Raw genomic sequence first — 115,343 nt, forward strand, 5'->3', positions numbered from 1 at the left:
CCCCGGCGGCCGACTACAACGGCCCGGTCAACCTGACCCTGAACCTCGGCGAACTGCTCGGCGGCATCCTCAACGTCAATGCCACCCTGCCGATCAGCATCGCCCCGGTGGCCGACATCGTCGACGACCACGTCAACGCCACCCTGAACACCTCGGCCAGCTTCAACGTGCTGGCCAACGACAGCTTCGAAAACCCCGGCCGCGTGGTCTCCAGCTTCACCACGCCGAGCCACGGCATGGTCACCCTCGACGCCCAGGGCAACGCCGTCTACACGCCCAACAGCAACTACCTGGGCAGCGACAGCTTCACCTACACCGTGACCTCCAACGGCACCACCGAGACCGCCACGGTGTACATCAACACCGCGCTGCCCAACTACCCGCCGACCGTCAGCATGCCCAGCGCGCAGACCAGCGCCGAGGACATCCCGGTCAGCTTCAGCACCGCCAACGGCAACGCCCTGACCGTGGCCGATGCCAACAACGACATGCTGACGGTGACCCTGGGCGTCAACCATGGCGCCCTCACGCTCGCGCAGACCACCGGCCTGACCTTCTCCAGCGGCGACGGCACGGCCGACGGCTCGATGGTCATGACAGGCAGCGCCAGCGCGATCAACGCCGCCTTGAACGGTCTGATCTACAAACCCAGTGGCGACTACAACGGCAGCGACAGCCTGAGCCTGTCGGTCAGCGACGGCCAGGCCGTGCAAAGCTCGAGCACCGCCCTGACCATCACCCCGGTGGCCGATGGTGTGCCCGACAGCGTGGTCACCCAGCCGCTGGTGCCGGTGACCTTCTACCCGCTGAGCAACGACACCTTCAACAACCCCAACGCCCACATCACCGGGGTCAGCGCGCCGGGGCATGGCAGCGTGCTGGTCGGCAGTGACGGCTCACTGACCTACACCCCGGCGGTCGGCTATCGCGGCAACGACACCTTCACCTACACCGTGACCAGCGGCGGCACCACCGAACAGGTGGCCGTCAGCGTCACCGTGGGCACCGAAACCCCGCCCACCAGCACCCCGCTGGGCAGCGTCACGGTCAACGACGCCGACGTGGTGGCGATCACCGCCGCCAGCGCCTTCCAGAACCACAACCTTTACGACGTGCTGCACTACAGCGCCACCGGCCTGCCCGCCGGCCTCACCATCGACCCGCTGACCGGCATCATCGCCGGCGTGGTCAACGGCCACGCCTCGGTGCAGGCGGCCAACGGCAACTACAACGTGGTGGTCACCGCCACCGACCTGGCCGGCAGCTCCGCCACGTCGACCCTGCAGATGCACGTCAATAACCCGGTGCCGATCACCACCCCCGGCTTGATTACCGGCACCGAAGACATCGCGCTGCAGATCGCCGCCGTGGCCGCCGTCGACCCCGACGGCGACACCGTGACCCTGACCGGCGCCACCGCGCTGCACGGCACGGTCGTGCTCAACGCCGACCACACCCTGACCTACACGCCGAACCTGCACTACTACGGCGCCGACACCATCACCTACTCGGTGGTGGACGCCGACGGTGGCGCGGCCACCGGGGTGATCGCGGTCAACCTGATTTCGGTACCGCACCTGCCGACCCTGACCCTGCCATCGATCCCGCTGCTGGCCGAAGACACCCCGCTGATTTTCGCCAACCTGTTGGGCCAGAAGCTCAGCGTCGGCGACATCGATGGCCAGGTGCTGGACCTCAAGCTCTCGGTGCCCGTCGGTACCTTCACCCTCGGCACCACCGCCGGGCTGACCCTGACCCAGGGCACCGGTACCAATGACAGCACCCTGGAAGTCCACGGCAGCGTGGCGGACATCAATGCCGCGCTGAACAGCCTGGTCTACACCCCGGGCGCCGACTACAACGGCAACCTCAACATCACCGTGCAACTGGGCCAGTTGATCGGCGGCGTGCTCAACGTCAGCGCGATCCTGCCCATCGGCATCACGCCGGTGGCCGACATCGTCGACGACCACGTCACCACTGTGGCCGGTACCGCTGCTTCGTTCAACGTACTGGCCAACGACACCTTCGAAAACGCTGGCCGCGTGGTCGAGAGCTACACCACGCCGACCCATGGCATCGTCACCATCGACGTCCAGGGCAATGCTGTATACACCCCCACCAGCGGCTTCATCGGCACCGACACCTTCACCTACACGGTGCTGTCCAACACCACTCACGAGACCGCCACGGTCACCGTCACCGTGGGTGCGGCACCGGACATCGCCCCGGTGGCCACTGCCCTGCCGGCGGTCACCGCCAACGATGGCCAGGCCCTGAGCCTGGCCGTGGGCAGTGCCTTCAGCGACGCCGACGGCGACCATTTGACCTTCAGCGCCACCGGCCTGCCGGCCGGCATCGCCATCGACTCGGCCACCGGGCTGATCAGCGGCACCCTCGGCGGCCACGCCTCGGTGGCGGTGGCGAGCGGCGTCTACAGCATCGTCGTCAGCGCCGACGATGGCCGTGGCGGCGTGGTCAGCCAGCAGTTCAACCTGACCGTGCGCAACCCGGCGCCCAACGCGGTCAACGACTCGGCCAGCACCAACGAAGACACCGCCGTCAGCGGCAACGTGCTGAGCAACGACAGCGATCCGGACGGCGACAGCCTCAGCGTGGTCACCACCCCGGTGCAGGCGCCGGCCCACGGGCAACTGGTGCTCAATGCCAACGGCACCTTCACCTACACGCCCAATGCCAACTACAACGGCAGCGACAGCTTCACCTATCGCGTGGTCGACAGCGACGGCGGCTCCTCGGTGGCCAGCGTGTCGATCGCCATCGCCGCGGTCAACGACGTGCCTACCGCCAATACCGCCATCGGCACCCAGGCCGGCGTCGACGGCGCAGCGTTCAACCTCGACGTGTCCAGCCACTTCAGCGACGTCGACGGCGACACCTTGCACTACACCGCCAGCGGCTTGCCGAGCGGCCTGAGCATCAACGATGCGGGGATCATCAGCGGCACCCTGGCCAGCAACGCCTCGACCCACAGCCCGAACAACAACGGCGTGTACAACGTCAGCGTGCTGGTCAGCGACGGCAATGGCGGCACGGTCACCCAGAGCTTCGAACTGGACGTGAGCAATCCACCGCCGGTGACCGCCAACGTCAGCCTGACCACCGCCGAGAACGTCGTCTTGACCGGCAACCTGGTGGCCAGCGACCTGGACCACGACGCCCTGACCTTCAGCGTCGCCCAAGGCCCGGCCCACGGCAGCCTGACCGTCAACGCCGACGGCAGCTACAGCTACTCCCCGAGCGCCTACTACCACGGCAGCGACAGCTTCACCTACCAGGTGCGCGACAGCGATGGCGGCATCGCCACCGCCGTGGCTTCGATCACCGTGACCCCGGTCAACCATGCGCCGACGGCGGTCAACGACAGCGTGACCACCGCCGAAGACACCGCCGTCACCGTCAACGTGCTGGCCAACGACAGCGACGTGGATGGCGACAGCCTGGCCGTGACCGCCGCCAGCGCCGGCCACGGCAGCGTGGTGATCAACCCCAACGGCACGCTCACCTACACCCCGAACGCCGACTACAACGGCACCGACACCATTGCCTACACCGTTCGAGACCCCAGCGGCCTGACCGCCAGCGCCAGCGTCGCCGTGACCATCACCCCGGTCAACGACGCGCCGGTGGTGACCTCGAGCATCGCCGCCCAGGCCGGCAACGACAGCACCGCCGTGACCGTCGCCACTGCCAGCCACTTCAGCGACGTCGACGGCGACACCCTGGCCTACAGTGTGGCCGGCCTGCCGGCGGGCCTGGCCATCGACGCGAGTACTGGCATCATCAGCGGTACCCTGGGCAGCAGTGCCTCCACCGGCGGCCCCAACCACGATGGCAACTACACCATCACCGTCACGGCCACCGACCCGAGCGGCACGGCGGTCAGCACCAGCTTTGCCTTCAGCGCGTCGAACCCGGCACCGACCACCGGTGGCGCAACCGTCACCACCAACGAAGACACCCGGATCAGCGGCACCCTGGTGGCCAACGACGTCGACGGCGACGCCCTGACCTTCAGCGCCACCCAGGCCCCGGCCCATGGCAGCGTGGTGGTCAACGCCGACGGCAGCTTCACCTACACCCCGGCGGCCAACTACAACGGCGTCGACAGTTTCACCTATCAGGTCCGCGACGCCGACGGCGGCATCGCCAGCGCGGTGGTCAGCATCAACGTGACCCCGGTCAACGACGCGCCGACTGCCACCGCCATCGGCACCCAGACCGCCGCCGACGCCACCGCCGTCAGCTTCGGCGTGGCCAGCCATTTCAGCGACGTCGAGGGCGACACCCTGCGCTACAGCGTCAGCGGCCTGCCCACGGGCCTGGCCATCGACCCGGCCACCGGCATCATCAGCGGCACCCTGGGCAGCAGCGCCTCCACCGGCAGCGCCAACCACGACGGCAGCTACAGCGTCACGGTCAGCGCCGACGATGGCAACGGCGGCACGGTCAGCACGACCTTCGCCCTGATCGTCAGCAACCCGGCGCCGACCACCGCCGGCGCCAGCTTCAGCACCGCCGAAGGCGTGCCGCTGAGCGGCGCCTTGAGCGCCAGCGACGTCGATGGCGACGCCCTGACCTTCAGCGCCACGCAGGTGCCGGCCCACGGCCTGCTGACCCTCAATGGCGACGGCACCTTCACCTACACTCCGGCGGCGCATTACAGCGGCGCCGATTCGTTCACCTACCAGGTGCGCGACGCCGATGGCGGCATCGCCATCGGCGTGGTCACCCTCAACGTTACCGACAACCCGCCCACCACGACGCCGATCGGCACCCAGGTGGCCAACGACAGCAGCACGGTGAACATCAACGCCGCCAGCCACTTCAGCGACGTCGACGGCGACATCTTGAGCTACAGCGCCAGCGGCTTGCCCAGCGGCCTGTCGATCGACCCGGCCAGCGGCCTGATCACCGGCAGCCTGGGTTCCAGCGCCTCCACCGGTGGCATCAACCATGACGGCGTCTACAGCATCACCGTACAGGCCGACGACGGCCACGGCGGCACGGTCAGCCAGGTGTTCAACCTGGCGGTGAGCAACCCGGCCCCGACCACCAATGCCGCCAGCTTCAGCACCGGCGAGAACACCGCCGTCAGCGGTGCGCTGCTGGCCACTGACATCGATGGCGACGCCCTGACCTTCAGCCCGCTGCAAGCCCCGGCCCATGGTGGCCTGAGCCTGAACAGCGACGGCACCTTCACCTACACCCCGGCGGCCAACTTCCATGGCGTCGACAGCTTCACCTATCAGGTGCGCGACGCCGACGGCGGCATTGCCACCGCCGTGGTCACCCTCAACGTCAACGACGCGCCGACCACCACGCCGATCGGCACACAGGCCGCCAACGACAGCGCTGCGGTCAGCATCGACGCGGCCAGCCATTTCAGCGACACCAATGGCGACAGCCTGACCTATTCGGTCAACGGCCTGCCCGCCGGCCTGAGCTTCAATACCGCCACCGGCCTGATCAGCGGAACCCTGGGCAGCAGCGCCTCTACTGGCGGGGCCAACCACGACGGGGTCTACGCCATCACCGTCACCGCCAGCGATGGCAACGGCGGCACGGTCAGCCAGACCTTCAACCTCGACGTCAGCAACCCGGCGCCGACCACGGCCAACAGCAGCTTCAGCACTGGCGAGAACACGGCGCTCAGCGGCGCTTTGGTGGCCACCGACGTCGACGGCGACGCGTTGACTTTCAGCACCATGCAAGCCCCGGCCAACGGTAACCTCACGCTCAATGCCAATGGCAGCTTCACCTACACCCCGGTGGCCAACTTCCATGGCACCGACAGCTTCACCTACCAGGTCCGCGATGCCGACGGCGGCATCGCCACGGCCGTGGTCACCCTCAACGTCAACGACGCGCCGACCACCACGCCGATCGCCACCCAGACCGCCAACGACAGCGCGACCGTGACTATCGACACGGCCAGCCATTTCAGCGACGCCAACGGCGACACCTTGACCTACAGCGTCAGCGGCCTGCCTGCGGGGCTCGCCATCGACGCCAGCACCGGCATGATCACCGGCACCCTGGGCAGCAGCGCGTCCACCGGCGGGGCCAACCATGACGGCGTCTACGCCATCACCGTCAGTGCCAGCGACGGCAATGGCGGCACGGTCAGCCAGACCTTCGCCCTGGACGTCAGCAACCCCGCACCGACGACCCCAGGCGCGAACCTGTCGACCATCCAGAACATCGCCGTCAGCGGCACCCTGCAGGCCAACGACGTCGACGGCGACGCCTTGAGCTTCAGCACCTCCCAGGCCCCGGCCCACGGTGCGTTGGTACTCAACAACGACGGCACCTTCACCTACACCCCGGCCAGCGGCTACACCGGCACCGACAGTTTCACCTACCAGGTGCGCGACGCCGACGGCGGCCTGGCCAGTGCCGTGGTCACAGTGCGTATCGGCCTGCCCAACGAGGCCCCGGTGACCACGCCGGTCGGCATCCAAGTGGCCAACGACAGCACCAGCGTGGCGATCAACGCCGGCATCCACTTCAGCGATGCGGACGGCGACACCCTCAGCTACAGCGTCAGCGGCCTGCCCAGTGGCCTGGTCTTTGACGCCAGCAGCGGTCTGATCAGCGGCAACCTGGGCAGCAGCGCCTCCAGCGGTGGCCCCAACCACGACGGCGTCTACGCCATCACCGTGACCGCCAACGACGGCCACGGCGGCACGGTCAGCCAGACCTTCGACCTGGACGTCAGCAACCCGGTGCCGACCACCGCCAACGCCGCCTTCAGCACCGGTGAAAACGTCGCCGTCAGCGGCGCCCTTCTGGCCAGCGACGCCGACGGCGACGCGCTGACTTTCAGCGCCCTGCAGAACCCGGCGCACGGCAGCCTGACGGTCAACGCCGACGGCACCTTTATCTATACGCCGGCGCTCAATTTCCACGGCAGCGACAGCTTCACCTACCAGGTGCGCGACGCCGACGGCGGCATCGCCACCGCCACCGTCGCGCTCAACGTCAACGACGCGCCGACCACCACACCCATCGGCACCGTGACCGCCAACGATGGCAGCGCGGTGAGCATCGATACCGCCAGCCACTTCAGCGACGCCAACGGCGACAGCCTCAGCTACAGCGCCAGCGGCCTGCCGACGGGCCTGAGCATCGACGCCAGCACCGGTTTAATCACCGGCATCCTGGGCAGCAGCGCCTCGGCCGGCGGCCCGAACAACAGCGGCGTGTACCCGATCACCATCACCGCCGACGACGGCCATGGCGGCGTGATCAGCCAGACCTTCGGCCTGGACGTCAGCAACACCTTGCCGACCAGCGCCAACGCAAGCTTCACCACCCCGCAAAACACAGCGGTCAACGCCACCCTGGTGGCCAACGACGCCGATGGCGACGCCCTGACCTTCAGCACCATCCAGGGCCCGGCCAACGGCACCCTCAACCTCAACGCCAACGGCACCTTCACCTACACCCCGGCGGCCAACTTCCATGGCACCGACAGCTTCACTTACCAGGTGCGTGACGCCGACGGCGGGACCGTCAGCGCTGTTGTCTCGCTGAATGTGAATGACGCGCCGACCACAACGCCGATTGGCACTCAAGCCGCCAACGACAGCGCAGCCGTCACGATCGACGTGGCCAGCCACTTCGCCGACGTCAACGGTGACGGCCTGACCTATGCGGTCACCGGTCTGCCAAACGGTCTGGCCTTCAACCCAGCAACGGGCCTGATCACCGGCACCCTGGGTTCAAGCGCCTCGGCTGGCGGCCCGAACAACGACGGCATCTACGCCATCACCGTGAGCGCCAACGACGGTCACGGCGGCGTGGTCAGCCAGACGTTCAATCTGGACGTCAGCAATCCAGCGCCAACCACCAGTGGCGCCAGCTTCACCACTGGCGAAAACACGGCCATCAGCGGTGCGCTTGTGGCCAGCGACGTCGACGGCGACGCTCTGACCTTCAGCGCCACCCAGGCGCCGGCGCACGGCGGCCTGCTGCTCAACGCCGACGGCACCTTCACTTACACCCCGGCAGCCAACTTCCATGGCGCCGACAGCTTCACCTACCAGGTGCGTGATGCCGACGGCGGCATCGCCACCGCCGTGGTCAACCTTAACGTCAACGATGCGCCGACCACCACGCCAATCGGCACTCAAACCGCAAACGACAGCGCCGCAGTCACTATCGACGTGGCCAGCCACTTCGCCGATGTAAACGGTGACGGCCTGACCTATGCGGTCACCGGTCTGCCAAACGGCCTGGCCTTCAACCCAGCAACTGGCCTGATCACTGGCACCCTGGGTTCAAGCGCCTCGGCCGGCGGCCCGAACAACGACGGCGTCTACGCCATCACCGTGACCGCCAACGACGGCCACGGCGGCACCGTCAGCCAGACCTTCAACCTCGATGCCACCAACCCGGCACCGACCAGCAGCAATTCGTCGTTCACCACGCCGGAGAACACCGCCATCAGCGGCGCACTGGTGGCCAACGACGTCGACGGCGATGCCCTGACTTTCACCGCCACTCAGCAACCGGCCAACGGCACCCTGGTGCTGAACGCCAACGGCACCTTCACCTACACCCCGGCAGCCAACTTCCATGGCTCGGACAGCTTTACTTACCAAGTCCGGGATGCGGATGGCGGGACCGTCACAGCTATTGTCTCGCTGAATGTGAACGACGCGCCGACCACCACGCCGATTGGCACCCAGACCGCCAACGACAGCACCACGGTCAGCATCAACGTCCCAAGTCACTTCGCCGACGCCAACGGTGATGCGCTTACCTATTCGGTCACTGGCTTGCCCAATGGCTTGACCTTCGATCCGGCCACCGGCCTGATCGCTGGCACCCTGGGCAGCAGCGCCTCGGCCGGTGGCCCGAACAACGATGGCATCTACGCCATCACCGTGACCGCCAACGACGGCCACGGCGGCACCGTCAGCCAGACCTTCAACCTCGATGCCACCAACCCGGCACCGACCAGCAGCAATTCGTCGTTCACCACGCCAGAGAACACCGCCATCACCGGGGCCTTGGTGGCAAACGACGCCGACGGCGATGCTCTAACTTTCAGCGCCACTCAGCAGCCTGCCAACGGCACCTTGGTGTTGAACGCCAACGGCACTTTCACCTACACCCCGGCGGCCAACTTCCATGGCACCGACAGCTTTACTTATCAGGTCCGCGATGCGGATGGTGGGACCGTCACTGCTGTTGTTTCGCTGAATGTCAACGACGCACCGACCACCACGCCAATCGGCACCCAAACCGCCAACGACAGCACCACGATCAGCATCAACATCCCAACTTACTTCGCCGACACGAACGGTGATGCGCTGACCTATTCGGTCACTGGCTTGCCAAACGGCTTGACCTTCGATCCGGCCACCGGCCTGATCGCTGGCACCCTGGGCTCAAGCGCCTCGGCTGGCGGCCCGAACAACGACGGCATCTACGCCATCACCGTGACGGCGAATGACGGCCACGGCGGCACCGTGAGCCAGACCTTCAACCTCGACGCCACCAACCCGGTGCCGACCAGCGGCAATTCGTCGTTCACCACGCCGGAGAACACCGCCATCAGCGGCGCACTGGTGGCCAACGACATCGACGGCGATGCGCTGACTTTTACCGCCACTCAGCAACCGGCCCACGGCACCTTGGTGTTGAACGCCAACGGCACTTTCACCTACACCCCGGCCGCTAACTTCCATGGCACCGATAGCTTCACCTATCAAGTCCGGGATGCGGATGGTGGGACCGTCACAGCTATTGTCTCGCTGAATGTGAACGACGCGCCGACCACCACGCCGATTGGCACCCAAACCGCAAATGACAGCACCACGATCAGCATCAACGTGCCAAGCCACTTCGCCGACACCAACGGTGATGCGCTGACCTATTCGGTTACTGGCTTGCCCAACGGCCTGACTTTCGATCCAGCCACCGGCCTGATCGCCGGCACCCTCGGCAGCAGCGCCTCGGCGGGCGGCCCAAACAACGACGGCATCTACGCCATCACCGTGACGGCGAATGACGGACACGGCGGCACCGTTAGCCAGACCTTCAACCTCGACGCCACCAACCCGGCGCCGACCAGCAGCAATTCGTCGTTCACCACGCCTGAAAACACTGCCATCAGCGGCGCCTTGGTCGCCAACGACGTCGACGGCGATGCCCTGACTTTCAGCGCCACTCAGCAGCCAGCCAACGGCACCCTGGTGCTGAACGCCAACGGCACCTTCACCTATACCCCGGCGGCCAACTTCCATGGCTCGGACAGCTTTACTTACCAAGTCCGGGATGCGGATGGCGGGACCGTCACAGCTATTGTCTCGCTGAATGTGAACGACGCGCCGACCACCACGCCGATTGGCACCCAGACCGCCAACGACAGCACCACGATCAGCATCAACATCCCAACTTACTTCGCCGACACGAACGGTGATGCGCTGACCTATTCGGTCACTGGCTTGCCAAACGGCTTGACCTTCGATCCGGCCACCGGCCTGATCGGTGGCACCCTGGGCTCAAGCGCCTCGGCTGGCGGCCCGAACAACGACGGCATCTACGCCATCACCGTGACGGCGAATGACGGCCATGGCGGCACCGTCAGCCAGACCTTCAACCTCGATGCCACCAACCCGGCGCCGACCAGCAGCAATTCGTCGTTCACCACGCCTGAAAACACTGCCATCAGCGGCGCCTTGGTCGCCAACGACGTCGACGGCGATGCCCTGACTTTCAGCGCCACTCAGCAGCCAGCCAACGGCACCCTGGTGCTGAACGCCAACGGCACCTTCACCTATACCCCGGCGGCCAACTTCCATGGCACCGATAGCTTCACCTATCAAGTCCGGGATGCGGATGGTGGGACCGTCACAGCTATTGTCTCGCTGAATGTGAACGACGCGCCGACCACCACGCCAATCGGCACTCAAGCCGCCAACGACAGCGCTGCAGTCACTATCGACGTGGCCAGCCACTTCGCCGACGTGAACGGTGACGGCCTGACCTATGTGGTCACCGGTCTGCCAAACGGCCTGGCCTTCAACCCAGCAACGGGCCTGATCACCGGCACCCTCGGCAGCAGCGCCTCGGCTGGCGGCCCAAACAACGACGGCATCTACGCCATTACCGTAACTGCCAACGACGGCCACGGCGGCACCGTAAGCCAGACCTTCAACCTCGACGCCACCAACCCGGCGCCGACCAGCAGCAATTCGTCGTTCACCACGCCTGAAAACACCGCCATCAGCGGCGCTTTGGTCGCCAACGACGTCGACGGCGATGCCCTGAGTTTCACCGCCACTCAGCAACCCGCCAACGGCACTCTGGTGCTGAATGCCAACGGCACCTTCACCTACACCCCGGCCGCCAACTTCCATGGCGCGGACAGCTTCACCTATCAGGTGCGGGACGCTGACGGCGGGACCGTCACGGCAGTCGTGAGCCTCAACGTCAACGACGCACCGACCACCACGCCAATCGGCACCCAAGCGGCCAACGACAGCGCGACGGTCAGCATCGACGCCGCCAGCCACTTCAGCGACGCCAACGGCGATGCCCTGACCTATAGCGTCAACGGCCTGCCCAATGGCCTGGAAATCAACGCCGTCAGCGGCCTGATCAGTGGCACCCTGGGCAGCAGCGCCTCGGCCGGCGGCCCAAACAACGACGGCATCTACGCCATCACCGTCACCGCCAACGACGGTCACGGCGGCACCGTGAGCCAGACTTTCAATCTGGACATCAGCAACCCGGCGCCGACCACCGCCAACGCCACGTTCTCGACGGCCGAGAACACCGTGCTCAGCCGCGCCTTGCAGGCCAGCGACAGCGACGGTGACGCGTTGACGTTCAGCACCACCCAGGCACCCGCCCACGGCAGCCTGATGCTCAACGCCGACGGCACATTCAGCTACACCCCGGCTGCGGGCTACATCGGCACCGACAGCTTCACCTACCAGGTGCGCGACGCCGATGGCGGCCTTGCCAGCGCCGTGGTCAGCCTGCGTGTCGGCCAGCCCAACGATGCGCCCGTGTCGACGCCGTTCGCCACCCAGGCCGCCAACGACGGCACGCCCGTCAGCATCGACGCCGCAGCACACTTCAGCGACGCCGATGGCGACGTGCTGAGCTATAGCGCCAACGGCCTGCCCGCCGGGCTGGTGATCGATGCCGCGACTGGTCAGATCAGCGGCACTCTGGGTAGCAGCGCCTCGGCCGGCGGCCCGAACCATGACGGCGTCTACGTCATCACCGTGACCGCCAATGACGGCAACGGTGCCAGCACCAGCCAGACCTTCAGCCTGGACGTCGCCAACCCGGCGCCGACTTCGGCCAACGCCACCTTTTCGACCGCGCAGAACACCACGCTCACCGGCGCCATGCAGGCCAGCGACATCGACGGCGATGCGCTGAGCTTCAGCACCACGGTGGCACCGACCCATGGCAGCCTGACCCTCAACCCGGACGGCAGCTTCAGCTACACGCCGGCCTTGAACTACGTCGGCAGCGACAGCTTCACCTACCAGGTGCGCGACGCCGATGGCGGCCTCGCCAGCGCCGTGGTCAGCCTGCAGGTAGGCCTGCCCAACAGCGCGCCGGCGTCGACGCCGTTCGGCACACAAAGCGCCAGCGACGGCGGCCCGGTGACGATCAACGCCGCCAGCCATTTCAGCGACGCCGACGGCAATACTCTTACCTACGCCGTCAGCGGCTTGCCGGCAGGCTTGAGCATCGATCCGGCGACCGGGCTGATCAGCGGCACCCTGGGCCACAGTGCCTCGGGCGGTGGCGCGAACAACGACGGCGTCTACACCATCACCGTGACCGCCAATGACGGCCACGGCGCCAGCGTCAACCAGACCTTCAACCTGGATGTCAGCAACCCGCCACCGACGACTGCCAGCAGCTCGTTCACCACGGGCGAGAACACCGCGCTCAACGGTGCGCTGCTGGCCAGCGATCCAGATGGCGACGCGCTGACCTTCAGCACCGTGCAGGCGCCCACCCACGGCAACCTGACCCTGAACGCCGACGGCACCTTCACCTACACCCCGGCGCTGAACTACCACGGCAGCGACAGCTTCAGCTACCAGGTGCGCGACAGCGATGGCGGCACGGTGATCGCCGTGGTCAGCCTCAACGTCAACGACGCCCCGGCCAGCACGCCGTTCGGCACGCAGACCGGCAACGACGGCGCAGCGCTGAACATCAACGCCGCCAGCCATTTCAGCGATGCCAATGGCGATGCCCTGACCTATAGCGTCAGCGGCCTGCCGGCCGGCGTCAGCCTGGACCCGGCGACCGGTCTGATCAGCGGCACCCTGGGCAGCAGCGCTTCGGCGGGCGGTCCGAACAACGACGGCGTCTACGCCATCACCGTGACCGCCAGCGACGGCCGCGGCGCCAGCAGCGCCCAGACCTTCAACCTGGCCATCAGCAACCCGGCCCCGACCAGTGCCAACGCGGCCTTTACCACGCCAGAAAACACCGCCATCAACGGCGCGCTGCTGGCCAACGATGTCGACGGCGACGCCCTCACCTTCAGCGCCACACAGGGCCCGGCCCATGGCGCCCTGACGTTGAACGCCGACGGCACCTTCACCTACACCCCGGCGCTGAACTACCACGGTGCCGACAGCTTCACCTACCAGGTGCGCGACGCCGACGGCGGCGTGGTCACGGCGGTGGTGACGCTCAACGTCAACGACGCGCCAGGCACCACCCCGATCGGCACCCAAAGCGCCAATGATGGAGCGGCGGTGAGCATCGACGCCGGCAGCCGCTTCAGCGATGCCAACGGCGACGCCCTGGCCTTCAGCGCCAGCGGCCTGCCGGGCGGCCTGAGCATCGACCCCAACAGCGGTCTGATCAGCGGCACCCTGGGCAGCAGTGCATCGGTGGGCGGGCCCAATGGCGACGGTGTCTATGCCGTCACCGTGACCGCCAGCGATGGCCACGGGGGCAGCACCAGCCAGACCTTCACCCTGGACGCGGTCAACACCCTGCCGACCACGGCCAACGCCAGCTTCGCGGCCAGTGCCGGAGTCGCCCTCAACGGCGCCCTGCTGGCCCAGGACGCCGACGGCGACCGCCTGACCTTCAGCACCGTGCAGGGCCCGGCCCATGGCGCGCTGACGGTCAACGCCGACGGCACTTTCGTCTACGTCGCCAGCAGCACCTACAGTGGCGCCGACAGCTTCACCTATCAGGTGCGCGATGCCGACGGTGGCGTGGCCACAGCGGTAGTGAGCCTGCAGGTCACGGCCGGCAACCAGGCACCGACCGCCACCGGCGGCGGGCTGGACGTCACCACGCCGGTCAACACCCCGGTCACGGTGCCGGCCGCGAGCTTGGCCAACGACCCGGACGGCGGCACCCTCACGGTGGTGGGCGGCAGCGCCGGCCATGGCCAGGTCAGCGTCGGGCCCAATGGCGCGCTGGTGTACACCCCGGACGGGAACTACACCGGGGCCGACACTATCACCTACGTGGTGCGCGACAGTCAGGGCCTGAGCGTCACCGGTACCCTGGCGGTCAACGTCAACGACGTGGTCACGGTCAATACGGTGCGTTCGGTCACCAGCGATTCGCTGAACATCTTCAGCACCGCTAGCATCCAGCCTGACATCGGTTCCCAGAGCCTGCTGATTCAGGGCCGAGGCAACGACTACGAGCCGGTGCTGCTGACCGCGATCAACGGCGTCAAGCATCTGGAGGGCAACCTGACCCTGGGCAACGCCCGCCCCCTGCTCGACTCGGTCAATGGCCTGAATGCGCTGAGCGCAACCACGGCCGTGGAGCTCGGCACCGCGCCGGTCAACGCGGCGGTCGGCGACCTCAACGAGCAGTACCGCACGCCACTGGACGTCGACAGCATCGGCACCTCGGCGCACCGCGCGGCCAACACCGCCGGCTTCTCGGCGTCGGGGGCCGAGACGGCGGCGCCGGATGTGCAGGTGGCCGAACCGGCGGTGCCGACGGCGGCGCTGGACCCTGCGGCCGCGCCGATCGCCGAAACCGCAGCGCCGGCCCCGACCCTGGGCGAGCAATTGGCCCAGGCCAACGCGCGCCGGGTGGTGGAGATCGATGCGCTGGCGCGGTTGCTGGCGGGTTGACGGGTGCTGAGGCGGCTTGAGGGAGGCGCGGCCGGCATGGGGATCAAGGGCGGCCGGTGGTGGCCATATTGGACATTTCACCAGGCACCAGGAAGATCAAACCGGCCTGGCGGCCTCTCGGGGGCGCTGCCCCCTCCCACGTCGAGCGCCGACCTCATGTGGGAGGGGTCGCAGACCCCGAGAGGCCGCCAGGCCGGTCTTGAGATTCAATCACGGCAACCACCGGCCAGGCATGTCTCGAGATTCAATCATGGCTGCCACCGGCCGCCCGCGCGGCCTATCGCCAGCTGCGCCGGCTCCTACATTTGCTTCGAACGTGCCGTTCCAGTGGCATTGCCTATGACCGCCTTGGTGCATGGCGGGCTATCGTCGAACACCAAAAGCCGTCATAGGCGACACCCCTGGAACGGCACGTTCAAAACAAACGTGGGAGCGCGCGAAGCCCGCGATAGGCCGCGCGGGCGGCCGGTGGTGGCCATATTGGACATCCCGCCAGGCGCCCGAAGATCAAACCGGCCTGGCGGCCTCTCGGGGGCGCTGCCCCCTCCCACGTCGAGCGCCGACCTCATGTGGGAGGGGTCGCAGACCCCGAGAGGCCGCCAGGCCGGTCTTGAGATTCAATCACGGCAACCACCGGCCAGGCATGTCTCGAGATTCAATCATGGCAACCACCGGCCAGGCATGTCTCGAGATTCAATCATGGCTGCCACCGGCCGCCCGCGCAGCCTATCGCCAGCTGCGCCGGCTCCTACATTTGCTTCGAACGTGCCGTTCCAGTGGCATTGCCTATGACCGCCTTGGTGCATGGCGGGCTATCGTCGAACTTCAAAAGCGGTCATAGGCGACACCCCTGGAACGGCACATTCAAAACAAACGTGGGAGCGCGCGAAGCCCGCGATAGGCCGCGCGGGCGGCCGGTGGTGGCCATATTGGACATCCCGCCAGGCGCCCGAAGATCAAACCGGCCTGGCGGCCTCTCGGGGGCGCTGCCCCCTCCCACGTCGAGCGCCGACCTCATGTGGGAGGGGTCGCAGACCCCGAGAGGCCGCCAGGCCGGTCGTGAGATTCAATCACGGCAACCACCGGCCAGGCATGTCTCGAGATTCAATCATGGCTGCCACCGGCCGCCCGCGCGGCCTATCGCCAGCTGCGCCGGCTCCTACATTTGCTTCGAACGTGCCGTTCCAGTGGCATTGCCTATGACCGCCTTGGTGCATGGCGGGCTATCGTCGAACTTCAAAAGCGGTCATAGGCGACACCCCTGGAACGGCACATTCAAAACAAACGTGGGAGCGCGCGAAGCCCGCGATAGGCCGCGCGGGCGGCCGGTGGTGGCCATATTGGACATTTCACCAGGCGCCAGGAAGATCAAACCGGCCTGGCGGCCTCTCGGGGGCGCTGCCCCCTCCCACGTCGAGCGCCGACCTCATGTGGGAGGGGTCGCAGACCCCGAGAGGCCGCCAGGCCGGTCTTGAGATTCAATCACGGCAACCACCGGCCAGGCATGTCTCGAGATTCAATCATGGCTGCCACCGGCCAGGCATGTCTCGAGATTCAATCATGGCTGCCACCGGCCGCCCGCGCGGCCTATCGCCAGCTGCGCCGGCTCCTACATTTGCTTCGAACGTGCCGTTCCAGTGGCATTGCCTATGACCGCCTTGGTGCATGGCGGGCTATCGTCGAACTTCAAAAGCGGTCATAGGCGACACCCCTGGAACGGCACATTCAAAACAAACGTGGGAGCGCGCGAAGCCCGCGATAGGCCGCGCGGGCGGCCGGTGGTGGCCATATTGGACATTTCGCCAGGCGCCAGGAAGATCAAACCGGCCTGGCGGCCTCTCGGGGGCTTTGCCCCCTCCCACGTCGAGCGCGCTCTGCGTTATATGCGGGTTTCGGGCGTAGCCATCCTGCGGCCATCACCTATGACCGCCCCGAACACAAAAAAGCGGTCATAGGCGACACCCCTGGAACGGCACATTCAAAACAAATGTGGGAGCGCGCGAAGCCCGCGATAGGCCGCGCGGGCGGGCGATGGTGGGCATATTGAACATTTCGCCCGGCGCCATGCCCCCCTGAATCGCTCTCTCCAGCACCTTACCCTCTACCACTCATCCACTTCCGCCATGCCAAAACCGACCATTCATCGCCTGAAACGACCGATGGCGCAAGATGTGACGGCTTTCACACGCCAATAAAACCACGCAAACACGGGGCTTTGGACGGTTTTTAGAGTGAGTACTCAGGAATCCCTCGCATCACGGAGCCATCAGTTAGCTATCTTTAGATTGGATCCGGCGAGCCGATCCCATGTGCAAGACGCACTGACTGTGAATTTCGAGCTGTACAGGACTCCCATGCCATCCGATAAACGCACCACGCTGTGCCCTGCAGCCCGCCGCTGGACCCTGGCCCTGGCCGTGTCCTTCGCCGTGACGCTGGCCGGGTGCACCATCGTACCGCAGCCGCTGGACGTCGATGCCCAGGCGGTCAAGCTGAAATCGAGCATCGACGCCACCATCCAGAGCGAAGAGGCAGTGACCGGTCCCATCTCGCTCTACGAGGCCATGGCCCGTGCGCTCAAGTACAACCTCGACCAGAAGATCGAACTGATGGACGAGGCCTACCACCAGAAGGAGCTCGACCTCAACAGCATGGGCATGTTGCCCACCATCGCCGCGTCCGTGGCCCAGACTGGCCGCGACAATGACGCCGGCTCCAGCAGCAAGTCGCTGCTGTCGGGCAAGCAGTCGCTGGAACCGTCCACCTCCACCGACCGCAGCGGCCAGACCGCCGACCTCACGGCGAGCTGGGACGTGCTGGACTTCGGCCTGTCGTACGTCAAGGGCCTGCAGGCCGCCGATGAGAAGCTGATCTCGGCCGAGCGCCGGCGCAAGGTGATCAACCGCATCCAGGAAGACGTGCGCACCGCCTACTGGCGCGCCGTGAGTGCCGACCGCACCTACAAGAAGCTGGTCGACCTCGAAGCCCTGGCGCAGAAAGCCCTGCTGCAGACCCAGCAGCTCGAAGCCCGGCGCCTGGTGCCGCCCCTCACCGTGCTGTCCTACCAGCGCGACCTGCTGCAGGTGCAGGGCGACGTGCAGAAGCTGCAGCGCGAACTGGCGCTGTCGAAGAACCAGCTGGCGGCGCTGATCAACCTCAAGCCCGACACCCGTTTCTCGTTGGTGCTGCCGGACCGCACCGACGTGGTTCCCGAGCTGCCCGGCTCGTCCGACGAGATGGTCATGGTGGGCCTGCGCTTTCGCTCCGAGCTGCGTGAAGGCGGCTACCGCGCGCGCATCAACGAGAACGAGATCAAGGCCTCGTTCATCCGCGCCCTGCCCAGCTTCAAGGCGGCGTTCGGCGCCTCCTACGACTCCAACAGCTACCTCTACAACGACCAGTGGCTGCACTACAGCACTCAGGTCAGCTGGAACCTGATCAACCTGTTCCGCTACCCCATGCAGAAACAGTCGCTGATCGCCGAAGGCAAGGTCATCGAGCAACGCCAGCTGGCCCTGACCCTGGCGGTGATGACGCAGATCCACGTGGCCCGGGTGCGCTTCATCCGCTTCTCCCAGGAGCTGGGCACCGTGCGCAACGCCGAGGAAGTGCAGGAGCACATCCTCGAACTGTCGCGCGGCGGCTTCAACGCCCACACGGTCAGCCAGCAGTCGCTGGTGCGCGAGGAGATGAACGCGATTCTTTCCGAGATCCGCTACGACGCCGCCTACGCCGACGTGCAGAACGCCTACGCCAACCTGTACGGCTCCATGGGCCTGGACAACTTCAACTACGACGTGCGCATCGACGCGCCAATCGCCGAGATTGCAGCCAAGCTGCAGGAACACTGGAGCGAAAGGGCCAGCACCTTGCCTCGGATGCCGGAAGCGGCAGGGAACTCGACACTATGAACGGCAAATCCTCCAAAGCGCTGAAACTGGGCGGCATCGCCGTCGCCGTCGCTCTCGCCTATGGCCTGCTGGCTTCGCCGCACAATCTGCCCCAGGACGCGCCGCTGCCCAACCCACTGGGCAACCCGGCCGTAGCGGCCGAAGCCCCCTCCGTGAGCGTCCCGGCGGCGTCGACCGAAGACCTGCAGCGCCCCGCCGTGGCTCAGCCACTGGCCGCTCCGGCCGCCGCTGCAGCAGCCCCGGCCGCCCCCGCCGCAGTCGCCCCCGACAAGGCCCAGGGCCGCGACGCTCGCGGCCTGGTGCGCGCCGTGCACGAGGCTACGCTGTCGGCCGGCATGGTCGCGCAGATCGTCAAGATGCCGTTCGCCGAAGGCGGCGCGTTCAAGAAGGGCGACCTGCTGGTGGAGTTCGACTGCGAGCGCCCGCTGGCCGAACAGCGCGCCGCTGCGGCCGCCATGCAGGTCGAACAGAAAACCGTGGAGACCAACCAGGAGCTGGAGCGCTTCAACTCCATCGGCAAGTTCGACCTGCTGATCTCGGTGTCCAAGCTGAACAAGGCCAAGGCCGAGCTCGAGGCGCTCAACGCACAGATCCGCCAATGCAAGATCGTCGCGCCATTCACCGGCCGGGTCATCGAAAACAAGATGCACCTGTTCGAATCGGCCTCGGTCAGCCAGCCGCTGCTGCGCATCGTCGACACCAGCAACCTGGAACTGGACGTGATCGTGCCGTCGCAGTGGCTGCAGTGGCTGCGCCCGGGCGCCGCGTTCTCGTTCAAGGTCGACGAGACCGGCAGTGTCAATCAGGCCGTGGTCGATCGCCTGCTGCCCACTGTCGACCCGGTGAGCAAGACCATCAAGATCATCGGCCGGCTCGGCGACGCCTCGGCAGCGAAAACCATTCCCGGGATGAGCGGCACCGCCTCGTTCCGCAACACGGAGTCCTGAGGCCATGTCGGTCAATGTCCAGCTGCCGCCTACCCTGCCCACCGACTCGGACAAGGCGCACCGCGCAGCCCTGCACCTGCTGACGCTGGAGGCCGAGGTGCGCCAGCAGCCGGACGCCGCCAAGGTGCAGTTCCATCTGGTCAACAACGTGCAGCAGATGGTGCCCTACGACCAGGGCATGATCTTCAGCCGCAACCATCCGCGCCTGCCATTGCACCTGACGCAGATTTCCGGGCTGCCGGTGGCCGACCGCCACACGCCACTGGCGCGCGGCCTGCAGAACGTGCTGCGCGAACAGGACCAGGCCGGGCGCCTGGCCAGCCTGCGCACGCTGGAGCTGCCGACCGCTACCGCAGCCGGCAGCGAGGGTGAGGCGCTGGCCGAATTCCCTCTGCGCCACGGCCTCTGGTTGCCCTTGAGCGACCAGGCCGGGCGGGTCATGAGCGGCGCCCTGCTGCTGCGCGTGACGCCGTTCAGCCAGCGCGAACAGGTCATGCTGCAGCGCCTGGGCGACACCTACAGCCACGCCCTGCGCAGCTTCGGCAAGCGCCGCGGGCTGCTTGACAGCCTGCCGCTGTCGAAGAAGAGCCTGGCCATCGCGGTCGCCGTGGTCGTCGGCGTCGGCCTGATTCCGGTGCGCCTGAGCGTGATGGCGCCGGTGGAAGTGGTGGCCGAGCAGCCCTATGTGCTGACCGCGCCGATCAACGGGGTGATCCGCAACATCCTCGTCGCGCCCAACAGCCTGGTGCAGGCCAACCAGGCGCTGGTGCAGTTCGAGGACATCCAGCCGCGCAACGAAATGGTGCTGGCCCAGCAGCAGCTGGCCGTGGCCCAGGCCAAGGACACGCGGACCTCGGCGGCGGCCTTCAACGACACGGTGGCGGCCCACGAAATGGCCATCGCCGGGGCCGAACACGACCTGGCGCGGGTCAACTACAACTACGCCGTCGAAGTGCTGCAACGCACGCAGATGCGCACGCCGATCAGCGGCATGGCGGTGTACAGCGACCGCCGCGACTGGGAGGGCCGGGCGGTGCAGGTCGGCGAGGAGATCCTGCAGGTCGCCGACCCGGCGCGCATCGCCTATCGGGTCGACCTGTCGACCGGCAACGCCATCGAACTGGCCGCCGGCAACCCCATCAGCGTCTACCTGGAGAGCGCGCCGCTGGGCGGCCTCAAGGCGCAGCTGCGCACGGTCAGCTATTCGCCGCACACCACCCCGGCCGGGGTCACCAGCTACACCGTGATGGCCGACCCGCAAAGCGGCGAAACCCCGCGCATCGGTGCACGCGGCACCGCCCGGGTATACGGCGACTACGCGCCGCTGGCGTTCCAGCTGCTGCGCCGGCCGCTGGCGGCCGCCCGCCAGTTCCTGGGGGTGTAGCCATGATCGCCAACGACGCGGTGTTGCCGCCGCTGCGCCAGGAGCTGCGCCTGGAGCCTGCCAGCGCCACGCCCGAGGGGGCACCACGCTGGCGCCTGTACGACCCGCTGCAGCACCGTTTCTTCCTGATTGGCGAAGACGACGTGGGCCTGCTTTCACACTGGGCCTGCGGCACCGTCGGCGCCCTGCGCAAGGCCCTCGGCCGCCTGCAGCAGAGCCTGGACGAAGACCAGCTGGACGGCCTGATGCGTTTTCTCGGCGATCATCATCTGCTGCAGACCAGCGGCAAGCAGGCCAATGCGCGCCTCGCCGACCAGGCCGCTGCGCTCAAGGGTCACGGCCTGCGCGGGCTGATCAACAAGCTTATGGCGTTCCGCCAGCCAGTGTGGAACCCGCGCCGCCTGATCGCCCGCAGCCTGCCGTGGATCGACGCCATCGGCCAGCGCTCCATGCTCGTCGTGTGGGCGCTGCTGACCTTGCTGGGGCTGTACCTGACCAGCCGCCAGTGGGACGACTTTCTCAACACCTTCAGCGACTTTCTCTCGGTCAAGGGCGCGATCTGCTACGCCCTGGCCCTGGCCGGCCTCAAGGTCTGGCACGAACTGGGCCACGCCTACATGGCCACGCGCCATGGCTGCCGGGTGGGCAACATGGGCGTGTCGATCTTCATGGGCGTGCCGATGTTGTACACCGAGCTGGGCGACATCGCCCGGGTCGACAACCCGCGCCAGCGCATGTGGATCGCCGCCGGCGGTGTGCTTGCCGAAAGCCTCGTGGCGGGCCTCGCGACCCTGGCCTGGGCCATCCTGCCCGAAGGCAGCCTGCGCAGCGTGGCCTTCGTGATCGCCACCTCCAGCTGGGTGACCAGCCTGGTGGTCAACCTCAACCCGCTGTCGCGTTTCGACGGTTATCACTTCTGCAGCGACATGCTGCGCATCGACAACCTGCAGCCACGGGCCCTCGCCTACGGCCAGTGGGCCATCGGCCGGGTGCTGTTCGGCGCGGTGGAAAACCCGCCGGAGCCCGTCTCGCGGCGCCGTGCGGCGTTTTTCATCGGTTATGGCGCGCTGGTCTGGCTGTACCAGGTGAGCCTGAGCCTGAGCATCGCCTGGTTTACCTACAAGAGCATCTTCAAGACCCTTGGCGTGCTGATTCTGCTGTACACGCTGCAACATTTCGTTGGCCGGCGCCTGATGCGTGTCGGCAAGCACTGGTGGCGCCTGCGCGAACGTGTGGCCACGCGGCGCCGTGCCCTGCTGCTGGCCCTCGGCACCGGGCTGATCGCCCTGTGCCTGCTGCCGCTGGACCGGCATGTCGACGTGCCGGTGATGCTGGGCTGGCAGTACGAGACGCCGATCCAGGCCCCGGAAAACGCGCGGATCGAGCAGATCTTGGTCAGCCCCGGCGCCCAGGTCGAGCAGGGCCAGGTATTGATGCGTTTCTTTTCCCCGGAACTGGACAGCAAGCGCGACAGCGCCCAGGCCAACCTGACCATCGCCACCGAGCGCCTGAACCGCATTGGCGGCGACGCCGAAGACCGCGCCCAGGCCATTGTCCTGGTGCAGCAACAGCTGCAGGCCCAGGCCGACCTCAAGGGCCTGGCCGAGCGTGCCGGCATGCTGCAATGGCGTGCGCCCAAGGCAGGCGTGGTGGTCGACATGCCGGCCAACCTGCAGGTGGGCCAATGGGTGCGGCCGGACACCACCCTGGGCCGGGTCCTCGAGGGCAGCGCCCAGGACGCCAGCGGCTTTGCCGCCGAAAAGGACCTGCCGCGCCTGCAGGTCGGTGCCCGTGGCGAGTTCCTGCCCGACGAACCGAGCCTGGCCCGGCGCGCCGTGACCCTCACCGGCGTCGACCCCAACGCCAGCGAATTCATCAGCCCCGACAGCCTGAGCTCACGCTACGGCGGCCCCATCGGCACCCAGCCCGACGACAAGGGCAAGGCCGTGCCCGTGCAGGCGCAACATCGCATCCATTTCACCGTCGACGGCGCTGCCGATGGCCGGTTGCCGCAGCGCATCCGTGGCCAGGTGCGCGTCGAGGCACTGCCGCAAAGCCTGGCCAGCCAGGTGCTGATTCACCTGTGGCAGCTGTTGATGGCTGAGCTGCGGGACTGATTGCAAACCCTAAACCGACAATAGAAGTATCAGGTGATCCCATGCTCACGCGCAGACACTTTCTCGGCGGCACTTGCGCCCTCTCCCTGGGTGCTGCGCTGGCGGGCCGGGCATTCGCCGACGCCAACAGCGGCAGCCGGCTGCTGTTCGGCTACCCGCCGGGCGCCGTCGGCAGCAAGCTGGCCAGCGCGCTGCTGCCCATGCTGGCCGCCCAGGGCGGCCCCAGCTACCACCTGGAGAACCTCGACGGGCGCAACACGCGGGTGGCCCGCGATGCCGCCCTGCACGCCGCCCCTGACGGCTCGACCTTGTTGCAGGCCATCTCGGCGTCCATGACCCTGCTGCCCAGCGTGTACAAGGACACCGGCTTCGAGGCGACACGCGACTTCGCACCTTTGGGCTGCATGGGCGATTTCCCCTACGTGCTGGCGGTCGGGCCGCTGGTGCCGGCCAGCGTGGGCAACCTCAAGCAGTACCTGGGCTGGGTCAACGACAACCCTGAGTACCGCAATGTCGGGATCTCCATCTACGGCAGCATCGGCCACCTGGCCGTGCGCACCCTGGTGGCCGACTGTGACGTGCCACTGCGGGTGCAGTCCTATCAGGGCACCACCGGCCTGCTCTCCGACCTGCGCAGCCAGACACTGGCCGCCGCGTTCCTGGCCCCTGGCAGCGGCGCCGACATCGCCCCCGGTGCGGCGATCCGCGCCCTGGGCGTGACCAGCCGGCAGCGCCTGATGTACTGGCCCCAGTTGCCGACCCTGGCCGAACAGGGCTCACCGCGCATGGATTTCAGCGCCTGGTTCGGCTGGTACTGCCAGGCCGCCACCCCAGCCGGCACCCTGCACTCGCTGCGCGAGGCGATCGCGCGCATGCAGGCGTCGGCGCCTTACGCCGATGTCCTCAAACATCTGTTGCTCACCCCCGCCAATCTCGATGCCGAACAGATCAGCGCGCGCCTGCGCGAGGAAACCGCCCACTACAAGACGTTGGTGGCAGGTTTTCAGATCAGCAAGTTCGACTGACCCGGAGTATTTGTCATGTTCGATCGTCGTCGTTTTCTGTTCGGCAGCGGGGCCCTGTTGCTCGGCGCTCACCTGCCCGCCTTTGCCACCAGCACGCCGCCGCTGGATGGTCCGCGGCTGATCTTCGGCTACCCGCCCGGCTCCATCGGCAGCGAGCTGGGCGAAAGCTGCCTGAGCATCTACAACGCGCGCGCCGGCGGGCACTTCAGCTTTACCAACATCGACTCGCACAACTCGCGCACGGCCACCGAGCTGGTCAAGAACGGCCCGGCCGATGGCACGTTGCTGTTGCAGGCGCAGTCGACCTCGATGGTGCTGCTGCCCAGCGTCTACCGCGACCTGGGCTACAACCCGCTGCAGGATTTTGCCCCGGTCGTCTCGCTGACCCAATTGTCCGGGTCACTCACCGTGGGGCCGCTGGTGCCGGCCCGCGTGACCAACCTGGCGCAGTACCTGGACTGGGTAACCGACAACCCCGACCTGCGCGACGTGGGTTACGCCATGTACGGCTCCCAGGGCCATATGGCCACATTGATGCTGGCCCGGGCAAAGTCGGTGGCCATCAGCGGGCGGCCTTACAAGGGCTCGCTGATGATGCTCAAGGACCTGATGAGCGGCGGCCTGGCGGCCGGCTTCACCGCCGCCGGCAACGGCAACCAGGACCTCTGGGCCAGCGGCAAGCTGCGTTCGCTGGGGGTCACCGGGGCACACCGCGAGGCGCATTGGCCGAATGTGCCAACCCTGGCCGAGCAAGGCGTGGCCGGCATGGACCTGAACGCCTGGTACGCCTGGTATGCCCCTGCGACCACGCCCCCCGCTGTACTTCAGCAATTGCGCGACAAGGCCCACACCATGAAGACCGCGCCGGAGTTCGCCCCGCTGCTCAAGCGGCTGAACCTCACGGCGCTGAACCTGGACCCCGAGCAGATTCAGCAGCTGACCACCCGCGAGCTGGCCAGCTACCAGCAGCTGGTGCGCCAGTTCGGAATCAGACCACTGGACTGATGGGATCCGTTTTTCCTTCTATACTGGCAAAAGGCAAGCAGTACGCCTGGAGGTATCACGATGGACCGCAGAACTTTCATCCAGGTCGCCGGCACGCTGATGCTCGGTTCGGCTCTGCCCGCCATCGGCTGGGCCGGCAACAGCGCGCCGCCCGGCCGGCTGGTGTTCGGCATCGGCGCCGGGGCCGTGGGTACCCGGCTTGCCGAAGTGACGCTGCAGCTCATGGCCCGCGAGTACAAGCTGGACTATCGCCTGGAAGTGCACGAGCAACGCAACACTCAGGAGGCCAGTGAAGTGGTCAAGGCTGCCGCGCCCGATGGCGCGACCCTGCTGCAGGCGCAGTCGGCCTCGATGGTGCTGCTGCCCCACCTGTACCGCAGCATGAACTATGACCCGATCAAGGATTTCACCCCCTTGGCGGTACTTGGCGAATACCCTTTCACCCTGACGGTGGGCCCGGCGGTCCCGGCCAGCGTGACCGACATCGACGGTTACGTGACCTGGGTCAACAAGAACCCCGACTACCGCGACCTGGGCTTCGCGGTGTATGGCTCGCAGGTGCATCTGATCAGCCTGATGCTGGCCCGCGGCAAGCAGATCGCCTTGCGCTCGCTGTCCTACAAGTCGCCGCGCTCGCTGGCCGACGACGTCGAGAAAGGCACCCTGGCCGCCGCCATCATGCTTTCCGGTTCTGCTGCCGCCACCAACAGCAAGAGCCTGCGCAACCTGGCGGTCAGCAGCCGGCAGCGCCTGGAACGCTGGCCGCAGGTCAAGACCTTCGCCGAACAGGGCCTGCCAGAGATCAACCTGGCCGGCTGGTACGCCTGGTTCGCGCCGGCCCATACCCCGGATGCCGTGGTGCGCTCGCTGCATGACAAGCTCACCGCCATCCAGACCTTGCCGGACTACCTGGCATTGCAGAAGAGCGTCGTGGTTTCGCCGTTGCCCCTGACGCCGGAGCAGATCGTGGCACGCATACATCAGGAATCGCAAAGCTATGGCGACCTGGTCAACCGTTACGGGCTCAGCCAGATGACCTGAACGTACTTTTTTTCTGGCAAGGCCCGCGTGTATGGAGCTGTAGCGGGCCAGAGATGTTGCAAGGAGCAATACCATGAAACGTAGATCCTTTGTCATCGGCTCAGCCGCTGCCTTGCTCGCTGTCCGGTCCGCTCGGCTGTTCGCCGATAACGCTGCGCCCACCCAGCGCCTGATCTTCGGCCTGCCGCCAGGCGCCCTGGGCACCAAATTGGCGACCGGTGCGCTGGACATCCTCAACGGCCGCGCCAAGTCCGGCTACCAGCTGCAGGTCATCGATAATCGCAACACCCTGCAGGCCACCGAAACCGTCAAGGCCGCCGCGCCCGATGGCAGCACTTTGCTGCAGGTGCAGTCCGGCTCGATGACGCTGTTCCCCAGCACCTACCGCAACCTCAAGTATGACCCCATGACCGACTTCACGCCGTTGGCGGTGATGGGCGAGTACCCTTTCACCCTGACCCTGGGCCCCTTGGTGCCCGCCAGCGTGACTGACGTCAACGGCTACCTGGCTTGGGTCCAGCAGAACCCCGATTATCGTGACCTGGGCTTTGCCCTGTACGGCTCGCAGTCGCACCTGCTGGCGCTGATGCTGGCCCGGGAGAAGGAAGTGGCGTTGCGCGCGCAGTCCTACAAGGCAGCCACGGCGATGTTCGGCGACCTGCAGAACCAGAATCTGGCCGCTTGCATCACCGTGCCTGGCAATACCCTGGGACTGGGCAAGGGTTGCCGTACGGTGGCGGTCAGTTCGGCGACGCGCCTCGAGGGCTGGCCGCAGGTGGCCACGTTCAGCGAACAGGGCCTGCCCAGCCTGGCGATGCTCGGCTGGTACGGCTGGTTCGCCCCGGCGCAACTGCCCGCGGCCACCGCCCAGAGCCTGCGCACGCAGATCGCTGCGGCCCAGGCCACGCCAGAGTTCCTCGCCCTGCTCAAGCGTCTGCTGCTGACGCCGGCGCCGCTGAACCCGGCGCAGATCCACGAGCGCATGAGCCTGGAATTGGTGGAGTACCAGCGGCTGGTCAAGAGTTATGGTCTGACCCAGATGGCCGAAGCGCAGACGCGCTCGCCGGTCGACGCCTTTGCCACGCTGAGTTAATTTGCGCCCCTGCAGACTCGACGGGCGTCGCCGGCCACCAGGTTGTTGGCAGCGGCGCCGTCGATGATGCTGGTGGAATAATCCAGGCCTGAAGCGTTGATCTCGGTGACTTCCAGGCAGCGCACATCGGAGCCGGTCCACAGCTTGGGTACGGTGACCGGCCCGACCTTGGCGCCGGCTTCGTACGGCCCATAAAGGCTGACCACGGCGACGCCGCCCGGCCCGCCCGCGTTCACCGGGCGACCGGCCGAATCGAAGCCGCGGATCTCGATCTGCACCGCGCGCAAGGGCTGCTTGGAAATATTGGTCAGGCTGATCGACAGGTCGACCGTATCGCTGCTGCTGTCATAGGACGGCGCCATGGCGGTGATCTGCACCGGCTTGCCCTCCAGGCTGCCACCGCTGTCGGAACTGCATCCAACCAACAGCGCACAGGCCGCGACTACCCATTGCAACTTCATGAGATTCCATCCCCTTTGCACCCGTCGTCTGGTTGCAAGATTAGTTGAGGATCCCATTTATGCTAGGGGCGCTGCTAGGCCGGTCTTGAGACTCAATCACGGCCACCACCGGCCGCCCGCGCGGCCGGCGGTGGCCATATTGGGCATTTCGCTAAACCCCAGGAAGATCAAACCGGCCTGGCGGCCTCTCGGGGTCTGCGACCCCTCCCACTTTGATCGCGAATGCCTTGTGGGAGGGGGCGAAGACCCCGAGAGGCCGCCAGGCCGGTCTTGAGACTCAATTACGGCCACCAACGGCCGCGCGGGCGGCCGGTGGTGGCCATATTGGACATCGCGCCAAACGCCAGGAGATCAAACCGGCCTGGCGGCCTCTCGGGGTCTGCGACCCCTCCCACTTCGATCGCGAATCCCTTGTGGGAGGAAGCGAAGGCCCCGAGAGGCCGTCAGGCCGGTCTTGAGACTCAATCACGGCCACCAACGGCCGCGCGGGCGGCCGGCGGTGGCCATATTGGGCATTTCGCTAAACCCCAGGAAGATCAAACCGGCCTGGCGGCCTCTCGGGGTCTGCGACCCCTCCCACTTCGATCGCGAATCCATTGTGGGAGGGGGCGAAGACCCCGAGAGGCCGCCAGGCCGGTCTTGAGACTCAATCACGGCCACCAACGGCCGAGCGGGCGGCCGGTGGTGGCCACATTGGGCATTTCGCTATACCCCAGGAAGATCAAACCGGCCTTGCGGCCTCTCGGGGTCTGCGACCCCTCCCACTTCGATCGCGAATCCATTGTGGGAGGGGGCGAAGACCCCGAGAGGCCGCGCGGGCGGCCGGTGGTGGCCATATTGGGCATTTCGCTAAACCCCAGGAAGATCAAACCGGCCCGGCGGCCTCTCGGGGTCTGCGACCCCTCCCACTTTGATCGCGAATGCCTTGTGGGAGGGGGCGAAGACCCCGAGAGGCCGCCAGGCCGGACTTGAGTCTCAAGGCGACCGCTGGCAGCCGTGATTGAATCTCTAGGCTACACCCCCACCTTGAAGCGCCGCACCAGGTCGTCCATCTGCTGCGCCAGGCGCGCCAGCTCGCCGCTGGCAGCGCGGGTTTGGGTGGCGCTGGCGCCGGACTGGTCGGACAGCTGGCGGATGTTGCTCAGGTTGCGGTCGACCTCGCGGGCCACCTGGGCCTGCTCCTCGGCGGCGCTGGCGATCACCAGGTTGCGTTCGTTGATCTCGTTGATGCGGGTGAAGATGTCCTCGAGCATCTGCCCGCTGACCTGGGTCGCCTCCAGGGTGCTGCGGGCACGCTGATTGTTCAATTCGATGGAACCGACCGCTGCACCGGTGCTGCTCTGGATGTCGCTGATCATCTGCTCGATTTCATGGGTCGATTGCTGGGTGCGCTGGGCCAGAGTGCGTACTTCGTCGGCCACTACCGCGAAGCCGCGCCCGGCTTCGCCGGCTCGGGCAGCCTCGATGGCGGCGTTGAGTGCCAGCAGGTTGGTCTGCTCCGACACCGAGCGGATCACGTCGAGCACCTTGCCGATATCATTGGCCTGGGCGGCCAGGCGCTGAATCACCTCGCCGGTGGTCTGCACGTCGTTGCTCATCACGCCGATCTCGCTGAGCACCTTGCGCACCTGGTCGCGGCTGGCATGGGCCAGCTGGTTGGAGGCGCTGGCCGCCTCGGAGGTGGACACCGCGTTGCGCGCCACCTCTTCCACGGCGGCAGTCATCTCGGTCACCGCGGTGGCCGCCTGGTCCAGCTCGTTGTTCTGTTGCATCAGGCCGTCGGTGGTGCGCAGGGTAACCGCGTCCAGCTCGGTGGCTGAGGCGTTGAGCAAGGCGGCGGTCTGGCCGACGTGCTGCAAGGTGTCGCGCTGACTGGCCTGCATGTGCGCCAGCGAGCGGAACAGCTGGCCGATCTCGTTGCTGCTGCGCGCCACCACCGGGCGGCTGAGATCGCCCTTGGCCATGACGTCGAAATGCTCGCCGGCCGCGCGCAACGGCGCCAGCACGCCGCGGCTGATGAAGCTCCAACAGGCGATGGCCAGCACCAGGGTCAGCAGGATCAGCGCGATGGCGGTGTTCTGTGCGTATTGCAGGCGGCTCTCGCTGGCGGCCATGGTCGCCTGCACCGAGGCGTTGATCTGCCCGGTGAAGATCTCCCGTGCCTTGGCGTAGGCCGTGCTGGCGTTCTTGGCGCTGGCATCGATGGCCATGTAGGCCGCCAGCTCGCCTTTGCTGCTGTCGATCTGCTGAGCGACGATCTGCCGGTAGGCATTGAAGGCGGCCTGCACATCGCGGGCACTGGCCAGCAGCTGCGGATCAGTGACCGTGGGCAGGATCTCGTCGATCAGCTTCTGGCCGTTGTTGAGCCGCTCGGTGGCAGCCACAGCGGTCTGGTTGGAAACCTCGATATTGCCCGACAGGCGCGCCAGCATGGCGCTGTGCGCCGAGGCGCTGGCGCGGGTGGTCCAGATGGCGGCGTTGTTGAGCTTGTCCAGCTGCACGGCGGTGAGCAGGTTGAGCGACTTGATCTGCGCGTCGCTGGCGCGGGCGCCATACCAGCCGGTCAGGCTGGCGGCCAACAGGCTGAGGCCAAACACCACCAGCACGCAGAGCATGCCGGTACGGACTTTGAGATGGGTAAGCATGACGATTTCCCTGGCAGCGGTGCATTGTTGTTATGAATACGGATGTCAGGTAATCGGCAAGCCGGCGAGGATCTTTAGGGGCCAGGGGCAAGTCGCCAGGTCAGTAGCGCGCAGCCTGCCATCAAGGCGCTGGTGCCGAGAAACACCATGCCCATGCCGAAGTGGCCACCCAGGAACCCGCCGGTCAACGGGCCAAGAACCTGGCCGACGTACTGGCTGGAGGTAGAGTAGCCGAGCATGCGCCCCGCCACCTGCTGCGGCACGGCATGGCGAATGATGCTGGCAATGCACGGCAGCAGGCCGCCGGTGGCCAGGCCCATGGCAAAGCGCAGGATCGCCAGTTGCCAGACGTTGCTGACGAACGCTTGGGGAATCAACAGCACGGCGGTGACCGCCAGGCAGGCGCTGAGCACTGGCCAGTGGCCGATGCGGTCGGCCAGGCGGCCCAGGCGCGAGGCGGCGAGAATACTGCCCAGGGCCGCGCCCGACATCACCACGCCGGCCATCAGGGTCAGGTTTTCGGTGTGCAGCTGCATCAGGTACACGGTGATGATCGGCTCGATCGACAGCAGCGCGAACATCAGCAGGCAGGCCACCAGGAACATGGTGGCCACGCTGCGCCGCTGCTCCAGCTGGCGCCAGCCCAGATTCGCCGGGGCCGCCTGGCCAGGCTTGGCAGGACCACGCCGAGGCGCCTCCTTGAGCACAAAGGTGGTGGCCAGGAAGGTCAGGAAAATCACCGCGCCGGCAATGAAGAAGGTGTTGCGGATGCCCACCAGTGGCGGCAGCAAGCCACCGATCAGCGGGCCGGCGAGGTTGCCGGCCATGATCCCCGAAGCGAGCATGCCCAGGGCCCAGCCCGAGCGCGCCTTGGGTGTCTGGGTGGCGACCAGGATGGTCGCGCCCGAGGCATAGCCGCCGAGCAGGCCGGCCAGCAAACGCAGCAGCACCAGCTGCCAGACGTTCTGCGCCAGGCCGATCAGCGACATGGCGATGGCCATGCCCAGGCTCGCGCGAATCAGCATCAACTTGCGCCCGTAGCGGTCCCCCAGTCGGCCCCACAGCGGTGCGGTGAGGGCCGCCGAGAGAAAGGTCGCACCAAATGCAGCGCCTGACCACTGCACCACCGCTGCCGGGTCGCTGACCCCCAGGTGCTCGACGTAAAGCGGCAGGAACGGCAGCAGCAAGGTCATGGCAACGATGGTGGTGAAAGCCCCGACCACGCACACCCACAGGTTGCGTTGCCAGTGCGGGTCGTGGTCGGGTACAGCGTCAGCGGCTTCGGGCATGTTGGTGGGGTCCAGGGTCGATGGCCTGAGGTTAGCCAACTGCAGTGGATAAATAAAATTCATCCTTGTCATGAGCTGCATTCCACAAAGGAATGAAACCGGGTACATCCGGCCTACTCTCATTGGCTTAAACTGCGGTCTGTTTTTCAAAGCCGTCACTTCAGTCGTCACCCTATAAGGACAATAATTGCCTATGACCACTTCGCAAACGACGGCCGGCGACCACGCCTGGCTGCGGGCCCAGGCCCTGCCCCTGCTGCAATTCTCCCGCCAGGCCCGGCTGCCAGTGGGCTTCGGCGCGCTGGACCGCTTCGGCCAACTGCCGGCAGGCGCCCTCAGCGAAACCATGCAGACCGCGCGCATGGTGCACAGCTTTGCTATCGCCCATCTGCAGGGCGTGCCCTTCGCCGCCGAGCTGGTCGACCACGGCCTGGCCGCCCTCATCGGGCCAATGCGCGACGCCAGGTACGGTGGCTGGTTCGCCATTGCCGACGCCGCCGATGGCGACACGCGCAAGCCGGCTTACCTGCATGCCTTCGTCGCCCTGGCCGCCAGCTCTGCGGTAGTGGCTCAGCGCCCGGGCGCGGCAGAACTGTTGCGCGAGGCAGTGGCGGTGCTGGAAAAACACTTCTGGAGCGAAGAGGAAGGCGCGCTGCTGGAGTCGTGGAATCGGGAATGGACCGAGCTTGAAGCCTACCGCGGCGGCAACAGCAACATGCACGCCACCGAGGCGTTCCTCGCCCTGGCCGACGTGCTCGACGACAGCCGCTGGCTGGACCGCGCCCTGCGCATCAGCGAGCGGGTCATTCATCAACATGCCAGCGCCGCCGGCTACCTGCCGGTGGAGCATTTCGATGCGCAGTGGCAGCCGTTGCCCGCCTACAACGACGATAACCGCGCCGATGGCTTTCGCCCCTATGGGCAGACGCCAGGGCATGGCTTTGAATGGGCGCGGCTGTTATTGCACCTGGAAGCTGCGCGCCAACGCGCAGGGCTCGCCAGCCCGACATGGCTGGCCGAGGATGCCGCTGCGCTGTTCGAGGCCTCGGTGCGCCTGGGTTGGGCTGTGGATGGCGCCCCGGGCATCGTCTACACCATCGACTGGAACGGCGCCCCGGTGGTTCGCGAGCGCCTGCACTGGACCCTCGCCGAAGCCAGCGCCGCCGCCGCCGCGCTTCACCAGCGTACCGGCCAGGCGCAGTACGAGGCGGCGTACCGGATGTTCTGGCAGTACATCGACCAGCACCTGATCGACCGCGAACACGGCAGCTGGCACCACGAACTGGACCCGGCCAACCAGCCGGCCGAACGCATCTGGGCGGGCAAACCTGACCTCTACCATGCCTATCAGGCCACGCTGCTGCCACAGCTGCCGCTGGCACCGAGCCTGGCCAGCGGGGTGGCTTTGCAGCAGACCGCTCGCTGATCGACGGCTTGCAGCGATCGCTCGCCGGCTAAGCCGGCCCGGCTGGCGAGCGATCAAAGGCAGCGCGCACAAACCCCAGCATCGCCGCATACAGTTCATCGACCTCCGGCACCTGGTGCCGGGCGCGCAGGCAGCCATGGACCAGGCCCCGACCCAGGTACAGCCGACTGTCACCCCCCGCCGCCAGCAACCGCTGGTGATAGGCCACGCCGTCATCGCGCAAGGGGTCGAATTCAGCCACGGCGATGAACGCCGCAGGCAGACCGGCCAGGTTCTCGGCCAGCAAGGGCAACGCCAGCGGATCGGTGCGTGACGCTTCAGGGACATACAGTTGCTGGTAGTCCAGCACCTCGCTGGCGCTGAGCAACGGTGCCTCGGCGCACTCCACCCGCGAAGCGCTGTGGGCCGGCCCTCCCAAACCCGGGTAGACCAGCACCTGCGCGCCAGGCATCGATTCGCCCCGCTGGCGCAAGGCCAGGCACAACGCCGCCGCCAGGTTGCCGCCGGCGCTGTCGCCCATCACCACCCCCGGCCCCTTGGCCAGCTGCCAGCCGGCGGCCCGGGCCAACACCCCCTGCCAGGCCGCCAGGCAGTCGTCGAGCGCCGCTGGGTAGGGATGCTCCGGGGCCAGCCGGTAATCCACGGCAACCACGGTGGCCGATAACGTCTGGGCCAATTCACAGCAGATGAAGTCATGGGAGTCCAGGCCGCCCACCACCCAGCCGCCGCCGTGCAGGTACAGCAGCCATGGCCAGCCGTGGGCCGGCGCGGCGCCCATGGGCCGATAGCGGCGCACTGGCACCTCGCCCAGCTGGCGGTCGAAGACTTGCAGGGTCGGCGGGCGCGCCGGGGTGAACGCCGCGCACATGCGCCGATAGGCCTGGCGCTGCGCAGCGAGCGACGGGTCGCGGCTGGCGAACGCCTCGGTCTGCTCGACGAAGTCGGCCATCGGCAGGGACAGTTGCTGCCTCTGGGTCATTGACTGGACGCCACCTGCACTGCCTTGATCGCATCCTTGCCGTCGAAGGTGGTCACCCCAGCCAGCCAGCGCTGCAGATCCTGCGGGTGGTCCTTGAGCCATTGCCGGGCGACTTCTTCCGGAGTCTTGCGCGCCATGATCGGCACCATCAGTGCACTCTCCTGGGCCGAAGTGAAGGTCAGGTTCTGCAGCAGCCGGTCGACGTTGGGACAGCGCTGGGCGTAGTCGGGGGCGGTGACGAAGGACACGGTGGCGGCGCCTTCGTTGGGGCCGTAGACGTCTTCGCTGCCGGTCAGATAGGCGATTTTCATATTGATGTTCATGGGGTGCGGCTTCCAGCCAACGAACACCACGTATTCGTTGCGCTTGGTGGCCCTCTCCACGGCGGCGAGCATGCCGGCCTCGCCCGACTCCACCAGTTTGAAGCCGCCGAGGCCGAACTGGTTGCTGTCGATCATTTTCTGGATGGTGGCATTGGCGCCGCTGCCCGATTCGATGCCGTAGATCCTGCCACCCAGCTTGTCCTTGAACCTGGCGATATCGGCGAAGGTCTTCAGGCCCGCGTCGGCCACGTATTGCGGTACGGCCAAGGTTGCTTGCGCATCGTTGAGGCTGGGCGGGCTCATCACCTTGAGCTGTCCGGCGCTGACGAACGGCTCGATGTTCTTGTCCATGGCCGGCTTCCAGTAGCCCAGAAACAGGTCCAGGCGGTTGTCGCGAATGCCGGCGAAGATGATCTGCTGCGCAGCGCTGGTCTGCTTGACCTGGTAGCCGAGGTCGTCGAGCAGCACCTGGGCCATGCCGCTGGTGGCGATCACATCGGTCCAGTTGACCACGCCCATGCGCACCGCCTGGCATTGTGCCGGGTCGGCGGCCATGACGTTGCTGGTCAAAAGCGAGGTGGCGAACAGGGAGCCGGCAAGCGTCAACAGACAACGGTGAGTCAGTCTTTTCATGGCGAGATCTCATGCGGCAGGGTCATTGTGATGAGCGGCGTCTTGTTGCGCCGTGCTGCAAAAATACGTTTGTACGGGTTTGCACAAACGCCCTGCGGCGACCGCCATTTGCACTGGCGCGACCTGCGCCGCCGCGCGCTTTGGCGTAAGATGCTGGCGCTGTGCCTGTGCAGACCCTCGGAGCCCTATCCATGAGCGATTCGACCCAGACCGCCCCCGGCCATCCGGCCGTGCAGATGACGCGCGGCCTGACGCTGCTGTTCGCGTTCTGCTGCGGTGCCATCGTTGCCAATATCTACTACGCGCAGCCGATCATCGACCTGATCGCGCCCAGCCTGGGCATTTCGAGCCACAGTGCCAGCCTGATCGTGTCGCTGACCCAGATCGGCTACGCCCTGGGCCTGCTGTTTCTGGTGCCGCTGGCGGACCTGGTGGAAAACCGCATCCTGTTGCTCGGCAGCACCGCCCTGGCCACGCTCAGCCTGGTGGCCGCCGGCCTGACCGAGCACCCCGGCAGCTTTCTGCTGGTGTCGCTGCTGATCGGCTTCAGTTCGGTGTCGGTGCAGATCCTCATCCCCCTGGCGGCCAACCTGGCCCCCGAAGCCACCCGCGGCCGCGTGGTCGGCAGCATCATGGGCGGCCTGCTGCTGGGCATCCTGCTGGCCCGACCGCTGTCCAGCGTGGTGGCTGACCACCTGGGCTGGCGCAGCGTGTTCATCGGCGCGGCGGGGTTGATGCTGGCGATCATCGCGGTCATCGCCATGACCATACCCCGCCGCCAACCCAGCCACTCGGCCAGCTACGGCCAGCTGCTGGCCTCGCTGGCCCAGCTGGTGGCCGGCCAGCCGGTGCTGCGCCAGCGGGCGTTTTATCAAGCGCTGATGTTTGCCGCGTTCAGCCTGTTCTGGAGTGCGGTGCCCCTGGAGTTGTCGCGTCATTATGGCCTGTCGCAGAGCCAGATCGCCGTGTTCGCCCTGGTCGGCGCCATCGGTGCAGTGGCGGCACCGATCGCCGGGCGCCTGGCCGATGCCGGCTTCACCCGCCGCGCCTCGTTGCTGGCGATGATCCTCGCACCCTTGAGCTTCTGCACCTGGCTGCTGCCGTCGGCCTGGGGCGTGGTGACCCTGGCGCTGACCGGCGTGCTGCTGGACTTTGCCGTGCAGATGAACATGGTCCTCGGCCAGCGCGCGATCTACGCCCTGGACGCCGCCAGCCGCGGGCGCTTGAATGCGTTGTACATGACCAGCATTTTCATCGGCGGCGCCGTGGGCTCGGCGCTGGCCAGCGCGCTGTACGAACATGGCGGCTGGCCGTGGGTGGCCTGTGCCGGGAGCCTGCTGCCGGTGGTGGCGTTGGCACGGTTCGTCGCCTCACCGCAGAAATAGCAGACCGGCCTGCGGCCTCTCGGTGGCGGTGGCCACAGAGGCCGCATAGCGGCTGCGGGTCAGTCCCCTACCCTCGGCGCCTGCAGCATGGTGCTGCCGAAGCCGCCGCCCTGGGCGCGGATGTTCAGGCGCTTGACGTCGCTCAAGGCCAGCGGGTGGCCAAGCAGAAAGCCCTGCACCTTGTCGGCGCCCAGCCGTTTGAGCACCTCCAGTTCGTGCACGGTTTCCACCCCTTCGGCGACGATGGTACTGCCGGTCTCGCGGGCGAAGGCAATCAGTGCCGAGGCCATGGCCCGGCGCTGCGGGTCCAGGTCGATGCCCTGGGTCAGGCTGATATCGAGCTTGATCATGTCCGGGCGCAGCTGGAGGATGTGGCGCATGCTGGCATAGCCGGCGCCGGCATCGTCGATGGCCAGGCGCATGCCGCGCTTGCGCAGCCCGGCCAAAGCCCCTTCCATCAGCCGGTAGTCCTGAACCACCGCGTGCTCGGTGATCTCCAGCACGATGCGCTGCCCGGGGTAGCCCTGCAGCAGGTCATCCAGGCGATGACTGAGCAGCAGCTCCGGGGAGCAGTTGATGGCCAGGTACATGTCGCCCGGAAACATCGACAGCCCCGCCAGCGCCGCACTGATGGCATGGCACTCGAGGTCCTCGCCCAGGCCGACGTCGGCCGCCTCCTGGAACCACAGATCCGGCGTGCGCCCCGGCTCCAGGTTGAAGCGCGACAGGCATTCCCAGCCCGCCACGCTCATGTCGGCCAGGTCGAAAATCGGTTGATAGACGATAGCCGGCTGGCGCGTGGCCATGGCCGCCAGCAACCGCTCGCGCTTGCGCTGGCGGTCGCGCTCTTGAGTCATTTCGCTTTCGATGCGTTCGGTCACCAGGTCGGCGAACACCCGCATCACTTGCAGGTCGCGGTTGCCCAATGAGTTGTCGGGGGCGTAGCCGAAACAGCAGAAGGTCCCGTACAGGCGGCCATCGCTCAAGCGGATCGGCACGCTCAGGTGCGAGCCGATGGGGATCGCGCGGGTTTCCGGCAAGGCCATCGCCGCGTCGACCTGCGCGGTGTCGGGGATCAATTCCGGCAGGCGGCCGTCGACCACACGCTGACAATAGCCCACGTCCAGGTCCAGGGCGTCACCCTGGGCGATCGGGGCGTCGTCACCGGCGTCGACGAAACGCATCACCCGGTCGCTGTCGCGAAACTCTGAAACAAATGCCACATCCATCCCCAGATGGGTGCGTAACGCGTGCAATACCCTTTCGACTGAATGACTGCTGGCGGCAGGCTGGGCCTTGAGCGAAACCAGATCCACCAATTGCTCGGTCGATACGTTCATGGAACCTCCGTTTCCCGTTGCTGACTGCGCCCGTCCGGCTTGCGCAAGGGCGGGCAAGCTCAGTCGCAGCATAGATAGATGCAAGGATGTTTACCAAACGGTGCGACCAGTGACATTTATTCCTGAGACGCGCCGCACGCTTTTCGGTTCCCTGCTCGGCGTCCGCCTGGCTCGCTGCCCTGAAGGCTCAAGCCCGCGGGTTTCGCCGCTACGCCCGGGCCGCCTGGAACAACGATCACCCAGCCACGGATTGATAAGCCAGGCACGCCTCTGGATAATGCGCGCCATGAATCCACATACCCCCAATCTCGACAGCCTCAACCCCGACAGCCTCGCCACCCTCTCGCGCCACCTGCTCGCCGCCCTCGCCGACGCACCTGCTGAAACCCGCCGCCTGTTCCATGGCCGAGGCCGTTGCTGGCCGGGCCTGGAGCAGATCACCGTGGACTGGTTGCAGGGCGTACTGCTGGTGGCGCTGTTCCGTGAACCCGACCCCGAGGCCCTGGCCGGGCTGCAGCAGATGCTGGTGCAGCTGAGCGAGTCCACCGCCTGGCAGGCGGCCGGGGCCAGTGCCGTGCTGTTGCAGCATCGGTATGTGGAAGGCAGCACCAGCCAGTGGCTGGTGGGCCAGGCCGAGGCCCAGCGCATCGTCACCGAGCACGGCCTGCGTTATCAACTGGACCTGGGCGTCAAGCAGAACATGGGCCTGTTCCTCGACATGCGCCTGGGTCGCCAGTGGGTGCAGGCGCATGCCGCAGGCCGGCGCGTGCTCAACCTGTTCGCCTACACCTGCGGGTTTTCCGTGGCAGCGATCGCCGGTGGCGCAGCCAAGGTGGTCAACCTGGACATGGCCCGCGCGGCCCTCAGCCGTGGCCGCGACAACCATCGCCTCAACGGGCATGACCTGAGCCGCGTGCAGTTCCTCGGCCATGAACTGTTCAAGTCCTGGGGCAAGGTGCGCAGTGGTGGCCCCTATGACCTGATCCTGATCGACCCACCGTCGTTCCAGAAAGGCAGCTTCGTGCTCGGCCAGGACTATCCCAAGGTACTGCGCCGGCTCCCCGAGCTGCTGGCCCCGGGTGGGCAGGTGCTGGCTTGCGTCAACGACCCAGCCGTGGGCCCGGACTTCATCATCGACAGCATGGCCCGCGAAGCGCCGCAGTTGCAGTGGCGCGAACGCCTGGCCAACCCGCCGGAGTTCCCGGATATCGATGAGTCCAGCGGGCTCAAGGCGCTGCTGTTCAGCTGACCCGCTGGTAGCCGCCGACCACGCCCTGGCGCGACAGCACCCACTGCCACAGCTGCAGGTCGCGGGCGCGAAACGCGCCGGCGCAGGACAGCAGGTAATAGCGCCACATGCGAAAGAAGCGCTCACCCAGCAGCGCGGCGAATTTCGGCCAGTTGGCTTCGAAGCGCTCCTCCCAGGCCACCAGGGTACGGTCGTAGTCGGCGCCGAAGTTGTGCAGGTCCTCGGCGACGAACAGGCCTTCGAAGGCGGTGGTCATCTGCGCCAGGGTCGGCACTTCGCCGTTGGGAAAGATGTACTTGTCGATCCACGGGTCGGGCGCCGAAGCCTGGTTCTTGCCGATGGTGTGCAGCAGGAACAGGCCGTCGTCCTTGAGGCAGCGGTGTGCGGTTTCCATGTAGGTGCGGTAGTTCTTGGGCCCCACATGCTCGAACATGCCGACGCTGGCGATGGCATCGAAGCGCTCATCGACCTCGCGGTAGTCCTGCAGGCGGAACTCCACCGGCAACTGCGCGTACTTGCGCCGGCCCCATTCGGCCTGCTCGCGGGAGATGGTCACACCGACGCACTCGACGCCGTAATGTTCGGCGGCATAGGACATGAAACTGCCCCAGCCGCAGCCGATGTCCAGCACGCGCATGCCCGGCTTGAGCTGCAGCTTGCGGCAGATCAGGTCGAGCTTGGCATTCTGCGCCTGCTCCAGGTTGCTGGCATCTTTCCAGTAACCGCAGGTGTAGGTCATGCGCTCGTCGAGCATGGCCGCGTAGAAGTCGTTGCCCAGGTCGTAATGCCGTTCGCCCACTTCCCAGGCGCGGGTCTTGCTCTGGCGGTTCATCAGCTTGACCGCCAGCACGTGGAACAGCAGCGCGGAGGGATGCACATGGTTGGCGATGTCGGCGCGCAACAGGCGGCTGAAGAATTCGTCGAGCTGCGGCGTGTCCCAGTGCCCGTCCATGTAGGCCTCGCCCAGACCCAGGTTGCCCTTGGCCAGGGCCCGTTCGCTGACGCCCTCGGCGAGCAGCTGCATGTCCCAGGGAGCTGCGCCGTTAACCGTGATGCCGGCCCTGGCGAGTAATTCCTCGACAAACCGCTGGGCCTTGCTCTTGCTGACTGCCAGGCTCGAAGAGCCGGTGAGATTGGTTTGCATGGTTCAACCTTGGATAAAGTCAAATTCATCAAGCGCGCGACTTGCACCGCGCACTGCACCGTTAACCTCTCTTTGGCTCTCTTGCAGGTGTTGCTGCACTTGCGACTGTGCTTTTAGTTGTACTTTTAGCCGACTCTGCGGTCGGCAGTCTTGAACATTTCCTATCAAGACCATCGAGCCTGCCAATGGATCTTTGACTTTCAGCTTAAGCCTGCGCGGTCAAGCCCTGCAACCCCTTGATTAGAGGCTTTTACCAAAATACTAGTAGAAGCGCGCTCACCACCTTGCGCCGCACCGGCAAACACGCTGACACTGTAGGCGCCATCTTCCCCGGCAACCCTGCCCCCAATCTTCACTGTGCGCTGACAAGGTGGACTGAAATGATCGAACCCAGCATCTACAAAGACGTGATGGCGTCATTCCCCTCGGGGGTCACCGTGGTCACCACCCTGGACGCCGACGGCGGCATTGCCGGCATCACGGCCAGCGCCTTCAGTGCGCTGTCGATCCACCCGGCACTGGTGCTGTTCTGTCCCAACTACGAATCGGACACCTACCCACTCCTGCAGGCTCGCAAGCGCTTCGCCATCCACCTGCTCGGCGCTGAACAGCAGGCCGAGGCCTATGCCTTCGCCAGCAAGGGCAAGGACAAGGCCAAGGCGATCGAGTGGCACCTGAGCGCGCTGGGCAACCCGCTGTTGGGCCCGGAGGGCAAGCCCCACGCCACCGCGATCATCGAGTGCGAGCTGTGGCGCGAATACGAAGGCGGCGACCATGCGATCATGGTCGGCGAGGTGAAGAACCTGATCCTGCCCGAGCAGGCGGTGTCGCCGATGCTCTACTACCGGGCCAAGCTGGGGGCGTTGCCGGCGTTGTCGTGACGCCGCTGCCGGTGTACCGATTCAACCGGCCCAGACCGAGCGCGGCACGCAGACCATGCCGTCGAACAGCAAACGGGCGGTGCGCAGCAGACCGCAGCCGGCCAGGGCGCCGTTGTCCAGCTTGAGCTGTACGGTGAATTCACCGGTGGGATGCTCCACCGACAGGCGCACGTCGCTGCCTTCGGCCACTGCCGCCAGCCCGTCCGCCACCGACCCCGGCAACAGGCAGGCCGAGGCCACGCTGACCGCGCCGAATACCCCGATCGAGGCATGGCATTTGTGCGGGATGAAGCTGCGGCTGCTGACCGCGCCGCCGGCCACCGGCGCGGCGATCAAGGTCATCTTCGGCACCGTGCGCTCGCGCACGTCCCCCAGGTTCATCAGCTCCCCGGCCTTGAGGCGGATCGATTCCAGACGGGCCTTGAGCTCGCTGTCGGCGTCCAGCTGCTGGCGGCTTTCGTAGCCACTGCGGCCAAGGTCGGCGGCGCGCAGCAGCACCACCGGCATGCCGTTGTCGATCAGGGTCACCTCGACCCCGTCCAGCACGTCGCGTACCCGCCCGCTGGGCAACAAGGCGCCGCAGCTGGAACCGGCGATGTCGTCAAACTCGACGATCACTGGCGCTGCGGTCCCCGGCACGCCGTCGATACGCGCGTCGCCGTCATAACGCAGCTCGCCGCCCGGGGTGCGCAGCACGGCCGTGGCGGTCTGCCCGGTGTTCTCCATGAAGATGCGCACCCGCGTCAGCTCGCCGCGCGGCTCGACCAGGCCGCGCTCGAGGGCGAATGGCCCGACGCCGGCGAGAATGTTGCCGCAGTTCTGCCCGTAGTCCACCCGCGGCTCGTCCACCACCACCTGGGCGAACAGATAGTCGACGTCGATGCCTGGCCGGCTGGAGCGGCGGATGATCGCCACCTTGCTGGTCAAGGAATCGGCGCCACCGACGCCGTCGATCTGCCGGGCGTCCGGCGAGCCCATGGCGGCGAGCAGCACCGCATCGCGAACCTGCGGATCCTTGGGCAGGTCATCGGCGAGAAAATAGGTCCCCTTGGAGGTCCCGCCCCGCATCAGCAGGCAGGGAATGCGCGTCTGGCTCATGGCTGCCTCACCCCTCGACCTGATCGAGGCTGTCGTAGTACTTGAGGCCCTTCTCGGCCAGGCGCGCACGCATGGCGTAGATGTCCAGGCCCAGTTCGCCGGCGGCCAGGCGCAGCCGCTTGGCCTCTTCAAGGTCAGCGCGCTTGCGGCTGGCTTCGACCACCTGGGCCAGCTCCTCGCGGCGCACGATGACCACGCCGTCGTCATCGGCCAGCACCGCATCGCCGGGGTACACCAGCTGCCCGGCGCACACCAGCGGGATGTTCACCGACCCCAGGGTTTCCTTGATGGTGCCTTGAGCGTGCACCGCCCGCGACCACACGTGAAAGCCCATTTCGCGCAGAGTCCGGGTGTCGCGCACGCCGGCATCGAGCACCAGGGCGCGCACACCGCGGGCTTGCAGCGAAGTGGCGAGCAGGTCGCCGAAGAAGCCGTCGGTGCAGGGCGAGCTTGGCGCCACCACCAGGATGTCTCCCGGCTGGCACTGCTCCACCGCCACATGGAACATCCAGTTGTCGCCCGGCGCCACCAGCACGGTGACGGCCGAGCCGCTGATGGCGACATCCTGCTGCACGGGGCGCATGTAGGACGCCAGCAGGCCCTTGCGGCCCTGGGCCTCGTGCACGGTGGCCACGCCGTAGCGGCTGAGTTCGTCGACCAGTACCGCGTCGCCGCGCGGGATGTTGCGGATCACGATGCCGGTCTTGCCGATCAGGTTCATCCCAGGTTCTCCGTGACGCGAGGGAAGATGCTCTGGTAGCCCTCGCCGTAGATGATGTCTTTGTGGGCGGTGATGCCGATGTTGCGCTTGGCCTGCACGCCACGTTGCAGGGCGACCCGGGTGTAGTACTCCCACAGGTGCTCCTGGCCGGCCATGCACTGGATGGCGGCATATTTGCGGTCCCACACCGAGCTGATGTCCAGCAGCACATCGGGCTTCCACTCGCACTGCTCCGGCTGGTGCGGCTCGAAACTGTACACGGGCGGTGCGCCGACGATCTTCTCGCCCGGCCGATAACCCTCGGCCTGGGCGATGATGCGCGCCTCCTGGGTCAGGTGGATGGCCAGCGGATGGTCGTAGTTGTAGGGGTCCTTGAGCGAGTGGCTGAGCACGAACTCGGGCTGCACCCGGCGAAACACGTCCGCCAGGCGGAACAGGGTTTCCTTGTCGGCCCGCATCGGGTAGTCGCCGATGTCGAAGAATTCCACGGTGGCGCCGAGGATATCGGCGGCCTTCTGCGCTTCTTCGCGGCGCGCGGCCTTGACCTTGCTCTCGGTCATCTCGCTACCCTTGCGCCAAAGCTTGGCCGACTCGCCGCGCTCGCCGAACGACAGGCAGACGATGTGCACCGCGTAGCCTTGCTCGCCGTGCAGGGCGATGGCGCCGCCGGCGCGCCAGACGAAGTCGGCGGAGTGGGCGCTGACCACCAGGGCGGTCTTGTTCGGGGTGTTGGCATTATTGTTCATGAGGGCAGTCCTTCGGATAGCAGTGACGACAGGCATGGGCAAATGCTGACAGCCCGGGGCGGCCGGGCCCAATGCGTAACCCTGCGATGGCTATACTTTTTGTTTATGCGCTCTTCATAATAGGCGCTTGTCCACGACCTGGAGCCGCCGTGACCGCCCTGCCCCATTTGATGCAGATCCGCGCCTTCGTGCGCATCGCCGAGCATGGCAGCGTCTCGCGCGCCTCCCAGGCGCTGCTGCGCGCGCAGTCGGTGGTGACCCGCTCGATCCGCGACCTGGAGCTGGACCTCGACGTGCAGCTGTTCGAGCGCCACGCCAGCGGCATGCTGCTCACCCCTCAAGGCAAGTCGATCCTGCCGCGGGCGCAACGGGTGCTGGCTGAACTGGAGGCCATCCCGGCGCTGCTCGGGCATGCTCCGCACGAGCCGCTGTATCTGCTGCAGACCCGGCGCCTGGAAATCTTCGTCAAGCTCTGCGAGACCCAGCACATGCAGACCGTGGCCAACACCTTCGGCCTGACTCAGCCGGCCATCAGCGCCGCACTCAAGGTGCTCGAGGACGGCGCCGGCAAAGTATTGTTCGAACGCACCGCGCGCGGCCTGCAGCCGACCCGCGCGAGCCAGGACATGTTGCTGCCCGTGCGCCGGGTGCTCAACGAGTTGCGCCACATCCCCGACGACGTTGCTCTGCTCAAAGGCTCGTTGCAGGGGGTGGTGACCGTCGGCGCGCTGCCGCTGGGGCGCACGCGCATTCTTCCCGAAGCCATTGTGCGCCTGCTGGCCCGTCACCCCGGGGTGCGCGTGGCGACCAACGAAAGCCCGTTCAACCTGCTGGCCATGGAACTGCGTGCGGGGGATGTGGATTTCGTGCTCGGCGCGCTGCGTTCGAACGACTACGCCAGCGACCTGCACGGCGAACAGCTGCTGACCGAAGAAATGGTCATCCTCGCTCGCCGCGAACACCCGCTGCTGGCCCAGGCGGTCAGCCTGGATGACCTCGGCGACGCGCGCTGGGTGCTGCCGCGCGCCGACACCCCGGCGCGGGTGCTGCTCGAAGCGCACTTTGCCGGGCTGGGCCGCGCGCCACTGGCGCCGGTGGTAGAGACCGGCGACATGGCCATCATCCGTGGCCTGCTGATGCGTTCGGACATGCTGGCGGTGGTCTCGGCGCACCAGCTGGAATACGAAATCGCCTCCGGCGAGCTGCGCCCGCTGACCTTGCAGCTGCGCGACACCTACCGGCCGATCGGTTTGATCTACCGGCGCAACGGCCTGCACTCGCCGGCGGCGCAGGCCTTGCTGGAGCAGATCCGCCAGGTGGCGGCGCAAAGCGTCTAGCGCTTGCCCGCCACCGAGTAGGTGACCTGCTGGTTGCGGGTCTTCTGGAATTCTTCCAGGCTCAGCCCCTTCATCGCCGAGTAGATATGCAGGTTGGACACGCCCACCACCGCGCCGAGCTTTTCCAGCAGGAAAAAGATCGCGCCGTAGCGGATCAACCCCTGCCAGTCGCGCGCGGTGACCAGCGAGCATTCCTCGGCTGTCAGCCGGTGCTCTTCGAACAGCGCCTGGGGGTTGTCGAGAAAGCGTTGGCGCCAGGCCGGGTCGATCAGGTTGTGCAGGAACCGGTTGAGGCGATAGCCGCGATGACTGCGTTCCAGGGTGAACGGGTAGGTGCCGGGCAGTTGCTCGATGCCGGCCAGCTGATGGGCCATGTGCTGGCGGTGACGCTCCTGCAGCTGCGCGTCCAGCGGGGTGGCCTGCGCCTGGTTTTCCAGGAGCAAGGTGGCGATGCCGGTCATCGACGGCAGGTAGTAGTCCTGATGCAGCTTGTGCACATTGGCCGACAAGGCGCCACGCATGATCAGCCAGGTGATCACCTCGGAACCCTCCATGCCGCCCAGGGTGGCGTATTCGGCCAGGGTGATTTCGGTCAGGCGCTGCGGGTCGTTGACCAGCAGGTCGAGGAACTGCGCGTCCCACTGCGGGTTGTTGAAACCGCAGCGCTCGCCGTGGACCTGGTGCGAGACCCCGCCGGTGGCGACAATGGCCACGGCAAGGTCTTCGGGATAACTCTCGATGGCGCGGCGCAGGGCCAGGCCCAGGTTGTAGCAGCGCCGCGCGCTGGGAATCGGGAACTGCAACACGCCGACCTGCAGCGGCACCACCTGCACTGGCCAGCCGTCCTTGAACGGCATCAGCGCCGACATCGGCGAGAACAGGCCATGGTCGATCGGCTTGTCGCGAAAGAATGACAGGTCGAATTCGTCGGCCATCAGGCTGTTGCCGATGTGCCGCGACAGCGCCGCATGGCCGCCGATGGCCGGCAGGTCGCGCTTGCCGCCACCCTCGTCGGCGACGTCGTAATGGTCGTCGACGCCCAGGGCGAAGGCCGAATAGTGGTCGAAGAAGAACGAGGTGACGTGGTCGTTGAAGATGTAGAAGAGGACGTCCGGCTTCTTCTGCGCCAGCCATGCCTTGATCGGCTTGAAGCTTTCGAATATCGGCGCCCAGGCCGCCTCGTCCTGCTTGTCGTGGTCGACCGCAAAGCCGATGGTGGGCGTGTGGGAGACGGCGAGGCCGCCGATGATTCGCGCCATGGTTACTTCTCCGAAGCTGTTGAGTGTTGACGAGGTGCAGTCACAGGGCTGCCACCGGCACGCCCTCGGTCACCGGGCGTGGTCCGGCAAGGATAGCCAGTGCGGCGAACAACGCCGGCACCCCCAGTACTGCAAAAATGACGTTCATCGGTTGGCCGAGGCTCAGCAGCAGGCCGCCGCTCATGGAGGCGAGGATGCCGCCAAAGCGGCCGATGCCAAGCATCCAGCTGACCCCGGTGGCGCGAAAATCGGTCGGGTACTGGCCAGGGGCGAAAGCGTTGAGGCCGGTCTGTGCGCCGTTCATGCAGAAGCCGGCGGCGAACACCAGCACGCCCACTGCCGAGGCGCCGATGTCGACGAAGCCCAGGGCAAAGATGCACAACGCGCCGCCGACATAGGCCAGGGCGATGATGCGCTTGGGGTTGAAGCGGTCCATCAGGTAGCCGGTGAGGACGATCCCCATCAGGCCGCCCAGCTGGAACATCGACGTGATGATCGCGGCGCGCTCCAGGCTGATGCCGGCGTCCTTGATCAGCGTCGGCATCCACCCGGTGAGCAGGTAGATCACGATCAGCCCCATGAAATAGGTCGCCCACAGGCTCAGGGTGCGGCGCCGATAGTCGGCGGTGAACAGCTGGCGCACCTTGCCGCTGCCGGCCGCCTTCGGCTCGCCGACGAAGAACTGGGTGCGCTCGTCGAACTGCCCGCCCATGCGCTGCAGCACGGCCATGATGCGCGCCCGGGGAAAGCCGCGGTTGATCATCAGGTCGACCGATTCAGGCAGTTTGAAATACAGCAGCGGCCACAGCAGCAGCGGCAGTACGCCACCCAGCAGCAACACCGAATGCCAGCCGTGCGTAGGAATCAGCCAGGCCGCCACGAAGCCGCCCATGGCCGAGCCCAGGCCGAAACCCATGAACATCAAGGTAATCAGCAGGCCGCGCAGGCGCTTGGGCACGTATTCGGACAACAGGGTGGTGCTGTTGGGCATCGCCGCGCCCAGGCCCAGGCCGGTCAGCAGGCGCAAGGCGGCCAGCTGCGCCGGGGTCTGGGCGAAGGCGCAGAACACGCTGCACAGGCCGAAGCCGGCCACCGCCCAGAGCAGCACGCGGCGCCGACCGAGGCGGTCGGACCAGGGCCCGGACAGCAATGCACCAATCGCCAGGCCGACCATGGCCGCGGCCAGGATCGGGCCGAACGCCGCGCGGGTGATGTTCCAGTCCTGAATCACCGCCGGGGCGATGAAGCCCATCATGGCCGCATCCAGCCCGTCGAAGGTCACAATCAGGAAACAGAGGCCAAGCACCAGCCATTGATAGCGGGAGACGGAACGGCCGTCGATCCAGCTCTTGATGTCCACGATTGGAGTGATCATCGCGCAAACCCTGTGTTGTTTTTATGTGGGCGCAGGATAGGTGAGCCGGCGCGCAAGCGAGCCTGTGAAATGCTTAAGCAGGTATCGATTTTTTTGATTGGGCCGCTTTGGCGGGTCAGTGCGCCTGCATGATACGGTCGCGGCCGCGCTGCTTGCCCTCGTACAGCGCCTGGTCGGTGCGCTTGAGGCCGTCGAGAAAGTCCTCGCCCGGGCGTATCTGGGCAATGGCGAAGGTGGCGGTGACCTGGCGCGCATCGACCTCCTCGCTCAGGGGCACCTGGCGCAGGCGCAGCTGGATGCGCTCGGCCACCTGGCGGGCCTCCTCCATGGAGGTATCAGGCATCAGCACCATGAATTCCTCACCGCCCCAGCGCGACGCCATGTCAGTGAGGCGCACGCTGTCGTTGATCGCCTGGGCGACGCGCTGCAGCACCAGGTCACCACGGTCATGGCCGTAGCGGTCGTTGATGTCCTTGAAGTGGTCGATATCGAGCATCACCACTGCCACCGGTACCCCTGGCAGCAACTGCGGCACCCGCTGGAGGATGCGCCGGCGCGTGTAGAGGTCTGTCAGGCTGTCGCGGTTGGCCTTCTGGAACAGGTGGTAGTGCATCGAGCGGGTGAAGCGCACCGACAGCTTGGCGGTCTGCATCAGCAGCGCCGTGGCAAAGACGATGTTGCCGATGCCGAAGGTGTCCATCAGCCCGGGAGACAGCGGGTGTGCCAGGCCCAGCCGGCGGCGCAGCGTGTAGCCGCCCAGCAGCACCAGCAGGATGCTCATGCTCAGCAGGGCGCGGCGTACCGGCGCGGTCTGGAAGCTGAACGCGAGGATCGGCACGGTGCAGAACATGTACATATAGAAGTTGCTGTCCCAGCCCAGCACCCAGGTGGCCAGGGCCGCGTGCAGGATGATCTCGCTGCAGATGAGCATGCCCGCCAGGCGAAAACGCCGGCGGCGCAGCGCCATTTCGCAGCCGGCATAGGCGAACAGGCTCAGGGCATTGCCCAGGTACAGCGCCGGAATGTCCAAAGCCACGAACATGAGCAGCAACAGCACGTGAATCGCCATGGCGATCTGCACGATGGGGCGAATGTGCCGCCAGAACTGGAAAGAGGCGTCTTCCAGCACCTGGGTGCGGTCGTCGGCCGAAAGCGGGGTCATCTGCGATTCTCGGTGGCAGAGGTTACTCATGGATATCGACCGATGACGCTCTGGCTTGATTGCCGGCAGCGGCCATGCGTCGGGCGCGTCACCCTACATTCATTTGCCGGGACCTTCCAACTCGTTTGAAATTTAAACTTATCAAATGAATGGCGCTGCCCGACAATCGGCCACTCGCCCTGCCCTCTCATTACAACTAACCGGCCCCGAGCCCTCAGAGGAATGCCCCCATGCAAGACGTCGTCATCGTTGCCGCCACCCGCACTGCCGTCGGCAGTTTCCAGGGCGCGCTGGCCCACGTACCTGCGGTCGAACTCGGCGCCACGGTGATTCGCGCACTGCTTGCGCAGACCGGCCTGGACCCCGCCGCCGTCGACGAAGTGATCCTCGGCCAGGTGCTCACCGCCGGGGCCGGGCAGAACCCGGCGCGCCAGGCGGCAATCCACGCCGGCCTGCCCTTCGCGGTGCCGGCCATGACCTTGAACAAGGTCTGCGGCTCCGGCCTCAAGGCCCTGCACCTGGCGGCTCAGGCGATTCGCTGCGGCGATGCCGAGGTGATCATCGCCGGCGGCATGGAGAACATGAGCCTGGCGCCGTACGTGCTGCCCGGCGCCCGCACCGGCCTGCGCATGGGCAACGCACCGCTGGTCGACAGCATGATCAGCGACGGTCTGTGGGACGCCTTCAACGACTACCACATGGGCATCACTGCGGAAAATCTCGCGGACAAATTCAACATCAGCCGTCAGGCTCAAGACGAATTCGCCGCCGCCTCTCAGCACAAGGCCAGCGCTGCCCTCGAGGCCGGCCGTTTCAGGGACGAGATTACCCCGGTGGCCATCACCCAGAAAAAGGGCGAGCCGCTGCTGTTCGACACCGACGAGCAACCCCGTGCCGGCACCAGTGCCGAAGCCCTGGCCAAGCTGCGCCCGGCATTCAGAAAGGAGGGCAGCGTGACCGCCGGCAATGCCTCGAGCCTCAACGACGGCGCCGCCGCCGTGCTGCTGATGAGCGCCAGCAAGGCCGCGCAGCTCGGTTTGCCGGTGCTGGCGAGCATCGCCGCCTATGCCAACGCCGGGGTCGATCCGGCGATCATGGGCATCGGCCCGGTCAGCGCGACCCGTCGCTGCCTCGCCAAGGCCGGCTGGAGCCTCGACCAACTGGACCTGATCGAAGCCAACGAGGCATTTGCCGCGCAGTCGCTGGCGGTGGGCCAGGAGCTGGGCTGGGAGATGGCTCGCGTCAACGTCAATGGCGGCGCCATCGCCATCGGCCACCCGATCGGCGCGTCGGGTTGCCGGGTGCTGGTGACCTTGCTCCACGAAATGCTCAAGCGCGACGCCAAGAAAGGCCTGGCGACCCTGTGCATCGGTGGCGGCCAGGGCGTGGCACTGGCCCTGCAGCGCCAGTGAGGCACGCACCGCAAGTGGCTGGCGCCCGCTGAAGTCCAGCCTTCGTTGGTGTTGGAGCCGACGTAGCTGGCGAAGGGCTCGGCTGGTATCAGCGAGATTCTCTGAACCTTCGGGCCGCGTGTTCACTCGATTTCTTTGCAGTGAATGAAAGCCCGCTACCGGAGATCAGCCATGAACCTGCACACCGTCGCCCGTCTGGATGCCCTGTCGGAAGATCGCGCCACCCAGGTGCAAATCGGCGACCTGAAAATCCTGCTCGTGCGCGTGGCCGACCACGTCAAGGCCTACCAGGGCGAGTGCCCGCACGCCGGTGCGCCGCTGGCCGAAGGGGCGCTGTGCGACGGCAGGATCATCTGCCCCTGGCACAAGGCAGCCTTCGCCTTGGAAACCGGCGCACTGTGCGAGCCACCGGCGCTCGACGCGCTCAAGGCCTACCCGGTGCAGGTGCAGGATGGCGCGGTGCGGGTCGGTGACCAGCCGCTGCCCTCCAGCGCCCGCAGCCAGCGACCCGATGCCCGGACCTTTGTCGTGGTCGGCGCCGGGGCGGCGGGTACGGCTGCGGCCTGCGCCTTGCGCGAGCAAGGCTTCGGCGGCCGCCTGGTGTTGCTCGACCGCGAGCCGGCGGCCGGCTACGACCGCACCGCGCTGAGCAAATTCGTGGTCGCTGGCAAGATGCCCGCGGACCAGGTGCCGCCGCTGCGCGACGCCGATTACTGGGCGCTGCATCAAGTCGAACGGCTGGACGCCGAGGTGCGCCGCATCGACGTCGCGGGCAAGACCATCGAGTTGGCCGACGGCGGCCACCTGGCCTATGACGCCGCGTTGGTGGCTACCGGTGGCACACCACGGATTCCGGCACTGCCGGGGGTCGATCTGCCCGGGGTGTTCGTGCTGCGCTCGCGGGATCAGGCCGGCGCCATCCTCGCCAGCGCGCGCAAGGGCGGCCACGCGGTGATCGTCGGCGACAGCTTCATCGGCATGGAATGCGCTTCGGCCCTGCGTACCTTCGGCATGCAGGTCACGATCCTGGGCCACAGCGCGATTCCCTTCGCCCGTCAGTTCGGCGAACAGGTTGGCCAGGCCCTGCTCGACCTGCACCGGCGCAACGGCGTGAGCTACCGCAGCGACGCCCAGGCCCGGGCCTGCCGGGGCGAAGGCCGGCTGCAGGTGGTAGAGCTGGACAATGGCGAGCGCTTGAGCGCTGATCTCGTGCTGCTCGGGGTGGGCGTCAAGCCAGTCACCGAGCTGCTGTCGGGCGTTGCCCTGGCCGAGGATGGCGGCGTGCCGGTGGACTCGCACCTGCGCGCCGCCGATGGCCTGTGGGCGGTCGGCGACATCGCCAGCTTCCCGCTGGCAGGCCAGCCGACGCGCATCGAACACTGGCGCCTGGCCCAGCAGCAGGCGCGGTTGGCGGCGCACAACATGCTGGGCGGCGATGCGCCATTCCTCGAGGTGCCGTTCTTCTGGACGCTGCATTTCGAGAAGCGCCTGGACTACCTGGGGCACGCCGCCGACTGGCAGGACAGCCACATCGACGGCGATCTGCAAGGCTTCAACTTTGCTGCGCTGCTGCTGGACAACGATCAGGTCAAGGCCGTAGTCGCCTGCCAACGGCCACGCCTGACGGCGTTGCTGGCCGAGCGGCTGCGCCGACCGCTGGACCGCAGCGAGGCGCTGGCCTTGATCGCGGCCAACCGCTAGCGGGCGATCAGGCGACCCAGAAATAGATCAGCACCAGGTTGGCCAGGGTGATCAACCCGAACAGGCCCCAGGCGGTACAGCGGGTCAGGCGGCTGTTGGCGAATTCACCCATCAGCCGGCGGTCGCTGGTGAACCTGATCAGCGGCCACAAGGCGAACGGCAGTTGCAGGCTGAGCACCACCTGGCTCAACACCAGCAGCTGCCCGACCGCACTCTCCCCCGCCCAGAGCACGCCGATCAAGGCGGGCACCAGGGCCAGGCCGCGGGTGATCAGGCGCCGTTGCCAGCAGGGAATCTTCGTGTGCAGAAAGCCTTCCATGACCACCTGGCCGGCGATGGTCCCGGTAAAGGTCGAGCTCTGCCCAGACGCCAACAGGGCCACGCCGAACAGGATGCTGGCCAGAGTGCCGCCCACCAAGGGGTCGAGCAGATGGTAGGCGTCCTGGATTTCCACCACATCGGTGTGGCCGCTGTGATGGAACGCCGCAGCGGCGAGGATCAGGATTGCCGCATTGATCAACAGCGCCAGGGTCAACGAGGCAATGGTATCGAGCCGCGCATAGCGGATCGCACTAGCCTTGGGCGTGCCGTTACGGGCGCGGGTCTGCACTACCGACGAGTGCAGGTAGAGGTTGTGCGGCATCACCGTGGCACCCAGGATACCGATTGCCAGGTATAGCGGCTGCTGCTGGCTAAGCACGTCCCAGGACGGCCGCAGGCCAGCGGCAACCTCTGGCCAGAACGGCTTGATCAGCGCCAGCTCGACGATGAAGCACCCGGCAATGGTCGCGATCAGGCCCATCACGATGGCTTCCAGACGGCGAAAGTTGGCCCCCTGCAGGGCCAGCACGATCAGCGTGTCGAATGCGGTCAGCAGCACCCCGACGGTGATCGACACCCCCAGCAACAAATGAAAGGCCAAGGCCGCGCCGAGGACCTCGGCCAGGTCCGTGGCGGTGATCGACAGCTCCGCCAGCAGCCATTGGCCCTTGGCTACCCGGGGGCTGTAGCGCTCGGCGCTGAGCTGCGCCAGGTCGCGGCCGGTGACGATGCCCAGGCGCGAGCAGAGGTTTTGCAGGACCATGCCGGCCAGACTCGCCAGCACCACCACGAACAGCAGCGAATAGCCGAAGCGCGAGCCGGCTTCGATGGCCGTCGCCCAGTTACCCGGGTCCATGTAGCCGATGGAAACCAGCAAGCCGGGGCCGGCGAACAGCATCAGCTTGCGCAGAAGCGAAGCCCCGGCGGGAATGGTGACGCTGTCCTCCACGGCGGAGGGGCAGAACGGTGCGGTGGCGGTGGTCGGCAGTTTGAATTTCACGAAGGGGCTTCACGGGTTGAACATGGGAGCTGTCACGCTGAGCTTATATCGCCAGCATGGTGGCGCGCCATGCGGCAAAGGCTATCGTGCTCATTTCGGCCGCAGCCCTCGCCAAGCCACCCGGCTTGCCCTAAGCTGGACGGCTATTTGACCGCCTTCTGCTCATCAGCCGTGCAGAGCCACCGAGACAAGGAACTGCCCCATGAGCCTGGAATCCATCAACCTGCCCAAGGGCGTTGGCCCCGATGCCGCGCGCCTGTTCGACGCCATCCTCGGCGCCGACGATGCCGCCACCCTCAACCGCGCCGCCGGCAAGGCCGAGGGCTTCGTCTTTGGCCTGGAAAGCGCCAAGGCAATCAAGAGCCAGGTCGCCGAACAGCTGTACATCGTCTACGACGAGGCGGCCAGCCAGCGCGGCGAGCAACTGGCGGGCTGAACCCGCGCCCATACCGGCGCTGATGCTCTACGCTGACGGCATGCCCAGCAACCCATGAGGAACCACGCCATGACCCTTGTATCCCGACTCGCCGACATCAAGGCCGGCCACGGCAGGATCGCTTTCATTACCGGCGGCAACCGCGGCATCGGCCTGGAAACAGCCCGCCAGCTAGGGCTTCTCGGGGTTTTCCCGGTGATCGGCGCGCGCAGCGTCGAGGCCGGCGAAGCGGCCCTGGCGGACCTTCAGGCCAGCGGCGTGGAGGCCGATGCGCTGGTGTTCGACGTCACCCAGCCGGCCGATCACCAGGCCGCGTTCGATTACTTCCAGGCCGAAGTGGGCCGCCTCGACATTCTCATCAACAACGCCGGCGTGCATCTGGAAGGCGAACCTGGCGTCGAAAACCTGTACCAGCCGTCGACCTTGCCCGGGCAGGTGCTTCGCGAGACCTTCGAGGTCAACTTCTTCGCCCCGGTGGCCTTGACCCAGAAACTGCTGCCGCTTGTGCAATCGGCCCCGGCCGGGCGCATCGTCAACCTGTCGAGCATCCTCGGCTCGCTGGCCCTGCACGCCGACCCCGAGTCGCCCATCTACCACGCCAAGGCCACCGCCTACGACAGCTCCAAGACCGCGCTCAACGCCTGGACCCTGCACCTGGCCTATGAGCTGCGCGGCTCCACCACCAAGGTCAACTGCGCCCACCCTGGCTGGGTGCAGACCGACATGGGCGGCAGCGCCGCGCCGCTGAGCATCGTCGACGGCGCCAAGACCAGCGTGCTGCTGGCCACCCTGCCCGCCGACGGCCCCAATGGCGGCTATTTCCACATGGGTGATACATTGCCGTTCTGATGTTGCCCCCCAATCACCTTGTCCCCCGCTCCAGAGCCCGCACATGATTCACATCCGCCCCATGACCGCCGCCGACTTCCCGCACTTCTGGCCGACCTTCCAGGCCGTGGTCGTCGACCAGCAGACCTACGCCTATGACCCGGCGCTCACCGAGCCGCAGGCCCGCCACCTGTGGCTGGAACTGCCCCTGCACACCCTGGTGGCCGAAGAGGACGGCGAGCTGCTGGGCAGCTATTACCTCAAGGCCAACGCTGCCGGCCCCGGCGATCATGTGTGCAACTGCGGTTACATGGTCACCGCCGCTGCCCGTGGCCGTGGCGTGGCGCGGCTGATGTGCGAGCATTCGCAGCGCCTGGCGAGCGAGTCGGGTTTTCTGGCCATGCAGTTCAATTCGGTGGTGGCCAGCAACGAAGTGGCGGTGGCGCTGTGGCACAAGCTGGGCTTCGAAACAGTCGGGCGTCTGCCCAAAGCGTATCGTCACCGCACCCTGGGCCTGGTCGACTGCCTGGTGATGTACAAATGGCTGCAGGCCCCGGTCAGCGAGCGCGCGCCGCTGATCGGGCGCCGGAACATCGAGTCGGTGGTCTCGCGGCCCCGCCGCGGGCGCTGAGCGCTCAGCCGCCAACCGCCTGCCTGAACGACGGCAGGCTGTGCATCACCAGCAACAGCGCGCTCAGGCTGAAGAACGACGCCACCGTGGTCACCAGCAGGGTCACGGCGGTGAATGCCTCATGGCCGTAGGCCTGGGCCAGGGTCGAGTAGATGCTCGCCATCGGCACGGCGGCCATCAGCACGGCCGCCATGGCGAACATCGGCTGCATCGGCGCAAAGCCCAGCAGCGGCAGCAGGAAAATGCACAGCAACACCATCGACGGATGCAGCAGCAGCTTGGCGGCGCTGATCGGCAACGCCTGGCGCAGCGTGCCGCGCAGTGGCAGGCCCACCAGCGTGCCACCGATGACGAACAATGACAGCGCACTGGAGACGTTGGCCAGCAGGTCCACGGTGCGCAGCATGGGCGCCGGCTGCTGCCAGCCGCTCAGCGACACCAGCAGCCCGGCCAGCAGGGCCAATACCAGCGGGTTGCGCGCCAGGCGCAGGAATGGCTGCAGCGCCATGCGCCAATCACCGCGGCCCAGGCGCCCGCGCTCGGCGAGAAACAGCAGCAGTGGCAGGATCAGCAGGTTCTCCACGATCATGTTCAGTGCCACCGCGACCCCGGCCACCGGCGCCAGGGTCAGCAACAGGATCGGGTAGCCGATGAAGCCGCTGTTGGAGCAGGACATGCCGATTACGTAGAAGGTCGCGCGCGTGGGGTCGACCCGCGAGATCGGCCGACACCACCAGTAACCCAGGGCAATGGTCGCCAGCGAACCCAGGGCGTACGCCAGCAGGTAGTCCAGGTGCATGATCTCGTCCAGGGTGCGCTGCGACAGGGCGCGGAACACCAGGGCCGGCATGGCCAGGTTGACGATGAACTTGCCGAAGGTGCGCATCTCCGCCTTGGCGAACAACCCCAGCCGGGTAAAGGCGAACCCCAGGATGATCATCAGGTAGATCGGCGCCGTGATGGCGAGGATTGCGAGCATGGGGGCCGGGCCAGCGGGGGGGATGCAAGCAAGGTAGTGGAGCACCGCGCCGCAGGCAAGCGTTGCATTGCTGCTTGCCATGGGTTCTAACCCCTTGCCAGACAAGGGCATTTGGAGGTTAGACTGGGCGCAGGCCCATTTTTGCAGCGCCAGCCTGTGTGTCGCGGGCAGGTCGGCTGAAGACGGAGGACATCACCGCGACCGGCAAGAGCGCCAATGGCGATCACTATTCCGATGCACCCGGCATGTGCCGAGGCGTCGCCTCAAGGAAACTCAGAATGGCCGCAAGACACGTGATCAATGCTTCGGTTAGCCCAAAAGGCAGCCTGGAAACCCTCTCCCAACGCGAAGTGCACCAGCTCAGCGAAGCCGGTACCGGCAGCGTCTACGCCCTGTTCCGCCAGTGCGCCCTGGCAATCCTCAACACCGGCGCGCATATCGACAACGCCAAGACCATCCTGGAGGCCTATCCGGACTTCGAGGTGCGCATCCATCAGCAGGACCGGGGCGTACGCCTGGAACTGCTCAACGCCCCGGCCGACGCCTTCGTCGACGGCGAGATGATCGCCAGTACCCGGGAAATGCTCTTCAGCGCCCTGCGCGACATCGTCTTCACCGAAAACGAGCTGGACAGCTCGGGCATCGACCTGAGCACCTCCCAGGGCATCACCGACTACGTCTTCCACCTGCTGCGCAACGCCCGCACGCTGCGCGCCGGCGTCGAGCCGAAGATCGTCGTGTGCTGGGGTGGCCACTCCATCGACAGCAACGAATACAAATACACCAAGAAGGTCGGCCATGAGCTGGGCCTGCGCCGCCTGGACATCTGCACCGGCTGCGGGCCCGGGGTGATGAAAGGGCCGATGAAGGGCGCCACCATCGCCCACGCCAAGCAGCGCACCAACGGCGGCCGCTACCTGGGCCTGACCGAGCCTGGCATCATCGCCGCCGAGGCGCCCAACCCCATCGTCAACGAACTGGTGATTCTGCCCGACATCGAAAAACGTCTGGAAGCCTTCGTCCGCGTCGGCCACGGCATCATCATTTTTCCCGGTGGGGCCGGCACGGCCGAGGAGTTCCTGTACCTGCTGGGCATCCTCATGCACCCCGACAACCAGGGCCTGCCCTTCCCCGTCATCCTCACCGGCCCGGCCAGTGCAGCGGCCTACCTGCAGCAGCTGCACGAATTCGTCGGCGCCACGCTCGGCGAAGCGGCCCAGGCGCACTACCAGATCATCATCGACAACCCGGTGGAGGTCGCCCGGCAGATGACCGCCGCCCTCAAGGACGTGCGCCTGTTTCGCCGCGAGCGCAACGACGCCTTTCACTTCAACTGGCTGCTGAAGATCGAGGAAGGCTTTCAGCGCCCCTTCGACCCGACCCACGAGAACATGGCCAGCCTGCAGCTGCGCCGCGACCTGCCGCCCCACGAGCTGGCCGCCAACCTGCGCCGGGCGTTCTCCGGCATCGTCGCTGGCAACGTCAAGGACAAGGGCATTCGCCTGATCGAGCAGTACGGGCCGTACGAGATTCACGGTGATGCTGCGGTGATGCAACCCCTGGACCGGCTGCTCAAGGCCTTCGTCGAACAGCATCGCATGAAGTTGCCGGGCGGCGCGGCCTATGTGCCTTGCTATCGGGTGGTGAGTTGACCTACTGACCGGTGCACCGGTGCCCGGCCTTTGTGTCACGGCCGATACCCGGATTGACTTGCCAAGCACGCCGAAGGCTTTCACGATCGCGCTCTTTTTTTCATGGGTCGATGCAATGAAGAAGTTTTGCGCGCTGGTGGTCACTGCGCTGTGCCTGGGCAGCGGTGCTGCAATGGCCGATAACGTGGTCGGTGCCGTGCTCGGCGGGGCGGCGGGTGCCGTGGTGGGCAATCAGGTCGGTGGCACCGAGGGTGCCGTGGTTGGCGGCGTGGCCGGTGGCCTACTGGGCGTCGCGGCGTCCAACCTGCTCAAGCACGGGCACGAGGACCACCACGGTCACGATAACCGCGGCCCGGCGCCGCAGATGCAGGGCTATGCGCCGCACGGTGGCCCTGGCTATGGTCCTGGTCCGCGTCCTGAAGGCCCGCCGGGCGAAGGGCCGCGCTGATCCTGCTGCGCCAAGCACTGCAACAAAAAGCCCCGGGGCTCGCGCCTCGGGGCTTTTCTATTCACGCCTGTTCAGAGTGTCACTCAGGCGGCAGGCAATGCGCCGCTTTGGCTGACACCATCACGCACCACGGTCCCCATGGGTGGCGGGGCCACCGGACGCGCCACGTTCCAGATAATGATCGCGGCGATGATGTCGAACACGGCCAGCACCACGAACAGCGGAGCGTAACCGACCTTGGTCACCATCACGCCGAACACGGCGGTGAACGCCGCCGCGCCAAGGAAGCCGAACATGCCGCCCAGGCCCGTCGCGGTGCCCACTTCGTTCTTGCCGAACGAGTCGGAAGTGATCGAGTACAGCGCGCCCGACAGGGTCTGGTGGGCAAAGCCGCCCAGGCACAGCAAGGCAATTGCAGTGTAGGGCGACTCGACCAGGCCGATGCAGGCCGGGCCGATCATGCACGAGCAACCAAACAGCATGACCATCTTGCGCGAAGTGAACAGCGACACCTTGCAATACTTGTGGAACAGCGGGCTGAGGTAGCCACCCAGCACGCAGCCGATGTCGGCGGCGAGGAACGGCAGCCAGGCGAACATGGCGATTTCCTTGATGTTCATGTGCCGTTCGGTCATCAGGTACAGTGGAATCCAGGCATTGAAGGTCTGCCAGGCCGGCTCGGAAAGAATCCGCGCCGAGGCGATGGCGTAGAAGTTGCGAGTGCCGATGATCTTGCGCCACTGGGTTGGCTGCTTGGGCGCGTCCTTGAGGTGGGTTTCCTGGCCGGCGAGAATGTAGTCGCGCTCAGTGTCGCCCAGCAGCTTCTGGTTCAGCGGGTGCTTGTACAGCACCAGCCAGAGCAGGCTCCAGATGACGCCCATCACCCCTACGCTGATGAATGCCAGCTGCCAGCCGTCGTGCAGGATGGCCCACACCACCAGGGGCGGCGCCAGCAAGGCGCCCACGGACGAGCCGATGTTGAACCAGCCGATGGCGACCGATCGCTCCTTGGCCGGGAACCACTCGGTGGTGGCCTTGATCCCCGCCGGGAAACCCGCCGCTTCGGTCACGCCGAGCAGGCAACGCAGGAACGCCAGGCTCTGCCAGCCGGTGGCCAGCGCCGCTGCTGCACAGGCCGCCGACCAGGCCACGGCAAAGGCGGCAAAGCCCAGCTTGGTGCCGATGGCATCGACGATCAGCCCCGCCACCGGCTGCATGAAGGCGTAGCCCATCTGCCAGGCGACGACAATGTGCGAGTACTGTTCGGTGGAGATGGAGAGTTCGCTCATCATGGTCGGCGCGGCGACCGAGAGCGTGTTGCGCGCGAGGTAGTTGACGATCAAACCAGCGGTGATCAGGGCGACCATCCACCAGCGGATTCCTTTTATTTTCATTGCGGTCCACTCTATTATTTTTTTGTGTTGGCTGCGCGACGTTATATGTCGTCGTATAACCTGCTTTATAGGCGGGCGGCCGAACCCTTGTCAACGCGGTTCAGAAATATTTCGTAACATGCTGGTGACTTATCACTGGCGTTGATAAGCGCTGCCCCTGCTGCACGCGCACGCGCCGCTCGGGATGATCTGGGCGGTTGACAGGCTGTCCGGCAGGTCTTGATAATCCGAACATGTTGTACGACAACCATCCTCTAATAACAATCCAGGACTCCTGCCATGGCAACTCCTTCCAACGCCCAACCCCCGTTCAATCGCCTGCTGCTGACCGGCGCGGCCGGCGGCCTCGGCAAGGTCCTGCGCGACAGCCTGCGGCCGCTGGCACGCGTGCTGCGCCTGTCGGACATCAGCGAGATGGCCGCACCGCGGGACGCCAGCGAGGAAGTGCAACCTTGCGACCTGGCCGACAAGCAGGCGGTTGACCGGCTGGTCGAAGGGGTCGATGCCATCGTGCATTTTGGTGGGGTGTCGATCGAACGGCCGTTCGAGGAAATCCTCGCCGCCAACATCAGCGGGGTCTTCCACATCTACGAAGCGGCTCGCCGGCACGGGGTCAAGCGGGTGATCTTCGCCAGCTCCAATCACGTCATCGGCTTTCACAAGCAGACCGAAACCCTCGACGCCCACAGCGCACGGCGACCGGACAGCTACTACGGCCTGTCCAAATCCTACGGCGAGGACGTCGCCAGCTTCTATTTCGACCGCTACGGCATCGAGACGGTGAGCATCCGCATCGGCTCTTCGTTCAGCGAGCCGCAGAACCGCCGCATGCTCAGCACCTACCTGAGCTACGACGACCTGACCCAGTTGATCGAGCGCGGGCTGACGGCCAGCGACGTTGGCCACACCGTGGTCTACGGCGTCTCGGCGAACAAGACCGTGTGGTGGGACAACCGCTACGCGGCCCACCTGGGCTACCACCCCCAGGACAGCTCCGAGCCGTGGCGCGCGCAGATCGAGGCGCAGCCGGCCCTGGCGGCGGACGATCCGCTGATGGTCTATCAAGGCGGCGCCTTCGTCGCCCTGGGGCCCTTCGAAGACTGAAGCGTCGCTCTCGGCCCCGGCTCGAGTCAGCCCGAAAACCTCTCGCGGTAGGCCTGCGGCGTCACGGCCATGACCCGCAGGAAGCTTCTGCGCAAGGTTTCCTCGCTGCCGAAGCCACATTGCCGCGCGATGCGCTTGACCGGCGCCGCCGTGTCGCTCAACAAACGCCGCGCCGCTTCCACACGGATCAGCTCGATGGCCCGCGCCGGGGTCTGGCCGGTTTCGGCGCGGTAGTGGCGGACAAAACTGCGCTCGCTCATGCAGGCCTGAGCGGCCAACCGGGCAATGGGCAGCGCCTCCTGCAAATGCTGGCCAATCCACTCATGCAGGACCCCAAAGCGGCTGTCGCGTTGCTGCTGAGTCAGCGCCACGCTGAACTGCGCCTGGCCGCCAGGGCGCTTGAGGAAAACCACCAGTTGCCGCGCCACCTCAAGCGCCAGTGCTCGGCCGAGGTCCTCCTCGACCAGGGCCAGGGCCAGATCGATGCCGGCAGTGACCCCGGCCGAGGTCCATAGCTTGCCCTGCTGGATGTAGATCGAGTCGGCCTCCACTTGCAGACCCGGGTAGCGCCGCGCCAGTTCTTCACAGCGCGACCAGTGGGTGACCACGCGCTGACCTTCCAGCAAGCCGGTGGCCGCCAACAGAAACGCCCCGGAGCAGACCGAGGCGACCCGCCGCGACGCCTGGGCATGGCGGTTGATCCAGGCCACCAGTGCCGCATCGCCCGAGGCGGCGTACACGCCCCAGCCGCCGGCGATGATCAGCGTATCCGAAGCCTGCTCCGGCAATGCCTCGGCGACCAGCGCCAGGCCCGAAGACGAACGCACCGGCCCAGCCTGGGCAGCCACGACGCTGGCCACATAGGGGGCCGGCACACCGCGCTGGCGCAGAATGTCGTTGGCCGAGGCGAACACTTGCAAGGGGCCGGTGACGTCCAGCACCTGGGCGTCGGCAAAGGTCAGTACGTGGACGAGCCTGACAGTCATTTGGCGTGATCCGTGGGGTTATTGGCGAATACGCCAAAGCCTAGCGGCCTAATCTGCACTCGTCTATCTCACCCATCCTGACCTGGAGTCCGAACATGACCCTGCATATCGGCCTGCTGCTGTTTCCCGAGGTCCAGCAGCTGGACCTCACCGGCCCCTACGACCTGTTCGCCGCGTTGCCCGACGTGCAGGTGCATCTGATCTGGAAGGATTGCACCGCGGTGCGCTCGAGCACCGGGCTGGTGCTGCTGGCCGACACCCGCTTCGCCGACTGCCCGCCCCTGGATGTGTTGTGCGTGCCAGGCGGCGCCGGCGTGGAAGCTTTGATGGAAGATGCGCAGGTGCTGGATTTCCTGCGCCTGCAGGCTGCCAGCGTGCGCTATTTGACCTCGGTCTGCACCGGCGCCCTGGTGCTCGGTGCAGCCGGCCTGCTGCGCGGGCGGCGCGCGACCACCCATTGGGCCTATCACGACCTGTTGGCGCCATTGGGCGCCGAACCGGTGGCGGAGCGGGTGGTCCGCGATGGCAACCTGATTACCGGCGGGGGCGTCACCGCCGGGATCGACTTCGCCCTGACCCTGGTGGCCGAGCTGTTCGACGAGCAGACCGCCCAGGTACTGCAGCTGCAGATCGAATACGCGCCAGCGCCACCCTTCGATGCGGGCAGCCCGGCGACGGCACCGGCGGCCGTGTTGGCCCAGGGCTGGGACAATACCGCAGCATCGCGGGCACGGCGCGCCGAGGTGGTGGCCAGGGCGGCCGCGCGGCTTGGCTGATCGGCTGGGTTGAAAAGCTTGGGGCTTTGTCCTCCAGCTGTGCCGCTGCCCTGGACTCAAGTCTGGTTGGCGCTCAACCCACCCATGGAAAAACCGTCCACTGCGGCGATCTTGCCGCGCCACAGGGCGCCCTTGCTGGGGATGGCTTCGCCGCCTGCCGAGTACAGGCGGGCGTCGCGCAGGTGCAGGAACTGCATCGCCGGCTCGCGCTCGCCCGCCGGCGTCGGCGGCGTGATGAAGCCCAGCACCAAATCCTTGACGTGCTCGGCCTCGGGGCCGTCGAAAGCTTCGAAGGGCTTGGAGAAGTCCGCCGCCAGTTCCTCGAAGTACTGGTGGTGGGAAATCAGCGTGCCCGACACCAGGCCACCGCCGATGGACAGGGTGATACCCACTTCCAGGGGGGTCTTGTTGACGAACTGGACGAACCATTGCAGCAGCCAGTCGGTCTGCCGCCCTTCCCATTCCTGCTTGACGAAACCGGTGTCAGCGAGGATGTCGGCGGGCGTTGCGCTCGGGTCGGATGCTGCCGTGCTGTCGGTCATGGGATGTTCCTTGGCCTGTTGGAAAATCGTTTTCACCTTCTCCAACTGTAGGAGAGAACCCGAACCTGGCAAGCTCAGCCGTCGATCGCCGGCCCGTCCGGGGTCCTCCGGCGCGGGTGCAGGCGCCCGGCCAGCCAGGTTTCGAACGCCAGTAGGCAGATCGCCAGTCCCCCGCCCAACAGGGTCGCCACGGCCCGTTCCAGGGCCGCCTGCCACTCTGGCGTACCGCCCAGCGCCACGGTCAGCACGGCGGTGGCGGTGACGAACACGGTGAAAACACTGTAACGCCCATTCTGCAGGCCATACGCGATATAGGCGCTGGCCAGGCTGGCGCAGGCCAGCACGCCGAAGCCGGCGTCCAGGCGCGCAATCAGCGTGGCAACCAGGCAACCGCCCAGTGTGCCGAGCAAACGCTGCACGCCCTTGTTCAAGGTATCCCGAGGGTGCAATTTGAGAATGATGAGCGCGGTCATCGGCGCCCAGTAGCCGTAGCGCAGCCCGGTCAGATGCACGACAAGCAGGCAAAGGACCACCACGGAGGCGGCGTACAGGCCGTAGCGACGCAGGCGGAAATGGTCCTGAAAGTCGCTGCGGATGCGTTGCCAGTTGGCTCGCACGGCGTGATGGCGCAGGGTCCATTGCGCGCGATACAAGGCCTTCTGAAAGCAGGTGAAAGTGGCCACCTGTACGGCCCCGCCGGCCAGCACCATCAGCGCCCGGTGATCGGCCTGGGCCAGCCCACCCGGGTAGGCACCGGCGACGAACAAGGTGATCGCCCACTGCAGCACGATCCACCACAGGGCGTCCTCCACCGCCACCATCCACGCGCAGAGCGCCGCCCACAGCGCCGCCACCAGTAGCATCGAGGCCAGGTGGTTGCCCGCCAGCGAGCCCAGCCACGCCGAGCCGCTGATGCCCAGGGTAACGATCACCATCGGCGCCAGCGGGTAGTCGGAGAACTTCTTGAAGGCGCCAAAGCCCACGGTGAAGGCTCCACCCAGGGCGATCAGGCTGGAGCCCAGCTGGCCGGTGAACAGGCCGAAAAGCAGGATGATCAACAGGGCGGGCATACACGCCAGGGCGAGCAGCCACTGGCGAGGTGGAGAGGAATCAGGCATGGAAAGCTCATGGCGGGCGTCAGGCTTGTGACCGTGGCGGCCGCAAGCCCGTTCCGCCAGGCTTCAGTCGTCCAGGCCCGAAGGGGGTGCGTCGTCTTCTGCCGGAGCCGGCTTGGCGTTCTTGCCGCCCTTGGCGTTCTTGCCGGCGGCGGCGGGTTTGGCCGGTGCTTCGGCCGGGGCTGCTGCGGCTTCCTTCTCGGCCATGGGCATCTGGTCGATGGTGTCGAAGATCTTCTTGAAGTCGACGCTGCCCTTGTCTTCGAGCTTCTTCTCGCCGTCCTTGCCCACCAGCACCACCCAGGCCGAGTCGCTGGCGCCCAGCTTGAGCTCGCGGATCATGGCCATGGTCGGCTGGGGGTCGAGGTACTTGCCGTCACGCTGGCCGATGGTGCCGGCGACGGTGTAGAGCACCATGCTGCGGTCCTTGAAAGCCTTGGCGGTGACAGGATCGGCCAGGGCCTTTTTGGCTTCGGTGATCGCCGGGTCGGCGCTGGTGCGGGCGATGATGATCAACGGGCGATACTGGCCGCGATCCTTGACCAGGGGTGAATCGTCGGCAGCCATGACCGGGGTGACCACCAGAGCGGTGAGCAGGGCCGTGAAGGTGAAAAACCGGCTGAGCATGCGCGTCTCCTTTGAAGTTGAAGCCTTTATGATTGTTCATCCTGGCAAAAGATCCAGCCGGCGCGGCTTACAGGCGCAATTCGAGGAGAATCTGCTCGGCCAGGAAGTCGCAGGGTGGCCGTGTGGAACGGGCACTGCGGGCCAATACTACTTCAAGCGCCGGGAGAGCGGGCAAGCCTTCCCCTGTACCCAGATGTATCAGGCGCTCGGGCACCGCGCAGCGCGCCAGCGGCGCCACCGCCAGCCCGGCGTCGACCATGCTCAGCAGGCCCATCAGGCTCGGACTTTCATAGGACATGCGGTAGGCGATACCGGCCTCCTGCAAGGCGCGGATGGCCTGGGTGCGCGAGGTGCTGCCGGCGCCGAACACCGCAATCGGCAGTGGTCGCTCATGGCCGATCTGGCGGTTTTGCGCCGAGCCCGCCCAGATCATCGGCTCATTGCGCACGAATTCGCCGCTGACGCCGTCGATGCGGGTCATGCAGGCCAGGTCCAGGCGGTTGTTGCGCAGCAGCGGCAGCAGCGCGTAACTGGGCAGGCCCACCACTTCGATGTCGACCCCCGGGTAGCTCGCCGAGAAACGTCGCAGCACCGGCGGCAGCAAGGTGGCGGCGTAGTCGTCCGGCACGCCGATGGCGACCCGGCCGGTCAGTTGCGGATGCACCACCGCCCCCCAGGCCTGGTCGCGCAGCTGCAACAGCCGCCGGGCATAGCCGAGCAGGGTCTGGCCATCGGCAGTGAGCGCCAGGTTGCGCGTAGTGCGGGCGAACAAGGGCCGGCCCGTGAGTGCCTCCAGGCTTTTGATCTGCATGCTCACGGCTGACTGCGAACGGTGTACCCATTCGGCGCCGCGCACGAAACTGCCGGCATCGGCCACGGCAACGAAGATGGCCAGCTGGTCCAGATCGAATTTTTTCAAGAGGGTTCGTCCTGCAGGATATTCATCAGCAAAACTGAAGGATCGCTTGAGTTTAATTCGTTTTACCACCGAACCCGCTGCCCGGACAATCCGCCCCATCCCTCGCCCTGACGTTTCGAGACTGCCATGCCCTCCTCTGCCCACGCTGTCGCCGCTGCCACCCCGGCATCCATCGCCGACCTGGAACAATTGTCGCAACGTTATGCGCAGGTCTGCGCCGAAGGCTTGCACATCAACATGACCCGTGGCGTGCCGGCTGCCGAGCAGTTGGCCCTGGCCGAGACCTTTCTGGCCCTGCCGGGGGCGGGCGACTGGCGCGCCCGCGACGGCAGCGACACGCGCAATTACGGCGGCCTGCAAGGCCTGCCGGAGGCCCGCGAGTTGCTCGCCGGGCCGCTGCTGGGCCTGCCTGCCGAGCAGGTGGCGATCGGCGAAAACTCCAGCCTGGCCTTGATGCACGAAGCCCTGGGCTACGCCATGCTGCACGGCGTGGGCAGCGGCCAGCAACCCTGGACCAAAGCGGCGCAAATCAAGTTCATCTGCCCGGTGCCGGGTTACGACCGCCACTTCAGCCTGTGCGAAGCCTTCGGTATCGAAATGTTGCCGGTGCCTCTGCTGGCCGACGGCCCCGACATGGACGCAGTGGAGGCGCTGGTGGCCGGCGATGCGGCGATCAAGGGCATGTGGTGCGTGCCCAAGTACAGCAACCCCAGCGGCGTCATCTATAGCGACCAAGTGGTGGCGCGGCTGGCGCGGATGCCCACGGCGGCGGCAGACTTCCGGCTGTTCTGGGACAACGCCTATGCCGTGCACCACCTCACCGCGGCTCGCCCGGCCAACCAGGACATCAGTGGGTTGGCCGCTGCCGCCGGGCACGCCGAGCGGGTGCTGATGTTCGCCTCGACGTCCAAGGTGCTGTTTCCCGGGGCCGGCCTCGCGCTGTTCGGCGGATCGCCGGCGACCCTCGCCTGGTGGCTGGGCCACCGGGCCCTGCGCACCATCGGGCCCGACAAGCTCAATCAGCTGCGCCATGTGCGGTTTTTTGAGGGGTGCGGCGGCCTGGAACAGCACATGCAGGCGCAGCAGGAGGTGCTGGCGGCAAAATTTGCCTGTGTCGACCAGGTGTTTCGCGAGCAATTCGCGAGCGCGCCTGACGGCGCCCCAGCAGCTCGCTGGAGCCAGCCGCAAGGCGGCTATTTCGTCAGCCTGCAAGTGCGTGAGGGATGCGCTCGGCGCACCGTGGAGCTGGCGCGCGAGGCTGGCGTCGCCTTGACGCCGGCAGGGGCGCCCTTCCCTTACGGGCTGGACCCCCATGACAGCCTGATCCGCATCTCACCCACCTGCGTGGGCCTGGCGGATCTGGCCAAAGCCTGTGCGGTCGTGGCCTTGTGTGCGCAGCTGGCCGCCGCGCAGCTTCAGGCCCAGTGACCGGGTACTATCAATAGCGCTGATACTGCGAGCCGAATTCCGAACGGGTTTCGGCGACCAGCACACCGCTGTCCAAGGCCTGCTTGAATCCGCTGGCAGATTTTTCAGCGCTGATCTGCGCCACAGGCAGGTGAACCTCGTGCTGCGCAGCGGCACGCTGGCTGATGCCGGCTTGCACTGAACCCACGCCCGATTGCGGGGCAGCGAAGGCGGTGGAGGTGGCCAGGGCAGACAAGGCGAGCGAGAAAGCGAAAAGGTTTTTCATGATGGATCTCCGAAGGGTTGAACGAGTTGATGGGGCCAATCCTAAGGCTCGATGGCCCGCTTGAAAAACCAAGCGAAGGCATACTGACCATCGACAGAATTGATTCCGTGCTCCCCCATGGCCTGCAACTTACCAGCGCGCTGCGGCCGAGCCTCGTGAATCCGCTGTCATGAACAGGGGTTTCACCCAGGGTAAATTTGATGTCATTCTGAGGTTCTCCACACTGAGTTCCGCCTGTCATCTCGCGGGACAGCCCATAACAACAAACAGCCAGAGAGCGCCACCATGAAAACCGTAGCCGAACTGCTCAAGCTCAAGGATTCCAGCCATCATCAAGTGCACACCATCGGCCCTGACGAGATGGTGCTGGACGCCTTGCGGCTCATGGCGCAAGTGAATATCGGCGCATTGCCGGTGCTGGAGAACGGCAAGGTAGTCGGCGTGGTCAGCGAACGCGACTACGCGCGCAAGATGGTCCTCAAGGGCCGCTCCTCGATCGGCACGCCGGTCAGAACGATCATGAGTTCACCGGTCATCAGCGTCGATTCCCAGCAAAGCATCGGCCATTGCATGGCGATCATGACCGACCGCCACCTGCGCCATCTGCCGGTAGTCGACGACGGTCATCTGCTGGGGCTGCTGTCGATCGGCGACCTGGTCAAGGAAGCGATCGCCGAGCAGGCCGGGCTGATCCAGCAGCTGGAACAATACATTCGCGGCGAATAGCATCCTTGAGCCTTTTTGCGACAGGCGCGCAATTGACGACAGCCGAGCCTTTGCCCAAGCTGTGCGCCCGTTTCAACAACAGGAATCGCTTGCGTGTCCACCTCTCGCCACTGGCGCCGGCTGTCGCTGTGCATCGTCCCGCTGTTCGCCCTGCTCGCTGCCTGCAACGGCGGCAAAAGCACCCCGCCGCCTGCGGCGACCTACCAGCCGAGCAGTTGGGAGGCCCTGCCGGCCACCAGCGATGCCGACCTGGTTGCCGGTTTTCAGGCTTGGCTCGGCTCCTGCGTGCGGCTGGGCAAAGACCCGGTCTGGGCAGCCCCGTGCGCGGCGGCCACGCAAGTGGCGGTAGCGCCGCAGGCGATCAAGGATTTCCTCAGGAGCAGCCTGCAGGTGTACAGCCTGCGCTCGCCGACCAAGGGCGATCAAGGCTTGATCACTGGCTATTACGAGCCGGTCTACCCGGGAAGCCTGGTGCGCACCGAGCGTGACACGGTGCCGGTATTGGGGGTACCGGACGACCTCATCGTGGTGTCGCTGGACAGCATCTACCCGGAACTCAAGGGCAAACGCCTGCGCGGGCGCCTCGACGGCCATGTGCTCAAACCCTATGACGACGCCGCCAGCATCTCGGCGGGCTCCACCCAGGCACCGGCGCTGGCCTGGCTGGGCAGCGCCATGGACCTGCAGTTCCTGCAGATCCAGGGCTCCGGGCGCATCCAGCTGGACAACGGTCGGCAATTGCGCATCGGCTACGCCGACCAGAACGGCTACCCCTACAAGCCGATCGGCCGCTGGCTGGTCGAGCAAGGCCAGCTCAAGCAGGAAGAAGTCAGCATGGGCAAGATTCGCCAATGGGCCGAGGCCCACCCGCAACGGGTCGCGGAACTGCTGGCGAGCAACCCCAGCTACGTGTTCTTCAGCGTTCGCCCGGACAGCAACGAAGGCCCGCGCGGGTCGTTGAACGTGCCTCTGACCCCCGGCTACAGCGTTGCCATCGACCGCAAGGTGATCCCCCTGGGCAGCCTGCTGTGGCTGGCCAGCAGCCGACCCGACGGCAGCACGCTGAACCGTCCGGTGGCCGCCCAGGACACCGGGGGCGCCATCGCCGGCGAAGTGCGTGCCGACCTCTTCTGGGGCACGGGCGACGCCGCCGGCGAATTGGCCGGCAACATGAAACAGGCCGGGCAGATCTGGCTGCTATGGCCCAAGGGCGCGCCACTGCCAAAAATCAACTGAGCGCATTGCCCGGCGTGAAAAGGAAATTTCTGCTTAGCTTAGGTGTACCCGCCCCAGCGCATGCCTCTGCAGCGCACGGCGGGCCTTGACAGGCGCATGGCAGACAGCGGTGCAGGTGCCTTCATTCCTGGTGACTGTGGAACCTAGCCCATGAATGCGGCAGAAAAACTGATTGTGATCGGCACCTCCACTGGAGGCATCTCCGCCCTGCAGCAACTGTTGGGCACGCTGCCGGCGGACTTGCCCGCCGCGGTATTGGTCACCATGCATCTGGCCGACCATGACAGCATCCTGCCTTCCCTGCTGGCCCCCTATACCCGGCTCGACATCCGCTTTGCCAGGGAAAATGAAGTGATCAAAGCCGGCACCGTATTGATCGCCCCGCCCGGCAAGCACCTGTTGATCGACAAGGGCCGGGTCAACCTGATTCGCGGCGCCAAGGAGAACTACTCTCGTCCGGCCATCGACCCTTTCTTTCGCTCCGCCGCCATCAGCCACCGGCGCAACACCATCGGCGTGGTCCTGACCGGCGACCTCGACGACGGCACGGTCGGCCTGCAGGCGATCAAGGCCTGTGGCGGCCTGGCCATCGTCCAGGATCCCGCCGATGCCGAGGCGCCGAGCATGCCGTCCAGCGCCCTGCAGTACGTCGACCCGCATTATTGCCTGCCCCTGAGCGGCATCGGCACGCAGATCCTGCGCCTGCTTGGCCAGCCGGCTGTCGAACCCGCTGCCTTGGAGGCCGCCGCCGCGATGCTTGAGGCGGTGCACGCGGAAAACGAATTCTGCCTGGACGGTGGCATGACCTCGGTCGAACGCATGGACAGCATTGCCAAGCGCGCACCGTTGAGCTGCCCCGAGTGCAGCGGCGGCCTGTGGGAGATGAGCGCCAAGCCCCTGCGCTACCGCTGCCATACCGGGCACTGCTACACCGCCAAGACCATGCGCGACTCCCAGGATGAAGCGCTGGAAGCGGCGGTCTGGAGCGTCCTGCGCGCCTTGCAGGAGAAAAAGGTGTTGCTGTCGCGGCTGCAGCGCGAGGCCAGCCATGAGGGGCAGCATGAGGCAGCAGCCGATTACCAACGCTCGGTCGATCACCTGCAGACCAAGGCCCTGACCCTCAAGAAGCTGATGGTCGGATAACCGCCACCTGCGGCATTGGGGGCTTTGGGAAATGTAGCGCCAGAGGTATCCTCTGGCGCCTGCCCATGCTCACCAGGATCTGCCCTTGATCGCGCTCCACAGCCTGCCTGTCACCTCGAGTATCGATCCGACCATCAGCTGCAGCCGCTGCCCGGCCAAGTGTTGTCGCCTCGAGGTGATGCTGATCACCGACACCGGGGTGCCCGAGCGCTTTATCGAGGTCGACCAGTGGGGCAGCGAAACCATGGCGCGGCTCGACGACGGCTGGTGCGCAGCCCTGGACCGCGACAGCATGAGTTGCAGCATCTACGCCAATCGGCCGTTCATCTGCCGGGAATTCGCCATGGGCGGCCCTGAATGCCAGGACGAACGCGCCGTCTGAGGCGCCGCGTCGACAAACTCTGAACTCACCCGCTCAGGCTGCCTCGAATCTGTAGGCAGGGCCGAGTCGCGCCCTCTTCGAGTCGAGGCAAACCCCATGAAACTGGATGAACTGAGCAAGCAGGCCAAGGCCGAGCAGATTACCGAGCTGAACCTGGTGTCGGTGGAAGGCGGCTCCTACGTGTTGCACGCGGTCATCGACGGGCGTTCCCACCCGGTGCACGATGCCCATGACCAGACCCTGCACGTGGCGTCGGTCGACGAAGCGCGCAAATGCCTGGTGGACGTCCCGGAGCTGCCGTTCTTTCTGGTACAGCCGGCTGTGTACGACGAGATGGTCGGCCACGCCCCGGACCAGAACACCACGTCGCGCGAGCCGATCAAGTTCCGCTCCAGCCTCTGACCCCGAGCGTGCCGGGCCTCAGGGCCTGGGGCGCAACAGGCGCCGCACCACCAGGGTGATGCTGATCACCCACACCGCGACGATCAGCAGCCACAACTCCAGCGACTTGTGCCCGGCCACGAAACGGTGCAGGAATTCGCCGACGCAGTAGCCCAGGGTCACCATCACCGTGCCCCACAGCGCCCCGCCGATGATGTTGAGAATGACGAAGCGCCGCGGCGGGATGCCGCTGGAGCCAAGGATCAGCGGACCGATGATGCGAAACCCATAGGCAAAACGCACCCCGATCACCCACAGCGAGGCATGCCGATGGACCAGTTCGCGCATCCGGTCGATCTTTGCCTGGTGGCGGCGAAACCGATGCAGGATCGCTTCGCCGTATCGCCGGCCGAGAAAATACAGCAGTTGGTCGGCCGCCATGCCGCCGAGCGCCGCCATCAGCACCGTCGCGAGAAACTCCAGGTAACCATGGCGCGCGGCGATGCCACCGAGCATGGCGATGGCGTCCCCCTCGATCATGCTCCCCACCAACACCGCGACGTAGCCGTACTGGCTGATCAGCTCGCTTTCAGCGGCCATGCCGATATTCCTCTTTGCAGTTTCAGGCAAAACAATTGCACGCCCGGGCTTTTACCAGACCCACGGCCCGCCGGGTTAGTTCGAAGGCAGGCTTCAGCCCAGGTTGGCAGGCCAATGAGCTAAGCCCCGAGAGGCCTTGAAGTCGTTTAGCACTTGCACCGGCCGCCAAGCTTGCGCATGCTGTACATCCATCCAGCCCCCGAAGCACTGCCCATGCGTCTGTTTCTCTGCGAAAAGCCCTCCCAGGCCAAGGACATTGCCCAGGTTCTCGGCGCCACCCGGCGTGCAGACGGCTGCTGGGTCGGGCCTCAGGCGACGGTCACCTGGTGCATCGGTCATCTGCTCGAGACCGCGCCACCGGATGCCTACGACGCACGCTACAAACGCTGGGCCCTGGCCGACCTGCCGATCGTTCCGCAGCAATGGAAGATGCAGGTCAAGCCACGCACTGCCAGCCAGTTCAAGGCGGTCAAGCAGTTGCTCAAGCAGGCCAGCGAGCTGGTGATCGCTACCGACGCCGACCGCGAAGGCGAGATGATCGCGCGCGAGCTGCTGGAACACTGCCGCTATCGCGGACCGGTGCAACGCCTGTGGCTGTCGGCGCTGGACGACGCCTCCATTCGCAAGGCCCTGGCCACGCTGCGGCCGGGGGCCGACACCTACAGTCTCTATGAGTCGGCCCTGGGGCGCTCGCGCGCCGACTGGCTGATCGGCATGAACATGAGCCGCCTGTTCACCCTGCTTGGCCGCCAGTCCGGCTATCAGGGCGTGTTGCCCGTGGGCCGGGTGCAGACGCCGACCCTGCGCCTGGTGGTCGACCGCGACCGCAGCATCGCCGATTTCGTACCGGTGCCGTTCTGGCCCATCGAGGTCATGTTGCAGGGTGCTGAGCCCGGCGCCGCAGTCTTCGCAGCGCAATGGCGCCCCGCCAGCGAATTCAGTGACGAGGAAGGCCGCTGCCTGCATCGCGAGCATGCCCGGCTGGCCGCCGACGCCATGCTGGCCGCCGGGCAGGCGCGGTTGGTCAAGCTGCGCAATGAACGCCTGCGCGACCTCGCTCCCCTGCCCTTCGACCTCGGCACCCTGCAGCAGGTGTGCTCGAAAAAGCTCGGCTTCGGCGCTCAGGAAACCCTCGACATCGCCCAGGCCCTCTACGAGACCTACAAGCTGATCACCTACCCGCGCAGCGATTGCGGCTATCTGCCAGTCAGCCAGCACGCCGAGGCTGCGGCCATTCTTGCTGCTCTCGGCGCTGCCGACCCCAGCCTGGCACCTGTGCTGCAGCATACCCAGGCGCAGCGCCGCTCACGGGCCTGGAACGACGCCAAGGTCAGCGCGCACCACGGCATAATCCCCACCGCTGCCGCCAAGGCCCTGCAGCGCCTGACCGGCAAGCACCGCGCCGTCTACGAACTGATTCGCGCGCGCTACCTGGCGCAGTTCCTCGCGCACCACGAGTACGATCGCACCCAGGCCGATTTCGACTGCGCCGGGCACGCCCTGCGCGCCGTCGGCAAGGTGGTGGTGGAGCCCGGCTGGAAACGCGCCATGCCCGAGGCGCTGGGCCCTGCCAATGGCCGCCAGGCGACACCGCAAGCCTTGCCGGTATTGACCGAGGGCCAGCAACTGGCGGTGCGGAATGTGACCCTCAAGGACCAGTGGACGCAGCCGCCCAAGCCCTACACCGAGGGCGACCTGATCCAGGCCATGAAAAACGTCGCGCGGCTGGTGGAGGACCCGCTGCTCAAGCAGAAGCTCAAGGACACCACGGGCATCGGCACCGAGGCGACCCGCGCCGGCATCATCCAGGGCCTGATCGACCGCGGCTATCTGAGCAAGCAGGGCAAGGCGCTGGCCGCTACGCCAGCGGCCTTCGGCCTGATCGACGCCGTGCCCCGAGCCATTGCCGACCCTGGCACCACGGCCATCTGGGAGCAGGCGCTGGACATGGTGCAAAGTGGCGAAATGAGCCTGGAGGAGTTCGTCCAGCGCCAGTCGAGCTGGATGAGCAAGCATGTCGCCCGCTGCCTGGGGCTGCGTCTGACCATCAGCGGCCCCGCCGTGCCGGCTGCAGGCAAGGGAGCGCCATGGAAGAACAAGCGCAAGGGCGCGCCACGGCGCAAACCGGCGGCGAAAACCGCCAAGGCTTGAGGCCGGCAGGGTTCAAGGGCAGCTGGTGTCGCCGGCGGCGAAGCGTTTCGCGGTGTTGGCCATCACCGTGGCCAGCTGGCCGATGACCTGTTGATGCGCCAGCACCAGATCGGCGATCGCCACGCCTGAAGGCTGGCGGATCACGCTGCTGCAGGTCAGGGTGCGGCGCGCCTGGCCATCGCTGCGCAGACTCAGGCTCCAGACCGCGTCGACCAAAGCGTAGCTGCCCGGCAACGAGTCGAACCGGCGCACATCGGTCCGCAATGTCACGACAGGCCTGCCCGCCTGTTTCGGCATGCCGGCCAGGTCACGTGTGCCCAGGCGGGTCTCGAGCTGACGGGTCAGGGCATCATGGAATTCGTCCGCCAGTGGTGCGCCCCAGCGGTCGTTTTCAAGGATCGACAGGGTGCCGGTGCTCTGGCGCACTACCAGCTGTGGCTGGTCGACCTGCACCGGCATACGCACACTGGCCATTTCGAACTGGAACGTGGCGGCGCCAGCGGGCGCCGGCGCCTGGTTGTCGGTCGGCGCCAGGGTGTAGTAACGCGTGGTCACGGTGCTGCAGGCGGTCAGGCTGATCACGGCCAGGCTGAGCGCTGCGCTGCGCAGCAGGGAACGGCTATTCATGGTCTAGTCCTGGGCCGGTTCACGGGAAGTGTTGATGGTCGAGCGATAGGCGTCCGGCTGGCTGTCCTTGAGACGCCCGCGAATCAAGGCTTCCGGGTGACGGCCCAGGAAGTCGGTCAAGGTCCGTACGGAACGGGCGGTGCGCTGCACCTCGTCCATGGCCTGGCTCAACTGCTGGCGCTGAGGCGAATCCTCGGCAAAGGTGTCGTTGGCGCTGGCCAGGGTCTTGCGGGTCTGCACCAGGGTGTCGCGCATCTGCGGAAGCACGTCGCCATTGACCTGCTTGAGGGTCTTCTGCAGCTCGCTCAGGTTGCCGTTGAGGTTGGCAGCGATCTGGTCGATCGGTAGCTTGCTGACCTTGTCGACGAAGGCCTGCAGTTGCTCCTGCAGCTTGTCGAGGCTGCCCGGCACGGTCGGGATTTCCAGCGGACGTGCGGCCAGGTCGAACTTGACCGGCTTGGCATCGGGGACGAAGGTCAACGAAATATACAGCTGGCCGGTGAGAATGTTGGCGTTGCGCACCTGGGCGCGCAGACCGTGGGCGACGAATTGGCCGAGCAACGCGGCCGACTTGGCGTCATCCTCGTCACCGGTCTGCTTGACCAGTTTTTCATGGACCTTGCCCAGCCGGCTGGGATAGATCACGGCACCGATCATGGTCGGGAATACCTGCGTCTTTTCGTCGTAGTCCAGGTCCACCGACACCACTCGGCCGATGTTGACCCCCAGGAACTCCACCGGGGCGTTGATCGCCAGGCCGCGGGTGGCCTGGTCGAAGCGCATGCGGATGTAGTGCGGCGGGCCGTCGGGCGGGGCCATGGCCGCTTCCTGGTCACTGAACAGGGTGAACTCGTTGCCCTCGGTCGCTTCCACCGGGTTGGGGCTGTACTTGGGTTCGACGAAGGCGATGCCGCCGGAGATGATCGAGGATACCGACTCGGTGTTTACCTTCAGGCCATTGGCGCCCAGGCTGATGTCCACACCGCTGGCGTTCCAGAAGCGTGTATCGGTGGTGACGAACTGATCGTTGGGCGAGTTGATGAAGACATCGAGGTCCACTCCCTTGCCGTCCTTGGACAGATGGTAGGACACCACCTGGCCGACCGGGATGCGCCGGTAATAGACCGCCGAGCCGATATCGAGCGAGCCCAGGTCGTCGGTGTGCAGCGTATAGCGGCGGCCGCGCTGGCCGTAGGTGACCGGTGGCGGCGTCTCCAGGCCGACGAAGTTCTTCTCCAGGGTTTGCGAAGAGCCGGCATCGGCGCCAATGAAGGCACCGGACAGCAGCGTGTCGATCCCGGAGATACCGCCGGCACCGATGCGCGGGCGCACCACCCAGAACCGCGAGTCCTGGGCGGTGAACGACTTGGCACTCTGATTGAGCTGCAGGCTCACCTCGACGTGGCTGCGGTCATCGCTCAGGGCGATGGCGGTGACCATGCCGATCACCACGTTCTTGTACTTGACCTGAGTCTTGCCCGCCTCCAGGCCTTCGGCGGTCTGGAAGCTGACCAGCACCGCCGGCCCCGCCGACAGCGCGTTGTGTACCACCATCGACAGGCCGATCAGCGCCGCGACGATGGGCACCAGCCACACCAGCGACACATTCAAGCGACGGCGGCGGATTTCCGGGTTGCCCGGTGCCGGTGGAGAATTCGGTGAATCAGTCATCTGCAACCTCTGCATCCCAGATAAGCCGTGGGTCGAAACTCATGGCCGCGAACATCGTCAGTACCACTACAAGACCAAAGAACAGAATGCCCATGCGCGGATCGATGGTGCTCAGCGAGCGAAACTGCACCAGCGCCGCCACCAGGGCGACCACCAGCACATCAAGCATGGACCAATAGCCGATCACCTCGATCAGGCGGTACAACCGGCTGCGCTCGCGCATGGCCCATTGGCTGCGGCGCTGGCAGCTGATCAACAGGGTGCCCAGCACCAGGAACTTGACGCAGGGGACGGCGACGCTGGCGATGAAGATCAGCAGCGCCAGGTCCCACGAGCCGCTTTGCCAGAACTCGATGACACCGCTCATGATGGTGTTTTCGGCAGCGCTGCCGAAGATGCTGGTGTACATCACCGGCAACAGGTTGGCGGGCAGATAGCAGATCAGGGCGGCGATCAGAAAAGCCCAGGTCCGGCTCAGGCTGTTGGGCTTGCGTCGGTGCACGAGGCTGTGACAGCGCGGGCAGGTCACATCGGCATCGGCAGGGCCTGCCAGTTCGCAGGCCTGGCCGCAGGTGTGGCAGAGCGTCAAGCCCAGATCACGGGCAAAGGGCGGCAGGCTCATGCGTCGATGTCATCCAGGTCGTCCCACAGGCGCCGGACGCTGCGCCCGGAAATCAGGATGACCAGCACCGTCAGCATGGCCAAGGCCCACAAGCCGAGGCCAGGGTGCACGTCGAGCATGCCGGACAGTTTGACGATGGCGACCAGGATGCCCAGCAGGCAGACCTCGAGCATGCTCCATGGTCGCAGGTGCTCCAATGCCCGCATGCAGGCGCGAAAGCCCGGCGCGGCGACACCGGCCATGGCGAAACTGAGCACCCAGCACAACAGAATGATCTGCAGCAGGGGCGCCAGAATGATGGTCAGCCCGGCCACGGCGGCGATGATGGTGATCCGGCCCTGGGCCAAGGCCTCCACCGACTCCCACAGGGTGGCGGCGTTGCTCAGGCCCTTCAGGCTGATGGTGATCACCGGGAAGGCGTTGGCGAAGACGAACAGAATGCCGGCGGCGATGGCCAACGCCAGATGCTGCTGGATGCTCAGGCCGCCGCCACGTTCCATGATCGCCCCGCAGCGCGCGCAGCGCGTCGCCTCGCCGGCGACCAGGGGTACAGGCGCGTACACCGAGTCGCAATGCTCGCAAATGATCCATTGGGGGGCGTTCATGAAGGGTTCTCCTGCCTCACTCCGTGACCAGGCGCAGGAAGCCGGGCGACACGGACTGCCAAGAGTACCGTTCATCGCCGGCGAATGCGAACACTTGCGCAGCGCCCGGCGCCCAGGCGCCAGGTGGGCCGAAGTGCTATTGCAGAGCGGTGACGTGCAGGCCCAGAGCCTTTTCCACGCCGTCGATCATCTGAGTGATGGTCCAGGGCTTGCGTATGAAGGTGACCGGATGCTTGACCCCCGAGCTCTCCGGGGTTTCATGGCCGGACATGACCAGGATCGGAATGCGCGGCCACTGATCACCCGAGCAGTTGGAAAGGTCGGCGCCGTTCATCTTGCCAGGCATCAGGATATCGGTCAGCAACAGCCCGACCTTGTCGGCCTGTTGCTCGAGAAACGCCAGCGCATCGTCGGCGTTCTCCATGGGCTGGGTCTGGAAGCCCTCTTCCTGCAATATTTCGCATACAAAATCGCGGATGATCGGCTCGTCCTCGACAACCAGTATCAGGCCGCCAGGGTGCTGGAGTCGTTCCATCGAATTCTGGGTCATGTTTGTCATTCCGTCATCTGCTTCCCCGACCGCGTCGGAGTTAGTCTTCGTTACCAAGCTGTGAGCCAAAGAACCGCCGGAAATTCCATTTAACCTCGACAAAATGCGCAGGCTTCGGCTGACCGGTCGCGGCCATGGCCTGAATGGGGGTCGCCGGCGACGAACTGTATGCCCGCCGACACATTTCCTGGAGTTGTGGCATGGAAGGTGCTCCAAGCCTGCAAGACGCCAAAACCGGCGCTCGGCGCCGGTTTTCTGCCGCCTGCGCCCTCTCCGCCATGCCAGGACCCGTTCGATGACCACACGCTTCTCGTGCACCGGCTGCGGCAAATGCTGCACTGACCACCATGTGCCCCTGACCCTGGCCGAAGCCCGCCACTGGGCGCAATCGGGTGGGCAGATCATTGTGCTGCTCGAGGCATTTCTGCGCGATGGCGAGGGCCCTGCCAGCCTGCGCCTGCCACCGGAGCAGCAGGAGCACGCGCGCCGGCGGTCGCTGCCGGTGGTCTGCGGCGAGGCGCCCGCCTTCGTTTCGATTACCTTCGCGGCCTTCAACCAGGGCCGCTGCCGCAACCTGCTGGCCGACAACCGCTGCGCCATCTATGAAGAGCGGCCACTGGTGTGTCGGATCTACCCAATGGAAATCAACCCGCATATTCCATTGCGCCCGCAGGCCAAGGAGTGCCCCAGCGAAGCGTGGGACAGCGGCCCGGCGCTGATTCACGGTGGCCGGCTGGTCGACAGCCAGCTGGCAGCGCTGATCGAGCAGTCGCGCCAGGCCGACCGCGACGAAATCGCCGCCAAGGGCCTGATCTGCACCCAGCTGGGCATCCGCACAGCTGCGCTCAAGGGCGACGGCTTCACTACCTACCTGCCCCACGGCGCAGCGTTTCTTCAGGCCATGGATGCGGTGGAGCGACAGGGCGCCGTGGCCGCCGACGAAGCAGGCCAGGCTTGGTCGCTGCATATCCCCGACCCGGAGCTTGCCGAGCGGCTGGCGCAGACCGGGGCTATGCTCGAAGCACTGCTGGGCAACGACTGCGTGTTCATTTCCCTGCGCCGCGCCGCCGCCTGATCACCGGCGCAGGAATCTTCTGCACCGATCTGGTTCGTATATGGTTCGAAGGGTAACGTCGACACACCGTTTCGGTGCGTCGACGCCCGTCCGGCGCTCTGTCCGATCACTTTCGTTTCATTAAAACGCCTTTTATTTCAATAGATTGGCGTTAGAAACAATTGTGCACGGGAACTGGCGTCGAAATTGCTATGTGTATGTACAAGCCTGTATGTACAAGCATAGGGGAGTTGGCAGATGCTGGCTTCCGCACTCGAATTCATAGACCAGCAGGAACGACAACGATGTCCAGAAAAATCGCTTGGTGGGGCTCGGCAGTATTCGGTTTGGCGGTATTGGCGGGGGCGCCGCTGGCTCAGGCCAAGGACTGGACCTCGGTGAACATCGCCACCGAAGGCTCGTACGAACCCTGGAACCTGACTTTGCCCGGCGGCAAGATCAGCGGCTTCGAACCTGAATTGATGGATGTGCTGTGCGAGCGCATGAAGCTCAAGTGCAACATCGCCGTGCAGAACTGGGACGGCATGATCGCCAGCCTGAACGCCGGCAAGTTCGACGTGCTGATGGACGCTATCGTCATCACTGACGAACGCAAGCAGGTCATGGCCTTCTCCGTGCCCTACGCGCAGACACCGGCCAGCTTCGTCGCGCTCAAGGCCGACCTGCTGCCCGGCAAGACCGGCGCCGCCGGTGCGCTGACCCTGGACGCCGACGCCGACAGGACCAAGGCTGCTGTCGCCAACCTGCACAAGGCACTCGATGGCAAGACCATCGGCATCGCCTCCGGCACTGTCTACACGCCGTTTATCGACGCGCAGTTCAAGGACGTCGCCACCGTGCGCGAGTACGGCTCCTCCGCCGAGGCCATTCTGGACCTGCAGGCCGGCCGCGTGGATGCGGTATTCGATGACGTGACCTTCCTCGACTCGATCATGGCCAAGCCGGAAAACAACAACCTCGCCTACACCGGCCCACAGATCAAGGGCCCGATCTTCGGTGACGGCGAGGCCCTGGGCTTTCGCCAGAAGGATGCCGACCTCAAGGCGCGCTTCGATGCCGAGCTGAAGAAGGCCATGGCCGACGGCACCGTGAAAAAACTCAGCGAGAAGTGGTTCAAGGTCGACCTGACCCCGGCGTCCTGACAGGGCCGCAGGTCTTGCCGTCACCTGCATGACCAGGCTTGCCAGGGAAGCGGTCCGCCGTTTCCCTGGCCAGCGCTGGCCTGCCGAGACAAGCCATCACGAAGGGCTGCCCCATGAATATCCTGCAATTACTCAGTTTCGGCGACACCGGTTGGGGCCTGGCCTTGCTCAAGGCCACCGGCATGACCCTGGTGCTGACACTCGCCGCGCTGCTGGTCGGCGCCGTGTTCGGCAGCCTGGTAGCCACCGCCAAACTCTCTCGCCAACGCAGCCTGCGCGCGCTGGGCGACCTCTATTCGATCCTGTTCCGCGGCATTCCGGAATTGCTGATCATCTACCTGTTCTATTTCGGCGGCGCCAGTGTGGTGTCGGCAGTCGGCCACTGGTTCGGCGCCGAGGGCTACATCGACGTGCCGCCGTTTCTGGTCGGCGCCATCGCCGTCGGGCTGATCAGCGGCTCCTATCAGGCCGAAGTGTTTCGCGGGGCCTTTCTCGCGGTGAACAAGGGCGAGCTGGAAGCGGCGCTGGCCATCGGCATGCCGCGCGCCTTGCGCGTGCGCCGGGTGCTGATCCCGCAGATTCTGCGCTATGCCCTGCCGGGGCTGGGCAACGTCATGCAGATGAGCCTCAAGGACTCGGCACTGATCTCGGTGATCGGCCTGGTGGAGCTGATGCGCGCCAGCCAGGTGGCGGCCGGTTCAACGCGTCAGTATTTCACTTTCTATATCGTTGGCGGCCTGCTGTACCTGGCGCTGACCGGCTTGTCCGGGCGCCTGTTCAATCTTGCCGAAGCGCGTGTGCAACGCACGCAGCGGCGCAACCCCAGCCGCTCGTGACCCGGGAGTCTCTGCCATGATCATCGATTTCGCCTTTCTGGGTGACACCCTGCTCAAGCTGCTTGGCGCCCTGCCCACGACCTTGACGCTGTTCTTCGGCTCGTTGCTGCTGGGCCTGCTGCTGTCGCTGGGAGTCGTCGCCATGCGCGTCAGCCGCTGGCCGCTGCTCAGCTACCCGGCGCGCTTTTACATCATGTTGTTCCGCGGCACGCCGCTGCTGGTGCAGATGTTCCTGATCTACTACGGCCTGGGACAGTTCCCGGTGATCCGCGACAGCTTCGCCTGGGTGGTGCTGCGCTCGCCCTACGGCTGCGCAATCGTGTCGCTGGCGCTGTGCACCGCCGGCTACACCGCCGAGATCATCCGCGGCGGCCTGCAAAGCGTACCCCATGGGCAGATCGAAGCCGGGCTGGCGATCGGCATGTCGCGCTGGGAGCTGCTGCGCCGGATCATCGCCCCGGTGACCCTGCGCCAGGCCCTGCCGGCCTATTCCACCGAAGCCATCCTGCTGGTCAAGTCCACTGCCCTGGCCAGCCTGGTCACGGTGTGGGACGTCACGGGCGTTGCCCAGCAGATCATCCAGCGTACCTATCGCACCATGGAAGTGTTCCTCTGCGCGGCACTGATCTACCTGGTGCTGAATTTTCTCATCGTGCGCGCCGTCGCCTGGCTCGAACACCGCCTTACGCCGCACCTGCGCGAGCGCCCGCTGAGCGCCCCGACGCAAGCGGTCGGCAGCGCGTCCTGACCGGGCAGCCCGCTGATTTTTTCGGCAACCACCGAACTGGAGCCAACATGAGCAACAACTCCCCCACCGCCCTGACGGTGAGCAATATCCACAAGTCCTTCGGCCACACCCACGTGCTCAAGGGCATCTCGCTGCAAGCGCACAAGGGTGACGTGATTTCCATCCTCGGCGCCAGCGGCTCGGGCAAGAGCACCTTCCTGCGCTGCATCAACCTGCTGGAGACCCCCGACGAGGGCAGCATCAGCCTGGATGGCGAAACCATCGAGATGAAGCGCCACCGCGACGGCCGCCTGCTGGCCGGCAACGCACGCCAGGTCGAGCGCATGCGCAGCCGCCTGGGCATGGTGTTCCAGAGTTTCAACCTCTGGTCGCACATGACCGTGCTGCAGAACGTCATCGAAGGGCCGCTGCGCGTGCTCAAGCGCCCACGCGCCGAGTGCATCGAAGAGGCCGAGCAGCTGCTGCACAAAGTCGGCCTGTACGAGCGCCGCGACTACTACCCGGCGCATCTGTCCGGCGGCCAGCAGCAGCGCGTGGCGATCGCCCGCGCCCTGGCCATGAACCCCCAGGTGATGCTGTTCGACGAGCCCACCTCGGCGCTGGACCCCGAACTGGTCGGCGAAGTGCTGCGGGTCATGCGCTCACTGGCCGAGGAAGGCCGGACCATGCTGGTGGTCACCCACGAGATGGGCTTTGCCCGCCACGTGTCCAACCGCGTGGTTTTCATGCAAGGCGGCCTGATCGATGCCCAGGGCACCCCGGCCGAACTGTTCGAGGGGCTGCCCAGCGAAGCCTTCCGCAAATTCGTCGGGGGCCATCAACAACGCAATGCCGAGTAGTTGCGCTACGCTTTGAGAAAGAACCTGAGCCGCCCCATTGCCTTGTTCCCATAACAACACTGCGGAGCCAAACCGCCGAGGGCCGTCATGAAAAGTCTCAAAGAGATGCTCAACCTTTCCGCCATCCCCGGTTACTTCAAGAGTGCCGACTCATTCGCCACGGGTCGGCCTGGCTACCCTGCCGAAGCCAATGACTGGCTGATCAAGGACCTGCAGCTCAAGCACCACAGCGTGGTGCTCGACCTGGGCGCCGGCACCGGCAAATTCACCCCGCGCCTGCTCGACATCGGCACCCATGTGATTGCCGTGGAGCCGGTGGAGCGGATGCGCGAGAAGTTCGCCGCGCGCTATCCCGAAATCCAGCTGCTGGACGGCACGGCCGACAACATTCCGCTCAAGAGCGGCAGCGTCGATGCGGTGGTCTGCGCGCATTCCTTCCACTGGTTCGCCACCCCCGAAGCGCTCGCCGAAATCCATCGGGTGCTCAAGCCCGGCGGACGCCTGGGCATGATCTGGAACCTGCGCGACGCCAGCGTCGACTGGGTCGGCAAGGTGGCCGACGTGGTCAGCGCGGTGGCCGGCGACAGCCCTCGCTATTACAGCCAGCAATGGCGCAACGTGTTTCCTTATTCGGGGTTCTCGCCGCTCAATGAACGGCACTTCCGCCACGCCCACACCGGCCTGCCGGAAGACGTGATCGTCAACCGGGTACGCTCCATCAGCTTCGTCGCCAACCTGCCGCCTGCCGAGCAGGAACGGGTGTTTGCCCAGGTGCGCGAGATCATCGCCAACCATCCGGAGCTGGCGGGCAAGGACAGCGTGTCGGTGCCCTACGACACTGTGGCGTTCCATACCGTAAAGATCCTCTGAAGCCCACGTGAATTAAATTTTCCTCAGTGCCCCACGGCGGGCGTGGCTTTCCCTAAACTGCGGGCAATCTTCAGAGGGAATCCCATGCCTGCACTTCGTAGCACTCCGTTGGCCCTGGCCTGCCTGTTGGGCCTGGCCGCTTTCACCAGCACCGGCGCGGCCCGAGCCGACGCCTTTTTCGATCAAGTGGCGGTGGCCAACGCCGCCGAGATCCAGGCGGCGCAGAACGCCCTGGCGAAAACCAGCTTCGACGATACCCGCACCTTCGCCCAGCGCCTGATCGACGACCACACCGCACTGGGCCAGCAACTGACTGCGCTGGCCGCGCAGCAGCACATCGATCTGCCCGACCAGGCCACCCTCGACGCCCGTGTGGCCAAGCTGCAGAGCGCTCCGGCCAAAGGCATGAGCTTCGATGCCGGCTACGCCGACGCCCAGGTCAAGGCCCATGAAGACGCCGTCAAGCTGTTCGAGAACGAGGTGCAGGCGGCCACGACTCCGGAGATCAAGGCCTTTGCCGAGCAGAACGCGCCGATGATGCAACATCACCTGCAAATGGCCAAGCGGCTGGCCAAGACCCATCGCAAGTGATCGGCTGAGCACAGCCTTGGCGTTGCGGGCAGGAGGCAAAGGCCTTCACCTGCCCGCAACCCGCTGCCCAGGCTCGAGTTGACAGATCTAATTGTGAGGTTTACTTTCACAATATGTCCCAGACCAATATCCAGTTTTCAGTCGCCTCGCACATCATGGCCTCCCTGGGCGTGATGCACCCTCAGCCGGTCCGCTCGGCCGAGCTGGCCGAGAGCGTCAACGCCGATCCCAGCTTCGTGCGCCGGGTGATTTCCAAGTTGGCCAAGGCCGGGCTGGTCTCCACTACCCGCGGCAAATCCGGTGCCTGTGCACTGGCCCGGGCGCCTGCCGAGATCACCCTGCTGGACGTCTACAAGGCCAGCCTGGCGCCCGAGTCCTTTGCCGTGCATGCCTACCCGGTGGCGCACAGCTGTCAGGTCAGCCGACATATCAAGGGCTGCCTGGGCGAGGTGCTCAAGCAGGCGCAGGATGCTTTCGAACAAGGTCTGGCGCAACAGTCGCTGGAGCGCATCGTGGCCAGCATCAAGACCGCTGGCTGAATTTTTTTTGCCTAAATTGTTGTTTTTGTTATCACAATTTACCCAACGCAACACTCACTCCGAGGTCTCCATGGCTCAGTTAGAAGGTAAAGTTGCACTCGTCACCGGCGCATCCAAAGGCATCGGCGCCGCCATTGCCAAGGCACTGGCCGCCGCAGGCGCGGCGGTGGTCGTCTCGTATTCCAGTGACCAGGCCGGCGCGCGGGCCGTGGTCGCCGCCATCGAGCAGGCCGGCGGCCGCGCCACCGCAACCGACGGCGATGTCGGCCAGGTGGCCGGCGCCGAGAAGTTGGTCAACACCGCCGTCCAGGCGTACGGGCGGCTGGATATTTTGGTCAACAACTCGGGCGTGTATGCCTTCGGGGCGATCGAGGAGATCACCCCCGAAGAATTCCATCGCCAGTTCAACACCAACGTGCTCGGCACCCTGCTGGTCACCCAGGCCGCCGCACGCCATCTGGGCGAGGGTGCCAGCGTGATCAATATCAGCTCCAGCATCACTTCGCTGCTGCCGCCCGGCAGCGCCGTCTACAGCGCCACCAAGGGTGCGGTGGATGCCATTACCGGGGTGCTGGCCAAGGAACTGGCGCCGCGCAAGATCCGCGTCAACGCCATTCTCCCGGGTTATACCGTCACCGAGGGCACTCACACCGGCGGCATCACCGGCTCGGAAATGGAACAGGGCATGATCGCCCAGACGCCACTGGGCCGTGCCGGCAAACCCGAGGACATCGCCGACGTGGCGCTGTTTCTGGCCAGTGATGCAGCGCGCTGGCTGACCGGCGAACATCTGGTGGCCTCCGGCGGCCTGCGCTGAGCCCCAGGCGGTCGGTGTCGCACTCGCACACCGGCCGCCCCCCCTCCCCTGATTGATTTGCCCCCTGCGCCTAAAGTCGCCCCTCCTGCCGCCGATAGCCTCGCATGGTCCGGGCTCTCCACGCCTTTTGCATGGCGCTGCGAGCCGAGCGGACGATTCACGTATTGAGCCGGGTATAGGGTTCAATAAGATGATGCAAAATATTGCAGCGTGGTCGTAGAATCCGACTGAACGCCTCGGGTGCGCGCCTCGTGCGCTGACCCGCAGGCTCCGTTGGGCAGCCCGCCTTCAATGCGCAGAGAGTCGACATGCTGATCGCACCCCATCCTGCCAACGAACAAGCCCGGTTGCGCGTCCTGCGCCGGCTGAACGTGCTCGACACCCCTGCCGAGGAAGTCTTCGACCGCATCACCCGGGTCGTCGCCGAGATGCTGCACCTGCCCATTGCCCTGGTGTCGCTGGTGGACGAGAACCGCCAGTGGTTCAAGTCCAAGGTCGGCCTGGACGCCTGCGAGACCAGCCGTGACATCGCGTTCTGCGCCCACGCTCTGCACGTGCCGGACATTTTCGTGATCGAGGACGCCGGTGCCGACCCGCGATTTGCCGACAACCCACTGGTTACCGGGCCACTGCATATCCGCTTCTATGCCGGTGTGCCGCTGCGCACCGACGACGGCCTGGTGCTCGGCACACTGTGCGCCATCGACACCCAGCCGCGCCAATTGAGCGCCAGCGCCCAGGCGGCGCTCAAGGATCTGGCCGCCATCGTCCAGCACGAACTGATGCAGCGGGCGGTCAATCGTGACCTGCACACCGTGTGGCAGGACGAACGCCAGGCGCGCTCGCTGAGCGAGCTGCGCTTTGCCGCGATCTTCCAGCAGACACCCACCGGCACGGCCGTGGTGACCCTGGACGGCGAATTCCATGCCGTGAACCCCAAGCTGTGCAGCATCACTGGCTATACCAGTGACGAGCTGACCCACCGCCATTTCGCCGAGATCACCCACCCCGATGACCTGGCGGCCGACCTGGAGCATGTCGGCGAGCTGCTCGCCGGCCGGGTCGACAGCTACGCCATGGAAAAACGCTACATCCACAAGGATGGCTCGCCGGTGTGGGTGGAGATCAACGTCGCCCTGGTGCGCAAGGAAGACGGCTCGCCCGATCACTTCATCGCCGTGGTGCTCGACATCAGCGAACGCAAGCACAACCAGGCCCTGCTCCAGCGCCATCAGCAGGAGCTCGAGAGCACGGTACGCCAGCGCACCCAGCAGCTGAGCCGCAGCCGCGAGACCCTGCAGGTGATCACCGACAACCTGCCGGTGCTGATCGCCCAGGTCGATCGGGAGTTGCGCTATCAGTTCAACAACGACATGTACCGGCAGATCTTCGGCGTCGACCCGGCCAGCCTGCGCGGCAAATCCATGGCCGAGATCCTCCAGCCGGAGCTGTTCGCCGAGTTGCAGCCCTACTTCCAGCGCGCGCTGGCGGGCGAACGGGTGACCTGCGAACACGTGCGCTATGGCCTGGCAAAAGACCGGGTATGGAGCGCCACTTATATTCCCGAGGTGCGCGGCGGCCAGGTGGTGGGCTTCTTCGTGATGTCCCAGGACGTCACCGAGCGCACTCACATTGAACGCATGCTGCAGGACAAGGCGATGCGCGACCCGCTCACCGACCTGCCCAACCGCCGCGCGTTGCACGAACACCTGCAATTGCTCGGACGCCTGGGCAACCGCCCAGCGTTTGCCTTGTTTTTCATGGACCTGGACGGCTTCAAGGCAGTCAACGACGGTCATGGCCACGAAGCTGGCGACGACTTGCTGCGCCAGGTGGCGGCACGCCTGAAGGGCGCCACGCGCAAGGACGACTTCGTCTGCCGGCTGGCCGGTGACGAGTTTGTGGTGGTGGCTGCGGGCGTGGCCTGCCACGACACGGCGCAGCGTATCGCCGCCGATTTCTGCACCGCGCTCAATACCCCGTTCGTGGTCAATTTCAACAGCGTGCGCATCGGCGTCAGCCTGGGCATCACATTGAGCCCCGAAGGCAGCGGACTGGCCGCCGAAGCGGTGATCAGTCGCGCCGACGGCGCCATGTACGAGGCCAAGCGGCGCGGGCGCAACGGCTACTGGTTCGCCCCGGAGCAAGGGGCCGTGCAGCAGGCATGAAAAAGCCCGCTCAAGGCGGGCTTTTTCAAGTGCGGCGCAACGCTTATTTGCTGACGGTCTGGCCGAGGAACCAGGCGCGTTCTTCGGCCTGGTCGACCCATTCTTCCAGCAAGCTGGTGGTCGAGATGTCGTTGGCTTCGTCGGTCACGGTATGCGTAGTGCGCATGTACGCGGCCAGCGCCTGGTTGTCATCGTGCAGCTCGGTGAGCATCTGCTCGGCGCTGAGGTCAGTGGCGTCGCTTTCGGTCAGGCGCTTGAGCTGCACCATCTGCTCCAGCGAACGCACGGTCGGCTGACCGATCTTGCGCGCACGCTCGGCGATCAGGTCGGTGATCGCGTACAACTGAGCGGCCTGCTCGTCCAGCAGCAGGTGGTAGTCGCGAAAGTGCGTACCCTTCATGTGCCAGTGGTAATTCTTGGTCTTGATGTACAGCGCGAACACATCGGACAGCAGGACGGCGAGTTGCTTGCCGACCTCGGCCTGGTTCGAAATGCGTGCATCTTCGCCCTTCTCGGCCTTGTCCTTGACGCTGGATACGGCTTTGAGCTCTTGCTTGGCATTGGCTACAGACATGCTGATTCTCCGTTAGCAGGGTTAGGACGTGATCTGTACGGCGTAGATCATCGTAGTCTGTGTAATCGACCTGTGCCTGCGGCGAATCGTTCAAACCGCTCGTAGGAGAGCGTACGCGAGAGGATGAAGCAATGGGGGTACGCGGGAGGAGGCTCGGCCCCCTCCCGCGCTGGACGCGGCTTTTTACAAGGCCATGTCGCGAGCTGGCGCCGAATCGGCAGTGACCGGCGGCTTGGGTGGTGCGCCTGGGGTCATGTCGATGGCGGGCGGCGGATCGAGCTGCAGCACCTGGCTGGTGTAGGTCCACTCCTGCATCACGCGCTCGGGCGAGCCGTTGAGCTGGGTGCCGTAGCTTGGCACGATCTGATGCAGTTTTTCCTGCCAGGCCGCAGTCGCCACCTTGTCCTTGAAGACCTTCTCCAGCACGTTGAGCATGATCGGCGCGGCGGTCGAGGCGCCTGGCGAGGCGCCCAGCAGGCCGGCGATGCTGCCGTCCTGGGAGGCCACGATCTCGGTGCCCAGCTTGAGCACGCCGCCCTTGTCGGCGTCACGCTTGATGATCTGCACGCGCTGGCCGGCCTGCCAGAGTCTCCAGTCTTCCTTCTTCGCGTGAGGGAAGTACTCCTTCAAGGCGTTGAAGCGGTCGTCGTCCGACAGCATCAGCTGGCCGGCGAGGTATTCGACCAGCGGGTACTGTTCGATACCGACCTTGGTCATCGGCCAGACGTTGTGCGGCGTGGTGGTCTTGAGCAGGTCCAGGTAGGAACCCTGCTTGAGGAACTTGGTGGAGAAGGTGGCGAATGGGCCAAACAGGATCACCCGCTTGCCGTCCAGTACGCGGGTGTCCAGGTGCGGCACCGACATCGGTGGTGCGCCCACCGAGGCGATACCGTAGGCCTTGGCCAGGTGCTGCTCGGTGATCGCCGGGTTATCGGTGACCAGGAACGAGCCGCCCACCGGGAAGCCGGCGTATTCCTTGGCTTCCGGGATGCCGGACTTCTGCAGCAGGCGCAGCGCGCCGCCACCTGCACCGATGAAGACGAACTTGGCGTCGGTGGCGGTTTCGCTGCCGTCCTTGAGGTTCTTGTAGGTCACGTGCCACGAACCGTCTTCGTTGCGCGTGATCTCTTCGACTTCGCTGGACAGGTTCAAGGCGAAGTTGGACTGCGCCTGCAGGTGCGCGACGAACTGGCGGGTAATCTCGCCGAAGTTGACGTCGGTGCCGATCGGCGTCCAGGTAGCAGCGACCTTCTGGTTCGGGTCGCGGCCTTCCATCATGATCGGCACCCACTTCTTGATCTGCGCCGGGTCTTCGGAGTACTGCATCGGGCGGAACAGGGGGCTGGCCTGCAGCGCCTCATAGCGCTTCTTCAGGTACTTGATGTTGTCGTCGCCCCACAGGAAGCTCATGTGCGGGGTCGAATTGATGAACGAGTGCGGGTTCTTCAGCACGTCGTTGCGCACCTGCCAGGACCAGAACTGGCGGGAGATCTGGAAGGCTTCGTTGATTTCGATCGCCTTGGCGATCTGCACCTTGCCGTCTTTGTCTTGCGGGGTGTAGTTGAGCTCGGCCAGGGCCGAGTGCCCGGTACCGGCGTTGTTCCAGCCATTGGAGCTTTCTTCGGCAACACCGTCCAGGCGCTCGACCATCTGCATCGACCAGTTGGGCTCCAGCTCTTGCAGCCAGATGCCCAGGGTCGCGCTCATGATCCCGCCGCCGACCAGCAACACGTCGACCTTCTTGGTTTCAGCACCTTGCGAATGAGCAGCGCTGACCGCCAGAGCGAGCCCCAACAGCGCTGTGTTCAACTTCTTCAACATTGGTTTTTCCCAGGATTAACGTCATTAACATGTCTTTCCCGAGCTGATCTTTTATAGGTCGTTGTCTTCAGCTGCCGAGCGACACAATACTGCCCGGCAAGGACTGCTGCCGTGCCGAAGAATCAGGTTGTCGTACAACCTGAACAATTTGTCATGCGGCATTATGCCATGGGACAGCGTGCCGCACGACCCTGGGATGAACCGTTTAAGCTGAAAAGTATCAACCGCTTATCCGGCCAGCAAAGCCTCCACTTCAGCCCTTTGCGCAGCATAGGCCCCTGCCTGGCGGCACGAGGCCGAAGCACAGGCAGCCGCAAAACGCAGGCGCTCGGTGTAGTCCTCGATACCCACGTAGCGCGAGGCCAGCCAGCCGGCCATGGAGGCATCGCCGGCGCCCACAGTGTCGACCACCTGGACCTTGATCGCCGGTTGCTCGTACAGGCCGTCGGTGGTGTACAGGGCCAGCCCGTGCTCGCCACGGGTGAACAGAATCAGCGCAGCGGGGTTCAGTTCGCGCAACGCCTGCAAGGCCTGGCGCTCGTCGAGGCCGGGGTAGATCTGGCGCAGGTCCTCGTCCGAGAGCTTGATCTCGTCGGCCAGGGCGACCATCTCCGGGAACACCTGGTCGCGATAGTGGCGGCCCATCAGGTTGCGCCAGTTGGGGTCATAGCTGATGCGCTTGCCGGCCGCGCGGACCTGCCGGGCCTGCTCGACCAGCACGCTGCCAAGCGGCTCGCGGGCCAGGCTGATGCAGCTGAAATGGCACAGCTCTGCGGCGTCCAGCCAACCGGCGGGCAGCAGGGCCGGGTCGAAGCGCAGGTCGGCTTCACCGGCGAAGAAATAGCGCGGCGGAAACTTGGATGGCACGATCGCCACCAACGGGTCGGCGTCGACCCGCTGGATGAAGGCTGCGGGCAGGCCGGCCCTGGCCGACTCGCGGGCCAGCTCTTCGCCCAGCCCATCGGTGCTGATGGCGCCGGCGAACGCGCTGTCGACACCCAAGCGGCTCAAGCCGCGGGCGACGTTCCAGGGTGCGCCTCCGGGATAACCCTGCCACTGCCCGGGCTCTCCCTGCACCACATCGGTCAGGGCTTCGCCGAACACCACCACGCGCGGTAATTGCATATCTCTGTCCTTAATCTGGCCGCCAGGGCGGCTTCAACCCATGTCGGCGCTCACCTTACTTGCATCGGGGGTGCCGCCACCAGCCTTGGCTTGACCACCCGCCGGTACTTTTTTGACCTGCACAGAGATTCGCCAGGAGTATGGCAATTTGCCGCACTTACGGAACTCCCGCCCACCACCGCCCCCTAAACCCTCGACCCAGAGCCATTGCACAGTACCGCGCCGTTTGGCCGGGGCTGGATCTGCCCTACTCGATTGACCACAGGATTGTCGTACATGCCTTCTCCCATAGCCTCCGCAGCGCCATTAGGTCGGGGGGCGAAAGACAAGTCGCCCGGCCGGCTGATCTTCATCTCGGTGCTCGTCGCCACCATGGGCGCCCTGGCCTTCGGCTATGACACCGGCATCATCGCTGGCGCCCTGCCCTTCATGACCCTGCCCGCTGACCAGGGCGGCCTGGGCCTCAACGCCGTCAGCGAGGGCATGATCACTGCCGCGCTGATCGTCGGCGCAGCCTTTGGCTCACTGGCCAGTGGCTACCTGTCCGACCGCTTCGGTCGCCGCCTGACCCTGCGCCTGCTTTCGCTGCTGTTCATCGCCGGCGCCATCGGCACGGCCACGGCCCCTTCGATCACCCTGATGGTCGTGGCCCGCTTCATCCTCGGCATCGCCGTGGGCGGCGGTTCGGCCACGGTGCCGGTGTTCATCGGCGAGATCGCCGGGCCCAAACGGCGCGCGCCGCTGGTCAGCCGCAACGAGTTGATGATCGTCAGCGGGCAGTTGCTGGCGTATGTCCTGAGTGCATTGATGGCCGCCCTGCTGCACAGCAACGGCATCTGGCGCTACATGCTGGCGATCGCGGCGGTGCCTGGCGTGCTGCTGCTGGTGGGTACGTTCTTCGTGCCCGCATCGCCGCGTTGGCTGGCCCACCGTGGGCGCTTCGACGAGGCTCGCGAAGTCCTCGAACGGCTGCGCGACAGCCCCGAAGATGCCAAGCGCGAAGTGGACGAGATGAAGGCACAGGACGCACAGGCGAAGAAATCCCGGGTACCGGCCCGCGAACTGCTGCGCCAGGGCTGGGTGCTCAAACTGTTGCTGATCGGCATCGGCCTGGGCTTCACCGCCCAGTTCACCGGCGTCAACGCCTTCATGTACTACACCCCGATCATCCTCAAGCACACCGGCATGGGCACCAACGCGGCGTTGACCGCGACCATCGGCAACGGTGTGGTCTCGGTCATCGCCACCCTGCTGGGTATCTGGGCCATTGCCCGCTACGGCCGGCGCAGCCTGTTGATGACCGGCTTGACCGTGGTGGTGCTGGCGCAGCTGGCGCTGGGCAGCGTGCTGCTGCTGATGCCGCAGAACCTGACCCAGAGTTACGCCGCCCTGGGCTGCATCCTGGTGTTCCTGCTGTTCATGCAGATGTGCATCGCCCCGGTGTACTGGCTGTTGATGTCCGAACTGTTCCCCATGCAAGTGCGCGGTCTGTTGACCGGCACCGCCGTGTCGATGCAGTGGATCTTCAACGCCACCGTGGCCTTCGCCTTCCCCTTGACCCTGGAAGCGCTGGGCAACTCGACCTTCTATATCTTCGCGGCGATCAACGTCGGCTCATTGCTGTTCGTGTACTTCTGCCTGCCGGAGACCCGCGGCAAGTCGCTGGAGCAGATCGAGAAACACATGAAGAAGGAGCTGTGAACCGACTGATGTCCGGGCACGGCTGAAACCGGCCTGGCGAACTCTCAGGCGCTTGCGCGGCGCCTGAGAGTTCGCTTCCCACGAACCGATTTTTCCACAAGCGAAAAGCAAAGCTGCGCAAAGGTCGCACAGACAGATCCAGACGCGCGAATATACTAATAACCAATTAGTATTTATATTGACCCCCTTATTCCTTCTATGCTGATCCCAGCGTCCAGGCACTGTTGGTCAGGCAACTGTTGCTCCAGCAACAGCCCTCACACAAACACCTGCCCAGGCAACACCGGCATCCGCCATCGCTGGGACCGGGCCCTCCAAATAGGGACCTGCCAGCCTGGTACAGCTTTTGCTCCGAGGCTTTGCCGCTTCAGCATTCGCTGAGTCATCTCAAGGAATCGAACATGTCCACTGCTCTCAACGTCGTCGCCGTTTCCGGTGGCGCCTATCGCCCCTCTCGTACCCTGGTGCTGGCCCAGGCGCTGCTCGCCGAGCTGGGCGAACACCTGAACATCAACCCCCAGGTCATCGAACTGGGCGACATTGCCCGGCCCTTGGGCGGCGCGCTGTCGCGCCAGGAATTGCCCGCCGAAGTGGAAGCGCAACTGCAGGCGATCGAAGCGGCCGACCTGCTGATCGTTGCCACGCCGGTGTATCGCGGCTCCTACCCGGGGCTGCTCAAGCACCTGTTCGACCTGGTCGATATCAACGGCCTGATCGACACCCCGGTGCTGCTGGCGGCCACCGGGGGCAGCGACCGTCACGCGCTGGTCCTGGACCACCAGCTGCGGCCGCTGTTCAGCTTCTTCCAGGCCTTGACCCTGCCCATTGGCGTGTACGCCAGCGAGGGCGACTTCACCCAGTACCAGGTCAGCAGCGAGCTGCTGAAGGCGCGCATCCGCCTGGCGGCAGAACGCGCCGCGCCCCTGTTCGGCGACTACTCCCGGTTGCAGCGCAAGCGCGCCTGAGGAGTGGGCATGGACGCGACTGATCTGTTCCCGGGGCGGGGCAACCCCCAGGCCCGCGACCACCTGGAGATCGCCCGCAGCCTGGCTGCCGATTTTGCCCGTACCGCCGTCGAGCGTGACCGCCGCGGCGGCACCCCCAAGGCCGAACGCGATGCCCTGCGCGCCAGCGGTCTGCTGGGCCTGAGCATTCCGCGCGAGTACGGCGGGCTGGGGGCCAGCTGGCAGGAAACCTTCGAAGTGGTCGGCGAATTCGCCAAGGTCGACAGCTCCATCGCCCACGTGTTCGGCTTCCATCATCTGATGTTGGCCACCGTGCGGCTGTTCGCCCGCCCCGAACAATGGCAACCCTGGTTCGAACAGACCGCCCGCAACAACTGGTTCTGGGGCAACGCCCTGAACCCACTGGACACCCGCACCCTGGTGCGCCGGCACGAAGGATGGCGCGAATTCTCCGGCAAGAAGAGCTTTTGCTCAGGGGCCCGCGACTCGCAGATGCTGATTGCCTCGGCCGTCGACGAAGAAGCTGGCGGCAAGTTGTTGATCGCCGCCATTCCCAGTGGCCGCAGCGGCATTACCCTGCACGATGACTGGGACAACATGGGCCAGCGCCAGACCGACAGCGGCAGTGCCAGCTTCGAACGGGTGCGCGTCGAGGAGAGCGAACTGCTGCTCGACCCGGGCCCGCTGAGCACCCCGTTCGCCTGCCTGCGGCCATTGATCGCACAACTGAACTTCGCCTGCATCTTCCATGGCATCGCCCAAGGCGCCTTCGAAGAGGCGCGGCAGTACACCCGCCGCGAGAGCCGTTCATGGTTCAAGTCGGTGGCCCGGCAGAGCGATCAGGACCCCTATGTGCTGGGGCATTACGGCGAATTCTGGGTCAGCCTGGAAAGCACCCGGCTGCTGCTCGACAACGCTGCACGGCTGCTCGACCAGGCCTGGCGCCAGGACGCGCGACTGACCGAACAAGAGCGCGGCCGGGTCGCCGTGGCGATTGCCACAGCCAAAGTGCAGGCCACCCGCAGTGGCCTGGATCTGTGCAGCCGGTTGTTCGAGGTCACCGGCGCCCGCGCCACCCAGTCTTCGGTGGGCCTGGACCGCCACTGGCGCAACCTGCGCACGCAAAGCCTGCACGACCCGGTGGACTACAAGCTTCACGAACTGGGGGACTGGGCACTGAACCGGACCCTGCCCATCCCCACCTTCTACTCATAGTGAATGCCCATGCAGCTCGTCACCCTACCACCGTCACCCGCCCTTGCCACCTCGATCCGTGCCACCGCGCAGGTGTTCGAAGACCCCAAGTCGCAAGCCCTCCTCGCTCACCTGGAGCAGGTCGCGCCCAGCGAAGCCAGCGTGCTGATCATCGGTGAGACCGGCACCGGCAAGGAGCTGATCGCTCGCCACATCCACAACCTCAGCGCGCGGCGCAACCGGCCATTCCTGGCGGTCAACTGCGGGGCGTTTTCCGAATCACTGGTGGAGGCCGAGCTGTTCGGCCACGAGAAAGGCGCCTTCACCGGCGCACTCGGGGCCAAGGCCGGCTGGTTCGAAGAGGCTGACGGCGGCACCTTGTTTCTCGACGAGATCGGCGACCTGCCGATGGCCATCCAGGTCAAGCTGCTGCGGGTGCTGCAGGAGCGCGAAGTGGTGCGCCTGGGGTCTCGCAAGAGCATCCCGATCAATGTCCGGGTGCTGGCCGCGACCAACGTGCAGCTGGAGCGCGCCATCAACGCCGGGCATTTTCGCGAGGACCTGTACTACCGGCTTGACGTCGTCAGCCTGGAACTCAGCCCATTGCGCGAGCGGCCTGGCGACATCCTGCCGTTGACCCGGCACTTCATTTCCACCTACACCCAGCGCCTGGGCTACGGTGAGGTCAGCATCGCTCCGGACGCTGAACGCAAGCTGCGCAGCCACGCCTGGCCGGGCAACATCCGCGAGCTGGAAAACGTCATTCACCACACGCTGCTGATCTGCCGCGACGGCGTGATTCGTGCCGACGACCTGCGCATGTCGAACCTGCGCATCGAGCGCCAGGAGGACAACCACAGCGCCGACGACAGCGCCGAGGCCTTGCTGGCGCGGGCTTTCCACAAGCTCTTCGAAGAACAGGCCGGGGCGCTGCACGAGAAGGTCGAAGACGCCTTGCTCCGCGCGGCCTATCACTTCAGCCACTACAACCAGGTGCACACCGCCAAGCTGCTCGGCCTGACTCGCAACGTGACCCGCACCCGGCTGATCAAGATCGGCGAGCTGGCGGTCAACAAACGCCGGCCGATGGAGGATGTGCAGGGCGAGCGGTTGTTGCAGCTGTCGATCTGAAAGGTCTGCGACAAAGACTCACAGGACGGCGGTTTTTTCGGTCGCGGACAAAAAGAAGGAACGTTTCACCTGGCTGCTGCCTCCCAATTAGGACCCATCCATCCTGAAAGGAGCAGCCGACATGGCGACCGAAAACCAATACGCAATGCAGAACCCGCTGACCCAGTACCCTCAGCCAGAATTCCCCAAGCAACCGCAGAACGCTCCCGGCAGCGTGCATGAGCTGCAGCCCAAGGCCGACCATGGCGAGACCAGCTACAAGGGCTTCGGCCGCCTGGCCGGGCGCAAGGCGCTGATCACCGGCGCCGACTCCGGCATCGGCCGCGCCGCCGCCATCGCCTATGCCCGCGAGGGCGCCGACATCGCCCTGAACTACCTGCCGTCCGAGCAGGCCGATGCCGACGAGGTCATCGCCCTGATCGAGGCCGAAGGCCGCAAAGCCATTGCCATCCCCGGCGACATCACCAGCGAAGCCTTTTGCCAGGAACTGGTGCGCAAGGCCGCCGAAGGCCTGGGTGGCCTGGACATCGTCGCCAACGTGGCCGGCAAGCAGACCGCGCAAAAAGACATTGCCGACCTGAGCACCGAACAATTCGAAGCGACTTTCCGTACCAACGTGTTCGCCCTGTTCTGGATCTGCAAGGCCGCCCTGCCGCTGCTGCCAGCAGGGGCTACGATCATCAACACGGCCTCGATCCAGGCCTACCAGCCCTCGGAAACGCTGCTGGACTATGCACCGACCAAGTCGGCCATCGTTGCCTTCACCAAAGCCTTCTCCAAACAGGTGATCGGCAAGGGCATCCGCGTCAACGCCGTCGCCCCAGGTCCTTTCTGGACTCCACTGCAACCCAGCGGTGGTCAACCGCAGGAGAAGATCCCGGCGTTCGGTTCGGAGACTCCGATGGGTCGCCCAGGTCAACCGGCAGAATGCGCGCCGATCTATGTGCTGCTGGCCAGCCAGGAGTCGAGCTACATCACCGGCGAAGTGTTCGGCGTCACTGGCGGCAACACGCTGCCCTGACCTCAGCGGGATTCTCTGATGCTACCCAATAGCAAAGCAGGTCAAGGCACGCCGACCTTCGTGTTGATGCACTTTCTCGGCGGGTCGCACCATACCTGGTACCCGACGGTGCCGTGGCTGGATGCCAGCCACGCCTGTGTAGCGCTGGACACGCCGGGCTTTGGCGACGCCGCCGATATCGATGGCTATAGCGTCAGCGCCATGGCCGACCATGTCGACGCGACGATCCGCGCGCTGGGCCTGACCCAGTGTGTGCTGGTGGGGCATTCGATGACCGGCAAGGTCGCCGTGGTGCTCGCGGCGCGGCGCCCCGATTACCTGGCCGGACTCATCCTGGTGGCGCCTTCGCCGCCAGGCCCGCAGCCAATGACGCCAGTGCAGCGCGAGCAACAGCTGGCCTATGGCGCCACTCGCGCCGAGGCCGAGGCGTTCATCGACGACTCCAGCGCTCATCGGTTGCCTGATGCAGTGCGCGAGGTCGCCATCAAGGATGCCCAGCGGGTCAACCTCGACGCCTGGCGCGCCTGGGTCGAGCATGGCAGCCGCGAAGACTGGAGTGAGCGGCTCGGCCAGCTCGACTATCCGCTGCTGCTGGTGTGCGGCGGCGATGATCAGCAGGTGCCGGGCCCCGCTGCCCAAAGGCGGACAACGCTGACCCACTTCAGCCAGGGCGAGTTGCAGATCATACCCGGGGCCGGGCACCTGATGCCGATGCAGACGCCCCAGGCGTTGGCGCAACTGATGTTGGAGTTCGCCGCGAAGCATTGGGGCAGTGCCGCCCAGCCTTGACCCTTCACTCATTCATCACTTTTGAAGATCACCAGCGAGGACTTTATGGACTTGGGAATCAAAGGGCGTGTCGCCCTCATCACCGGTGCCAGCGGCGGTATGGGCCTGGCCACGGCCAAGCTGCTGAGCGAAGAAGGCGTGTTGCTGGTGCTCAGCGACATGGACCAACAACAGCTGGAAAAGGCCTGCGCCGAACTGCCGGGCAAACCGCTGCTGGTGGCCGCCGACATGACCCGGCAGGATCAGGTCGACAATCTGATCAAACAAGGCGAAGCCACCTTCGGCAAAGTCGACATCGTGGTCCACACTGCCGGCGTGACCGGCGCCAAAGGTGATCCGCTGGAGCTCAGCGACGAGGATTACCTGGAAGCCTACAACACCGATTTTTTCTCCTCGGTGCGTGTGGCGCGGGCGGCCATCCCGAACATGCGCAAGCGCGGCTGGGGCCGCTTCGTCTGCATCACCTCGGAAAACGCCGTGCAGCCCTACTGGGAGGAAGCGGTGTACAACGTGGCCAAGGCTGCCTTGGCCGCGTTCATCAAGAACCTCTCCTACAAGGAGGCCGCCCACGGCGTGCTGTGCAATACCGTGGCGCCAGCGTTCATTGCCTCGGCCATGACCGACGGCATGATGAAAAAGCGCGCCGAAGAACTCGGTGTCTCGTTCGATGAAGCGATCAAGAGCTTCCTCGACGAGGAACGCCCGGGCATCGTGCAGAAGCGCCGTGGCACCGTCGAGGAAGTGGCCGCCGCCATCGCCCTGCTGGTGTCCGAGCGCGGCTCGTTCATCAACGGCAGCAATATCCGTGTCGACGGCGGTTCCGTGCAGGCCGTGCAGAACTGACCGTTGCGGGTCACCCCCGGCCGTCCGTGCGGCCGAGGGCGCCCGCTTTCAGACCTTCATTCCGACCCCCCGCAGACCCTTTATCCAGAGAAGTTCCGTACCGATCGTCAGGCAATAAAAGGAAATGTCAGGTGCTCCCTTGTGCGGGCGGCAGTAGGATCCTAAAGTGCAGAGGCTTTGCTACGAAGCCGGTTCGGCCAGCCATTACCGTGAGGGCCAAAGCCACTCCTGTTGCCGGTTTGTGCACAAGCAGTCCAAGTCGTACGGCCTCGCCTCCCTTGAAGGAACGACCTATGGATTACCTCATTTTCTGCGTTTGCCTGGGCCTTTTGTTCGCCGTTGGCCTCTACCTCAACCGCTACCGCCAGCACCCCGCCACTGGCGACTCTCACCCCGAGCTCAAGGTCAATGTCTCGCTGTCCCGTGTGGCTTGTGCCGGACAGCGTGATTACCTGTGCGCCCAGGTCAGCCTGCACGACAGCTCCACCGACCGGCTCTGGCTGCGGGATGTCAGCGTGCGGCTGATGCCTATTGCGGGCAATATCCTGCCGGTAGAACAGCACATGGCGCTTGACACCTATCACCTGGACCATGAACACGCCGCACTGCTCGGCGGCCCACAGCTGGTGGCATTGCAGCAGGCCGAGCCGGTGCTGACGTTGATTGCCGGCGACCAGGCGCTGTTCGCTCACCCGCTGAGCCTGCAGAGCGACCAGCCGGTGCTGGTCGAGGTGATGGTCATGGGTGTGGCGCTGCTCACCGGGCAGTCGGCACGCTGGACCTCGGCGCTGATGCTTGCGCCCGATTCGGCACGCCCGGCGCTGCTGCGGCCCTTCGCCGGCCGCGGCAAGCGGGTCGCGCAAGCGCTGTTCTGACAGACCCTCACCAGCGCTGCGCGCCCTCCCTCAGCCCCGCGTCGCCGCCAGGTGACGCGGGTCGCGCAACCACTCCTGCAGTTCACTTTCCGCCTGCTCCAGCGCCGTGCGGTTGAGCACCTTGCGCAACAGCGCGACGTTGACCGCGCGCGAGCGCAGATTGAACGCGCAACCGCCATCGCCACCGGTATCGGCCTGATACACGCCCAGTTTTTCATACAGCTGCTGCAGGCGATTCTGCACGCTGCGCAACGACAGGTTGCGGCGCTGGGCAATGGTCCGGTCGGTCAGCCCGAGGGCGATGTCCTGCAGCACCTCGTACTCGGTGTCGGACAGCCCCAGCAGATGATCCTGGGCCTTCTGCTGCACGCCGCGGATCTCGCGGTCGATCACGCATTGCTGCTCGATGAACAGGCTGCGCAGGGCCAGGCGCAGGCGTTCCTCGGAGGCGGTCTTGAGGATGTAGCCATAGGCCGCACCCTCCGGGACGATACGCGAGATGCCCCGCACATAGGCCTCGTCGGCATAGTTGGACCAGAACAGGATCGAGGTGTCCGGGCGTTCCTTCCAGATCGTGCGCGCCGCCTCGACCCCGGTGCGCCGGGGCATCTGCAGGTCCATCACCAACGACGCGACCTGGTGTTCGTGGGCCAGCCGCTCGCCGCTCAGGCCGTCTTCGGCCTCCAGCAGGCGCGAGCATTCGGGCAACGCCTGCTCGATCACTTCCTTGAGAAAGACCCGGTGCACCGGATCGTCTTCCACCAGCAAAACGTCCATCATGCCTCCTTGGCCAAAGCACTGTTGATCGGCATCATCGGCAGCGGCAGGCTGACGTGTACCTGGGTGCCCCTGCCATCCGGTCCCCGATCGATGCGCAGGTGGGCGCCAAGCAACTGCGCACGCACCTGCATGTTCTGGATGCCGCCGCTGTCCTGCGGCTGCTCGTCGAGCACGCCGAGGCCATCGTCGATGATGGTCAGCGCCAACTGCCCGAGGTGACAGCTCAGGTGCACGTCGATCGACTGCGGACTGGCGTGCTTGATCGCGTTGTTGACCGCCTCCTGGACAATCCGGAACAGCGCGATCTTCTGCGGCTCGGCCAGTTCGTTGGCGGCGCCGTCGGTGCTGTCGCTCAGGCGCGTGGCAATCTGCAGGCCGCTGTCACGCACACTGCGCAGCAGCAGGTCCTCCAGGCCCTCCTCGAAACCGAACAGCTGCAACACCGTGGGTTTCACCGCATCGATGATGCCCCGCAGTTCCTGCATGCTTTCCTGCAGCGCCTGGCTGATCGGCCGCAGCTCGGCGCCGGCCAGGCTGCCCTGCAGTTGCAGGCGGCCCAGGCGTCGATGCAGGCGGGTCATGTCGGCAAGCGTCTGGTCGTGCAGGTCCATGCCGATGCGCTGGCGTTCGTTTTCCAGCTCCTCGGTCAGGCGCAGCGCGCCCAGCCGCAAGCCTTCTTCGCGGGCACGGATCTGCGCCTGGGCGATCTCCAGTTTTTTCGCCTGGTCGGTCTGGCGCAATGCGTACAGGTAGGACGCCAGCAGGTCGGCGACATGCTGGGTGTGACGCACATCGTCCTCGGTGTAGAAGCAGGCCGAATGCTTGGAGCAGCTCAGCGCGCCGATGATCTCGCCCTGGGCGCGCAGCGGTACGTGCAGGCGGCTGCGCAGGTTGGCGTCGAAGATCGGGTGGTTGAAGGCGCCGGGAAACTGGAAGCGCGGATCAAGGGTCGCGTCATCGCTGAGCAGGTACGGCACCTCGCCCAGCAGCAAGGTGCGGATCGGGCTCTCGACGATCGGCAGCGGGTGGTAGACGAAATCGCCCCAGGCCGTGTGCACGCCGCTTTCGTAGGCCTGCAGGTGGTTTTCGCCGTCGAGCAGCAGCAGGCTCACGTCGAGGTGGTCATGGGGCAGGATAAAACGGATTTCCTCGGAGACGGCGTCGATCATCGACTGGAAATCCAGCTGGCCGGCCAGCGCTCTGGAGATACCGAGAAAGTGGTGCAGCACGCTCTCGGCCTGGATCAGGGGTCGTTGCACGATGGTGTCCGCGATTTGTTGTTGTGCCGTTGAAGATACGCGCTCCAGCCACAATTGCCATGCCGCTGGGCGCAGTGTGCAGGAATTCGCCAGGGCGCTGCGGGATCCCGCAGGCGATCTGCGCCGAACGCCCAAGACGGCAGTGCTTGTGCGGCGCATGCTGGCCACTCATGCCGTACGGCTGGCTGCCCGCATCTGGCGCGCCGACCGATTGAACGCCCACAACAATAAAAAGGGATCTGTCATGAATCGTCGCCCATTGCGTCGCGCTCTCCTCTCGACCGTCATTGTGCTCTGCCCCCTGCTCCAGGCGCACGCCGCCACCGCCGACAAGACCATCGCCCTGTCCAACAACTACGCCGGCAACGCCTGGCGCCAGAACATGCTGACCAGCTGGCAGCAGACCACCGACAACGCCGTCAAGACCGGCATCATCGCCGGTGCCGACTCGTTCACCACCGGGGAAAACCAGGCCACCGAACAAGCTGCGCAGATCCAGAACCTGATCCTGCAGGGCTACAGCGCCATCGTCATCGATGCCGCCTCGCCCACCGCGCTCAACGGTGCGGTGAAACAGGCCTGCGATGCCGGCATCGTCGTGGTGTCGTTCGACGGCGTGGTCACCGAGCCGTGCGCCTACCGCATTTCCATGGACTTCAAGCAGAGCGGCGTGGACCAGATGGACTACCTCGCCCAGCGCTTTCCCAATGGCGCCAATGTGTTGGAGGTGCGCGGCCTGGCCGGGGTCTCGGTGGACGAGCTGATCCATTCGGGCATCGACGCCGGGGCGAAGAAGCACCCGAACCTGAAGATCGTCGGCTCGGTCAACGGCAACTGGTCGCAGACCGCTGCGCAGAAAGCCGTGGCCGGGGTGCTGCCGAGCCTGCCGAAGATCGACGCGGTGGTGACCCAAGGCGACGACGGCTACGGCGCAGCCCAGGCCTTTGCGGCGGCGGGCCGGCCGACGCCGACCATCATCTTCGGCAACCGCGAGGAGGAGCTGTCCTGGTGGAAAAAGCAGAAGGACGCCAATGGCTACCAGAGTTTTTCCATCTCCAGCGCGCCCAGCATCTCCAGCCTGGCCTTCTGGGTCGCCCAGCAGCTGCTCGATGGCAAGCAGATGCCCCATGACCTGGTATCACCGGCCGTCAGCGTGACCCAGGACAGCCTCGAGTCTTCGCTCAAGGGCGTGGAAAAAGGCGGCATCGTCAGCCAGGTGTACAGCGTCGACGACGTCGCCAAGTTGTCCGCCGCGCGCTGACCCCACCCCCTCACCGCAGCCGCGCCGTGCCTGGGGCACGGTGCGCAGGAGGCAGGCATGTCCGAAACTTCCACGGCGCTGGTGACCTTTCAGGGCACCGGCAAATCCTTTGGCGCGGTCCGCGCACTCAGCGCAGTCGAACTGGGCGTGCAGGCCGGCGAGTGCCTGGGCCTGATCGGCCACAACGGCGCCGGCAAATCGACCTTGATGCAGGTGCTGGCCGGCACGCTCGCCGCCGACTGCGGGCAGATGTGGATCGACGGCCGCGACCGCTGCCTGGACTACGGCGTGCAGGCCGCACGGCTGTGCGGCATCCGTTGTGTGTTCCAGGAACTGTCGCTGTGCCCCAACCTCAGCGTCGCCGAAAACACCCGGCTGATGTGCCCGACGATTCGCGGCCTGGGTTGGCGGCGCAAGGCCCGCGCGCTGATCGGCGCCAGCCTGGACGCGATCTTTCCCGGGCATGGCATCGACGCCGACGAGGTGGTCGCCGACCTGCCCATCGGCAAGCGGCAGATGGTGGAGATCGCCCGCGCCTTCTGCCAGGTCGACGAGCGCGTGGCGCTGGTGATCCTCGACGAGCCCACCTCCTCGCTCGACTCGCGGGTGGCTGGGCAGTTGCTCGCCTTTGTCCGGCGCTTCGTCGAAGGCGGCGGCAGCATCATCCTGATCAGCCACATCCTCGGCGAGATGCTTGCCACCTGCGATCGCATCGCCGTGATGCGCGACGGCCAGGTCGTGGACATCCGCGCCGCCCAGGCCTTCACCCACGCCAGCCTGGTGGAAAGCATGGGCAGCGCCGCCGTGGCCAAGGCCGACCAGCCCGCCAGCTTTCGCAGCAAGCGCGGCCACGGCAGCGCGTTGATCGAGCAGCGCGCCAAAGGCCAGGCCGACGGCCGCGCGGTGCTCGCCCATCGCGGCGAAATCGTCGGCCTGGCCGGGCTCGCCGGCCACGGCCAAAGCCAGTTGCTGACCCAGGTACTGCGCCGGCGCGTGGCCGACGGCAGCGGCGCCGCGCTGGTCGCCGGGGATCGCCAGACCGACGGGGTGTTCGCCCTGTGGTCGATCGCCGAGAACATCACCATCAGCTCCCTCGCCCAGCTCAAGCGCGGCGCGCTGATCGATCCGGGCGCCAGCCAGGCCATGGCGGCCACCTGGCAGCAACGCATGGGCATCCGCACCCCGGACATGGACAACCCGATTCTCTCGCTGTCGGGTGGCAACCAGCAGAAAGCCCTGTTCGCCCGCGCCCTGGCGTCGGCCAGCGAGGTGATCCTGATGGACGACCCCATGCGCGGCGTCGACGTTGGCACCAAGCGCGAGGTGTACTCGATCATCCTCGAGGAGGCTGCCCGCGGGCGCACCTTCCTCTGGTACACCACCGAGCTGGAAGAGCTCGACTACTGCGACCACATCTATGTGTTTCGCGACGGCCAGGCGGTACTCGACCTGCCGCGCGACGAACTGAGCGAGGAGCGCATCCTGCGTGGCTCTTTCGCCGAGGAGTCCGCATGAACCTGCCTTCATCGCTGCCCCTGGCCAGCCGCCCGGCGCCTGCCCCGAGCGCGACGCCACAGCCACCCTCTGCGCCCGCCGCAGCCGCAGCCGCCCCAGCCAGGGCCGGCCATCGCGCACGCCTGCTGCGCAGCGCCCTGCCGGCGCTGTCGCTGGTGGTGCTGCTGGGCACCATTTTCATCATGCAGCCCCGGGCGATGAGCTACATGGGCATGAACCTGATGCTCAACCTGGCAGTGCCGATCGCGCTGGCGACCATCGCCCAGATGCTGATCATCACGGTCAACGACCTTGACCTGTCGCTGGGCAGTTTCATCAGCTTCGTCGCCTGCGTCGCCGCCACCCTGCTCGACACCCAGCCACTGCTAGGGGCGCTGGCGCTGCTCGGTTGCGTGCTGGTGTACGCCTTGCTCGGCGCGCTGATCCATGCGCGCAACCTCCCCTCGATCGTGGTCACCCTGGGTATGTCGTTCATCTGGACCGGCGGCGCGGTGCTGCTGCTGCCCGCGCCGGGCGGCACCGCACCGGCCTGGTTGCAGGCGCTGGTGCGGATCAAGACCCCATGGCTGCCGTTCGCCGTGGTGGTGTGCATCGTGCTGGCGCTGGCCGTGCACGCCTTCCTCATGCGTTCGACCTTTGGCGTGGTGCTGCGCGGCGCCGGCGGCAACCCATTGGCCATCGCCAAGGCCGGCTGGTCGCTGCTGCGCATCAAGGTCACGCTGTATGCCCTGGCCGGCGGCTTCGGCGTGCTGTCCGGGCTGTTTCTGGTGGGCCTGACCACCTCGGCCGACGCCAATGTGGCGCTGCGCTACACCCTGCTGTCGATTGCCGGGGTGATCCTTGGGGGCGGGGAATTCGTCGGCGGCCGCGTCTCGCCGATCGGCGCGGTGCTCGGGGCGCTGACCCTGGTGCTGGCCGGCTCGCTGCTGTCGTTCATCCGCATCTCGCCGGACTGGCAGATCGGCGCCCAGGGCGCGATCCTGATCCTGGTCCTGGCCCTGCGCGCCTTCGTCAACCGCCTGGAGGTCCGTCAGCCATGAGCAGCCTTTCTCTCAAGCGCATCGCCGGCAAGCCGTGGCTATGGTCGTGGCTGGCAGCGGCGTTGATCTTCATCGCCAGCCTGGTAGCCAGCCAGGGCGTCGGCGCCGGCTCGCTGCTGACAGCGGCGCTGGGCTTCTCGGCGTTCTTCGTGATCGTCGGCATCGGCCAGCTGCTGGTGATCAGCACCGGGCCGGGCAATATCGACCTGTCGATACCGGCCAACGTGGCCCTGACCGGAGCTATCGGCATGAAGCTGATGGACAGCCAGAACGACTTGATCTGGCTCGGCCTGCTCGGCGTGCTCGCGGCGGGGATCCTGATCGGCTGCGCCAACTACGCGCTGATTCGCCTGCTGCGCATCCCGCCGATCATCGCCACCCTGTCGGCGAGTTTCCTCCTGCAATCGATGGCCATTGCCTATGGGCGCAGCGTGCGCATTCAACCGCCCGAGGCGTTCTACGGCTTTGCCACCGGGCGGGTGCTGGGCATCCCCTACCTGGCCCTGGCCGTGGCCGCGCTCGCGGTGATGATGGGCTATGTGCTGAGTCGCACGCTCTACGGCCGCTGGACCCTGGCGGTCGGGCAGAACCCGCGGGCCGCCGAGCTCGCCGGGGTCCGGGTCGGCCGGGTGCGCTTCGCCACCTACGTGCTGAGCGCGGTGTTCGCCAGTCTCTGCGGGGTGCTGCTGGCGGGGTTTTCCGGCGGCGCCTCGTTGAGCATGGGCGACGAATACCTGCTGGCGTCGATTGCCGTGGTGGTCATCGGTGGCACCTCGGTTGCGGGTGGCTATTCCAACATTCCCGGGCTGTGGGGGGCGGCGCTGTTCCTCTACCTGCTGGTGAGCATGCTCAACAGCTTCGGCGCCAGCGCCGGGGTCCGGCTGATTCTCACCGGGGTCATCATCATCGCGGTGATCTGCGCCATGAGCGGCCGCAAGGGGGCACGGGCATGAACAGTCCATTGATCCTGGAGACACCCGTGGGGCAGGACCTCTACCAATTTCACGACCCGCGCTTTCGCGACCTGACCCTGCCCAACACCCAGCTCGAACGCCTGTACAGCGGGTGTCGCTGGGCCGAGGGCCCGGTGTGGTTCAACGACGGCGGCTATCTTTTGTGGAGTGACATCCCCAATGAGCGGATCCTGCGCTGGACCCCCGAGGGCGGCGTCAGCACCTTCCGCGCCAATTCCAATTTCGCCAATGGCAACACCCGCGACCTGCAAGGGCGGCTGGTCACCTGCGAGCACGGCACGCGGCGGGTCACCCGCACCGAACCGGACGGCAGCATCACGGTACTGGCCGAGCGCTTCAAAGGCCGGCGGCTCAACTCGCCCAACGATGTGGTGGTGCACCGCGACGCCAGCGTCTGGTTCACCGACCCGACCTACGGGATTCTCAGCGACTACGAAGGCTTCAAGGCCGAGCCCGAGCAGGCCACCCGCAATGTCTACCGCGTCGATCCCCACAGCGGGGAACTGGCCTGCATGGCCGACGACTTCACCCAGCCCAATGGCCTGGCCTTCTCTGCCGACGGCGGTACCTTGTACGTCGCGGATTCGGCGCGCAGCCATGACCCGCACGGCGCCCATCACATCCGCGCGTTGCAGGTGCTGGAGGGTGGTCGCATCGGTGCCTCGAGAGTCTTCGCCCAGATCGAACCGGGCATTCCCGACGGCCTGCGGGTGGACGAGCAAGGTAACGTCTGGACCAGCGCTGGCGACGGTATTCAATGCTTCGCGGCCGACGGCACCCTGCTCGGCAAGATTCTGCTGCCGGAGAAGGTCGCCAACCTGACCTTCGGCGGGCCGCGGCGCAACCGATTGTTCATCACCGCCAACACGTCGCTGTACATGATTCACGTGGCGGTGGGTGGGCTGCAGCGGCCCTGAAAGGCGGGGCTCAATTGTGCGGGGCGGACGTTGGCCGGTAGTAGCCGACCATGCACTGGTGTTGCAGGTTCAAGCGTTCGGGGCCAGGTTCCAGGCGCATGACATACCACAGCGAGCAGTGCTCGTCGCTGGGGTCGTACGGGCCCTGACCCGCGCAGCCTTGCAGGAGAAACGTGATTGCTACAAACGTGGCGATTGTGGCGAAAAGCTGCATCAGAGTGCTCGGCAGGAGGGAGTACTCTGTATTTCGACTAGCTGAATCGTTTCTTTAATCCGCTGCTAGCAATGCCGGGAATGATCGACGAACGGCTCTAGTGAACCATTCATCAGGGCCGGGAGGGGCCGTGACGACTTCAGGTGAGGCTCGGCCCACCGGCTGCCGCACGCCGAGTGCGCGCGGCCGCGAAATCCTGGCGCAGCTCACCGACCAGCTTCAACAGGGCCCGGGTGTTGGTCAGCTCGCGCGTGGCGATGCCAGCGGCGACGAACACCACTTCATCGGTCTTGGGATGGGTGACCCGGACCGTCATGGCGCCGTCGATGCCAAAGGTGGTCTGGCAGCGCAGCGGCAGGAACTCGCGCTCCATCAGATGTTGAAGATCATGATGTGACAGCATCCAGGCGGCCCCCCCGTCGAATAAACCGCCATTGAAGCATAAACCGCGACCAACGGTAATGATTTGCCGCAGTTTCGCTGCTACTTCCTGCCCACCAGATACCTGACCCCCAGCTCGCCGAACACTTCGCAGTGGGGCTGATTGGCTTGCAGGTGAAAGACTTCCCCCACGCCATACCAGCGCTCGCCCTCGGCGCTGCGGATGTGCAGGCTGCCGTGCAACACCAGCGCCTTGGCCTCGAAGGGGTGCGCGTGCTGCTCCAGGCTGCCGCCTGCCTCACGCTCGACCACCACGGTGGTGCCGAAGCCTTCGGCGGCCAACTGCGCGCGAAACGCTTGTTCTTGCATGAATCCTTCTCCTCAGTGCTACAGGCTACAGGTCACGTCACCGTCGACCTTGATGATCTGCCCGGTAATATACGCCGCGCCAGCACTGGCCAGAAATGCCACGGTGACGGCGATCTCCTCGCTGCTGGCGTAGCGCTGGAGCGGCACGGCAAGGCGGTGCCCGCTGGACGGTTCCTCAGCGCGCCGGTTTGGGGCATCGACTGCGCTTATGCCTTGCAATGAGGCACGAGGTTGGCCCCCTGCACGATGAACACACGGCTGCAGAAAAATCGGACAACGTTCAGGTTGTTGATTTATATGAACTTATTTACTTGATCCGGGTTTCGCTACGGTATTGCATGACATTTGCGTCAGGCAGCGAAACTGGCAGGCAACCTGCAAATACTGACCTACCGATCAGTTTTTTATCCAGGTTTTCCTCATGTCAGCACACCCCCCCGGCTCTCTCGACATCGTCATCATTGGCGCCGGTATTGGCGGCCTCACGGCCGGCATCGCGCTGCAGCAACGTGGCCACCGCGTGCGTCTGTTCGACCGTGTAGCGCAATTGACCCCGGCCGGCGCGGCGCTGTCGATCTGGCCGAACGGCGTGCAGGTCATGCAGCGCCTGGGACTCGCCGACGCACTCAAGGCCGCCAGCGGCGAGATGACCGCCATGAGCTACAGCACGCCGCAGGGCGAACAGCTGACCCGCTTCAGCTTGCAGCCTCTGTACGCCAGCGTCGGTCAGCGGGCCTGCCCGGTGGCGCGCACTGCTTTGCAGCAGATCCTGCTCGACGCCTGCGGTGAGCACAACGTCGCCCTGGGAGTCAGCTGCGAAAGCGTCGAGCCCAGCGCTGGCGGTATGCGTGTAACCCTGTCCGACGGCCAGCAACTGCAGGCCGACCTGGTCATTGCCGCCGACGGCACCCATTCGCGCCTGCGCAATTACGTCAGCGAGCGCCAGGTGCAGCGTGAGTATTGCGGGTATGTGAACTGGAATGGCCGCGTCGACATCGCCGATGACCTGGCGCCGGCCAATGATTGGGCGCAGTTCGTCGGGGACAACCAGCGGGTGTCGCTGATGCCGATGGGCAATGGTCAGTTCTACTTCTTTTTCGACGTGCCGTTGCCGGCGGGTACGGCGAACCGCCGCGAAGCCTACCAGACCGAGTTGCGCGAGCACTTCCGCGGCTGGGCGCAACCGGTGCAGCGTTTGATCGATCGGCTGGACCCGACCAGTGTGAGCCGCGTGGAAATTCATGATATGCCGCCGCTGGCCAGTTTCGTCCGCGAGCGCGTGGTGCTGCTAGGCGACGCCGCGCACCCCATGGCGCCCGACCTGGGCCAGGGAGGCTGCCAGGCGATGGAGGACGCCTGGGTGCTGGCCGAGTGCCTGAGTACGCTGGATGTCGGCAGTGCTTTGCAGCGTTATGACGCTGAGCGTGTGGAGCGTACCGCACAGATCATGCGCCGTGCCCGGCAGCGCTCGGATGTGACCCATGGCCGGGCGCCGGAGCAGACTTGGGGCTGGTATGAAGAGCTGCGCGGCGAGTCGGGTGAGCGGGTGATCGCGGGGTTGGTGAAGACGGCGGTGGGGGGTGGTTTTTTGGTGGAGGGTGCGCGCTTTCGCGCGTGATGGGCTTGAGTTGTCCATGCGCTTTGTAGGCAATCTGGAAGCACCACTGCACCTGATCGGCACGTGATCTGCACCTGATGTGCACCTGATGTGCACCTGATCTGCACCTGATCTGCACATGATCTGCACCTGATCTGCACCTGATGTGGCTTTTGATCTGCTTTGGCTTTGGCTTTGGCTTTGGCTTTTGCTTTGGCTTTTGCTTTGGCTTTGGCTTTTGCTTTTGCTTTTGCTTTTGATCTTGATCTACCGCGACTTCAGCAGGCCGAACGGAGCAGCGCGGGAGTGGTGGCGCGAGGCAGGAGCCGAGCGAGCGCCGCGCGGCCAGGGACGGCCGCTCGGCGCGTACGCCACGGAGCGATGTGGAGTGAGGGAACCCGGAGCGCAGCGTAGGGCCAATGAATGGAGCGGAGGCCTTTTGGTTACTTTTGGGCCTTTCCAAAAGTGACTCGCTGTAAGAGCGAAAGGGGCCTTTGGCCGCCTTGGAGATGCCGGATAAGCTTTAATATCGCAGTAGCGACTCGTTGATTTTTAAGCTAATCCATTTCTAGGGGAGGTACGCATTCACCTTTTCGCCCTTACGGCGAGTCACTTTTGGAAAGGCCTGTACGGACCGGACACATCGTGGACACATGTGCGGAGACATGGTTGACGCATTATCAAGTGTAGTCGGGCTGGTCGATATCGATTGTCCGCAGCAGGTGATGACAGAAATACACGTCAAACATGCTCTCACCCCTCACGCTGGGGCGTATGGCCACATGCTTGCCCAGCAACCCTTTGGCGATGCTGAAGTAACGCTTCCTGAATCGGAATCGGCTGCTATAAACCTTCGCCAGGACGTCGTCTTGCCCGTACTCGAATTCCGCTAAAACCTTCGGATATGCCCAAGGGCTGGTTCGATACCTCTGCATGGGGACTTTGTTTTCCAGCGCCTGATGCGGACGCTGCAGGTTATAAACATCGCGCCAGCGATCAAATGCCGATTGCGCTTCCTTGAACGTCGAGAACAGGTGCCCATCCAATACTTCCACCTTGAACGAGCGGTGAAATCGCTCGATCTTGCCGTTGGTTTGAGGATGATATGGGCGACTGAAACTGATGCGAATTCCCAGTTGAATCAACCAGATACTTAATTCTGTTATCTCTCCGGGATTTCGCGGCGAGCCCTTGGCGCACCGTTATCGACGTTGATTCGAGCTGGCAGACCATAACGTTCGAACACCTCGATCATCTTCTCTTTCACGGTGGGTCCTCGCTCGTTGTCGCAAGCTTGAATGGCTAGGTTGAAACGAGAATGATCATCCAGCATGGTCAATGGATGGCACCGACCTTGTTGCGTTGCAAAGTGCCCTTTGAAGTCCATCTGCCAAAGATCATTCGGCGCATCGTGCTCGAAGCGCAGTTTGGCTTCGTGTTCCTTCGCAGCAGGCTCGATCAGTCCATGGCGATGCAGGACGCTGGTTACAGTGCTGGGGGCGATCTGTTTGTTCAGGACATTGCTGATGGTGCGTCCACCCCAGGCGGGATGTGCTTTGCGCAGAGCGATCACTTGAGCTTGCAGTTGGGTATCGGTCAGCTTCGGGCTGGTCGCGGGCTTGCGAGACCTCTCCTCAAGTCCTGCCTGGCCTAGCGCTTCGTAGCGCCCTAGCCATTTATAGGCCGTCTGCGGACTGATCCCAAATCGTCGACACAGCTCTCTTTTATTACTGCCGGGTAGCCGCGCCAAGGCTATGAACTCTTCTTTCAGACTCATGGCATCTCTCGTGTTCCAGGTCATGGTGGGATTCCGGCGAAGTGGCTCGCTGGAAGTGTCCACCATGTCCCCGCACACCCGTCAACCATGTGTCCGGTCCGTACAGGCCTTTCCAAAAGTGACTCGCTGTAAGAGCGAAAGGGGCCTTTGGCCGCCTTGGAGATGCCGGATAAGCTTCAATATCGCAGTAGCGACTCGTTGATTTTTAAGCTAATCCATTTCTAGGGGAGGTACGCATTCACCTTTTCGCCCTTACGGCGAGTCACTTTTGGAAAGGCCCAAAAGTAACCAAAAAGCCTCCGCTCCGTTCATTGGCCCTCCACTTCGCTACGCTACGTTACGGGTTCCCTCCTTACGCATCGCTCCGTGGCGTACGCGCCGAGCGGCCGTCCCTGGCCGCGCGGCGCTCGCTCGGCTCCTGCCTCGCGCCACCACTCCCGCGCTGCTTCAGTCGGCCTGCTGAAGTCGCGGCAGATCAAGATCAAAAGCCAGATCAAAAGCAAATCAAAAGCCAGATCAAAAGCCAGATCAAAAGCCAGATCAAAAGCAGATCAAAAGCTAGATCAAACCTTATGCAACGCCTCCCCATGATGCATCGCCAGGTGCCCGGTCTTGTCGCTCTTGACCTCATACTGCGGAGCTTCCCTGGAAGCCGGCCGATGTTTGCCCATGAACTCCACGGCCGAATGGTGCACCTTGGTCACCTTGCCATGCACCTCACCCACATCCGAATTCCACCGTACAGCATCGCCAACCTTGAACGAACGGGACATGACACGGTTCTCCTCGGGCTCATGTTCAACTGAGCCTGTCAGCCCCAGAAAATTCCCACCCGATCACACCCGGCCAAACCGCTGCACCATGAATTCGACAAAGCTGCGCAGTTTCGGCGAGCCCCGCCGGTCAGGCAGATAGAGCAGGTGCAGCGCCCGCTGCGGCAATTGGTAATCCGCGAACAGCTCAAGCAACCGGCCCGTGGCGATATCGTGCGCCACCACCACCGCCGGCAGCAGAGCAATGCCCATACCGGCAAGCGCCGCTTCGCGCAGTGCCGGGCCGTTGTTCAGTTGCACCCGGCTGTCGACATTCAGCACATGCTCGCCATCGGCGCCGCGCAGGCGCCACAGCGCGCGGCTGTCGCTGGCGGCGCCTCGGGCTGCGTACAGATAGGTCAGGCAATCATGCGCGGCCAGGTCGCGCGGGTGCGCCGGATGACCGCGGCGTTGCAGATAGTCCGGTGCGGCGCACAGCGTCAGTGCGTGGGGCTGCAAGGGTTGCGCGATGACCTCGGCGTCCGGCAGGTCGCCAATGCGGATCGCCGCCTCGAATCCGTCCTCGAGCAGGTCCACCAGGCGGTCGCTGAAAATCACGTCCAGGTCCACCTTGGGATAGCGCTGCAGATAGTCACGCAAGGCCGGCATCAGCCGATCCAGGCCAAACGCGTGCGGCACGCTGATGCGCAGTCGGCCTTGAGGCTCGGCGCGGGCGGCCGAGGCCAGCGTCTCGGCATCCGCCACCAGGCCGAGGATCTCCACGCAGCGCTGGTAGTAGCCGATGCCGAATTGGGTCAGGTGCTGCTGGCGGGTGGTGCGGTTGAGCAGCTTCATGCCCAGGTGCTCTTCGAGCATGCGCAGATGGTTGCCGACCATGGTCGGGGTCAAATCACTGGCCTCGGCTGCGGCGGTGAGGCTGCCTTTGTCGACGATGGAGACGAACAGCTGCATGGCCTTGAGCAGATTCATCAGCAAGTTTTCCTTGGTAGTGAAGCAACTGTTTGCCCATTTATGGTTTTTTTCAAGCGAATAGTATGGAACTCACCGACCCACAAGGAGCAGTCAGCATGCACATCTACCGATTCGATTCGCCTAAACTCGACGGGCTGCGCCGTCATGAAGAAGACGTTCCGCGTCCGCAACGCGGCGAGGTGCTGGTCCGGGTTCACGCGGTGGCCCTGAATTATCGCGACCTGGCTCTGCTCGAAGGCGGCATCCTCAAACCTACTCGCGCCGGCATCACTCCGGTCAGCGATGGCGCCGGAGAGATCGTCGAGGTCGGCGCCGGGGTCACAGACCTGGCAGTGGGCCAGCGGGTGGTCGGGCTGTTTCATCCGCGCTGGTTTGGCGGGCCGAAACGCGCCGAGCGGGCCATCGGCAGCTACGGCTATGACAGCGACGGTTGGTTGGCCGAATACAAGGTGCTGTCCCGCGAAGCGGTGGTGCCACTGCCGGATAATCTTGGCTACGAACAAGCGGCCACCCTGCCCTGCGCCGGCGTGACCGCCTGGAACAGCGTGCATGGCAGCGCCCCGGCCGGCCCTGGGCAAACCGTGCTGACCCTGGGCAGTGGTGGCGTGTCGATCTTCGCCCTGCAATACGCCAAGGCCATGGGCGCACGGGTGATTGCCACCACGTCGTCGGCGGCCAAGGCGCAGCGTCTGCTCGAACTGGGCGCCGACGAGGTGATCAACTACCGCGAAACGCCGCAATGGGGTGCCAGGGTCAAGGCGCTGACTGCCGGTCGTGGCGTGGACAAGGTGGTCGAGGTGGGCGGCCCGGCGACCATCGGCCAATCGCTGCAGGCCGTGGCGTTCGATGGCGAGGTGGTGCTGGTGGGCTTTCTCGGTGAAAGCGGCGCGCCGCTGGACTATTTCCAGCTGATGCAATGCGGCGCCAGCCTGCGCTCCACCAATGTCGGCGCGCGGCCGATGCTGGAAGCCTGCGTGCGGGCGCCGATCGAACCGTTGATCGATAGGGTGTTTGGATTCGACCAGGCGCGTGGCGCATTCGAGCACCTGCGCAGCGGCCAGCACCTGGGCAAGGTGGTGATCCGCGTCGCCGAATGAAGCCGAATGCTGGCCAGTGATGCTATGTTGCCGCCGAGCCCATGACTTGGCAGCACTGGCCGGAGCCCCATGCAGATCGACGAACAGCTGACCCTGAAGAAACTGGAAATCTTCCTCGCGTTCATGCGCACCGGCAACCTGGCGCGCGCCGCCGCGCAGCTGGACACCAGCACGGTCAGCGTGCATCGCGCCATCCACTCGCTGGAGAGCGCCCTGCGCTGCCCCTTGTTCAAGCACGAGGGGCGCAATCTGACGCCGCTCGAGGGTGCCTATGTGCTCGAAGAGCACGCGCACAAACTGCTGCAGGACGTGCACGCCTGCGTCCAGCTGACGCGCCAGGCGGCGGGCTTTTCCGCTGCGCGTTTTCGCCTCGGCTCCCTATATT

The 115,343-nt window shown here is 65.6% G+C and carries 94 protein-coding genes and 2 pseudogenes (2 of these 96 only partly in view); 56 read left to right on the forward strand and 40 right to left on the reverse strand.

Annotated features, from left to right (window positions below):
- From SFA35_RS13680 to SFA35_RS13720, 9 genes are all read left to right on the forward strand, one after another.
- Positions 1-15,134, forward strand: the 3' portion of a protein-coding gene (locus SFA35_RS13680; protein WP_320571083.1) for an Ig-like domain-containing protein. Its footprint begins 3,196 nt before the window's first position; 15,134 of the gene's 18,330 nt are visible here — the last part of the coding sequence; the start codon falls outside the window, past its left edge; the stop codon is at positions 15,132-15,134.
- A gap of 2,354 nt (positions 15,135-17,488) precedes the next feature.
- On the forward strand, positions 17,489-19,045 hold the full coding sequence (locus tag SFA35_RS13685; protein WP_320571084.1) for a TolC family protein: 1,557 nt from the start codon (positions 17,489-17,491) through the stop codon (positions 19,043-19,045).
- Complete coding sequence (locus SFA35_RS13690; protein WP_320571085.1) at positions 19,042-19,992, forward strand: efflux RND transporter periplasmic adaptor subunit; 951 nt, start codon at positions 19,042-19,044, stop codon at positions 19,990-19,992. Before SFA35_RS13685 ends, SFA35_RS13690 begins: the two co-directional genes overlap by 4 nt.
- Before the next feature lie 4 nt (positions 19,993-19,996).
- Positions 19,997-21,376 (forward strand): HlyD family efflux transporter periplasmic adaptor subunit, encoded by a 1,380-nt coding sequence (locus tag SFA35_RS13695; protein ID WP_320571086.1) that lies wholly within the window; start codon positions 19,997-19,999, stop codon positions 21,374-21,376.
- A 2-nt stretch (positions 21,377-21,378) separates the two neighbouring features.
- On the forward strand, positions 21,379-23,493 hold the full coding sequence (locus SFA35_RS13700; RefSeq protein ID WP_320571087.1) for an HlyD family efflux transporter periplasmic adaptor subunit: 2,115 nt from the start codon (positions 21,379-21,381) through the stop codon (positions 23,491-23,493).
- 41 nt (positions 23,494-23,534) lie between these two features.
- Positions 23,535-24,518: a tripartite tricarboxylate transporter substrate-binding protein gene (locus SFA35_RS13705; RefSeq protein ID WP_320571088.1), complete on the forward strand. Its 984-nt coding sequence runs from the start codon at positions 23,535-23,537 to the stop codon at positions 24,516-24,518.
- A 15-nt stretch (positions 24,519-24,533) separates the two neighbouring features.
- Positions 24,534-25,523, forward strand: coding sequence for a Bug family tripartite tricarboxylate transporter substrate binding protein (locus SFA35_RS13710; RefSeq protein WP_320571089.1), 990 nt, complete (start codon positions 24,534-24,536; stop codon positions 25,521-25,523).
- Positions 25,524-25,583: 60 nt separating this feature from the next.
- Positions 25,584-26,564, forward strand: a complete 981-nt coding sequence (locus SFA35_RS13715) for a tripartite tricarboxylate transporter substrate binding protein (RefSeq protein ID WP_320571090.1) — start codon at positions 25,584-25,586, stop codon at positions 26,562-26,564.
- A gap of 73 nt (positions 26,565-26,637) precedes the next feature.
- Positions 26,638-27,657, forward strand: coding sequence for a tripartite tricarboxylate transporter substrate-binding protein (locus SFA35_RS13720; protein ID WP_320571091.1), 1,020 nt, complete (start codon positions 26,638-26,640; stop codon positions 27,655-27,657).
- Here the strand turns inward: SFA35_RS13720 and SFA35_RS13725 are convergent.
- The 3 genes from SFA35_RS13725 to SFA35_RS13735 form a co-directional block, all read right to left on the reverse strand.
- The gene (locus tag SFA35_RS13725) at positions 27,654-28,118 is read right to left on the reverse strand and encodes a hypothetical protein (protein ID WP_320571092.1); all 465 of its coding nucleotides are present in this window, start codon (positions 28,116-28,118) and stop codon (positions 27,654-27,656) included. The two genes, SFA35_RS13720 and SFA35_RS13725, sit on opposite strands and share 4 nt — an antisense overlap.
- A 1,013-nt stretch (positions 28,119-29,131) precedes the next feature.
- Positions 29,132-30,763, reverse strand: coding sequence for a methyl-accepting chemotaxis protein (locus tag SFA35_RS13730; protein WP_320571093.1), 1,632 nt, complete (start codon positions 30,761-30,763; stop codon positions 29,132-29,134).
- 74 nt (positions 30,764-30,837) lie between these two features.
- Positions 30,838-32,052, reverse strand: a complete 1,215-nt coding sequence (locus SFA35_RS13735; protein WP_320571094.1) for an MFS transporter — start codon at positions 32,050-32,052, stop codon at positions 30,838-30,840.
- Positions 32,053-32,245: 193 nt separating this feature from the next.
- On the opposite strand from SFA35_RS13735, the gene SFA35_RS13740 reads away from it, so the two are divergent.
- A complete protein-coding gene (locus SFA35_RS13740; RefSeq protein WP_320571095.1) occupies positions 32,246-33,478 on the forward strand; it encodes an AGE family epimerase/isomerase in 1,233 nt (410 codons plus the stop codon).
- Positions 33,479-33,506: 28 nt separating this feature from the next.
- Here SFA35_RS13740 and SFA35_RS13745 read toward each other — a convergent pair whose 3' ends face one another.
- The gene (locus SFA35_RS13745; protein WP_320571096.1) at positions 33,507-34,457 is read right to left on the reverse strand and encodes an alpha/beta hydrolase; all 951 of its coding nucleotides are present in this window, start codon (positions 34,455-34,457) and stop codon (positions 33,507-33,509) included.
- Entirely contained in the window at positions 34,454-35,413 is a 960-nt protein-coding gene (locus SFA35_RS13750; protein WP_320571097.1) for a choline ABC transporter substrate-binding protein, read from the reverse strand. Before SFA35_RS13750 ends, SFA35_RS13745 begins: the two co-directional genes overlap by 4 nt.
- 191 nt (positions 35,414-35,604) lie before the next feature.
- Here SFA35_RS13750 and SFA35_RS13755 point away from each other — a divergent pair, with 191 nt between their 5' ends.
- Positions 35,605-36,798 carry an MFS transporter gene (locus tag SFA35_RS13755; RefSeq protein WP_320571098.1) on the forward strand — a complete coding sequence of 398 codons (1,194 nt, stop codon included), beginning with the start codon at positions 35,605-35,607 and terminating at the stop codon, positions 36,796-36,798.
- A 59-nt stretch (positions 36,799-36,857) separates the two neighbouring features.
- On the opposite strand, the gene SFA35_RS13760 is transcribed toward SFA35_RS13755, so the two are convergent.
- Positions 36,858-38,138, reverse strand: coding sequence for an EAL domain-containing protein (locus SFA35_RS13760; RefSeq protein ID WP_320571099.1), 1,281 nt, complete (start codon positions 38,136-38,138; stop codon positions 36,858-36,860).
- 286 nt (positions 38,139-38,424) lie between these two features.
- On the opposite strand from SFA35_RS13760, the gene SFA35_RS13765 reads away from it, so the two are divergent.
- Entirely contained in the window at positions 38,425-39,387 is a 963-nt protein-coding gene (locus SFA35_RS13765) for a class I SAM-dependent methyltransferase (protein ID WP_320571100.1), read from the forward strand.
- Here the strand turns inward: SFA35_RS13765 and cfa are convergent.
- Positions 39,380-40,531, reverse strand: coding sequence for a cyclopropane fatty acyl phospholipid synthase (gene cfa / locus SFA35_RS13770; RefSeq protein WP_320571101.1), 1,152 nt, complete (start codon positions 40,529-40,531; stop codon positions 39,380-39,382). The genes SFA35_RS13765 and cfa overlap by 8 nt on opposite strands.
- A gap of 380 nt (positions 40,532-40,911) precedes the next feature.
- Here cfa and SFA35_RS13775 point away from each other — a divergent pair, with 380 nt between their 5' ends.
- Positions 40,912-41,412 carry a flavin reductase family protein gene (locus SFA35_RS13775; protein WP_320571102.1) on the forward strand — a complete coding sequence of 167 codons (501 nt, stop codon included), beginning with the start codon at positions 40,912-40,914 and terminating at the stop codon, positions 41,410-41,412.
- Between the two features lie 21 nt (positions 41,413-41,433).
- On the opposite strand, the gene SFA35_RS13780 is transcribed toward SFA35_RS13775, so the two are convergent.
- The 3 genes from SFA35_RS13780 to galB are packed head-to-tail and all read right to left on the reverse strand — an operon-like array spanning position 41,434 to position 43,977.
- Positions 41,434-42,510, reverse strand: a complete 1,077-nt coding sequence (locus SFA35_RS13780; RefSeq protein ID WP_320571103.1) for a 4-oxalomesaconate tautomerase — start codon at positions 42,508-42,510, stop codon at positions 41,434-41,436.
- Between the two features lie 7 nt (positions 42,511-42,517).
- Entirely contained in the window at positions 42,518-43,231 is a 714-nt protein-coding gene (locus SFA35_RS13785; protein WP_320571104.1) for a 4-carboxy-4-hydroxy-2-oxoadipate aldolase/oxaloacetate decarboxylase, read from the reverse strand.
- Positions 43,228-43,977, reverse strand: coding sequence for a 4-oxalmesaconate hydratase (gene galB, locus SFA35_RS13790; protein WP_320571105.1), 750 nt, complete (start codon positions 43,975-43,977; stop codon positions 43,228-43,230). Before galB ends, SFA35_RS13785 begins: the two co-directional genes overlap by 4 nt.
- A gap of 170 nt (positions 43,978-44,147) precedes the next feature.
- Here galB and SFA35_RS13795 point away from each other — a divergent pair, with 170 nt between their 5' ends.
- The gene (locus SFA35_RS13795) at positions 44,148-45,314 is read left to right on the forward strand and encodes a LysR family transcriptional regulator (protein ID WP_320579023.1); all 1,167 of its coding nucleotides are present in this window, start codon (positions 44,148-44,150) and stop codon (positions 45,312-45,314) included.
- Here SFA35_RS13795 and SFA35_RS13800 read toward each other — a convergent pair.
- The 3 genes from SFA35_RS13800 to SFA35_RS13810 form a co-directional block, all read right to left on the reverse strand.
- On the reverse strand, positions 45,311-46,573 hold the full coding sequence (locus tag SFA35_RS13800) for a gallate dioxygenase (protein ID WP_320571106.1): 1,263 nt from the start codon (positions 46,571-46,573) through the stop codon (positions 45,311-45,313). The genes SFA35_RS13795 and SFA35_RS13800 overlap by 4 nt on opposite strands.
- 40 nt (positions 46,574-46,613) lie before the next feature.
- Positions 46,614-47,948 (reverse strand): aromatic acid/H+ symport family MFS transporter, encoded by a 1,335-nt coding sequence (locus tag SFA35_RS13805; protein WP_320571107.1) that lies wholly within the window; start codon positions 47,946-47,948, stop codon positions 46,614-46,616.
- Between the two features lie 115 nt (positions 47,949-48,063).
- Positions 48,064-49,110, reverse strand: a complete 1,047-nt coding sequence (locus SFA35_RS13810) for a diguanylate cyclase (protein ID WP_320571108.1) — start codon at positions 49,108-49,110, stop codon at positions 48,064-48,066.
- Positions 49,111-49,340: 230 nt separating this feature from the next.
- On the opposite strand from SFA35_RS13810, the gene SFA35_RS13815 reads away from it, so the two are divergent.
- Both SFA35_RS13815 and SFA35_RS13820 read left to right on the forward strand, forming a co-directional pair.
- The gene (locus tag SFA35_RS13815; RefSeq protein WP_320571109.1) at positions 49,341-50,522 is read left to right on the forward strand and encodes an acetyl-CoA C-acetyltransferase; all 1,182 of its coding nucleotides are present in this window, start codon (positions 49,341-49,343) and stop codon (positions 50,520-50,522) included.
- Between the two features lie 171 nt (positions 50,523-50,693).
- Positions 50,694-52,223, forward strand: coding sequence for an FAD-dependent oxidoreductase (locus tag SFA35_RS13820; protein WP_320571110.1), 1,530 nt, complete (start codon positions 50,694-50,696; stop codon positions 52,221-52,223).
- 7 nt (positions 52,224-52,230) lie between these two features.
- Here SFA35_RS13820 and SFA35_RS13825 read toward each other — a convergent pair whose 3' ends face one another.
- Positions 52,231-53,493, reverse strand: coding sequence for an Nramp family divalent metal transporter (locus SFA35_RS13825; RefSeq protein WP_320579025.1), 1,263 nt, complete (start codon positions 53,491-53,493; stop codon positions 52,231-52,233).
- Between the two features lie 253 nt (positions 53,494-53,746).
- Between SFA35_RS13825 and SFA35_RS13830 the strand changes: the two genes are divergently transcribed.
- The 3 genes from SFA35_RS13830 (at position 53,747) to SFA35_RS13840 (ending at position 55,439) form a co-directional block, all read left to right on the forward strand.
- Complete coding sequence (locus SFA35_RS13830) at positions 53,747-53,980, forward strand: hypothetical protein (protein ID WP_320571111.1); 234 nt, start codon at positions 53,747-53,749, stop codon at positions 53,978-53,980.
- A 69-nt stretch (positions 53,981-54,049) separates the two neighbouring features.
- Complete coding sequence (locus SFA35_RS13835; protein ID WP_320571112.1) at positions 54,050-54,829, forward strand: SDR family oxidoreductase; 780 nt, start codon at positions 54,050-54,052, stop codon at positions 54,827-54,829.
- A gap of 43 nt (positions 54,830-54,872) precedes the next feature.
- Entirely contained in the window at positions 54,873-55,439 is a 567-nt protein-coding gene (locus SFA35_RS13840; protein WP_320571113.1) for a GNAT family N-acetyltransferase, read from the forward strand.
- 4 nt (positions 55,440-55,443) lie between these two features.
- Here the strand turns inward: SFA35_RS13840 and SFA35_RS13845 are convergent, their stop codons facing one another.
- A complete protein-coding gene (locus tag SFA35_RS13845) occupies positions 55,444-56,418 on the reverse strand; it encodes an AEC family transporter (RefSeq protein WP_320571114.1) in 975 nt (324 codons plus the stop codon).
- A 278-nt stretch (positions 56,419-56,696) separates the two neighbouring features.
- Between SFA35_RS13845 and ppnN the strand changes: the two genes are divergently transcribed.
- A complete protein-coding gene (ppnN, locus tag SFA35_RS13850) occupies positions 56,697-58,070 on the forward strand; it encodes a nucleotide 5'-monophosphate nucleosidase PpnN (RefSeq protein WP_320571115.1) in 1,374 nt (457 codons plus the stop codon).
- 115 nt (positions 58,071-58,185) lie between these two features.
- Entirely contained in the window at positions 58,186-58,518 is a 333-nt protein-coding gene (locus SFA35_RS13855) for a glycine zipper 2TM domain-containing protein (protein ID WP_320571116.1), read from the forward strand.
- A gap of 83 nt (positions 58,519-58,601) precedes the next feature.
- On the opposite strand, the gene SFA35_RS13860 is transcribed toward SFA35_RS13855, so the two are convergent.
- On the reverse strand, positions 58,602-59,885 hold the full coding sequence (locus SFA35_RS13860) for an MFS transporter (protein ID WP_320579027.1): 1,284 nt from the start codon (positions 59,883-59,885) through the stop codon (positions 58,602-58,604).
- A gap of 306 nt (positions 59,886-60,191) precedes the next feature.
- On the opposite strand from SFA35_RS13860, the gene SFA35_RS13865 reads away from it, so the two are divergent.
- On the forward strand, positions 60,192-61,016 hold the full coding sequence (locus tag SFA35_RS13865; protein ID WP_320571117.1) for an NAD(P)-dependent oxidoreductase: 825 nt from the start codon (positions 60,192-60,194) through the stop codon (positions 61,014-61,016).
- Between the two features lie 26 nt (positions 61,017-61,042).
- Here the strand turns inward: SFA35_RS13865 and SFA35_RS13870 are convergent, their stop codons facing one another.
- Positions 61,043-62,002, reverse strand: a complete 960-nt coding sequence (locus SFA35_RS13870) for a GlxA family transcriptional regulator (RefSeq protein ID WP_320571118.1) — start codon at positions 62,000-62,002, stop codon at positions 61,043-61,045.
- 95 nt (positions 62,003-62,097) lie between these two features.
- Here SFA35_RS13870 and SFA35_RS13875 point away from each other — a divergent pair, with 95 nt between their 5' ends.
- Positions 62,098-62,778, forward strand: coding sequence for a DJ-1/PfpI family protein (locus SFA35_RS13875; RefSeq protein WP_320571119.1), 681 nt, complete (start codon positions 62,098-62,100; stop codon positions 62,776-62,778).
- A gap of 56 nt (positions 62,779-62,834) precedes the next feature.
- On the opposite strand, the gene gvpU is transcribed toward SFA35_RS13875, so the two are convergent.
- From gvpU to SFA35_RS13895, 4 genes are all read right to left on the reverse strand, one after another.
- Complete coding sequence (gene gvpU, locus SFA35_RS13880) at positions 62,835-63,320, reverse strand: gas vesicle accessory protein GvpU (RefSeq protein ID WP_320571120.1); 486 nt, start codon at positions 63,318-63,320, stop codon at positions 62,835-62,837.
- A gap of 74 nt (positions 63,321-63,394) precedes the next feature.
- Complete coding sequence (locus SFA35_RS13885; RefSeq protein WP_320571121.1) at positions 63,395-64,438, reverse strand: FUSC family protein; 1,044 nt, start codon at positions 64,436-64,438, stop codon at positions 63,395-63,397.
- Between the two features lie 63 nt (positions 64,439-64,501).
- Complete coding sequence (locus SFA35_RS13890; RefSeq protein WP_320571122.1) at positions 64,502-65,062, reverse strand: DUF4174 domain-containing protein; 561 nt, start codon at positions 65,060-65,062, stop codon at positions 64,502-64,504.
- Between the two features lie 67 nt (positions 65,063-65,129).
- Positions 65,130-65,981 carry a LysR substrate-binding domain-containing protein gene (locus SFA35_RS13895; RefSeq protein ID WP_320571123.1) on the reverse strand — a complete coding sequence of 284 codons (852 nt, stop codon included), beginning with the start codon at positions 65,979-65,981 and terminating at the stop codon, positions 65,130-65,132.
- Between the two features lie 126 nt (positions 65,982-66,107).
- On the opposite strand from SFA35_RS13895, the gene SFA35_RS13900 reads away from it, so the two are divergent.
- On the forward strand, positions 66,108-67,409 hold the full coding sequence (locus SFA35_RS13900) for an aminotransferase class I/II-fold pyridoxal phosphate-dependent enzyme (protein ID WP_320571124.1): 1,302 nt from the start codon (positions 66,108-66,110) through the stop codon (positions 67,407-67,409).
- A gap of 10 nt (positions 67,410-67,419) precedes the next feature.
- Here SFA35_RS13900 and SFA35_RS13905 read toward each other — a convergent pair whose 3' ends face one another.
- Entirely contained in the window at positions 67,420-67,674 is a 255-nt protein-coding gene (locus SFA35_RS13905; RefSeq protein WP_320571125.1) for a hypothetical protein, read from the reverse strand.
- A gap of 285 nt (positions 67,675-67,959) precedes the next feature.
- Between SFA35_RS13905 and SFA35_RS13910 the strand changes: the two genes are divergently transcribed.
- The 5 genes from SFA35_RS13910 (at position 67,960) to SFA35_RS13930 (ending at position 71,563) form a co-directional block, all read left to right on the forward strand.
- The gene (locus SFA35_RS13910; protein WP_320571126.1) at positions 67,960-68,400 is read left to right on the forward strand and encodes a CBS domain-containing protein; all 441 of its coding nucleotides are present in this window, start codon (positions 67,960-67,962) and stop codon (positions 68,398-68,400) included.
- A 93-nt stretch (positions 68,401-68,493) separates the two neighbouring features.
- A complete protein-coding gene (locus tag SFA35_RS13915) occupies positions 68,494-69,636 on the forward strand; it encodes a murein transglycosylase A (protein WP_320571127.1) in 1,143 nt (380 codons plus the stop codon).
- A 150-nt stretch (positions 69,637-69,786) separates the two neighbouring features.
- Positions 69,787-70,779, forward strand: coding sequence for a chemotaxis protein CheB (locus SFA35_RS13920; RefSeq protein WP_320571128.1), 993 nt, complete (start codon positions 69,787-69,789; stop codon positions 70,777-70,779).
- A gap of 85 nt (positions 70,780-70,864) precedes the next feature.
- The gene (locus tag SFA35_RS13925) at positions 70,865-71,161 is read left to right on the forward strand and encodes a YkgJ family cysteine cluster protein (protein WP_414058399.1); all 297 of its coding nucleotides are present in this window, start codon (positions 70,865-70,867) and stop codon (positions 71,159-71,161) included.
- A 96-nt stretch (positions 71,162-71,257) separates the two neighbouring features.
- Entirely contained in the window at positions 71,258-71,563 is a 306-nt protein-coding gene (locus tag SFA35_RS13930; RefSeq protein WP_320571129.1) for a DUF6482 family protein, read from the forward strand.
- A gap of 18 nt (positions 71,564-71,581) precedes the next feature.
- Here SFA35_RS13930 and SFA35_RS13935 read toward each other — a convergent pair whose 3' ends face one another.
- Complete coding sequence (locus SFA35_RS13935; RefSeq protein WP_320571130.1) at positions 71,582-72,142, reverse strand: DedA family protein; 561 nt, start codon at positions 72,140-72,142, stop codon at positions 71,582-71,584.
- A gap of 213 nt (positions 72,143-72,355) precedes the next feature.
- Here SFA35_RS13935 and SFA35_RS13940 point away from each other — a divergent pair, with 213 nt between their 5' ends.
- Positions 72,356-74,293: a DNA topoisomerase III gene (locus SFA35_RS13940; RefSeq protein WP_320579030.1), complete on the forward strand. Its 1,938-nt coding sequence runs from the start codon at positions 72,356-72,358 to the stop codon at positions 74,291-74,293.
- A gap of 12 nt (positions 74,294-74,305) precedes the next feature.
- On the opposite strand, the gene SFA35_RS13945 is transcribed toward SFA35_RS13940, so the two are convergent.
- The 5 genes from SFA35_RS13945 to SFA35_RS13965 all read right to left on the reverse strand — a co-directional run bounded on the left by SFA35_RS13945 (position 74,306) and on the right by SFA35_RS13965 (position 78,368).
- On the reverse strand, positions 74,306-74,920 hold the full coding sequence (locus SFA35_RS13945; RefSeq protein ID WP_320571131.1) for a PqiC family protein: 615 nt from the start codon (positions 74,918-74,920) through the stop codon (positions 74,306-74,308).
- A gap of 3 nt (positions 74,921-74,923) precedes the next feature.
- On the reverse strand, positions 74,924-76,591 hold the full coding sequence (locus SFA35_RS13950) for an intermembrane transport protein PqiB (RefSeq protein ID WP_320571132.1): 1,668 nt from the start codon (positions 76,589-76,591) through the stop codon (positions 74,924-74,926).
- The gene (locus tag SFA35_RS13955) at positions 76,584-77,213 is read right to left on the reverse strand and encodes a paraquat-inducible protein A (RefSeq protein WP_320571133.1); all 630 of its coding nucleotides are present in this window, start codon (positions 77,211-77,213) and stop codon (positions 76,584-76,586) included. Before SFA35_RS13955 ends, SFA35_RS13950 begins: the two co-directional genes overlap by 8 nt.
- Complete coding sequence (locus SFA35_RS13960) at positions 77,210-77,818, reverse strand: paraquat-inducible protein A (protein ID WP_320571134.1); 609 nt, start codon at positions 77,816-77,818, stop codon at positions 77,210-77,212. Before SFA35_RS13960 ends, SFA35_RS13955 begins: the two co-directional genes overlap by 4 nt.
- A 136-nt stretch (positions 77,819-77,954) precedes the next feature.
- Entirely contained in the window at positions 77,955-78,368 is a 414-nt protein-coding gene (locus tag SFA35_RS13965) for a response regulator (protein WP_320571135.1), read from the reverse strand.
- 295 nt (positions 78,369-78,663) lie between these two features.
- On the opposite strand from SFA35_RS13965, the gene SFA35_RS13970 reads away from it, so the two are divergent.
- The 10 genes from SFA35_RS13970 (at position 78,664) to SFA35_RS14015 (ending at position 87,993) form a co-directional block, all read left to right on the forward strand.
- On the forward strand, positions 78,664-79,443 hold the full coding sequence (locus SFA35_RS13970; RefSeq protein WP_320571136.1) for a YkgJ family cysteine cluster protein: 780 nt from the start codon (positions 78,664-78,666) through the stop codon (positions 79,441-79,443).
- Between the two features lie 284 nt (positions 79,444-79,727).
- Positions 79,728-80,585, forward strand: coding sequence for a transporter substrate-binding domain-containing protein (locus SFA35_RS13975; protein WP_320571137.1), 858 nt, complete (start codon positions 79,728-79,730; stop codon positions 80,583-80,585).
- Positions 80,586-80,698: 113 nt separating this feature from the next.
- On the forward strand, positions 80,699-81,421 hold the full coding sequence (locus SFA35_RS13980; RefSeq protein ID WP_320571138.1) for an ABC transporter permease subunit: 723 nt from the start codon (positions 80,699-80,701) through the stop codon (positions 81,419-81,421).
- Positions 81,422-81,440: 19 nt separating this feature from the next.
- Positions 81,441-82,169 (forward strand): ABC transporter permease subunit, encoded by a 729-nt coding sequence (locus tag SFA35_RS13985; RefSeq protein ID WP_320579032.1) that lies wholly within the window; start codon positions 81,441-81,443, stop codon positions 82,167-82,169.
- A 47-nt stretch (positions 82,170-82,216) separates the two neighbouring features.
- On the forward strand, positions 82,217-83,008 hold the full coding sequence (locus SFA35_RS13990; protein WP_320571139.1) for an ABC transporter ATP-binding protein: 792 nt from the start codon (positions 82,217-82,219) through the stop codon (positions 83,006-83,008).
- Between the two features lie 87 nt (positions 83,009-83,095).
- On the forward strand, positions 83,096-83,878 hold the full coding sequence (locus tag SFA35_RS13995; protein WP_320571140.1) for a class I SAM-dependent methyltransferase: 783 nt from the start codon (positions 83,096-83,098) through the stop codon (positions 83,876-83,878).
- A gap of 84 nt (positions 83,879-83,962) precedes the next feature.
- A complete protein-coding gene (locus SFA35_RS14000) occupies positions 83,963-84,469 on the forward strand; it encodes a DUF4142 domain-containing protein (RefSeq protein ID WP_320571141.1) in 507 nt (168 codons plus the stop codon).
- Between the two features lie 113 nt (positions 84,470-84,582).
- Positions 84,583-85,008: an Rrf2 family transcriptional regulator gene (locus tag SFA35_RS14005; RefSeq protein ID WP_320571142.1), complete on the forward strand. Its 426-nt coding sequence runs from the start codon at positions 84,583-84,585 to the stop codon at positions 85,006-85,008.
- A 70-nt stretch (positions 85,009-85,078) separates the two neighbouring features.
- Entirely contained in the window at positions 85,079-85,825 is a 747-nt protein-coding gene (locus SFA35_RS14010; protein WP_320571143.1) for a glucose 1-dehydrogenase, read from the forward strand.
- A gap of 308 nt (positions 85,826-86,133) precedes the next feature.
- Entirely contained in the window at positions 86,134-87,993 is a 1,860-nt protein-coding gene (locus SFA35_RS14015; protein ID WP_320571144.1) for a PAS domain S-box protein, read from the forward strand.
- A 43-nt stretch (positions 87,994-88,036) separates the two neighbouring features.
- Here SFA35_RS14015 and SFA35_RS14020 read toward each other — a convergent pair whose 3' ends face one another.
- The 3 genes from SFA35_RS14020 to SFA35_RS14030 form a co-directional block, all read right to left on the reverse strand.
- Positions 88,037-88,567: a DNA starvation/stationary phase protection protein gene (locus SFA35_RS14020; RefSeq protein WP_320571145.1), complete on the reverse strand. Its 531-nt coding sequence runs from the start codon at positions 88,565-88,567 to the stop codon at positions 88,037-88,039.
- A 183-nt stretch (positions 88,568-88,750) separates the two neighbouring features.
- Positions 88,751-90,388, reverse strand: a complete 1,638-nt coding sequence (gene mqo, locus SFA35_RS14025; RefSeq protein ID WP_320571146.1) for a malate dehydrogenase (quinone) — start codon at positions 90,386-90,388, stop codon at positions 88,751-88,753.
- A gap of 228 nt (positions 90,389-90,616) precedes the next feature.
- A complete protein-coding gene (locus SFA35_RS14030; protein ID WP_320571147.1) occupies positions 90,617-91,513 on the reverse strand; it encodes a carbohydrate kinase in 897 nt (298 codons plus the stop codon).
- 276 nt (positions 91,514-91,789) lie between these two features.
- On the opposite strand from SFA35_RS14030, the gene SFA35_RS14035 reads away from it, so the two are divergent.
- The 8 genes from SFA35_RS14035 (at position 91,790) to SFA35_RS14070 (ending at position 100,032) form a co-directional block, all read left to right on the forward strand.
- Positions 91,790-93,214: a sugar porter family MFS transporter gene (locus SFA35_RS14035; RefSeq protein WP_414058400.1), complete on the forward strand. Its 1,425-nt coding sequence runs from the start codon at positions 91,790-91,792 to the stop codon at positions 93,212-93,214.
- 401 nt (positions 93,215-93,615) lie between these two features.
- Positions 93,616-94,179: an FMN reductase gene (gene msuE / locus SFA35_RS14040; protein ID WP_320571148.1), complete on the forward strand. Its 564-nt coding sequence runs from the start codon at positions 93,616-93,618 to the stop codon at positions 94,177-94,179.
- 9 nt (positions 94,180-94,188) lie between these two features.
- Entirely contained in the window at positions 94,189-95,394 is a 1,206-nt protein-coding gene (locus tag SFA35_RS14045) for an acyl-CoA dehydrogenase family protein (protein WP_320571149.1), read from the forward strand.
- 9 nt (positions 95,395-95,403) lie between these two features.
- Complete coding sequence (locus tag SFA35_RS14050; RefSeq protein ID WP_320571150.1) at positions 95,404-96,504, forward strand: sigma-54 dependent transcriptional regulator; 1,101 nt, start codon at positions 95,404-95,406, stop codon at positions 96,502-96,504.
- Positions 96,505-96,625: 121 nt separating this feature from the next.
- Complete coding sequence (locus tag SFA35_RS14055; protein WP_320571151.1) at positions 96,626-97,525, forward strand: SDR family oxidoreductase; 900 nt, start codon at positions 96,626-96,628, stop codon at positions 97,523-97,525.
- A gap of 18 nt (positions 97,526-97,543) precedes the next feature.
- Positions 97,544-98,314 carry an alpha/beta hydrolase gene (locus SFA35_RS14060; protein ID WP_320571152.1) on the forward strand — a complete coding sequence of 257 codons (771 nt, stop codon included), beginning with the start codon at positions 97,544-97,546 and terminating at the stop codon, positions 98,312-98,314.
- Positions 98,315-98,359: 45 nt separating this feature from the next.
- On the forward strand, positions 98,360-99,157 hold the full coding sequence (locus tag SFA35_RS14065; RefSeq protein WP_320571153.1) for an SDR family NAD(P)-dependent oxidoreductase: 798 nt from the start codon (positions 98,360-98,362) through the stop codon (positions 99,155-99,157).
- 293 nt (positions 99,158-99,450) lie between these two features.
- Positions 99,451-100,032, forward strand: coding sequence for a hypothetical protein (locus tag SFA35_RS14070; RefSeq protein WP_320571154.1), 582 nt, complete (start codon positions 99,451-99,453; stop codon positions 100,030-100,032).
- 30 nt (positions 100,033-100,062) lie between these two features.
- On the opposite strand, the gene SFA35_RS14075 is transcribed toward SFA35_RS14070, so the two are convergent.
- The gene (locus SFA35_RS14075; protein ID WP_320571155.1) at positions 100,063-100,809 is read right to left on the reverse strand and encodes a response regulator transcription factor; all 747 of its coding nucleotides are present in this window, start codon (positions 100,807-100,809) and stop codon (positions 100,063-100,065) included.
- Complete coding sequence (locus SFA35_RS14080; protein WP_320571156.1) at positions 100,809-102,071, reverse strand: ATP-binding protein; 1,263 nt, start codon at positions 102,069-102,071, stop codon at positions 100,809-100,811. The genes SFA35_RS14075 and SFA35_RS14080 overlap by 1 nt, the downstream gene beginning before the upstream one ends.
- A gap of 244 nt (positions 102,072-102,315) precedes the next feature.
- Here SFA35_RS14080 and SFA35_RS14085 point away from each other — a divergent pair, with 244 nt between their 5' ends.
- From SFA35_RS14085 to SFA35_RS14105, 5 genes are read left to right on the forward strand one after another with little or no spacing between them, the layout of a single operon-like run.
- Positions 102,316-103,332: a substrate-binding domain-containing protein gene (locus SFA35_RS14085; RefSeq protein WP_320571157.1), complete on the forward strand. Its 1,017-nt coding sequence runs from the start codon at positions 102,316-102,318 to the stop codon at positions 103,330-103,332.
- Between the two features lie 57 nt (positions 103,333-103,389).
- A complete protein-coding gene (locus SFA35_RS14090; RefSeq protein WP_320571158.1) occupies positions 103,390-104,847 on the forward strand; it encodes a sugar ABC transporter ATP-binding protein in 1,458 nt (485 codons plus the stop codon).
- Entirely contained in the window at positions 104,844-105,887 is a 1,044-nt protein-coding gene (locus SFA35_RS14095; protein WP_320571159.1) for an ABC transporter permease, read from the forward strand. Before SFA35_RS14090 ends, SFA35_RS14095 begins: the two co-directional genes overlap by 4 nt.
- Positions 105,884-106,840 carry an ABC transporter permease gene (locus SFA35_RS14100; protein ID WP_320571160.1) on the forward strand — a complete coding sequence of 319 codons (957 nt, stop codon included), beginning with the start codon at positions 105,884-105,886 and terminating at the stop codon, positions 106,838-106,840. Before SFA35_RS14095 ends, SFA35_RS14100 begins: the two co-directional genes overlap by 4 nt.
- Positions 106,837-107,778 carry an SMP-30/gluconolactonase/LRE family protein gene (locus tag SFA35_RS14105; protein WP_414058401.1) on the forward strand — a complete coding sequence of 314 codons (942 nt, stop codon included), beginning with the start codon at positions 106,837-106,839 and terminating at the stop codon, positions 107,776-107,778. Before SFA35_RS14100 ends, SFA35_RS14105 begins: the two co-directional genes overlap by 4 nt.
- Positions 107,779-107,788: 10 nt before the next feature.
- Here the strand turns inward: SFA35_RS14105 and SFA35_RS14110 are convergent, their stop codons facing one another.
- From SFA35_RS14110 to SFA35_RS14125, 4 genes and pseudogenes are all read right to left on the reverse strand, one after another.
- Positions 107,789-107,992, reverse strand: a complete 204-nt coding sequence (locus tag SFA35_RS14110) for a hypothetical protein (RefSeq protein WP_320571161.1) — start codon at positions 107,990-107,992, stop codon at positions 107,789-107,791.
- 139 nt (positions 107,993-108,131) lie between these two features.
- A complete protein-coding gene (locus SFA35_RS14115) occupies positions 108,132-108,395 on the reverse strand; it encodes a DUF1652 domain-containing protein (protein WP_320571162.1) in 264 nt (87 codons plus the stop codon).
- Between the two features lie 80 nt (positions 108,396-108,475).
- Positions 108,476-108,742 carry a cupin gene (locus tag SFA35_RS14120; RefSeq protein WP_320571163.1) on the reverse strand — a complete coding sequence of 89 codons (267 nt, stop codon included), beginning with the start codon at positions 108,740-108,742 and terminating at the stop codon, positions 108,476-108,478.
- A gap of 18 nt (positions 108,743-108,760) precedes the next feature.
- Positions 108,761-108,898, reverse strand: a pseudogene (locus SFA35_RS14125) (SDR family oxidoreductase); the annotation flags it as partial.
- Between the two features lie 265 nt (positions 108,899-109,163).
- Between SFA35_RS14125 and hpxO the strand changes: the two are divergent.
- Positions 109,164-110,360 (forward strand): FAD-dependent urate hydroxylase HpxO, encoded by a 1,197-nt coding sequence (hpxO, locus tag SFA35_RS14130; protein WP_320571164.1) that lies wholly within the window; start codon positions 109,164-109,166, stop codon positions 110,358-110,360.
- Between the two features lie 659 nt (positions 110,361-111,019).
- On the opposite strand, the pseudogene SFA35_RS14135 reads toward hpxO, so the two are convergent.
- The 3 genes and pseudogenes from SFA35_RS14135 to SFA35_RS14145 all read right to left on the reverse strand — a co-directional run bounded on the left by SFA35_RS14135 (position 111,020) and on the right by SFA35_RS14145 (position 113,858).
- Positions 111,020-112,140, reverse strand: a pseudogene (locus SFA35_RS14135) (IS481 family transposase).
- Positions 112,141-112,679: 539 nt separating this feature from the next.
- A complete protein-coding gene (locus SFA35_RS14140) occupies positions 112,680-112,889 on the reverse strand; it encodes a DUF2945 domain-containing protein (RefSeq protein ID WP_320571165.1) in 210 nt (69 codons plus the stop codon).
- Between the two features lie 63 nt (positions 112,890-112,952).
- Positions 112,953-113,858, reverse strand: coding sequence for a LysR family transcriptional regulator (locus tag SFA35_RS14145; protein ID WP_320571166.1), 906 nt, complete (start codon positions 113,856-113,858; stop codon positions 112,953-112,955).
- Between the two features lie 98 nt (positions 113,859-113,956).
- Between SFA35_RS14145 and SFA35_RS14150 the strand changes: the two genes are divergently transcribed.
- Both SFA35_RS14150 and SFA35_RS14155 read left to right on the forward strand, forming a co-directional pair.
- Positions 113,957-114,958: an NAD(P)-dependent alcohol dehydrogenase gene (locus SFA35_RS14150; RefSeq protein ID WP_320571167.1), complete on the forward strand. Its 1,002-nt coding sequence runs from the start codon at positions 113,957-113,959 to the stop codon at positions 114,956-114,958.
- A 69-nt stretch (positions 114,959-115,027) separates the two neighbouring features.
- Positions 115,028-115,343, forward strand: the 5' end (the start) of a protein-coding gene (locus SFA35_RS14155; RefSeq protein WP_320571168.1) for a LysR substrate-binding domain-containing protein. 599 nt of this gene lie beyond the right edge of the window; the window shows 316 of its 915 coding nt (coding positions 1-316); its start codon is at positions 115,028-115,030; its stop codon lies off the right edge, out of view.

Source organism: Pseudomonas sp. HR96 (assembly GCF_034059295.1).
GTDB lineage: Bacteria > Pseudomonadota > Gammaproteobacteria > Pseudomonadales > Pseudomonadaceae > Aquipseudomonas.

Excerpts from the sequence above, each read along its gene's own strand:
- SFA35_RS13945 (WP_320571131.1), bottom strand. The coding sequence starts at position 74,920 with ATGAATAGCCGTTCCCTGCTGCGCAGCGCAGCGCTCAGCCTGGCCGTG.
- SFA35_RS14055 (WP_320571151.1), top strand. The coding sequence starts at position 96,626 with ATGGCGACCGAAAACCAATACGCAATGCAGAACCCGCTGACCCAGTAC.
- SFA35_RS13745 (WP_320571096.1), bottom strand. The coding sequence starts at position 34,457 with ATGACCCAGAGGCAGCAACTGTCCCTGCCGATGGCCGACTTCGTCGAG.
- SFA35_RS14030 (WP_320571147.1), bottom strand. The coding sequence starts at position 91,513 with ATGCAATTACCGCGCGTGGTGGTGTTCGGCGAAGCCCTGACCGATGTG.
- SFA35_RS13855 (WP_320571116.1), top strand. The coding sequence starts at position 58,186 with ATGAAGAAGTTTTGCGCGCTGGTGGTCACTGCGCTGTGCCTGGGCAGC.
- SFA35_RS13885 (WP_320571121.1), bottom strand. The coding sequence starts at position 64,438 with ATGCCTGATTCCTCTCCACCTCGCCAGTGGCTGCTCGCCCTGGCGTGT.
- SFA35_RS13780 (WP_320571103.1), bottom strand. The coding sequence starts at position 42,510 with ATGAGCCAGACGCGCATTCCCTGCCTGCTGATGCGGGGCGGGACCTCC.
- ppnN (WP_320571115.1), top strand. The coding sequence starts at position 56,697 with ATGGCCGCAAGACACGTGATCAATGCTTCGGTTAGCCCAAAAGGCAGC.
- SFA35_RS14140 (WP_320571165.1), bottom strand. The coding sequence starts at position 112,889 with ATGTCCCGTTCGTTCAAGGTTGGCGATGCTGTACGGTGGAATTCGGAT.
- galB (WP_320571105.1), bottom strand. The coding sequence starts at position 43,977 with ATGAACAATAATGCCAACACCCCGAACAAGACCGCCCTGGTGGTCAGC.
- SFA35_RS13740 (WP_320571095.1), top strand. The coding sequence starts at position 32,246 with ATGACCACTTCGCAAACGACGGCCGGCGACCACGCCTGGCTGCGGGCC.
- SFA35_RS13870 (WP_320571118.1), bottom strand. The coding sequence starts at position 62,002 with ATGACTGTCAGGCTCGTCCACGTACTGACCTTTGCCGACGCCCAGGTG.
- SFA35_RS14020 (WP_320571145.1), bottom strand. The coding sequence starts at position 88,567 with ATGTCTGTAGCCAATGCCAAGCAAGAGCTCAAAGCCGTATCCAGCGTC.
- SFA35_RS13720 (WP_320571091.1), top strand. The coding sequence starts at position 26,638 with ATGAAACGTAGATCCTTTGTCATCGGCTCAGCCGCTGCCTTGCTCGCT.
- SFA35_RS13845 (WP_320571114.1), bottom strand. The coding sequence starts at position 56,418 with ATGCTCGCAATCCTCGCCATCACGGCGCCGATCTACCTGATGATCATC.
- SFA35_RS13980 (WP_320571138.1), top strand. The coding sequence starts at position 80,699 with ATGAATATCCTGCAATTACTCAGTTTCGGCGACACCGGTTGGGGCCTG.
- SFA35_RS14060 (WP_320571152.1), top strand. The coding sequence starts at position 97,544 with ATGCTACCCAATAGCAAAGCAGGTCAAGGCACGCCGACCTTCGTGTTG.
- SFA35_RS13965 (WP_320571135.1), bottom strand. The coding sequence starts at position 78,368 with ATGACCCAGAATTCGATGGAACGACTCCAGCACCCTGGCGGCCTGATA.
- SFA35_RS14015 (WP_320571144.1), top strand. The coding sequence starts at position 86,134 with ATGCTGATCGCACCCCATCCTGCCAACGAACAAGCCCGGTTGCGCGTC.
- SFA35_RS13970 (WP_320571136.1), top strand. The coding sequence starts at position 78,664 with ATGACCACACGCTTCTCGTGCACCGGCTGCGGCAAATGCTGCACTGAC.
- SFA35_RS14045 (WP_320571149.1), top strand. The coding sequence starts at position 94,189 with ATGGACGCGACTGATCTGTTCCCGGGGCGGGGCAACCCCCAGGCCCGC.
- SFA35_RS13935 (WP_320571130.1), bottom strand. The coding sequence starts at position 72,142 with ATGGCCGCTGAAAGCGAGCTGATCAGCCAGTACGGCTACGTCGCGGTG.
- SFA35_RS13800 (WP_320571106.1), bottom strand. The coding sequence starts at position 46,573 with ATGGCGCGAATCATCGGCGGCCTCGCCGTCTCCCACACGCCCACCATC.
- msuE (WP_320571148.1), top strand. The coding sequence starts at position 93,616 with ATGTCCACTGCTCTCAACGTCGTCGCCGTTTCCGGTGGCGCCTATCGC.
- SFA35_RS14100 (WP_320571160.1), top strand. The coding sequence starts at position 105,884 with ATGAGCAGCCTTTCTCTCAAGCGCATCGCCGGCAAGCCGTGGCTATGG.
- SFA35_RS13810 (WP_320571108.1), bottom strand. The coding sequence starts at position 49,110 with ATGACCCCGCTTTCGGCCGACGACCGCACCCAGGTGCTGGAAGACGCC.
- SFA35_RS13910 (WP_320571126.1), top strand. The coding sequence starts at position 67,960 with ATGAAAACCGTAGCCGAACTGCTCAAGCTCAAGGATTCCAGCCATCAT.
- SFA35_RS13710 (WP_320571089.1), top strand. The coding sequence starts at position 24,534 with ATGTTCGATCGTCGTCGTTTTCTGTTCGGCAGCGGGGCCCTGTTGCTC.
- SFA35_RS13990 (WP_320571139.1), top strand. The coding sequence starts at position 82,217 with ATGAGCAACAACTCCCCCACCGCCCTGACGGTGAGCAATATCCACAAG.
- SFA35_RS14115 (WP_320571162.1), bottom strand. The coding sequence starts at position 108,395 with ATGCTGTCACATCATGATCTTCAACATCTGATGGAGCGCGAGTTCCTG.
- SFA35_RS14070 (WP_320571154.1), top strand. The coding sequence starts at position 99,451 with ATGGATTACCTCATTTTCTGCGTTTGCCTGGGCCTTTTGTTCGCCGTT.
- SFA35_RS13950 (WP_320571132.1), bottom strand. The coding sequence starts at position 76,591 with ATGACTGATTCACCGAATTCTCCACCGGCACCGGGCAACCCGGAAATC.
- SFA35_RS13835 (WP_320571112.1), top strand. The coding sequence starts at position 54,050 with ATGACCCTTGTATCCCGACTCGCCGACATCAAGGCCGGCCACGGCAGG.
- SFA35_RS14000 (WP_320571141.1), top strand. The coding sequence starts at position 83,963 with ATGCCTGCACTTCGTAGCACTCCGTTGGCCCTGGCCTGCCTGTTGGGC.
- SFA35_RS14010 (WP_320571143.1), top strand. The coding sequence starts at position 85,079 with ATGGCTCAGTTAGAAGGTAAAGTTGCACTCGTCACCGGCGCATCCAAA.
- SFA35_RS14095 (WP_320571159.1), top strand. The coding sequence starts at position 104,844 with ATGAACCTGCCTTCATCGCTGCCCCTGGCCAGCCGCCCGGCGCCTGCC.
- hpxO (WP_320571164.1), top strand. The coding sequence starts at position 109,164 with ATGTCAGCACACCCCCCCGGCTCTCTCGACATCGTCATCATTGGCGCC.
- SFA35_RS14085 (WP_320571157.1), top strand. The coding sequence starts at position 102,316 with ATGAATCGTCGCCCATTGCGTCGCGCTCTCCTCTCGACCGTCATTGTG.
- SFA35_RS13975 (WP_320571137.1), top strand. The coding sequence starts at position 79,728 with ATGTCCAGAAAAATCGCTTGGTGGGGCTCGGCAGTATTCGGTTTGGCG.
- SFA35_RS14150 (WP_320571167.1), top strand. The coding sequence starts at position 113,957 with ATGCACATCTACCGATTCGATTCGCCTAAACTCGACGGGCTGCGCCGT.
- SFA35_RS13820 (WP_320571110.1), top strand. The coding sequence starts at position 50,694 with ATGAACCTGCACACCGTCGCCCGTCTGGATGCCCTGTCGGAAGATCGC.
- SFA35_RS14005 (WP_320571142.1), top strand. The coding sequence starts at position 84,583 with ATGTCCCAGACCAATATCCAGTTTTCAGTCGCCTCGCACATCATGGCC.
- SFA35_RS14090 (WP_320571158.1), top strand. The coding sequence starts at position 103,390 with ATGTCCGAAACTTCCACGGCGCTGGTGACCTTTCAGGGCACCGGCAAA.
- SFA35_RS13735 (WP_320571094.1), bottom strand. The coding sequence starts at position 32,052 with ATGCCCGAAGCCGCTGACGCTGTACCCGACCACGACCCGCACTGGCAA.
- SFA35_RS13920 (WP_320571128.1), top strand. The coding sequence starts at position 69,787 with ATGAATGCGGCAGAAAAACTGATTGTGATCGGCACCTCCACTGGAGGC.
- SFA35_RS13815 (WP_320571109.1), top strand. The coding sequence starts at position 49,341 with ATGCAAGACGTCGTCATCGTTGCCGCCACCCGCACTGCCGTCGGCAGT.
- gvpU (WP_320571120.1), bottom strand. The coding sequence starts at position 63,320 with ATGACCGACAGCACGGCAGCATCCGACCCGAGCGCAACGCCCGCCGAC.
- SFA35_RS13685 (WP_320571084.1), top strand. The coding sequence starts at position 17,489 with ATGCCATCCGATAAACGCACCACGCTGTGCCCTGCAGCCCGCCGCTGG.
- SFA35_RS13900 (WP_320571124.1), top strand. The coding sequence starts at position 66,108 with ATGCCCTCCTCTGCCCACGCTGTCGCCGCTGCCACCCCGGCATCCATC.
- SFA35_RS13750 (WP_320571097.1), bottom strand. The coding sequence starts at position 35,413 with ATGAAAAGACTGACTCACCGTTGTCTGTTGACGCTTGCCGGCTCCCTG.
- SFA35_RS13690 (WP_320571085.1), top strand. The coding sequence starts at position 19,042 with ATGAACGGCAAATCCTCCAAAGCGCTGAAACTGGGCGGCATCGCCGTC.
- SFA35_RS14065 (WP_320571153.1), top strand. The coding sequence starts at position 98,360 with ATGGACTTGGGAATCAAAGGGCGTGTCGCCCTCATCACCGGTGCCAGC.
- SFA35_RS13715 (WP_320571090.1), top strand. The coding sequence starts at position 25,584 with ATGGACCGCAGAACTTTCATCCAGGTCGCCGGCACGCTGATGCTCGGT.
- SFA35_RS14050 (WP_320571150.1), top strand. The coding sequence starts at position 95,404 with ATGCAGCTCGTCACCCTACCACCGTCACCCGCCCTTGCCACCTCGATC.
- SFA35_RS13995 (WP_320571140.1), top strand. The coding sequence starts at position 83,096 with ATGAAAAGTCTCAAAGAGATGCTCAACCTTTCCGCCATCCCCGGTTAC.
- mqo (WP_320571146.1), bottom strand. The coding sequence starts at position 90,388 with ATGTTGAAGAAGTTGAACACAGCGCTGTTGGGGCTCGCTCTGGCGGTC.
- SFA35_RS14110 (WP_320571161.1), bottom strand. The coding sequence starts at position 107,992 with ATGCAGCTTTTCGCCACAATCGCCACGTTTGTAGCAATCACGTTTCTC.
- SFA35_RS13725 (WP_320571092.1), bottom strand. The coding sequence starts at position 28,118 with ATGAAGTTGCAATGGGTAGTCGCGGCCTGTGCGCTGTTGGTTGGATGC.
- SFA35_RS13830 (WP_320571111.1), top strand. The coding sequence starts at position 53,747 with ATGAGCCTGGAATCCATCAACCTGCCCAAGGGCGTTGGCCCCGATGCC.
- SFA35_RS13755 (WP_320571098.1), top strand. The coding sequence starts at position 35,605 with ATGAGCGATTCGACCCAGACCGCCCCCGGCCATCCGGCCGTGCAGATG.
- SFA35_RS13930 (WP_320571129.1), top strand. The coding sequence starts at position 71,258 with ATGAAACTGGATGAACTGAGCAAGCAGGCCAAGGCCGAGCAGATTACC.
- SFA35_RS13760 (WP_320571099.1), bottom strand. The coding sequence starts at position 38,138 with ATGAACGTATCGACCGAGCAATTGGTGGATCTGGTTTCGCTCAAGGCC.
- SFA35_RS13955 (WP_320571133.1), bottom strand. The coding sequence starts at position 77,213 with ATGAGCCTGCCGCCCTTTGCCCGTGATCTGGGCTTGACGCTCTGCCAC.
- SFA35_RS14120 (WP_320571163.1), bottom strand. The coding sequence starts at position 108,742 with ATGCAAGAACAAGCGTTTCGCGCGCAGTTGGCCGCCGAAGGCTTCGGC.
- SFA35_RS14075 (WP_320571155.1), bottom strand. The coding sequence starts at position 100,809 with ATGGACGTTTTGCTGGTGGAAGACGATCCGGTGCACCGGGTCTTTCTC.
- SFA35_RS13890 (WP_320571122.1), bottom strand. The coding sequence starts at position 65,062 with ATGCTCAGCCGGTTTTTCACCTTCACGGCCCTGCTCACCGCTCTGGTG.
- SFA35_RS13865 (WP_320571117.1), top strand. The coding sequence starts at position 60,192 with ATGGCAACTCCTTCCAACGCCCAACCCCCGTTCAATCGCCTGCTGCTG.
- SFA35_RS13695 (WP_320571086.1), top strand. The coding sequence starts at position 19,997 with ATGTCGGTCAATGTCCAGCTGCCGCCTACCCTGCCCACCGACTCGGAC.
- cfa (WP_320571101.1), bottom strand. The coding sequence starts at position 40,531 with ATGCAAACCAATCTCACCGGCTCTTCGAGCCTGGCAGTCAGCAAGAGC.
- SFA35_RS13730 (WP_320571093.1), bottom strand. The coding sequence starts at position 30,763 with ATGCTTACCCATCTCAAAGTCCGTACCGGCATGCTCTGCGTGCTGGTG.
- SFA35_RS13705 (WP_320571088.1), top strand. The coding sequence starts at position 23,535 with ATGCTCACGCGCAGACACTTTCTCGGCGGCACTTGCGCCCTCTCCCTG.
- SFA35_RS13960 (WP_320571134.1), bottom strand. The coding sequence starts at position 77,818 with ATGAACGCCCCCCAATGGATCATTTGCGAGCATTGCGACTCGGTGTAC.
- SFA35_RS13860 (WP_320579027.1), bottom strand. The coding sequence starts at position 59,885 with ATGGTCGCCCTGATCACCGCTGGTTTGATCGTCAACTACCTCGCGCGC.
- SFA35_RS14035 (WP_414058400.1), top strand. The coding sequence starts at position 91,790 with ATGCCTTCTCCCATAGCCTCCGCAGCGCCATTAGGTCGGGGGGCGAAA.
- SFA35_RS13840 (WP_320571113.1), top strand. The coding sequence starts at position 54,873 with ATGATTCACATCCGCCCCATGACCGCCGCCGACTTCCCGCACTTCTGG.
- SFA35_RS13765 (WP_320571100.1), top strand. The coding sequence starts at position 38,425 with ATGAATCCACATACCCCCAATCTCGACAGCCTCAACCCCGACAGCCTC.
- SFA35_RS13775 (WP_320571102.1), top strand. The coding sequence starts at position 40,912 with ATGATCGAACCCAGCATCTACAAAGACGTGATGGCGTCATTCCCCTCG.
- SFA35_RS14145 (WP_320571166.1), bottom strand. The coding sequence starts at position 113,858 with ATGAATCTGCTCAAGGCCATGCAGCTGTTCGTCTCCATCGTCGACAAA.
- SFA35_RS13795 (WP_320579023.1), top strand. The coding sequence starts at position 44,148 with ATGCAGATCCGCGCCTTCGTGCGCATCGCCGAGCATGGCAGCGTCTCG.
- SFA35_RS13700 (WP_320571087.1), top strand. The coding sequence starts at position 21,379 with ATGATCGCCAACGACGCGGTGTTGCCGCCGCTGCGCCAGGAGCTGCGC.
- SFA35_RS13905 (WP_320571125.1), bottom strand. The coding sequence starts at position 67,674 with ATGAAAAACCTTTTCGCTTTCTCGCTCGCCTTGTCTGCCCTGGCCACC.
- SFA35_RS13785 (WP_320571104.1), bottom strand. The coding sequence starts at position 43,231 with ATGAACCTGATCGGCAAGACCGGCATCGTGATCCGCAACATCCCGCGC.
- SFA35_RS13875 (WP_320571119.1), top strand. The coding sequence starts at position 62,098 with ATGACCCTGCATATCGGCCTGCTGCTGTTTCCCGAGGTCCAGCAGCTG.
- SFA35_RS14105 (WP_414058401.1), top strand. The coding sequence starts at position 106,837 with ATGAACAGTCCATTGATCCTGGAGACACCCGTGGGGCAGGACCTCTAC.
- SFA35_RS13805 (WP_320571107.1), bottom strand. The coding sequence starts at position 47,948 with ATGATCACTCCAATCGTGGACATCAAGAGCTGGATCGACGGCCGTTCC.
- SFA35_RS13940 (WP_320579030.1), top strand. The coding sequence starts at position 72,356 with ATGCGTCTGTTTCTCTGCGAAAAGCCCTCCCAGGCCAAGGACATTGCC.